The following is a 112794-nucleotide window of genomic DNA, read 5'->3' as shown; positions in this document are numbered from 1 at the left end:
AAGGCGTTTTTGACCCCGAATTCCAGGGCACGCTGACGCAGGTTGTTCCCATAGTCAAACGCTATGGCTCCGCGTTTCTGCATTTCCAGAATGGCCTCCACATGCTTTGCCATGCTCTCATAAGCACGCTGACGGTAGAGCTCGGGTTGCTCTCTGCGCAGCACATCGGCATCCTCGTCTGCATTCAGCAGGGGGATGTAGCCCCACATGGGATCGTGGGCACTGGTCTGGTCGGTCACCAGATCCGGGGTGAATCCCATCTCAACCAGAGCAGGCACCACTTCTGCAGCATTGCCCAGCAGACCGATGGAACGTGCCACCCCCTGAGCCTTATACTCTTCTGCCCGTTTCAGGGCGTCTTGCAGGTTTTCGGCCACCTCGTCCAGATAACGGGTTTCCAGCCTGCGCTGGATGCGGTGGGGATCAATCTCAATGTTGATGCTGACCCCTCCAGCAAGTTTCACAGCCAGAGGTTGCGCCCCTCCCATGCCTCCCAGACCTGCAGTCACGGTGATGGTGCCCTTCAGGCTTCCTCCGAAGTGCTTCTCTCCCGCTGCAGCAAAGGTTTCATAGGTCCCCTGCAAGATGCCCTGGGTGCCAATGTAAATCCAGCTTCCAGCCGTCATCTGCCCGTACATCATCAGGCCCTTCCTGTCCAGTTCATCAAAGTGCTCCCAGGTGGACCAGTTGGGCACGAGGTTGCTGTTGGCCAGCATCACCCTGGGGGCCAGTTCGTGGGTTTTCAGGACCGCCACGGGCTTGCCAGACTGGATCAGCAGGGTCTCGTTGTTCTCCAGACGGTCCAGCGTTTCAATGATCTTGTGGAAGGCCTCCCAGTTGCGGGCCGCTTTGCCCCGGCCTCCGTAAACAATCAGTTCCTCGGGTTTTTCGGCCACTTCAATGTCCAGGTTGTTCATCAGCATGCGCTTGGCGGCTTCCTGAATCCAGCCTTTCGCGGTTTTCTGCGCGCCTCTGGGGGCACGGATCATTGTTTTTTCCATGTGTTCAGCATGCGCTTCAAGGGCAGGGAGTACAATATGGGTGTCCAACAATGCTGGACAGGTTATGCTCGACACCCTCCAGAAAAGCGCCCAGATTTTAAAACAGTTCACCTCCACCCATCCCGAGTGGGGGTCCCGTGAGCTTGCTGCACACCTGCAGCAGCCCAAGAGCACTGTGCACCTGCACCTGCAAGCCCTGACCCAGGCTGGATTCCTGCGCAAAACCCCCAGAAGCAAATACGCTCTGTCCTGGCGACTGCTGGAATTCTCAACCCACCTGCACCATCAACTGGGGTGGTATCAGGAGGCGGTCAAAGCCATGCAAGATCTGGCCCAGGAGGTGCGTGCACTGACTTACCTCTGTGTGCTGGAGGGGCAGGATGTGCTGTGCATTGCCCGTGCCCACTCTGAGCCGGAGGAGCACCGGGAAATTCAGACCGACCTGTATCTCCCCACCCATGCCACTGCAGCAGGAAAGGTCTTCTGCGCCTTCACAGGCCTGAAAGTCAAACAGTTCGAGGTCTTCACCCCTAGCACAATCACCACACCTGATGAGTGGGAAACCGCACTGAACAAGGTGCAAGACGACCATTATGCTCTTTCACTTGAGGAGTGGGTTGCAGATTCCTGCGCCCTGGCCGCCCCTCTGTACTTCGAGGAAAAGCTGGTTGCAGTGATGGGACTGCAGGTGAAAACCTTCCGTTTTCGGAACCAGAGAAACACCCTATTGCAAAGCCTGCTGCAGACCACGCAGAATTTCTGGTAGCGCTTCTAAACAACTGAACGGTTTTTTCAGCTTCCCGTCACGTACAGTAAAGACAACAAAAGCGGCACAGACAAATAGCCCTGATGAGAACTGACATCCCCGTCCTACAATAAGACCCATGAGTGTGATGGAGTCCGAAGCAAGAAAGCGAGGCAGCATGGTCACCTTACAGCGCTTAGATGGAGAATACGCCATCCTGAAATTGTCCCCAGACACCACCCCACCAGACTGGGCTTTCCAGGGCGATTTCTCCAGCATCACCCGCACCCCGAGTGAACTCTCCATCGTCTGTGACGCGCGTTTCGCACCCCTGCAGGCCAAAGCTGAAATCGGCTGGGTGGTCTACCAGCTGGTCGGACAATTCGGCTTTGACCAGTTCGGCATTCTGGAATCCCTGATCCGTCCCCTGGCCGATGCAGGGATCAGCATCCTGTCCATTTCCACCTTCGACACCGACTATATTCTGGTCAAGCACACCCACGAAGAGCAGGCCAGAGCTGCCCTGAGTGCGGCTGGACACCAGTTCTCTGAAACGCCTGAAGTCCCTGTGGGTTAACCCCCCTGTTCCTCATTCCATTCGGAACTGTCCCCCCTGAACTCAGGGGGGACAGTCTTGCACGTTAGCGAAAGACAGGGGGGCTTATTGCGTCCCCCCACTGTTTGCGGAGACCCGACCAATGCTGGTGAACTGGCCGTTCTTGACCTGCAGAATCACAAAAGGGCGGTTCAGGATGCCCTGCTCTGCATCGAAGCGGATGCTGGAGGTCACACCAGAGAGGGCATTGCCTCCCTTGTAGGTCTGGAGGGCTGCCTGCATGTCCTCTCTGGAGGGCAGGGCACCGCTGTTTTTCTTCTGGTTGTAGGCGAGTGCAGCCAGCAGGAGTTTCATGCTGTCGTAAGCCTGCATTGCACGGGCGTTGGGGTCTGCTCCGCCGAAAGTCTTGCGGAATTTGTCCCTGAACTTCACGCTGCTGGTGCTCTTGTCACTGAAGTGGTAGAAACTGAGGATCTTGATGCTTTCCACCTGTGTGCGGGCTTCCTGCAGCAGCTTCTGGCTGTAGGCGGAGTCGCCTGCGTACAGCGGATACTTGATGTCCTCGCCTCTGAGGGCTTTTGCAATGCGGGCCACATCTCCGAATCCTCCAGCAATGAAGACACTGTCTGCAGTGCTGCCTTCTGGAATCAGTGTGGACGGCAGGCCGTTGGCAGGGTATTCCACGGACCAGACGTTGATGTTCTTCTCTCCTGCACTGGCAATGAAGGCCTCATGCAGGCTGTTGGAGTAAGCATTTTCGGGGTTGTAGTAAACCAGCACGCTCTGGCGACCCTCTTTTTCCATCAGTTCGGCCATGGCCTGGGCCTGCTGGGTGTTGGTGGGAGCCATGCGGTAGGTGTAATCTCCGATGCCCACCAGACGGTCATCGGTGGCTGTGGGCAGGAGGTGGGCCAGGGTGTTGGTGGCAAAGGTGGGCGCAGCATTCAGGCCCTGACCAGAACTCACAGGACCAATCACACCCACCACTGCAGCATCTGCAGCAAATTCCTCAGCCACAGTTCTGGCGGCGTTGGCATCATAGTGGTCGTTCAGGATGCTGACCAGCACCGGAGGGGGTGTGGTGGCTTCTGAAAGGGCCAGCGTGACACCCTGCAGGACAGCTTCAGAAACCTGCACGTTCTCGCCACTGGTGGGCACACTGACCCCAATGGTGATGGTGTCGATGTTTTTGAGCTGTCGCGCTGCATTCCATCGGGTCAGGCGCACCAGGGCATCCGTTTTGTGACCAGGGATCCAGGCATCTGCCAGCTTGACGGCATCACTGTAATTCCCTTCCCTGTAAGCCTGCAGGATGTTTTTGCGTTCCCCATCGGGCAGATCCGTGATGGGATCGGTGCCCAGGTCTGAAGGTGCAGGGGTGGGCTGAGCAGGCTGTGTGGGTGGTGCGGCAGGTTGTTGCACAGCCAGGGTGGTGTTCAGGGCTTGCAGGTCCTGCAATACAAGGTCGGCATCCTCCTGACTTGCAAATGGTCCCACCACCAGCACGGTTCCTGCTGAATCGACCTGCTGGTAGACAGGGTAACCAAAATCCGCGATACGGCTGACCAGAGCATCCGTCTCTTGCTGGGAAGCCACAGGTTGGGACACCAGACGGTAATCCTGGACTGTGGGAACACGGTCAGGAATTCTGGAACGGTCCACAGAAGGGGCTGCAGGCAAAGATGCCTGAGGTGGTGTGGTTGGCGTTTCAGGTTGAGATGTTGTCTCTGGCTGGGTTTCAGGTTGTGTTTCAGGCTGGGTTTGCGTTTGAGCAGGAGGATTCACCTGCTTCTGCCACTCCTCCTGAAGAGAAGGATAGAGGAAATAGGCAGCAACTCCCACCCCCACCAGCGTCAGGCCACCGACCCAGGCCAGACAGCCCACACACCCCATGTTCTTGCGGGCTGGAGGGGCAGGTTGCGGTCTGGGTTGTGGAGTGGGCCTGGGTTGAGGGGCAGGTTTTGGAGCAGGTTGAGGCGCAGGCTGGGGTTTTGGTTGTGGAGATGGCTGCGGGGCTGGTTTTGGGGCTTGCTGGGTGTTGGAAGGTGCAGGCTGAGGTTTGACTGCAGCCTTGTTGCCCAGAATCGCCAGAAAAGCATCTGCCGTCTGGGGGCGTTTGGTGACCTCCACCTGCATGGAGGCATCCACAGCATCCCTGAGGTGTTTGGGGGTGCTGGCCGGAATGGGGGCAAGCTGTGCCCCTGTGGTTCTGGACACGGCATCTGGAGGTTGCTGCCCAGTCAGGGCGTGGTGCAGGGTCGCTCCGAGAGCATAGACGTCGGTGTAGGGACCGAGGGTGGCCTGGGTGGCGTACTGCTCCAGCGGTGCATATCCAGGGGTCACCAGTCGGGTGTGCCTGCTGGATTGTCCTGAAGCAAAGTTCCGGGCAGAACCGAAATCAATCAGCACCACCCTTCCTGTTTTTTCGAGGTAGATGTTGTCCGGTTTGATGTCGCGGTGCAAAAGTCCATTGCCGTGCACCACTTTCAGGGCCTCGGCCACATCCCTGGCAATTTTTTCGATCAGGCCCACATTGGCCGGACCACTTTCCAGCAGTTTTCCAAGTGGCTGTCCTTCGAGGTACTCCATCACCAGGTAAGCGGTGCCATTCTCCTCGAAGATGTCCATCACCCGCACAATGGCCGGATGGTTGAAGCGGGCCACCGTCTGGGCTTCCAGAATGAAACTCTTCTTGAGTTCCTGCCAGCCTCCACCGCCCAGTGTGCCAGGAGGGGCCACGGTGGTGCCCTGACGGGCCGTGCCTTCCGGGAAGAGTTCTTTGATCGCCACTTTGGAATTCAGGACCGTGTGCGTTGCAGCGTAGGTGATCCCAAACCCACCCTGACCAAGCACTTTGTCGATCCGGTATTTGCCCTGCAGCAGCGTTCCAGCACTCAATTCTGAAGTCAGAAACCGCGCCTGCCCAACATTCGGATTGGGCGTGCCGCACACCGGGCAGAACGGTTTGTCATCGGGGTAGGTATGTCCACAAGTGATGCATCGCATAAGTCGTCCGTTATTTCAAGCATACGTGAATGTGGGGGGAAAAGTTGCACAAAGAAGCCGAGGGCCGAGAGCAGGTCAAAATTGCTGATGCCAAAGCCATGTAAAGAACCGCCCGGTGAAAAAATCCAGAGCTCCAATCTGCAAAATCACAACAAACTCCCCAAACAACAAAAACAGGGGAAAATCCCCTGTCCGTAAGCATTTGCTTAAGCTCCCAGTTCAGCTCTCGGCCCTCGGCTCTGGGCCCTCGGCTTTCACGCTTTCGCCCCCCCGGGCATGATCTGCGCTGGCACGATTCCCAGTGAGGCAATCGCTTTGCTCCAGCGCTCCTCGACGGGAGTGTCGAAAATCAGGCTGTCGTCCATGTGGACCCACAGCCAGGTGCCTTCCTGGCATTCTTTTTCGAGTTGTCCTGTACCCCAGCCCGAATAGCCCATGATCAGGTGGTATTCGGACCCCACGCTCTGCATGAGGTGCTGCAGGATCAGGTAACTGGTGGACACGCAGGTGGTGCCCCCGAGTTTGATTTCCCCTTCCATGCCGGTGGGGTAGCGGTAGATGCACCAGCCGAATTTCTGGTCCACGGGGCCACCGAGCAGGACCGGGTCATTTGAGGTGCCGCCCTCCACCACGTCTGCAATTCGGGCGGTGCTTTCCTGGTTGACGATCAGGCCGAGGGCCCCTTTCTCATCGTGTTCCAGCACCAGGATGACGCTCTCCTGGAAGTAGTCGCCCTGCAGGTAGGGGTTGGCCACCAAAAAAGTCAATTCCATAAGTGAGAACCTCCTGCGTGAGAATCGCTCCCCTGCTGGTTTCTCCAGCGTGTTCTGGTGTGCATCGGGTGCACGGTCACCAGCAGGACTTCTCCCCGAGCCTGATCTCACAGTTGTGGTTTGTGTGCAAAGAGTTTGGAGTGTGGTCCCTTTGATTCCAGTGTTTCACATTCCTGCAAAAAGAAGGGTGAGGAATTCCCCTCACCCCTTTAATCGTTATGCGCTGGCGCTCTGGTCCCTTTTGGTTTTCTTTTTGCTGGGGGTGGTTTTGCCTTCGAGGGCTTTGAGGCCACCCACCAGGGCCACATCGAGCACCTGATCGAGGTTCTCACAGGGGTGGAATTCAATGCTGGCCCGCAGGTTTGCAGGAATGTCATTGATGTCCCGCTCGTTCATCTTGGGCAGCACGATGTGTTTGATGCCTGCACGCCGGGCACCCAGCACTTTTTCCTTCAGACCACCGATGGGGAGCACCCGTCCGGTGAGGGTGATTTCTCCGGTCATGGCCACGTCTCTGCGGGCAGGAATGCCAGTGAGGGCACTGACCAGACTGGTCACCATCGCCACCCCGGCACTGGGGCCTTCTTTGGGGATGGCTCCGGCAGGCACGTGCACGTGGATTTCAGAGTTGTCGAGTTTCTCCTGGGTGATGTGGAAACGGTTGCTGTTCTGCTTGGCGTAACTGAGGGCTGCGCGGGCGCTTTCCTTCATCACGTCGCCGAGTTGACCGGTGAGCACGAGGTTGCCTTTGCCGGGCATCACACTGGTTTCCACAAAGAGGATGTCTCCGCCCACGGGGGTGTAGAACATCCCGGTGGACACACCCACCGCGTCTTCCCGGGCTTCGGACTCGGGGAGGTATCTGGGGTTGCCGAGGTAACGTTCGAGTTCCTTGTCGGTCACCCGGGCGCGTTTCAGCTCTCCACTGGCAATGCGGCGGGCCACCTTGCGCACCGCCGTTCCGATTTCACGTTCCAGATTGCGCACTCCGGCTTCTCTGGTGTAGTGGGAGATCAGTTTTTCCAGCGCAGCGTCCGTCACCTGGATCTGGGCGGTTTTCAGGCCGTTCTCCTTGACCTGGCGCGGCAGCAGGTAGCGTTTGGCGATTTCGAGTTTCTCCTGCTCGATGTAGGAGGTGAATTCAATCACTTCCATGCGGTCCAGAAGCGGGCCAGGGATCTGCTCGGGGTAGTTTGCTGTGGCAATGAACATCACTTCCGAGAGGTCAAAGGGCACCCCGAGGTAGTGGTCCGTGAAGCTGTGGTTCTGGGCAGGATCGAGCACTTCGAGGAGGGCACTGGAGGGGTCCCCCTGATAGCTCTGACCAAGTTTGTCCACCTCGTCCAGGAGGACCACAGGGTTCTTGGTTCCGGCGTTTCTGAGGCCCTGGATGATGCGTCCGGGCATGGAACCGATGTAGGTGCGGCGGTGTCCACGGATGTCGCTCTCGTCACGGGCACCCCCCAGGGCAATCCGCACGTATTTGCGTCCGAGGGACTTGGCGATGCTCTGGGCAATGGAGGTTTTACCGACCCCGGGAGGGCCAGTGAACACCAGGATGGGTCCTTTGTTCACATCGGCGGCGTCGATTTCGCCTCTTTCCGCACGCTCTTTGCGAAGCTGGCGCACCGCGAGGAATTCCAGCACGCGGTCCTTGACCTTTTCCAGACCGTAGTGGTCATCGTCCAGGGTTTTTTCGGCTTCTTTGAGGTTCAGCTGGTCTTCGCTGCGGGTGCTCCAGGGAAGCTCGGTCATCCAGGTGAGGTAGGTGCGGATGACGGCAGCCTCTGCAGAGTCAGGATGCATGCGTTCCAGGCGGTTGAGTTCCCGGTCCACTTCTTTTTTGGCATCCTCGGTGAGGCCCAGAGCGTTGATTTTTTCACGCAGCTGTGCGACTTCATCCTCTTCGGAGTCTTCGCCGTGCAGCTCTTTCTGGATGATTTTCATCTGCTCGCGCAGGTAGTAGTCGCGCTGGTTCTTGTCGATTTCCTCTTTGACCTGCTGCTGGATGCGGCGCTGGATGGCCATCAGTTCGGCTTCGCTGTCCAGCATCACCAGCACCTTGCGCACCCGCTCAGTCAGGTTGGGGGCCTCAAGCACGGCCTGCTTGTCCGTGAGTTTGAAGTCCATGTTGAAGGCGATGTAATCGGCCATCACGCCAGGGTCTTCACGGTTGAGGATCAGTTCCACGACATCCGGAGCCAGGAATTTGCTGCCGGGGATCATTTCCTCGAATTTGGTGCGCAGTTCGCGGCCCAGGGCCTGGTATTCGGAGATTTCTCCAGCAGGAACCTCTAAAGGTTTCACTTCAGCCTGGATGAATTCGGTTTTGTGGTATTTGTGGACGGTCACGCGGCTCACAGCGGAAACCAGCATCTGCACGGTGCCGTCGGGATTGCGTTTCATGCGCAGGATGTTGCAGGCAGTACCGACAGTGTAGAGGTCGTTGCCTGTGGGGTCATCGATGTCCTTGTCCCGCTGGGAGACAATGAGGATGGTTTTGCTGCTCTGCATGGCGGCCTCGATGGCCTTGATGCTGACATCACGGGCAGCGTCGATGTGCTGGACCATGGTGGGGTAAATGACAGAACCCCTGACCGGGCACACCGGGAGAATCTCGGGGATGGGCGTATTGGGAATGTCGTTCTGGGTTTTATCCGACATGTGGGGTTCCTTTCATGGCTCCTCAAGAGTATACCAGATAGTGCATAAGAAACTTGAGTCTACCTGTATCAAGTCTAATGGCTCTTCCTCCCTGAAACAAGTCCATCAAGCAGCCCTCTGAAAGGGTCGACACCTTCCCGTCTCGCCAGACACCACCTCCATTTGGGACAGCATATCACCACAAAGGTGAACAGCCTCTTACAGCACGATGATAAAGAAAGAGGAAACCCCATGGTTTCCTCTCATGAAAAACTCAAACTTTTATTTTTTGTCGAGGGTGTGGTTCTTCAGGTCCTCTTTTTGCAGCTCTCTGGGCTTGAAGCCGTTTTGCTGCAGGATGTAGGCATACACAGCCTCGTACTGGGTCTGGGTGAGGGAGCCTGGTTTGTTCTTGGGCATGGTGGTGGCAATCTTGTTGTAGAGATCAAGGGCTGTCTTGCCTTCACCAGACCATTTGGCAAGGAACTTGTCTCCCTTGACGGCAGGACCGCCGTCGTTCAGGTTTTTACCGTGGCACATGGCGCAACTGGTGTTGTAGACCGTTTCACCCGCCTGGGCCTGTTTCTCCGTGAAAGTGGGGGCGTTCGAACCGCCTGAAGACTGGGCATACACCCAGGTTCCTGCTGCACCAAGAGCCAATACGCTGAACAACACCAGTTTTCTCATGGGTCCTCCGTTGTGATGCTGATCTGTTGTGCCGATAACGCTTTAAAAAGCATTGTACTTGAAATTTCGGTTTTTACATGAGACTTTCTGGGACATTTCTCACTTTTCAAAAAACGGTTAAGGCATTCCAGATCCCGGTTTCTTTGAAGCCAACAGGCCATCAGCAATGCAGACCAGAATCCTCCTGCAGTCCGTTCAGGCAAGGCGTGAATGGCAAGGGTTACACCACAATCAGAGCAAGTCACAAGTTACGCAACCAGGGACGCTATGACCATCATCTGTCCTGTATACACACTGTTATGATGCCAGTATGTCAGAAGCCCGCATGCTGGAAATCATTTTCCCAGCCAACACCAACAACCTCGGAACGGCCTTCGGGGGCCACATTCTCAGCCTGATGGACAAGGCTGCCAGCATCGCGGCAGTGCGCCACTGCCGCAAAACCGTGGTCACGGTCAGCATGGACACCGTGACCTTCCACGTTCCGATCAAAGTCGGGGATGCCGTGAACCTCTATGCACAGGTGGTCAAGGTGGGCCGCACCAGCATGCACATCCAGGTGGACGTGCACAAGGAGAACCTCGCCACAGCAGAACAGGTGCTTGCCACCTCCGGGCGGTTTGTTTTCGTGGCTCTGGATGCCGAGGGCAAACCCACCCCTGTTCCGCCGCTGGACCACGTTCATGATTAAGCTGACCCTGGTCCGGCATGGCATCACCATCCTCAACAGCACTGGACGCTGGCAGGGCCACCTCGATGAACCCCTCTCCGAGGAGGGCATGCAGCAGGCCATCAAACTGCGCAGGGTGCTCAGGGCAGAGGATTATGACCAGATCGTCAGTTCAGATTTAAAGCGGGCATACCACACAGCCACACTTGCAGTGCCTGATGCCACCATTATGGCGGACCCCAGACTCCGTGAATTGAATTTCGGGGTGATGGAAGGCCGCACCCTCGAAGAGAACCAGCAGCACCCCAGTTACCTGCCCTGGAAAACCGATCCCTTCACACACAGGCCTGAAGGTGGAGAGTCGTTTCAGGACCTGCTGGACCGGGCCCTGGACTGGCTGAGCACCCTGCAGGAGGACACCAGTGTGCTGGCTTTCTCCCACAACGGGTTCATCCGTGCCCTGGCCTCACACCTGATCGGCATTCCCAGGCAGGCCCATGAACCCATGCTGCTGCCTTTTCCCCTCAACACATGGAACACCGGAGTCACCCTCCTGCAGAAACGCCAGAAGTTGTGGGTGCTGGAAAAACTGAATGACACAGGGCACCTGCTGGAACCCATCCCTCTGGACACTGCCCTGCAGCATGCCTGAGAATGGAGCATGCGACTGCTGCATGGGCTGTTTCTTACAGGTCTGCTGACCACTTCCTGTGGCTGGATGGCCTGCGGGTGTGTGCCCCCCGCAGGCCTCAATTTCAATGTCTTCAGGCAAAGTGCCCCTGCCGCCCTGACTGGCGTTGTGGATGCCACAGGAAAAGCCTCTTTTGAATGGCCCACCACAGCAGCAAACGTGTCCATCCAGACCGCTGGCCTCCCCACCTTCGCAGATGTGATGCCCCACCTGACAGGCACATTTGAGATTGATCCTGCACCATCAGCCAGTGCACTGGTTTTTCAGGACGTGCAGGGCACACTGGCACTGCAGGAAGCGACGACAGAACTGCAGATCCCACTTGAGGACCAGGACTGGACCCTGCAACAAAAGCAGGGCCAGTACATTGTTTCTTCTTTTCTGGCCCTGCAAGGCAGGACCCCAGATCCAAAAGCCACAGCAGACCTGCTCTCCGTCCTGGAATCAGGACCTGAGCATCAGGTGCACCTGAACTTCTCCGTGCAAACCACCCTGCCAGCAGGCACCCACATCACCCTGTGGTTGCAAGAAACCCGCGTGCACTTCAGGTGAGGACCGTGTTTTCTGCCTCCATCTGCACCACCTCAACCACCAGCAGTTCACCTTTGCCCTTCAGGAAATCCTCGTACTCGTAGGGTGCCACAAAACGCAAAGGAAGGTTTCCGACTTCTGCGGTATGGCCTGCCTGCAGCTCTGCTCCAGAAGACACCACGTACCTCAGGAGGGCCGTGAAAAGGTCAAAGGTTTCTGCTGCCTCTCCTGGCTGTCCCAGCAGGGCAAAATTGGGTGCACCAAAACGCTCGAAGCCACGGGTGGCATACCAGATGGGGCCATCTGGACGGTGGAACTTCAACAGGTTGGTCCAGAGCATGGCAGGAAAATCTGTCTTGAGGTCACCCACCTTCATGGAGGTGAAGATGTCCTGCACCACAGCCACCGGAGTGACATTGAAGGCGGCTTCATCTGCCACCCCCAGCAAACCCAGGTTGCCGAACGCCAGGGCAAGCTGGTAAAGCGCCAGAAGCTGCTCCCGGGCGTCTTCTCTGGTGCCCTCGTAAAAACACACCAGGTGTGCCCGATGCTGGTACAGGCTGTCTTTGGTGGTCTGCGGCCAGTGGCTCAGGTGGATGGTGCGCTGCTGCACATCGCGTGGCAAAGCTGCGGGGAGGCCCACAACGCGGATCTTGTGAGGTCCAAAGTGGAAGGCCCCTGAATTGGTGCCCTCCAGCCTGTCCAGCTGTGCTTCCGGGTCCTGCAACACCTGACGGAGTTGAATGAGCCCTCTCAGCAGGTCGGGAACCGCCTCAAAGAGCAGGATGATGCCTTCGCGGGCCACCTCTGCAGGTTCGGGTTCCTGCACAGCAGTGGCCGCCGGTTTTTGAAACAAACGCCTGAAAAATCCCATTACAGAAATTGTACAATGCTGATTCCTCAAAATTGTCCCTGGGGAAATCCCCCAAAGGGCCCTCTTTTGCTGAATGGATCAGGTTGTGAAGCCAATTCAGCCTGCGAAACAACCGTGCATGCGAAAATGACCCCATGTTCGACTCCCACATGCACACGCCCCTTTGCAAGCACGCCTCCGGGACCCCCATGGAATACGCCCAGGCCGCCCTGGACGCAGGTCTCACTGGCATCACCTTCACAGATCACATGCCCATGCCCGAATGGTACGACGCGCCCTGGAGGATGCACCTCTCTGAACTGGACCGTTACATCGAGTGGGTGCAGGAAGCCCAGCAGGCCTTTGAAGGCAGGCTGGACATCCGTCTGGGGCTTGAAGGAGACTACCACCCCGGAACCGAGCGTTACGTGGAAAAAGTGCTGGACCGTCATCCCTGGGATTACGTGATTGGCAGCATCCACTACCTGGGGGCCTGGGGGTTTGACAACCCCGAATTCATTGCTGAGTACGACAACCGCGACCTGACCGGGCTGTACCAGCAGTATTACCAGCTTGCCACCCAGGCTGCAAAAAGCGGTCTCTTTGACTCCATCGGACACCTGGACCTGCCCAAAAAATTCGGGCACCTGCAACCTGACCCCTCTCTGGCCTTCGAAGCCCTGGATGCCGTTGCTGCCGCAGGCATGGCCCTGGATTACAACACGGCAGGGTACAGAAAGCCTGTCAAAGAAGCCTACCCCTCAAACAGCCTGGTGCTCGAAGCCGTCAAAAGAGGCATTCCTTTTGTGCTCGGAAGCGACGCCCACAAGCCCGAAGAGGTCGGGCACCGTTTTGCAGAAGCTGTGCAGGACCTGGAAAAGATGGGGGCGAAGGTGGTGTCGTTCAGGGGAAGACAGCAGGTCTAAGGGCCGAGAGCAAAGTAAATTCCTGGCCTATGGCGTCAACCAAATGATGTAGGGGCGGGCCGCTGGCTTGCCCTGTAGGTCAACCCTCTTCAACACGACCAGATCAACATATCCACTGCACACGAAAGCAAAAGCCTTTGCTTTCTGACCTGCCCTCGGCCCTCGGCTCTAGGCCCTCGGCATAATATAACCCCACTTTCAGTCCCCACTCTGCCCTGGCCGTAAAATGTCTGCATGAGCCTCAAGGACCTGATCAAAACCCTGAATTTGACTGCAGACCTGTTTGAACTGCTTGAAGAAAACGCATTCCGCATCAACTCCTACCGGGCAGCAGCACGCAGCCTGGAAAGTGTGGAAGACAGCCTGGAAGATCTGGTCCAGCGCAAATTCAGGGATGTGCCCAAGGTGGGCAGCACCCTGGCTGCCCTGCTGGTGGAATACGTGGAAACAGGGGTTTTTGGCCCTCTGGAAGAGGCAGCAAGTCAGGTCCCTGCAGGGGTGCTGACCCTCTTCCGGGTGAGGGGACTGGGACCCAAGAAAATCCGTTTGCTCTGGAACACCGGCATTGAATCCCTGGAAGACCTGCGGGAAGCCTGCGAAAACGGCCAGATCGCCACCCTGAAAGGCTTTGGGGCCAAGAGCCAGGCTAACATCCTGGAAAGCGTGATCTTTGCCCTGCAATCGCAAGAGCGTGTACACATGAGCACCGCCATGAGCATCGCAGAGGTGCTCATGGAGAACTTCAGGGACATGAGCCCGAAACTTGCAGGTTCAGTCTCCAGAGGGCTTGAAACCTCAGCTGATGTGGAAATCACCATCTCCTGCAGCAAAGAGAGCACCTACGGGACCCTCAAGCTGATTGCAGAGGATGTGCAGCATGCAGAAGGCTACGCTGCATGGCAGGGACGCATTCAGGGTGTGCGGGTCGAGGTGGGTTATGCCGAACCCGAGGTGCGCGGTGCCATGGATGCCATGTTCAGCGGGGCCTACTGGCGAGAAAAACTGGAGCAGAAAGCCCAGGAGAAAGGCATGGAGATCTCCTCCTCAGGTCTCAAACAGCAGAGCTCTCCCCTCTTCACCCTTTCGGAGGAGGACGTGTACGAGGCTCTGGAACTGCCCCACCTGCCCCCTGAGTACCGCGAACCCGAGCATGAAGGCCTTGTTCTGCCTTCTGCAGAAGAACTGATCACCGTCAGGGACATCAGGGGCATGCTACACGTCCACAGCCATTACAGCGATGGGATTCCCACCCTCCGTGACCTGATCACCACGGTGGTGCAAAACGGGCATGAATACCTCGGGATGGGAGACCATTCGGTCAGCGCATATTATGCCCACGGCCTGAGCATTGAACGCCTCCGGGAGCAGATGCGTGAAATCGATGAACTCCGCAAAGAGGGCTTCAAAATCCTCAAAGGCTCCGAGGTGGACATCCTGCAAGATGGCAGTCTGGACTATCCCGATGATGTTCTTGCAGAACTGGATTATGTGGTGGCCAGCGTTCATAGCCACTTTACCCTCTCGGAGGAAGAACAGACCAAACGCCTTGTTCAAGCGGTCAGCCATCCTCTGGTCACCATTCTGGGCCACCCCACAGGCAGGCTTCTGCTGAGGAGGCCCAGTTACGCCCTGAACCTCGATGCTGTTCTGGAAGCCGCAGCAGAGCGGGGCACGGTCATTGAAATCAATGCCAACGCTTACCGTCTGGACCTGGACTGGCGGGTGGCCCTGAAGTGGCGGGACCGCCTGAAATTTGCCATCAACACCGATGCTCACGTGCTTGGAGGCCTGAAGGACATCCGTTATGGTGTGGCCGTGGCCCGCAAGGCGGGCCTGACCCCGGCCCATGTCATCAACACACTGGGCCATCAGGAGATGCTGGACTTCATTCAAAAACAGCGTTCAGCACGAAGCTGAAAAGGCTTGAACCTGGTCAAACGGGTGGAGATGCATTCATCCGTTTGACAGATAGAGCATCAGATGCTACTATTTTCCCTGCTAGGCCAAACCCCGGCGCTGTAGCCAAGCGGTAAGGCAGAGGTCTGCAAAACCTCCATGCGGCGGTTCAAATCCGCCCAGCGCCTCCAGGAATAGACCCGTAGCTCAGGGGTAGAGCACTACATTGACACTGTAGGGGTCAGCAGTTCAAATCTGCTCGGGTCTACCACATCAACCCTCCAGAGAAATCTGGAGGGTTTTCTCTTGGCTCCATCTCCAGCTGTAGGCTCCTATCTTTCGCGCCAACAGGGATCAGCGGTCCAAATCTTCACTCCATCCCAGCAAAAGCAGACTGCAACTCCCGGGAAACCGGATATGATGCATAAAGGTTCTTACAGGACCTGCGCTTTGACATGGGATCACATAAGGCACAATACCTATCCTCTTCTGAGGCCCAAATGTCTCGGATGAAACAGTATCCAGCCCGGCTTTCTGCTGTACTGCTGATAGGCAGCAGCGCTGCCATTTCCGGCTGTCAGGAGACGCATGAACATCCCCAATCCCAAAGTTCTGGTCATTGAAGACGACGGCACCGTGCGCCGCATGCTGGTGCGTTTCCTGCGTCTGAACCGGTATCTGGTGAAAGACGCCACAGATTTTGAAGAGGCCATGCAGGCCATTGAAGAAGACCAGTGTTTTGATGTGATCCTGCTGGATGTGAATTTTCCGGGAGGAGGCGGGCTGGAATTGCTGCCCCACCTGAAACAGAAGTGCTCTGACGCCACCGTGATTGTGGTTTCCGCAACCGAGGACCTGAATGTGGTGAGCCAGCTCATGGAAGATGGAGCTGCAGATTTTGTGGCGAAACCTTTCGATGTGACCCAGTTGCTGGAGCACATCGAACGTCATTTGCATGCTCACAGTTGAGGGCTTTTGCAGCAGGAACCGTCAAATGCGGTTTCGCTGGTCCTCCTGAATCACACTGACCGAGGTGAGGGCATCTTCCAGGGTGTGGTCCACCATGCCAATGGCAGAGACCGCTGCACTGCGCACGAAAAGCAGTTCGATGCTTTCATCTCCGATGCTGGCATTTTCCAGGGTGAACATGTGCTCGGACAGCATTTCCGAGATGGATTTGTCCGATTCGCCTATTGCAGTGATGCCATTCAGAACCACCAGAACTTTTGCCATAACCCAAAGTAACATCTTCCGTGCCCCGGTTTTCTGGATGAGGTGCTGAACTTCAGACTGTTTTCAGTGTCCCTCAGAGCCGTTTCAGTTCATGACGCTAATCTAGGGGCAGCAAGCTCAGGACCTTGCGGCATGCAGTGGTTTCACTTCGCAGGGTGGACAGCAGGAGCTCCTTTCTCAGGATGGCCCTGTTTGTGTAGGTTTTGACTGATCTTTGAACCTCTTCCCGAGGCCACACTCCTCTGGTTCTCCCACCTGTTAGCGGCACAGGTGGGATTGTTTTCTGGGGTGTAAGAATCCTTACAGGTGCCTCCTGCCCCTGCTTCTACACTGGCCTTAACCCCGAGAATGGACCTGGTGGAGGTCCATGTTGCACTCGGGGATTTTTCTTCTGATGGAGGAACGCATGAACGTGACCGATGCCCGCACTTCACTGGACCACCTTTTTTCACTGCTCAGGGACCCGGATTATGACCTGTTCAAACATGGTCAACTCAATGAAGAGCTCGAAGCCTTGCAACGCCTGACCCGTGAGCCCGACAGCATTCAGGGCTTCAGGCACCTGACGTATGCAGAGATGAAAGGGCACCGTGCGGAACTGCTGGAACATCTGCAAGGGGTTCCTGCATTGCTGGAACAGGGCCGTTCTGAGGACGCTGTGCAGGCCATCCGTGCAGCACTTCGCATTGTCGAAGCGCCTTGACCGAAACTGCACAATATTCATACACAAACCCAAAAACATGCACACTCTTTTTACTGTTTTTCAGTGAAAATTCAGCGTCCAAAGTTAGGATGCTGCATACACATTTGATGGAGGATGAACATGGTGCTCTGGCTCTCTCTCGGGGTGGGACTGCTGCTGGGATGGCTTGCTTATCTTTTTGTTTCCGCAGTGGACCATTCTTTCGAACAAACAGAACAGGACAGGCACTCCAGACCCCGCTCTCGATCCTGAACCTTGCCCTGGGGGTCCCCTTTCAGGAACAGGCATTGCCCTGTTCCTGATTGCTTTGCCTTCCAGCCTGGAAAGTGCGCGGTAGCCCACTGTCCTGAAGCCTGCCAGCAGCGAACATCAGGCATGGTCAGCACATTCAGATTCCGGGTCATCACCGATGCCCTTGAAAACAACACCACCCAACTTGCCCAGAAGATCGAGTCCCTGACGGGTCGCAAGGTGAAGGTCAACGGCAACAAAGATTATCTTGACCTCAATCCTCTGCATCACAAGGGGTTTGAAATCCAGTTGGAAGCCACCCGTGAAGAAGCCCAGAAGTTTTATGAGGTGATGCAACAGCACACCCGCATCGAATCTCTGGGCGGCAAACCCCAGTCCCGCTGAGGATGGGCTGTGATTTGTGTCAGCCCAGAACAAATCCAAACATGAGAATCCAGATCAGAGAAAAACTTCTTTCAGCACGCTTCTTTCAGGCGTGCTTTTTGATGCTTCCCTGTTTTTCTAAAGAAAAAGCTTGGTGATGGTCTCAGAGAATTCACAGGATGGCCGCTGCCTTTAACCCAACCGTTAAATAGAGGGATTTCGCCCCGATGTGAAGCTCCAAAAGATGAAATATGAAGCATAGTTCTTTTCATTACCTCGGAGGTGTCATGAGGAAGTACATGCTCTGGCTCTGGCGTCATACCCGTCCTCATAACAAGTGGCGCAAACATCGCTAAGGAGGTGATCCATTATCTCGCAGCCATGCGTTAAATGGCATTGACTCGGTACTGTTATGTGATCAGGAGATGCTGTACAGCATCTCCCTTATTTGTGATCTTGCCGGAGGCTCCTCTGCATTGCAGAATTTTGATCCTTTGCTGGAGTTTCGTACATTTTTTACTTTCAATCTGTAAAGTCAGATTTGTCTAGCCCGAAGCTGAATTGCAACTGAATTGCAATGTGCTACCCTGAGAGCATGGACTTTAAGCGTGCGCTTCAGGAACTGGACGCCATCAGCAGGGAAGTCGACCAGGACACGCAATACCTGCGCAGTCACCGGTCGTTCAAGGATTTTTTCAATCCCAACATGGAAGCGGGACTGGAAGTGGAATGTGGCTTCATCCGTGAGGCCCACAACATGATCCAGAAAGCCTCGCGGGGGGAAAAGGTCAACGAGGATCAGGCCAGAAAGCTTCTGGAACGGGCCGAAGCCCACAAGGAATACGTCAAGCAGTGGATTCTGATGATCGAAACCCTCTGCGGCAAACGCGAACTGAACTGAATGCATGAATCTTCGTTCTCCGGCCTGTGGGCCGGAGAATTTTTGATTGTTCTGGCTCAAAGTCACCTTTTCGTTTAGTCAAGCTTCTGTCAGCTGAAGCCCAGCTGAAGTATGATCATGAAAACGTCACACCCTTCACGAGGCCACCGTGTTCAAGCACCGCGCACTGTCCATGTCCCACCTGCTCTGGGGTCTGGGATGTCTGCTGGGAGGAAGCACCCTGCTCCATCTGCTGACCTCCTGGGGAGTGCTTGCAGCTGCGATATGGATGCTCCTGGTAGGTGGATGGATGCTCTGGAAATGCCAGCCGGTGGTTCCTCCACGCGAAACCAGCGAGACCACCACCCTCTGCGAAGCCGCAGTGATGGGGTGGGCCAGAGCGCTCAAACTGGGCAATCCCAGTGCCCTGGAACACAGCGAAAGAACCATGCACCTTGCGGAGTGGCTTGGAAGAGAAGTTGGCCTCAGTGAACCCGAGTTGAAATACCTGCGCTGGGGGGCCCTGCTTCACGACATCGGCAAACTGGGCATTCCCCAGGACATCCTCAGCAAACCCATGCACCTCTCTGAAGAGGAATTTCTGGTGATGCAAAAACACACCGAATACGGCATGAACTGGATGGAAGCCCTGGACTTTCTGGGACCTGCCAGAGAGGTCATTTACTACCACCACGAAAAGTGGGATGGCACAGGCTATCCTCTGCAACTCAGGCGCGAAGAGATCCCTTATCTGGCCCGCATCTTCTCTGTGGTGGATGTCTATGACGCACTGACCAGCAACCGGCCCTATCGAAAGCCCTGCCCCAGGAAGAGGCCCTGCGCATGATTCAGGAGCGGGTGGGCACCCATTTTGATCCGCAGGTGGCTCAGGTTTTTCTGTCCAGAATAAAAATGCACGAGCCCTGTCATTAGGGCCCGTGTTCTGACTCTCCAATCCAGAGAGGTTTGCGCAAAGAGGTAACTGAAGTTTAGCATCAGCAGCCTCACACAAACCTTAAATCGTTTGATTTGAAACCATTAACACCCAGACATTACAGGTTTGTCCCCCTTGAGACTTCAGTTGCAATTCAGTAACATTTTGTCATGATCAAATCCATGCAACCTGCCAAATTGAGCTGGGTCACCGTCAACCTTTACATTTACATGGTTTTCAGCATCCTGTTGATTCTGCTCTCCATCCTGGGAGGCACGGTTGCCGGGGCCATCCTGGGTGCTGCAGGAGAAACCAGCGATGAAAGTTTTATTGGAGTGGTCATTGGATTCATCTTTGGAATTGGAGGGGTCATCACTGGACTTGTGGGGGCCATTTTGCACTTCCTGGCTGCCCGTGGGCTCAAAGAGGGCAAGCGCTGGGGATGGGTCCTCAGCCTCATCCTGATGATCCTCAACCTGCTTGGTTACATCAGCAGCATCGTTCTGGCCATTCCTGCCATCCTTGGTCTGGTTGGACTGTTTGACCGTGAAGTTCAGGATTACGCCAGCCACTGAGTGCTTTGAAATTCAACCACCCCGATTTCTCGGGGTGGTTTTTCTGTCAGGTTTCGGGCATGAGCTGGACCGGAGCAGGATGATGGTGGCTGACCTTCATGCTGGCCTGTGCCCTGCCCTGGGTCAGGGACCTGAGACGCGTGGTGTACTGGAAAAGCTCTGCCAGTGGCACCGCAGCCTCAATCCACTGGATGGGTCCTCTGCTGCTCAGGCCGAGTATGGTGCCCCGTCTGGCTTGCAGGTCTGAAAGCACAACTCCCGTGAAACCCATTGGCGTGGAAACCTCAAGTTGCATGACCGGTTCCAGAAGCACCGTTCCCGCCTCCCTGAACGCCTCTTTCAGGGCGTCATGGCCTGCAGTGACAAAACTCGCCTCATTGGAGTCTGTGGTGTGGGTCTTGCCATCCAGCACCGTCACTTTCAGATCGGTGACCGGAGCATGAAAGAGTCCTGAACCCAGAGCCTGACGGGCACCTTTTTCCACCGCAGCCACAAAATGCTTCGGAATGCTCCCGCCCACCGTCTGGTTCTCAAAAACAAAACCAGAACCGGCTTCAAGAGGGGCCACTTCAAGGACCACCTGGGCAAACTGGCCTTTGCCTCCGGTCTGCTTTCTGTGGGTGTGGGCCACCTGCACGCTCTTTTTCAGGGTTTCACGGTAAGCCACCTGTGGGGCTCCTGTTCTGGCTTCCAGGCCTGTTTCGCGCTTCAGACGTTCCAGCGTCACTTCGAGATGAAGTTCGCCCATTCCAGAGAGGGTCCGTCTGCCCGAAACCGCATCTGTACCGGGTTGCAAGGTCGGGTCTTCCTGGGCAAACCGCACCAGAGCAGCCGTCAGTTTCTCCTGATCCTGTGGATTCTGGGCTTCCAGGGCCACGGTAATCACAGGTTCAGGCACATGCAGGCTTTCCAGCAGGTGGGGTGTCTCTTCATGGGTGAGGGTGTGTCCTGTGAGGGTGTGTCTGAGTCCACGAATGGCCCCTATCTCTCCAGCATGCAGTTCATGCACTTCCATTTCCTGATCGGCCCGCAGTTTCACCAGACGGTTGATGCGTTCTCTGGTCTCTGTGCTGGCATTCCAGACGTATGCTCCAGTTTGCAGAACACCCGAGTACACCCGCACAAAGGTCAGTTTACCGAAACGGTCGGTGACCACCTTGAAAGCCAGAGCACTGAGAGCATCCTCTGGGACTTCTGCAGGCAACACACGGTCTCCAGGAGCAGGCAGGAAGTCAATGATCGCATCCAGCAACTGGGGAATTCCTCTGTCTTTCAGGGCACTGCCGCAAAGCACCGGGAAAGCCTGCTGTTTCAGGGTCACCTCTCGCAAAGCCTGCCGCAGAGCCTCTGCAGGCACCTCCAGACCCAGCAAATACTGTTCCATGATGCCGTCATGCACCTCGGAAAGTTGCTCGATCAGGTGCTGCCTGGCTGCTGTGGCCTCTGCTGGCAGTGCCACAGGAACCGCATTCAGACCTTCAAATGCGTAAGCCTGCATCTCAATCAGGTCCACCACACCCACAAAATCTGCACCTTCCCCCAGAGGCTTTTGAACAGCCAGAGGTTTCACACCCAGTTTTTCCTGCATGTCCTGCAAGACCAGGGCAAAGTCTGCACCCACCTTGTCCATCTTGTTGACGAACACAATGCGAGGCACCCCATAACGCTCGGCTTGCAGCCAGATGGTCTCAGACTGCGGCTCCACTCCCTGAGAGGCGTCCAGTACAGCCACTGCACCATCCAGCACACGCATGGAGCGCTCCACCTCGATGGTGAAATCCACATGACCCGGTGTGTCAATCACATTGAGGGTGTAGGTCTCCCCTGCCCGCTCCCATGAGGTCTCTATGGCCGCAGCAGCAATGGTGATGCCCCGGGCTTTCTCCTCTGGAAGGTGGTCTGTGGTGGTGTTCCCTGCATCCACATTGCCAATGCGGTGCGTGACACCTGTCAAAAACAGGATGCGTTCTGTGGTGGTGGTCTTGCCTGCATCAATGTGCGCAGCAATGCCAATGTTGCGAAGGTATTTGTGTTGAAGATGTTGTTGACGTGTAAACATATGACTTTCCTTTCTCGTGCGATCACAGCGCGAGAAACCTCCAGCCATTCTTTGAGCAGTTAGCTTTCAGCGATCAGCCGTCAGCAAACATGAAAATACAGGCATTCGCTTTCAGAAAATGCCATGTCATGTCTTTAAAACCAGTTGATGGAATTAAATCTCAAAAAAGAGGGCTGCTCTGGTTGTGTGCCTCCAGGAGCAGCCCTCTGAAAGTTCAGAGTGGTTTAAAGTTCGGGGTGGTGCAACAAGCAGAACCCAGAGCTTTTTTGCTCCTGGAGGCGGTCTGTTGAGGTTTCGTCCACCATGCTTTTGCACCTTTCCAGCTGACTCAGCTGAGATTGAACAGCTTTGCCGTCCTGAATCAAATTAGCAGATGATTTTGGAGAATGCAATGCTTATTTTCTGAAAGTTAAAAAAGATTCAATTCAGAGCCACCTGTTGACGGAGGGCAGGTCTGCGCATCAGCAGGATGCCCACCCACAGGAACCACACCACCATGCCCAGTCCGAACACGGTTCCTGCTTCATCCTGGAAAGGCCACAGGGTCAGGATTCCTGCTCCTCCCACCAGCATGCCCAGAGCCCCCAGAGCCCTGGGAAGTTTGCGGGTTTGCCATCCCACCCAGCTCACCATCAGGGTCCAGATGCCTCCTGGAATCTCCAGAGCACCTCCCAGACCCCGTTCAATGGTCTCCACAGACATCCAGACCGTCAGGGCCCGCTCAGGGTCCTGGGAATGCAACCTGGACACCACCTCGATGTCATTCAGGATGATCATGCCGCTCGAAATGATGGTCATGGCCCAGATCAGACCAAAAGCTGTGGCGACCTGCATCAGGGCAGGCTGATTGTCTTTCAGCCTTTCATGCATGGCAAGGGCCAGAGGAACCATGGTGATCCCTGCAATCATATAAATCAGCAGATTCCAGCTGTAGATCAGCCAGAGGTTGTTCTTCATGAAGGCCAGGTATTCTTTTGGTCCTGCAGCAAAAACGGGAGCCAGCAGAGTGAGGGCCAGTCCAAGCCCCACAATGTAAGCCACCCCATTGGTCAATGCAGCAATCCCACCTGTTCTTTGCAAACCCTGTCTCTGTGCATTCTGCATGTGGACTCCTCTTTCAGCATGTTGCTGATTGGGACAGGCTTAAGACACCCTGCCTGTGCTGTCCCAAAACACAGACATGATGAGCCGCTGGCAATCCAGCAGTGATTGACCTGCTTTTACACTTTGAAAAAGAGTACTAAGGATCTAGTGTACTAGATATATCATACACTTAATCGGGGTCTATTTGTCAACTGCAAGAACAAAGACTCAGTCCATGCCAGGGGTCTATGGTGCTGTAGGCCCCTCAGATCCAGTTCTACAACTTCAGGGGCAAATATTGCTTCTGGTTGATGTCCCAGTACCACAAGCTTTCCGGGTCAATCTGATCCAGAAGAATCTTCACAGGTTCAGCGGGAGCCAGAGGACCTCCCATTCCAAACAGCAGGTGTTCTTCAAAGACCTCCAGAATGTACCCCTCAAAATGTTCCCCTGTTTTGAGGTCCAGGGTGTGCCTCTCCCCTTTCTCAGCAAACCAATCAAATACAGTTTTCAGGTCCATGCCCCATACCACCACAGACAAATGAAAAAACCCACCCTTGCGGGTGGGTTTTAAGCTTCAGCAGGAATTACTTCTTGATGAGCTGGTTAACGATGTTGGTGGGGGTGGTGTCGTAGTGGTCGAAGAACATGCTGTAGGAAGCACGTCCCTGGGTCATGGAACGCATGTCGGTGGCGTAACCGAACATTTCGCTCAGGGGCACAAAGGCCTTCACGATCTGTGCGTTGCCACGGGCTTCCATGCCCTGGATTTGACCACGGCGGCTGTTCAGGTCGCCGATGATGTCGCCCATGTACTCTTCGGGGACGGTCACTTCTACGCGCATGATGGGTTCCAGGATGGCAGGAGCGCCCTTCTGGACGGCTTCTTTCAGAGCCATGGAACCTGCAATCTTAAAGGCCATTTCGCTGGAGTCCACTTCGTGGTAGCTTCCATCGTAAACGGTGACTTTCAGGTCCACCACGGGCATGCCGAGGAGGGGACCGGACTGCATGGCTTCTTCAATGCCCTTCTGGGCAGGAGCGATGTACTCCTTGGGCACGGTTCCGCCCACCACGGCGTTCTCGAACTGAAAGCCGGTTCCTGGGGGGAGGGGCTCGGCCTTGATCTTGACGTGACCGTACTGACCGCGACCACCGGACTGGCGCACGAACTTGCCTTCGACTTCAACGTGCTTGGTGATGGTTTCGCGGTAAGCCACCTGGGGAGCACCCACGTTGGCTTCCACTTTGTGTTCACGCTTCAGACGGTCCACCAGAATCTCGAGGTGAAGCTCGCCCATTCCGGCGATGGTGGTCTGACCGCTTTCGGGGTCGGTGGCCACGCGGAAGGTGGGGTCTTCTTCGGCGAGTTTGGAGAGACCAATGCCCATGCGCTCCTGGTCGGCCTTGGTTTTGGGCTCGATGGCCAGGGTGATCACGGGCTCGGGCACTTCGATGCTCTCGAGGGCCACGAATTCGTCGTCTTCACCGATCAGGGTGTTGCCGGTGCCGGCATCCTTCAGACCGATCACAGCGCCGAGTTCGCCAGCTTTGAGCTCTTGAACTTCTTCACGCTGGTTGGCGTGCATCTTCAGCAGACGGCCCACGCGTTCACGTTTGCCTTTGGTGGTGTTCTGCACGTAAGAACCGGACTTCATGGTGCCGGAGTAGATGCGCACGAAGGTCAGACGGCCCACGTAGGGGTCGGACATGATCTTGAACGCCAGGGCAGCCAGGTCGCCAGCATCGTCGGCGGGGAACTCTTTGCTGCCGCCTTCCTCGGTGGTGCCTTTGATGGCGGGCACTTCGAGGGGGCTGGGCAGGTAGTCGATCACCGCGTCGAGCAGCAGCTGAACGCCTTTGTTCTTCAGGGCGCTTCCGCACAGCACAGGGAAGATTTTCTGGGCGATGGTCCCCTTACGCAGGGCGGCCACGATCTGCTCCACGGAGGGCTCTTCGCCTTCCAGGTACATCATCATGACTTCTTCGTCCACTTCGGCGGCAGCTTCGATCAGCTGGGCGCGCATTTCCTGCACCTTGTCCATGAACTGCTCAGGAATGTCGTGTTCCTGAATGTCGGTTCCGAGGTCGTTGGTGTAGGTGTAGGCACGCATGCGCACGATGTCGATGATGCCTTTGAAGTCGCTCTCTTCGCCCATGGGGTACTGCACAGGGGCGGGGATGGCACCGAGACGCTCTTTGATGTCGTTGATCACGAGTTCAAAGCTGGCGCCGGTTTTGTCCATCTTGTTGGCGAAAGCGATGCGGGGCACGCCGTAACGGTCGGCCTGACGCCACACGGTTTCGGATTGGGGCTCCACACCCTGGCTGGAGTCGAACACTGCAACAGCGCCGTCCAGCACGCGCATGGAACGCTCCACTTCGATGGTGAAGTCCACGTGACCGGGGGTGTCGATGATGTTGACGGTGTAGTCGGTGCCGTGACGCACCCAGTGGGCGGTGGTGGCAGCAGCGGTGATGGTGATGCCACGCTCGCGCTCCTGGGCCATCCAGTCCATGGTTGCGGCGCCTTCGTGCACTTCACCGATGTTGTGGGTCCGGCCGGTGTAGTACAGGATGCGCTCGGTGGTGGTGGTCTTGCCGGCGTCGATGTGCGCGGCAATCCCGATGTTGCGGAAGCGGTTGAGATACTCGTTAGCCATGCATTACCACCTGTAGTGGGCGTAGGCGCGGTTGGCTTCGGCCATGCGCTCCACGTCGTCTTTCTTCTTGATGGCGCCGCCACGGCCCTGGGCTGCGTCGAGGATTTCTCCGGCAACGCGCTCAATGGCGGTGCGCTCAGGACGGCTGTCGCTGGCGAGGATCATCCAGCGGATGGCCAGGCTCTGGGCGCGGCGGGCGCTGACTTCGACGGGCACCTGGTAGGTGGAACCGCCGACGCGGCGGGAGCGGACTTCCACGCGGGGCTTGACGTTGTCATACGCCTGCATGAAAACCTTGAGGGGCTCCTGGCCGGTGCGCTCCTGGATCAGACGGCAGGCTCCGTAGAAAATACGGCTTGCCAGGTTCTTTTTGCCATCGCGCATGATTTTGTTGATCATGGAGCTCACCAGTGTGGACTGGTACACCAGATCGGGTTGTACTTCGCGTACTTCTGCTCTACGACGTCTTGCCATGTCCTAAACCCCTTACTTCTTCTTCCCAGCTGCGGCAGCCTGGCCGGGCTTGGGACGCTTGGCGCCGTATTTGGAACGGCTCTGCTTACGGTCTTTCACACCTGCGGTGTCGAGGGAACCACGGACGATGTGGTAACGCACACCTGGCAAGTCTTTCACACGACCACCACGGATCAGAACCACAGAGTGCTCTTGCAGGTTGTGGCCTTCACCGGGGATGTAAGCAGTGACTTCGAAGCCGCTGGTCAGACGCACACGGGCAATCTTACGCAGAGCGGAGTTTGGTTTTTTGGGGGTGGTGGTTTTCACGACGGTGCACACACCACGGCGGAAGGGGCTGCTTTTCAGCGCGGGCACTTTGCTCTTCTTCTTCAGAACAGCGCGACCTTTGCGGAGAAGTTGGTTAACGGTTGGCAGTGTAATCACTCCCTTTGAGTGGGATTTTTGTGGCCCACTAAAGAATTTCAGCTTTGTTTCTAACTCCCACTCGGGAATTGCAACTTTGTAAGTGTACCCCATAAACCCGGATCATGCAAGGGGGATGGGGGTGCTCTTTGCTCTGCAGAACACCAAAAAGTTAAATGTGTTTAGGCGTCTTGACAAAAATCATATTCTCGTGCCTAGCAACACCTCGCTTCTGGGAAAAGCTCAGAGGATCATCTGCAACCGCTCAGGAATCTATCCCAGGACTGTCATCCTGAGACCCAGGTCTTCTCACAACCCCTGCTCTTGCAGTGCAAATCACCAGAATAAGCCAAATGGCTTATATGCGAGTCATCCCAACTCCACACAATTTTTTCTACGTGCAGCACGACACAAAGACCACCTCTCGTGTCTGATCTCCTACCCCCTTGACGATTCCCTCAAAATCGCATATTCTATTTCTCGCCCTGAGCGCCGAGGTGGCGGAATTGGTAGACGCACTAGTTTCAGGGACTAGCGCCTTCACGGGCGTAGGGGTTCAAGTCCCCTCTTCGGCACCAAAAGGAACCCCTTCTGCAAAGAAGGGGTTTTTGCTTTTCATTCAGATTTCTGGTCTGGATGTCCTGCAAAGCCACGGGTGAGGCATGCCTCGCCCTATATTCTCAGCTCAGATGCTTCCAGCTCGGGGTTCCTGGTTTTCTTGTGTTTAGGCTGCGTTGCGACGGTCCAGAACAGCCTTGAGGGACCGGGCTTCTGCAAGGTGGTCCATGTCGGAGGGCCATCCACGGGTGTTGTGCCAGAACTCCCAGGCCTGCATGGGGGTGTCGATGCCTGCGGGCCAGCCTTTCTCCATGGGCCAGGGACCTTTGGCGATGACCCAGGCCCAGCACCCCTGAAAGTAGGTGGGGGTGTAGTTCAGGCTGTCCATGATCTGGTTGATTTTGACTTCCAGATGTGGGTTCAGACGCAGCAGGTCGTTGTAGTCCTGTGCACTCATGTCCAGGGTGGGCATTTCTGCGAGGAAGAGTTGCCACAGGGACTCAGCGACCCGGTCGAACAACTCCATGGAGAGGGCATTAAGGGAAGGTTCAAACTCCATGCTCTGGCCTTTCTCTCGGGCGTTCACAGAGGAAAAAGTCCCGAGCGTGGTCTAGTAATTGAATTGTAAGAAATCCCTCTTCCTTTATTCTTAGCCCCTCTAGACAGAATTCAGTAAGACTTCAGATGAGAGTCAGGCTTGCTTCAGCTGAAAACCGAAAAGATCTTTATCTTTCTCATTTTTAAATGCATACCTTCACTTGCTTTGAACGACTGACAGGAGCCATCTCACTTTGTCGCTTCTCGCAAAACACCTGAAAAATTCCCTTTATTGCCTCCTCTTTCATATCGAAGTTCATATTTTTGGAAAGACTGGAAATCAGGCTTCTGTAAAAAGTAATCCCTGAGCCAGTTGAGGTCGGCTTCTGTGGGGAGGTTGAAGGGCTCTTTCAGGGTCACCAGCAGCACTTTGCCTGGGGTTCTGAGTTTGACCTCCTGGGAAGCAAAATGGGTTTTCAGGTCAGCAAGCGCCAAAGTGCGGGTCTGTTCGCTGAGTTTTGGAACGGTCTGCCCCAGCTGAGAGGTCATGCGCTGCATGGTCAGCGACAGCACCAGAATCACAACACACAAGGCGATGATCGAGTTTTTTCGCATTTACAGCCCCCATTTTGAAAGCGTATTGGTGATTTCCAGGCCCTCTGCATCCCGGGGGTACCAGAGCCCCAGCGTTTTGATCTGATTGATGTTGATGTCTTCCTGCTGCAATTGCTCCTGAGCCACCAGCCAGACGGCACGCATCAGAGGTTTCAGGCGTGATGCAGCTGCAGCATTTCTGCGAGACGGCTCTTCGCGGCTCAGCCAATCAAGCTGTCCGAGTTGTGGGATGTTCAGCAACACCTCTTCATGGGTTCCCGTGAACACCACAGCCTCCAGATGAATGCCCTGCTCGCTGAGTTTTTCCAGCAGAAGAACCTGGGCAGGGGTCAGTGGAGGACGAACAGCATGGTAGGAAAAGAGGGTCGCATGACTCAACACCTCGGTGGGGCGATGGGTCAGCATCAGCACCCAGGTGACAATGACACTGACCACCAGACTCAAACCTGCAAAAAGCTTCATAATTCTCTTATTTATTCTGCCTCATTCAGGTACTCTACACAAAGTGCCCTGAAAAAAGCACAGGGTTTTATACTGATGGCGTGAGTCTGGTTATTCCCTGTGTGGACATTCAGTCAGGCCGGGCCGTGCGTCTTTATGAGGGCGACCCGGACAAGGAAACCGTTTATTTCAACAGTCCGCTGGAGGCAGCGCAGCACTGGGTCCGTCTGGGTGCAGGTCTGGTTCATCTGGTGGATCTGGATGCTGCAACAGGCCGGGGCGAGAACAGGGCCATCATCTCTGAAATTGCTGCCACCCTGGGCGTTCCTGTAGAAGTGGGCGGAGGCATCCGTGATTTTGAAGCTGCCCAGTCCCTGCTGGAGTCTGGAATCAGCCGGGTGGTGATTGGAACAGCTGCCGTGAAAAATCCCGAACTGGTCAGTCAATTGATTGATGTGTTCGGAGCAGAGCGCGTGGTGGTCAGCCTGGACGCCAGAGGAGGTTTCGTGGCTGTGGCAGGCTGGGGAACAAACAGTGATGTTTCCATTGAGGACCTCTGCCAGAACATGGCTTCCAGAGGCCTCAGGACCCTGATCTTCACCGATGTTTCCAGAGACGGCACCCTGAAGGGTCTGGACCGTGACCTGATGGTGCGGGTGCGTCAGGCATGGCAGGGTGAATTGATCGTTGGTGGCGGAGTGCGGGATGTGGAAGATGTGGCCCTGCTTCGTGAACTGGGCATTGAGGGGGCCATTGTGGGCCGCTCGATCTATGAGGGAACACTCCCCTTCCCTGTTCCTGTTTGAGCCTGTGTTACGCCATCTGGCCTCCCGAAAGGGAGGTTTTCTTTAGGCCATTTACCATTGATCTTTATTATAAGTATACATATCATATATCCATGACCCGATACTGGATTGGTGTGGTTTCACAGGAACACGTGCAAAGAGGCGTTCAGGGAAACTTCTGCCAGGTGTGCCATGGCAAGCAGGCCCCTCTGAAGAAAATGCAACCTGGAGACATGTTGATCTACTACTCCCCCAGAACATCCTATCCTGCCGGTGAAGCCCTTCAAGAGTTCACGGCCATGGGACAGGTGCAGTCTGCAGAGCCCTATCAGGTGGAGATGTGGCCAGACTTTCACCCTTACCGCAAAGACGTGCAGTATCTGGACGTAAACCCTGTGCCCATCCACAGCATCAAAGAACAGCTGGAATTCACCCATGGGAACTGGGGCTTCCAGCTGAGAAAAGGCCACTTTGAAATCAGCAAACATGACTTTGACGTGATCGCCCAGCGCATGGGTTTAAGCCCTGAGCACCTGGGGAACACGCCGGATGCCCAGTGACAGCAGGCCACCCAGCAGGGCAATGGCTCCTGCAATGATGAAAGCCAGGGCATAACTGCCCAGCGCATCCCGGGCCATTCCTCCGCCCCAGGCAGCGAGGGCAGCCCCCACCTGATGGGCACAGAACACCCAGCCATACACGGTCCCCACATTCGCCCGGCCAAATCGGTCCGCCACCAGGGCTGTGGTCGGCGGAACTGTGGCAATGTAATCCAGCCCGAACAGCACAGCAAACACAGCAATTCCAAATGTGGAATCCACATAAGGCAGCAAAAACAGGGACGCACCGCGGAAGATGTAATAGAGGCAGAGCAGCTTTCTGGGATCAAAGCGATCCGTGAGCCATCCAGAAGCAATGGTGCCCACAAAATTGAAGGCCCCCATCAGGGCCAGATACCCTGCTGCCACCCCCGCGTTGACCCCATGGTCATGCTGGTGGGCGATGAAGTGGGTCCCGATGATGCCATTGGATGTGGCTCCACACACAAAAAAGGTGGCGCAAAGCAACCAGAAATCGAGGCTGCGAATCGCCCTGCCCATCACGGTGGCGTCCGGGCGGTTGCGGGGAACCTCCTGACCGGGATTTGCACCAAGGGGAACCACACCCACATCCTGGGGTTCGTCTTTCATGAAAAAGAGGGTGGGAAGGAGCATCACCACAGCCAGACCTCCAATGATCAGGCTGCTGTCCCGCCAGCCCACCTGGGCCACCAGCACAGAAAGCAGGGGCACGAAAATCAGCTGTCCTGCACTCATGCTGGCCCCGAAAATCCCTGTCACAAGACCTCTGCGGGCAAAAAACCAGCGGGCCGCCACGGTGGCTCCCAGCACACTGCCAATGAGCCCGGTGCCCAGACCACTGAAAAAACCCCAGAAGAGGTCCAGTTGCCACACGGTTTTTGTCAGGCTGCTGACGGCAAAACTCACGGCAGTGAGCAGCAAACCAATCAGGGTGATGCGCCTGGGACCATAACGATCAATCAACCATCCGCTGATGGGACCCCCAAGGCCAAGCATCACCAGACCAATGGAAACCGCAAACGACAGGGTGGCCTTGCTCCAGCCCAGATCGTCCTGCATGGGCAGCAGAAAGACCCCTGGAGAAGAACGGGCCCCTGCAGCGTACAGGGCCACCAGGGCCGTCACAAGCACCACAATCCAGCCGTAAAACAGTTTCGACTTCATGCTTCAATCTAAAGGGCGGTTTTTGATGAGATCATGATGTGAGTGACTTTTGATCGAGCCATCAGCATTCAGCGATCAGCCATCAGCAAAAAATTCTGAAGGTGATGTCTTTCAGAGATTGTGTTGATCATAGGTGGAATCCGTCAGGGACACTCAATCAAGAAAATGATGATCTCCAATTCAGCCTCTCCCTGAGAAATGCAAAAAGCCCTGGCTGAATGCTGACTGCTGATCGCTGACCGCTCTCCTGCTACAATGGAGGCGCTCGCTGTTCAGCGTGGATAACCAGAGAGCCCAGAGGACCAACCACGCGCACCCCGGACATGTGGGGCGAGGTCCTCTGTCTCGGGGTGTTTCATGGAGGAAACCATGAGTGAATTCATGCAGGAAGCTGGACAAATCGCACTGGAGAACGTGCTCAGTGGCAAAGGTGGACCTTTCGGGGCGGTCATCGTCAAAGAGGGCCAGATCATTGCCCGGGGCATGAACCTGGTCACATCCACCCCCGACCCCACCGCCCACGCCGAAGTGACGGCCATTCGGGAAGCGGCAAAGGCCCTCGGAACCTTTGACCTGTCCGGCTGTGAAATCTACACCAGCTGTGAACCCTGTCCAATGTGCCTCGGTGCCATTTACTGGGCCAGACTGGACAGGGTGTATTACGCAGCCACCCAGGCCGATGCCGCCGACATCGACTTCGATGATGAATTCATCTACCAGGAGTTCGCACGGCCCATTGAGGACCGCAGGCTTCCCATGATTCAGGAAGCCCGCGAAGAAGGCCTGAAAGCCTTCAAAGCCTGGAAAGACAGCCAGGACAAAATCAGGTATTGAAGTCAAGATTCTTGTAGGGGCAAGGCATGCCTTGCCCTCTTTCTTTTTTACGGGGTGATGGCTCCAGAGCAGGGCGCTCCTGGCTCTGGTGTGGTGGGGCCATTGGTGTATTTGTCTGCAAAGGCCTTGATGGCCTTCTCATCCCAGTTCGTGACCACGAGTTGCACACCCCAGGCGCTCAGCACCACATCTGCTTTCTGTTTTGGCTCCATCGACATCAGACGGTAAGGGTTGCCCTTCACCAGTGTCTGCAAGAAAGCCAGCTTTCTGGCATCGGTGCTGGACTTGTACGTGACCCACAGGGCACCGTGTTCCAGGCTGTGCACAGCGAGGCGAGGATCAATGGCTTTCAGGTAGATGCCACAGTTGGCCCAGTAAGGGAAGTGCAGACCTCTGACCGGAGGGTAAAAGGGATAGGTCACAGTCTCGGTGGTATGCAGGGCTCCGGTGGTGTTGGTGTCCTCATAAAAACGGATGGTGCCAGCAGCGGTCTGTTCTGTCTTTGTTTCCTTCAGGACCACCTTCACAGGGCCTTTGCTCTGGGCGCTCTGCCCCATCTGGTTCTGGGCCTGGGCAGACGCAACCAGCAGGGCAGCCATCAACACAAAATGTTTCATGTTTACCAGCATACTGAACCCCAGGCATGTCTGGCCTGTGCTGCATAAGGCAAATGGCTCAGGCCCTCAAACCTTTTGTGGCATAGACTTCAACCATGCAACCACCTGAAAACCTGTTCCTGATCGGGGAAAGAGAAGGTTTCAGCCATGACCTTGGAACCCTGATCGGCATGATGGAGTACACCAGAGCAACCACCCTGATGGAAATTCGGGACCTGACCCCCGAACAGCTGGATTTCCTGCCCCATCCTGACGGCAACTCCATCGGCATGCTGGCCCTGCACATCGCTGCGGTCGAGGCGGTGTACCAGATCCTCACCTTTGAAGGCCGCGAAGAACCCAATGTTGAAGAGGCAGAGCGCTGGAATGCAGCCCTGGAACTGGGTGAAAAAGGCCGCAAGACCATCCGGGGGCACACCGCAGACTTTTACATCCAGACCCTGGCAGAGGTGCGCGAGAAGACCCTCGCAGCCTTCCGCGAAAGAGACGATGCTTTTCTGCAGATCACCCGGGCCTGGTGGCATGACAGACAGAGCAACAATTTCTTCGCATGGTTCCATGTGTTTGAAGACGAATTGAACCACCGGGGCCAGATGCGCCTGATCCGCGACCGTTACATCAAGCAAAAAGCCTGACCTTTCTGCAAAGATCAGGCCCAGGGGCTGGTGTTTTCAGCTCAGTTTGGCTTTGAATTCCTCATAACCGAAATCCTTCACCAGACGGAATTCACCGTCCAGGGTCCAGATGCCGATGCTGGGGTGCTTCACCCCATTGAAGAAGGTGGTTTTCACCATCGTGTAGTGAATCATGTCTTCAAAGACAATGCGGGAACCGACCTGCAGAGGGGCATCGAAAGAATAATCCCCGATGATGTCTCCGGCCAGACAGGTCCCTCCACCCAGACGGTAGGTGAAAGGTTTCTCGCCAGGCTCATCCCCGTTCAGGATGTCCGGGCGGTAAGGCATCTCCAGGCAGTCGGGCATGTGGGCCGAGACGCTCACGTCCAGCATGGCCATGTTCATGCCGTTGTTGAAAGCGTCCAGAACGCTGGACACCAGCCATCCAGTCTGCCAGCCCACCGCTTCTCCGGGCTCCAGAATCACATCCACATCCCACTTTTCACGGAAGGCTTTCACCACGCGGATCAGGCGGTCCACATCGTAATTCTTGTTGGTGATGTGGTGCCCACCCCCGAAGTTGACCCACTTCATCCGGGGAAGCAGGTCTCCGAACTTCTCCTCGACGACTTCCAGGGTGCGCTCCAGCGTATCGCTGTTCTTGGCACTGAGGGTGTGGAAGTGCAGGCCATCAATGCCGTCCAGCAGGTCTTCTCTGAAGTGGCTGCGGGTCACACCCAGACGGGAGAATGGCACACAGGGGTCGTAAAGGGGCACCTTGTTCTCGCTGTACTCGGGGTTGATGCGGATGGCACAACCAATGTGCTTGCCGGTGCGCTCGGTGTAGGCTTTCACCTGATCCCTGTACCGCTCCCACTGGGTGAAGGTGTTGAAGGTGAGGTGGTCCGCGAGTTCCAGCACCTGAGGGAACTCCTCATCGCTGTAGGCCGGAATGTACACGTGCACTTCCTTGCCCATCTCGTGTTTGGACAGCAGGGCCTCGTTCAGGGAACTGGCAGTTGCACCATACAGGTACTGGCGCACCATCGGGAAGGTGCTCCACATGCTGTAGCCTTTGAGGGCACAGATGATGTGGGCACCAGACTCATCTTGCACCCGTTTCAGGATCTCCAGATTGTGTTTCAGACGTGATTCATCCAGCACAAAACAGGGGCTGGGCATCTGGTCAAAGGGGATTTTTTCAACAGGGAAAATCTCGGTGGTCATCTCAAGCAGGATACACCCTCTCTGTCAGGATGCGGGTGTCGATGTCGCTTTTCAGGACAGGAGGTTGCCGAGCAGACGTAAAAGTGAAAAGACCAGAAAAAACACCCACCAGTACCTGAGCCATTTCCTCCAGCCCCCAGGGGTGGCAGGTTCCTCAGTTTTCCCAGATGCTCCTTCCTGATGCAAAGCCCACCATGAGAGGGATTCTGTCTTCTCTATGGCCGAATTCAGAAGGCGGATGTACCAAGGTGAATCTGAGCTGGATTGAGGACGTTGCAGCAAATATACCCCATATTCCTGACTCTCCTGGTCTGGTTTTCCGTAGTGAGGGACCAGTTGACCCTGGGCATCCAACACCAGACGACCAGCTTTCAACATGTTGCCGAGGCGCAGACAGGCTTTTTCATTGCCTCCATCAGCAGCAAGATGCAGGTAGTGGTACCTTTTGAGGGGACTCAATTGGAAAGCCTTCTGATACCAGCGAAAGTATCGATACACCAGGTAAGCGCAAAAATCACTCCCTTGATCTGCGGTCAACAGCACTTTTCTCAATTTTTCGCGAGGCAACTCTTTGGATTGATCTCGCAAGTACTCTGCATACAGCTGTCCACTCTGTACTGCTCCTTCAGCAATGGCTCTTTCCAGCCAGAAATACGCTGGTGTCTCAGGGTCCAATGAAGGCTGGTCCAGCAAAGCTTTCCCCAGCACAGGCAAAGCTTCAAGATCTCCATCTTCTGCACGCCAGACCATGTACTGAAATATCATTTTTGACATTGCAGGGTTTCTGGACATTGCCTCCTCTGCCACATAGGAGGCTTTGCCAATGGTCTGGTGGCGCAGCAGCATACCATCATGGTTCATGCGTTCTTCAAGGAGTAACATGGCCTGTTCTTCCTGTTCAAACCAGAGGTAAAAAACCTTGCTGTAATAAAATCTGGAATGGTAAGAGATGGCCTGATCAATTGCTTTCAAGGCCTCCTCAGTCTGGTCTTGAAAGTGAAACAAATGGTGGGCGAGGTTGGCATGAAACTCCCCCCACAACTGGTTCAGGTGCTGTTCGGGAATCTGGTCTCGCTGACCTTCAATATAGTGGAACATGTGGTCTCTGGAGCCACCCCATTCTTTTCTAAGGGTGTGCAACATTCTTGTACGCAACAACATGCTCTGTGGGTGGCAGATGTGTCCCTGAACATACCACTCCGGGAACTGGCTTTGCTGGATGTTCTGCACAGTCAGACGGTTGCCCTGCACATGATACACCTCTCCCAGCAAAATCCATGACAGCAATGGTTTTTCTGTCATGGTGAGGCTCTCCGTTGCAGCTCCCCGTGCAAGTTCCAGAAAGTACTGCAAGCCGCGTCGCCCTCGGATCGACACCCGATCAAAAGTGGCCCCTCCTCGGTACAACAACCCCTGGGCCAGGAACCATTTTGCCTGGGCCAGTCGAGCAGCATAAGATCGAGGGAACCGCTCCACCCATTCAGCAATCATGGGACCTACAGTTTTAAATTGAGACTCAAAAGCCGAAAATGCCTGTTGCAGATCATTCTCGTTAAGTTTTCCCTGCTCAAACTCCTTTTGCAAACCATTCAGGTGATTCTCCAGCTCAACATATCTGATTTCACGCAATAAACGAAGAACATCTGCTGGCATCTTAACCTGAAGACTGGACTGCATATCTGGCATACTTCCATAACTTTAAGGGCTGAATGGATCAACCATTCAGCCCTTAACTAGATGAGTACAGTTTTACTTCACCAGTTCGATGCCTGCAAGTTCATCCACAGGCAGACCCCATTTGTTCATTTCAGCAATGAAGGGATCGGGATCGAATTCTTCAACGTTGTACACGCCGGGTTTGAACCAGACTTTGTTGACCATCAGCATGGCGCCGATCATGGCAGGGACACCCGTGGTGTAAGACACACCCTGGGCCTGCACTTCACGGTGGCATTCGGCGTGGTCTTTCACGTTGTACACAAAGTGCACCACTTCCTTGCCGTCCTTGATGCCCTTGGCCTGCACGCCAATGCAGGTCTGACCGGTGTACCCGGCGCTGAGGCTCTCAGGGGCAGGCAGCACTGCCTTCAGGAACTCCAGAGGGGCAATCTGCATGCCCTGGTAGTTGATGGGCTCAATGCTGGTCATGCCGATGTTCTGCAGCACGGTCAGGTGCTTGATGTACTGCTCTCCGAACGTCATCCAGAAACGGGCACGCTTGATGGTGGGGAAGTTGATGACCAGAGACTCGAGTTCCTCGTGGTACAGCACGTAGGACTTGCGGGTGGTCACCTTGGGGTAGTAGATGTCCTGGGAGATTTCCAGAGGCTGGGTCTCCACCCACTGGCCGTTCTCGTAGTAGCGACCATTGGCGGTGATTTCGCGGATGTTGATCTCGGGGTTGAAGTTGGTGGCAAAGGCCTTGCCGTGGTCCCCGTTGTTGCAGTCCACGATGTCCAGGTAGTGGATTTCATCGAAGTAATGCTTGGCGTGGTAAGCGGTGAAGACGTTGGTGGCACCAGGGTCAAAACCGCAACCCAGCAGGGCCATCAGTCCGGCCTGCTCGAAACGCTCCCGGTAAGCCCACTGCCAGGAGTACTCGAACTTGGCCACATCACGGGGCTCATAGTTGGCGGTATCCAGGTAGTGCACGCCCGTTTCCAGGCAAGCGTCCATGATGGTCAGGTCCTGGTAAGGCAGGGCCACGTTGATCACCAGTTCGGGTTTGTACTCGTTGATCAGGGCAACCAGTTCTGGAACATTGTCGGCATCCACTTTGGCCGTGGTCACCACGGTTCTGGAGTCGGGTAAGTACTGCTTGATTTCGTCTGCAATCTTGTCGCACTTCGCTTTGGTTCGGCTGGCAATCATCAGCTCTGTGAACACACTGTCGTTCTGGGCGCACTTCTTGGCCACAACCGTGCCCACGCCACCAGCACCAATCATCAGTACTCTAGCCATTCAAGACCTCCTAAAGATTCCCGGAGTTCGGGTTTCAACGAATATGTATTCTAACCCAGAAAGGTCAGGCTTTGCGGCGTGGTGGGTGGGAAAAGGCCGAGAGCCGAGAGCCGCGTAAATTCCAGGATTAAGGATGTCAAGAGAAGCATCCTGACATGACACAGGGATATTTTTCTTCCACTGGAACACCGGCTCAGGAAATGACGCTCAAAGCGTAAGCCTCAGCTTCACTGCCTGCCCTCGGCCCTTGCTCTCGGCCCTCGGCACATCCCCTACCCTTCTGCCTTCTGCTTTAAGCTCCAGTCCTCGGCTTCTAAGCCCTTCTGCGTAACCCCCTCTCCACCATGTGGCAGACGCACTTTTGACCTCCGGTTCCTATCCTGAGACCATATGACGAACCACTTTCATGCCATTGGATTTCCGGTCTTCTCGCAGGAGGACTTTGTGAAGCTGGCCCAGATGACGTATGAGAAGGGACAGCAGATCAGCACCTCGAAGGGCAAATACATTTTCTGGAACGTGGGGAATGGCATTGAACTGTGGGGGCAGCTGGACCTGGAAGGTCATTTTGTGGGCCTCAATCCGCATTTTTCGGGCAGGTCGCGCCTGAGCATGGGTCTGACCCGCAAAGTGGGCAGTGAGGGGGAGGACCTTGATGGGGCTTATTACGCCTGGGCAGGGGCACAATCCGGTCCTGAGGATGGGGAGTATCCCCTGCTGTTTGACTGCCCGGATTTTCTGGTGCATTCCCGCATGATGCTGCCCAGCATTCACCGGGTGCAGGTTGCGGCCTTTGCCCATGAACTCAAAGTCTTCAGTGACGAGCAGCATTACAACACCTCCAAAGAAACCGGACCTGCTTTTGCCACGGAGTCTTTCATTTCCTCGGGTCTGTTTGGAGAGACCGAGCAGCCTTATGGGATGTTCACCGGGATTGTGCAGCATGTTTTCACCATCACCAATCCGGTCACCCAGGAAAGTTTTCACCATGCCCTGGTGAAAACCCTGGGGGGCGAATACGATGTGATCATCCATCCAGATTTGCTTTACACAGACCTGCAGGCTGGAAACATTGTGCAGGGCACATTCTGGCTGACCGGGAAGATTCTGGGCAACCAGATCATCCTGTGAAAAGAAGAAGCTGTACTTAGGTACAGCTTCTTCTTTTCAGAATCGGATTCCGACTGGATATCCTGTCTCCGGGTCAATTTCTCCTTCAAACCCCGGTCCATAATAGGCACTGAGCACGCGGATCTGCCCGATGATCTGGGCATTGACCTCTGCAAGTTCCTCTGCTGAAATCCAGAGTTCCTGATGGTAATGGTCCCCCACAATCTGAATCTGGTAGCGGGTGATGAAGGCAGCCGGGACATCAAAAGCCGTGACAAATCCGCAGTGGGAGTTCATGCGGGTGTTCCAGTCCCGGGCGATTTCTTCTGCATATTCAAAATTCAAAACCGGATAGAAAATGGGCTGGTCTGGCAATCTGGGTGGATAGGCCTGGTATCCAGTTTCCTGAATGAGCTCCAGTTCCCTGAGGCCCACAGGACGGTACAGGGTCACCACCTCTGGCAGGTCCGGCCAGGGAAGGGTGCGTTCTGCATTTTTCGGAAATAAGGTGTCAAGCCAGCTCTGGTCACGCATGTCAGGGTTTATTCTAAGCCAGCAAAGCAGGTCAGCGCTGCAACTGGATCAGGCCTGCCCGGGTGTCCTGAAAACCGCAGGCACGGTAGAAGCTTTCCAGATGGGGTTCAAAGTCCACATGCAGCCAGTGGCAACCCTGCCGACGGGCTTCCCGGATGGCTTCCTGCACCAGTTGCTGCCCAATGCCCTGCCTTTGAAAATCCCGATGGACTGTGGTGTCCAGCAGGAAAGCATGCACCCCTCCATCCCAGGCCACATTGACAAAACCCACCAGCACCTCTTCCGAATATGCACACATGTAAGTCAGGCTGCGCTGCAAGATGGGCTGGAAGTCTCTGTGCTGGTGTCCTTTCCAGGCTGCATCAAACAGGGCATTGAGAGCCTCGTTGCTGACCTGAGGGGAGGTCAGGTAAATGATGTCTGTCATGGTGAAATGATAAACCTCCCTGACAGGCCAGGGAGGCAAGGAACGGTGCAGAAAGATCAGATCATGCTGTAAATTTTCTGGCGCAGCTGCTCGGCCAGGTTGTGCTGCATGCTGGGTGTGACGCGCAGGGAACCCTTGGTTTCGAATTCACTGACGAACATGCTGGCAAAGCCTTTTGCCTTGCGGTCCACTTCCAGAATCACATCCAGATGGTCTCCTTCGGGCAGGAACACCACTTCCAGTTCCTTGATGCGGCCCCTGAATTCACCTCCAGGGCGGAACTCCAGCTCCTGAACGGGCCTGTGGTACTTGTGGCCCTCGTACTCGTACTGGGAGGAGTGCAGGTGGAAGCCAAGCTGGGTGAGGGCCTCCAGCACCGCGGCCTGCAGAGGACTGGGGGCAATGTTCAGGCGGTCATTGTCTTTGGGATCAACAGCTGCAGAGATGGCCGCAGCGGTATACAGCCAGACCGGGGTGTTGTAGTAGCTGAGCGGGGTGGAATAGGGGATCTGCAACTGGATCGGGAAGGTGAGGGTTTCTCCGGGTTGCACAGTGAAGCGGTGGGAAACCACAGTTTCACCCAGCACGGCAGTGACGGTGCTGTCGTCGTTTTTGTACTGGCTGCACACCTGCAATTTCAGGTACTCGATTTCCTGAGCGGTGCTGCCGCCCTTGACGACAACGCGTCCCTCGGCGATCTCACCGGGGTAAAAGCTGTTTTTGGAGAGTTGCGTATCAATCTGCGTGGCACCCACGCCAATCCGGGCAAGAAAGTTGCTGAACATGCCTTATGTTACGAAGTTGTCTTTCAAAAAGTTGCTAACTCCTCACATCCAGATCCCGGCATTCATGGATGAACCAGAAACGATCAATGTTTCTAAACCCTTCTGCGCTGGAACAGGCGACGCATACCCAGCACCAGCATGGCTGGAATGGCCACCAGCACCACCACCACGCCGCCCAGAAACCCTGCCACACTGAAGGTGGCCTTGCTCATGGGTGGAATCTTGCGGGGTTCAGGCTCAGGCTGGGAGAGTTCCAGCACCTTCTCTTTTGCCCGGTGGGCTGCTGTGCGGGCCGCAATGGTCCCGAATTTGTTGCTGTAGGCCCAGGTGACCTCTGCTCCGAAGAAAAACAGCTGTGCACTGAAGTACACCCACAGCATGAACACCACCAGCGTCCCGGCAGCCCCGAAGGTGTTTGCGGGTGAAAATCGGGCGATGTACAGGCTGATGGCATATTGCCCAATCACAAACAGGATTGCCGTGATGCCTGCACCAAAACTCACATCCTGCCAGGACAGCCGGATGTTGGGCAAAAAACGGTACAGCACCCCAAAAAGCACCGTGAACACCAGAATGCTGAGGATCAGGCTTCCCAGCTTCAGCAGGAAAGGCGCATAGGGGATGAAACCAAAATGCTCTGCAGCAAAAGCCGTCACATACACGTTGGCCGTCAAAAAAGCCACCATCAGGAGGCCCAGCACAATCGCCAGAATCGCAGACATCAGGCGGCCCACCACCAGATGCAGGATGTCCGTGTGTTTGGGTTTGATGTCCCAGATGGTGTTCAGCGCATCTTGCAGGTGAATGAAAAAATTGGAAGCGGTCCAGAGCAGGATCACCACCCCGGAAATTGTTGCAGGAAGCCCGGCCTGACTGGTGAGTTCCAGCACACTCTGCATGCTGTTGGCAAAGTTGCTCCCGAACCCCTCGGACATCTGGTTGTAGATGTTCTGTTTGATGCTTTCGGTCTCCAGAAAGAGACCCGCAATCCCCACAGCAAGAATCAGCAGGGGACCGATGGTGAAGATGGTGTGGTAGGCCAGCGCTGCCCCCATGCGTGGAACGTTGTCCAGCGAGAAGGCCTGCACAGCATCTTTCAGAACGCCCAGGGTCTGCTTCAGGCCACTGGGCTGGTGGGTTTCGGTGCTCTCCTGCGTTTCGAGCATACCCCATTCTAGAAAACCCCGCAGGGTTGCGGGGTAATGGTTCATACTTGACGTGCTGGGGTTTTGCCTGACCCCGTGAACACCTTTTCAGTCAGGCAAGAGCAGGTTTATTCGTGAGCATTCAGACTGCGCCAGGCTTCAAAGCTGGAAGGGAACAGGGGTTCGGACAACTGGGCCAGTGCACGGGCATACATTTGCGTTTCCCACTGGGCTCCGGGATGGTCACGCAGGGCCAGGAAGTGAAACAGGGAACGCAGGTTGCAGGTGAAGTAAAACTCCGTGTACATGGTCAGGGGCAACACACCTCTGGCCTGCTCACGGGTGACCCCAAGGGAGAGCAACTGCTGGTACGCCTCATAGGCATTCTTCCAGGCAGCTTCCCAGACCTCGTGGGCTTTTTCCTGATTCAGGCTGTCGGTGGCCTCGATGCTGGCCTGGCGGTTGCTCTTTGCTTGCTGGCGGAAGTTCCCAGGGGTGTAGAACTGGTCTTTGATCTCGACGTAACGGCCTGAAATTTCGTTGTAGGACACGCCCACCCGGTGGCGCATCCACTGGCGCACCACAAAAATGGGGGCCACAATTTTGAAAGTCAGGCTGTTGTGCTCAAACGGGCTGCCGTGCTGGTGCTTGAGCAGGTAACGGATCAGTCTGGCGTCTTTTTCATCCAGGGGCATGCGGTTGTCCCCACCAAAACTGACGCGTGCTGCGTTCACCACACTCTTGTCATCGCCAACGTGTTGAATCAGGGCAACGGAGCCGATGCCATCATTTAAAGGAAAGAGAACGTCCTGTTCACTCAGGGTCTGTGTCATACCTTACCCAGTGTACCCCTGGGCCCCCGTCACTGGATGGGAGACGGTCTATCTCGCCTGAGGAGCAGCAGCCTCTCCCCTGCGTGTACCAGCTCTGCCACGGGCTCAAAGCCTGCCTTCTGGTAGATGTGGATGGCCCGGTGGTTGCGAATGGAGGGATCAATCAACACCCGATCTGCTCCGTATTCGGTGTGCAGAAAGTCCGCAAAAACCTGAACCGCCTGAAAGCCAAGCCCTTTGCCCAGGTGCTTCACCTCTCCAATGAAGAGGTCCATGCCCCAGGTGTTCCCTCTTCTGCAGAAGACAAATGGGCTTTCTGCATCCACAGGGTAAGCCTGGATGTACCCGATGGGGCAGTCTTCGAGCAGGATCAGGAAAGCATCCACATCCCGGTCTGCACTTCCATAGCTGGCTTGCACATCCTCCAGGGTTCGGTCCCCATCGTCCCAGAACTCCCGGACATGTGGCTGCTGTAACCAGCAGTGCAGCAGGGTCAGGTGGTCATCTTGCAGGGGCAGAAAGGAAATCTGCATCTTCCACCCCTGCATGTTTCAGAATCGCCTGCCATTCGTCTGCGGTCACAGGCATCACCGAGAGGCGGGTGCCCTTTTTCAGGAGGGGCATGTCCTCCAGTTCTGGGAGCCCTCGCAGGGTGTCCAGAGACAGGAAAGGGAGGGGGCGCACTGGGACCACATCCACCATGCTCCACCTGGGGTTGTCCTCAGTGCTTTTGGGGTCAAAATACTTGCTGTCAGGGTCGAACTGCAGGTTGTCCGGGTAGGCACTCCGGGCGATCCGGCAGATGCCTGCAATCCCCGGAGGATTGCTGTTGGAGTGATAAAAAAACGCCAGGTCCCCTTCCTGCATGGCCCTGAGGTGGTTCCTTGCCTGATAATTCCTCACGCCATTCCAGGGTTCTTTGCCCACCCGTTCCAGATCCTGGTAGCCAAAAACGTCGGGTTCGCTTTTCAAGAGCCAGTACGCCATGCGTTCAATATACCCTGCATGCTGGCCGCTTCAGAAAAGACCAACCAATCTTAATGTTCACAACGATCTCTGTCATCAGGCGACTTTATACTAAAGACAATGAGAGGCTGTCTGACCCTTGTGGTGGTGCTTGGTGTGCTGCTGTTGATGTTCCCAAAAGCAACCGAGCAGGTCCGTGATGTTCTTGTGAAACCCCCTGAACCTGTTGTGCTGAAAAACGCCAGCGAGGAAGACAAACTGTACCAGATGGTCCGGGCAGCCACCTTCAAGATCGAGCGGGATGTTTCGGATGGTGTGGTGGTGGGAACGGGTTTTTTCATCAATCAGGATGGTTACGCACTCACGGCCTACCATGTGGTGGAGTTCCGCAATCAGGTGACCGTGGTCCTGCCCAACCTGAGGCGTTATACGGCAGATGTGGTGGGTTTTGACAACACCACCGACCTCGCCCTGCTGAAAGTCCGCATCAACAAGGCCACCTTTCTGCCCCTCGCCCCGAAGCACCCGAATGTTGGAGATTCCATTCTGGCGGTGGGCAACAGTGGCGGTGACTTCCTGAAAAGACGGGTCGGGAAGGTCATTGACCTGAATGTGGCAGCAAGTCGGGCGGATTTCCCCCCTGGAACCCTGGAAATGCGTGCCCCGATTGCCCCTGGAGACTCTGGGGGACCTGTGGCCAATGCAAAGGGTGAGATTGTGGGCGTGGTCAGTTACATCCGGGTGTATGACGACCAATCCACCACCGCTTATGCCGTACCCATGAACCAGGAACAGAAGATCCTGAGCGAACTGATGGCCGGAACCAAACGGGATGTGCCTGTACTGGGGGTGCGTTCCTCCTTCCATGCCTCGGACTTTGACCATGGGGTGCGGGTGGGCAGTGTGGAAAAAGGCAGCCCTGCAGAAAAAGCAGGTTTGCGTGCCGAGCGGGAAGAAACCGTCAGGCTGCAAGATGGCTCCAGCGAACGGGTCCTCAAGGCAGATTACATCCTGGCTGTGGACGGTGCCCCTGTGAACACCTTTGATGAACTGATCGGGGTGGTGCGCCGCAAGAGCATCGGAGATGTGGTGAAGTTGCAGGTGGAGCGGGACGGCAAGCGCTTGATTCTGCCTGTGCAACTCGGGGCAAGGGCCACTGTCTTCACCGAGTAATGCGTGTCTCTGAAAGTCCTCCGGTATGATGGAAAAGAACCACCACCGGAGGACTTCTTCATGACCGAGATGCTGCGCACCCTCACCATTGACCACTTCAAACCCCTGATTGGAGAGACCTTTCATGTGCAGGTGAACCCGCAAGAGGCTTTTGAAGTGCAACTTGCCGAAGCGAACCTGCTGGGTGGAGATGTGCTCCCCACTTCTGGTCGCAGGCCTTACTCCCTGATCTTTGTGGATTCCAGAAAGCGTCTGGTGCCCCAGGCCATTTTTAAGGTCACTCACCCGGCAGTGGGCGAACTGGACATTTTCATGGTGCCCTTGCAGCCTGATGCCAGAGGCACAGTCTTTGAAGTGATTTTCACCTGATCTGAAATGAAAAGCAGCCCTGCTCAAAACCTTGCAGGGCTGCTTTTTGCTGGAGTTCACTCCTGTTTCTGAGGCACAGGCCGCTCCATGAACATGTACATCCCTCTCTGTTCCACATCCTGAAAGCCCAGACGCAGGTACATCTGGTAGGCAGGGTTGAATTGCTCCACATGCAAAGTGAGGGGCAAACCTGCTGCATCGGCCTGTTCCATCAGGGCATGCATCAGGGCCGTTCCCAGACCCTGATTGCGGTACTGGGGAAGCAAGGTGACTTCCATCAGTCGGTGTTCTTTGCGGGTGCGGTGCAGGTAGAGGCGGCCAATGGGATGGCCCTGAAGTTCGATCACCAGAAAGTCTGCCCCCTGATAATGCTCACGGTACTGGCTGTCCTGTGCAGTGAATTGCTGCACCAGAAAAGTGTGCTTCTGCTCATCGGTCCAGCCCACCTGCATCACATCGTCACGGGTGCTGGCATAAACCTGAAACAGCAGTGGGTAATCCTGCTGGGTGACAGGACGAAGGACAACAGGAAGGTTTTCAGGCAGTGTCATTCATTCAACCTAACAAAAACAGGCGTGATCTTCACGCCTGTCAGGACAACGAGGCTCAGCCTCTGGGAGGAAAAACACCCTGCAACGCAATGTTGAAGTAAAGGGTGAGGTAAGGCTGCATGTTGTTGTGGGGTTGAGAGCCACCAGCAGGAGCCAGGGCCTGGAACGCCAGGGTGGTGTCTGTGGGACCATTGCTGTAGAGGCCTACAGCCACGCCAGCAGCAGGGTACTGACCATCTGGCGTGCGGGAAACCCCGGAACGCTTGGAAGCAGAGACGCTGTGGCTGTGGGCAGGAATCTCACTTTCCAGCAGGCTCACGGTCTCTGAACCTCCGGTTTCACCCAGGTCGTGGAGGCTGAGGCCCGGTCCCTGGCCCGGGTGCATGGGGGCACTGCCTTGCAGGTTGGGCAATGCAAAATTGCTTTTGCCGTTTCCACCATAGGTGGTGCCCAGCAGGGAAAACAGGGCTGTGTTCTGGCTGATGGGCAAGAGCTGTCCATCACACCATGCCCAGCCTTTGGGAGCGAAGTTGAAAGGGAAAATTCGGATTTCTGCAACAAAAGGATCTGCCATGGTCTACTCCTTAAGTGGGGCTGGGGAAAATGCCGAACAGCGAAATGATGAAATTCACGCAAAGGTAAGGCTGAAAATTGGTGTGTGGCTGGGAGCCACCCACAGGAGACACCCCATTGGGAGCCAGGGGCTGGAAAGGTCCGGCGGTGCCGTAAGCCAGCACACTGGCATCCAGGGACTGGGCCAGCACCTGGTTGCTGGGGGCCGCAACCACACCGTTGTTGCCTGTCCCCAGCATGGGATGGGTGTGCATGGGAAGCTGGTTCACCGTTAGGGTGACTTCCTCGGTGCCTGCCTGCTCTGCAAGCTGGTAGGTGGTGCCAGAACGTGCAGTACCCATGTGGAGGGGGATTCTCCCTCGCATGTCGGGCAAAGCAAAGGTAGACTCTCCATCTCCGCCGTAAGTGGTTCCAATCAGCTGAAACAGCGTCTCGTTTTCTGAAATGGGCAACAGCTGTCCTTCGCAGAACATCCATCCTGCAGGTGCAAAATTGCCCGCAAAAATTCTGACTTCTCCAACATAAGGTTGTGCCATACTCTCCTCCGGTTCAGGGGGTGCAATGAATCAATTGGGGCTGGGGAAAATGCCTTGCAGGGCAATGCAGAAGTTGAGCACCAGAAAGGGCTGCATGTTGTAGTGGGGTTGTGACCCACCCACACTGCCCACCACACCGGCATTGAAGGCCACAAGGTTGCTGGGGTCGGAGTACATCAATGCACCCGCAGACTGGGAGAACACCGAGGTGGCCAGCGGAGTGTTGGTGCCTGCCACCGTGTTGGCGGTGTTGACGGTGTGCACGTGCTGAGGCATCTCTGCCTGGGACAGGACGTGAACTTCCTCGCCTGCGGTTTCTCCCAGGTTGTGGCCGTTGCCCACATGAATGGGGGTCTGACCGCGCAGGTTGGGCAGGGCAAAGTTGACCCGTCCGTCACCACCAAAAGTGGTGCCCAGCAAGGAAAACAGGGCCTGGTTCTGGTTGATGGGCAACAGTTGTCCGTTGCACAGGGCCCACCCCTTGGGGGCAAAGTTGAAGCTCATGATCCGTATTTCTGACAGGAACGGCTCGGCCATACTGTGAATCCTCCTTCCGCACAGCCCTGCTGGGCTGATGGGAGCAACAAAAAGCAAAACATCAAGAAGAGGAGTACCTCAGGCTTGAGGTACTCCTGTAGAAGAGGGTTCAGGGCAAGTTGCAGTTTCCAAAGCTGTTGACGGCAGGGGAAACAGCTTCCACATAGTTGTCAATGGTGGCCGGGTTTTTCCCGTTGATGTAAGTCAGGGCTCCAGCTCCATTGGTTGCAGGCATGCCATGGACATTGAAGGTGGTGGGATTGTATTTGGCGAGGTAAATGCCTCCTGCTCCACCAGCACCCGTGCTGGTGTTGTTTTCGATTCGTGCACACATGATGGAGTTTCCAGAACCAGTTCCACCGGCAATGGCCTGAATGCCTTCGTTGAATCCAGCGCCAATCAGGTTGCTGACCGAGTTGTTCATGATCTTGGCGTTCATGGTGCATGCTGTGGCATTTGCTCCCACCCGGATGCCTGCTCCACTGGTCTTGGTCACGGTGTTGTTCGTGATGCTGACATTGGCCACCCCGTTGGCGGTGTTGGGCGCTCCGGTGGGTTTGTCACAGGCGGCGGTGATCCCCATGGCACCAATGCCAGTGGTGTTGGGAGAGACGTAGTTGTTGTAAATGTTCACCACAGAGTCGGCGTAACCGTCGGTGGTGTGGGTGATGACGTTGCCCTTGATGTTGGCCAGTGGGTTGTCCTCTGTACCGTTGTTGAAAATCTCAAAGTGGGCTTTGCCCCGACCACTGCTGCTGGAACTGCCAATGTAAGCAGCGATGGCGTTGGCGTTCATCTTGGTGGTGGCATCACCCTTGATCAGGTTGTTGGAAATGGTGATCACGTTGGTGCTGCTGGCCGTGTCTCCAAGCTGTGGAGCTGCTGTGGCACCGTTGTTTTCACCCAGGAAGATCACCCCAGCCCCGGTGGGGAAATTGGTGATGATGTTGCCGTTGATGGTGGCTTTGGTGATGTTGCTGGCTGTGTTGCCTGTCCCACGGGCAATGATGGAAATCCCACTGCCCAGAGACACTGCATTGCTGGTGCTGCTGGTGATGGTGTTGTTGGAAACGTTCAGGTCGGTGAGGGTGCCCTGATAGTTGATGACGTGCACCCCATGGTACTTGGCGTTGGTCAGGGTGTTGCCCGTGATGGTTACAGCGCCAGAGAGGTTTTGCTCATTGAAGGAAGTGGCCGTGTTGAATGCCACGTTGGAGTACTGCTGCAACTCATCTCCGATGGTGCCCACATTGTTGATGGTGCTGTTGGTCAGGGTGAAACCCCGCACATTGCCTTCACCACGCAGGCCGCTGAGGGCAATGTTTTGCACAATGATGCGGTCAAAACTGGGGGTCTGGGTGTCTATCAGGTAGATGGCATGTCCACTGGTGTTCTGGATGGTGCCTCCTGAACCTGCAGAACCCGTTCCCAGCACAGAAAGGCTGCCCGCACTGCCCGTTCCATTGACATAGATTCCGTTCACAGCTCCGTTGCTGGAAATGCTCTGGAATTTGAGACCGCTGCTGCCAATGTTGGTGTTCAGTACGTTCAATGCCGTTCCAGAGGTGGTGGTCAGTGTGCTGTTGGTGGCACTGCTGCTGAAAGTCCCGCCGTTGATGGCGGTGAAGGCAGGCTGGCTCTGGGTGTTTGCAGTGATCTGGCCAGTGAAGTTGATGGTTGCCACATCGTTGTCATCCAGGTAGATGCCACCTGCAGTGTCTGCAACTCCATCTGTGATGGTGTTTGTGAAACTGATGGTGCTGGCACTGCCTCCGTTGCGCCCGGTGACCCGCACAGCGTTGGTGCCTGATCCCCCACCGTTCTTGGTGATGGTGCCCTGGTAGGTGATGTTGCCTGTTCCACTGTTCACATAGAAGGCGTGTCCAGTGGAGCCCGTGATGGTCGAAGCGCTGCCTGCACTGAAGCTCATGTTGGTGGAGGTGTTCGCTGCAGAGAGGCTCACCCCGGTGGTGCCAGAGTTGACGCTTCTGACTGTGGTGAAGTTCAGGTTGCTGGGGGCAAAGCTGATGTCCACTGCAGGACCATTGGTGGACTCAACATTGCCTGCACTGACCACCAGGGTCAGACCACCCTGGTTGGCTTTCAGACCCGTGCCGTTGTCGTTGTACACATTCAGGCTGTCGAAGCTGAGTGAACCTGTGCTGCCGTCCAGCAGAACACCGTTTGTTCCGGTGCCGTTGCCACTCGTGCCAACAGCCACCGTTGCCCCCGTGATGCTGCTGAAGTTCACGTTGCTGGCATTGATGCCTGTTCCCGTGGTGTTTCCACTGACAAGGATGTCATCAAAGGCACTGATGTTGAAGGTGCCTGCGGTTTTGCTGAGGGACAGACCGGTTCCAGCTGAGGCATTGAGGGTGAGGTTGTTCAGGGCGGCGGTGGTGGTGGCGGTGCTGCTGTTGCCCAGGGCGACTGCCTGCGTGGCACCGGCAACGGTCAGGTTGTTGAGGGTCACGCTGTGGGTGCCACCGTTGTTGTTGATGTTCACGCCATTGGTGCTGCCCGTGATGCTCAGACCCTTGATGACGACGGTTCCGACGTTGCTGCCAGAAACGCCGTCTCCACCCGTGTTGCTGATGAGGGGGGCGGTTCCTGCACTTCTGCCGTTGAAGGACAGCGCATTGTGGCTGCCCGGAACAGTGATGTCCGTGAGGGCCAGGGCAGAACCTTCACCAATCAGCTTCTGGTTGGTCTTGAGGGTGAAACCTGTCGTCATGTTGCTGTTGCTGCCGTTGCCAGCAAACACGTAGATGGTGTCTCCGGCCAGCGAGGAGGAAACTGCACTGCTGAGCTGGTTGAATGGGCTGAGGGAGGTGCCGCTGCCTGCTGATCCGGTGTCGTTCTTCACGTACCAGATCCGACCCTGCACATCAATGCTCACCGTGGCGTTCGCGGAGAGGCCTCCAGCGTCGGTCACCGTGTAAGTGAAGGTGTCCGTTCCAGTGAACCCTGGAGCGGGAGTGTAGTGGAAGGTGCCGTTGGCGTCAAAGCTGACGCTGGCTCCAGAGGTCACATTGCTGACCCCAGTGACCGTCAGGTTGCTGAACGCCGGGTTGGTGTCTGGATCTGTGTCATTGTCCAGCAGGTCAAATGAAGCACTGCCATGACTGACTTTGAGTGCAGAGGTGCTGCTCTTGTTCACTTCCAGCGTGGTGTTGCCCAGTCCCTGCAAACCAGAATCATTGACCGGCACAGGGGTTTCGTTCAGGTCATTGATGGTGATGGTGAAGGCTTTTTCAAAGGAAAGGCCTCCAGCGTCGGTGGTGCGAATGCGCACACTGTAACTGGATTTGGCTTCAAAGTTGGGGCTGCTGGTGATTCTCAGGTCACTGCCGTTGATGTTGAAGCTGGCATTGTCATCTGAACCTGCACCAGACACCAGACTGTAAGTGAAGGTGTCACCTGCATCCACATCGGTGGAGGACAGGGTCCCCACCACAGTGTTTCCAGGCACGTTTTCATTCACACTGCTTGCGCTCAGGGCAAGGTCTGTGGGCGTTTCGTTGACGTTGGTGACGCTGATGGTGAAGGTGTTCTCGATGAAGAGGCCGCCGGAGTCGGTGGTGCGGACCCGGATCGAGTAGCTGTCTTTGGTCTCAAAGTTGAAGGTGGCATTGGTCTGCAGCTGGCCGCCCACAATTTGGAAGCTGCTGTTGTCGGTGTCTCCGGTGCCCGTCACCAGGCTGTAGGTGAAGGTGTCACTGGCATCTGGGTCCGTGGTGCTGAAGCTTCCCACTGCGGTGCCAGAAGGCTGGTTCTCTGCCACACTGTTTCCGGTCAGGGACAGCACGGTGGGTGTTTCGTTGATGTTGGAGACATTGATGGTGAAGCTCTTCTCGAAGGTCTTCCCGCCAGCGTCGGTGGTGCGAACCCGGATGGAGTAGCTGCTCTTTGCCTCAAAGTTGGGGCTGTTGTTGATGGTCAGCGCACCTGCAGAACTCAGGGTAAAGCTGGCATTGTCGGTGTCCCCGGTTCCGGTGACCAGACTGTAGCTGAAGGTGTCACCACTGTCCGGGTCGGTGGTGCTGAAGTTGCCAATGGCACTTCCGTTTGCACTGTTTTCAGCAATGCTGTCGTTGCTGAGGGTCAGGTCGGTGGGGTCTTCATTCACGTTGGTGATGGTGACCGTCAGGGCTTTCTCGAAAGCTGCACCGTTCTGGTCTTCCACATGAACACGGACACTGTAGCTGGACTTGGTTTCAAAGTTGGCGCTGGGGGTCAGTTTCAGGTCCGTGCCCGAGATGGCGAAATCCCCATTGTCGGTGTCACCAGAACCAGACACCAGACTGAAGGTGAAGGTGTCACCAACGTTAGGGTCCACTGCAGCCAGGGCACCCACGGTGGCCCCTCCAGTGTTGTTCTCTGCAATGCTGCTCGGGGTCAGGGTGATGTCGGTGGGAGCACCGTTCTCAAACACATCATTGACGGTGACAGTGAGTTGCTGTTCCACACTGTGGTTGGCACTGTCGGTGGCCCGAACGCGGATGCTGTAACTGGACTTGGTCTCAAAGTCGAAAGCTGCAGTGTTGCGCAGGTCATCACCCACAATGGTGAAACTGGCATTGTCGGTATCGCCTGTGCCCGTGACCAGGGTGTAGGTGGTGGTTTCACCGGTATCAGGATCATTGGTGCTGAGTGTTCCTGCAGAGGCACCCGCAGCAAGGTTCTCATTGATGGTTCCAGGGTTGAGGGAAATCGTGGTGGGGGCCTCGTTCACATCGGTGATGGAAACAGTCAGCGCCTTCTCATAATTCAGGCCACCCTGATCGGTCACCCGCACCCGCACACTGTAGCTGGATTTGGCTTCGAAGTTGGCGCTGGGTTTGAGGACCAGGCTGCTGCCTGAAATGTCAAAGCTGGCATTGTCGGTGTCCCCTGTTCCGCTCACCAGGGTATAGGTGAAGGTGTCTCCACTGTTGGGGTCAGAAGCTCCCAGAGCACCCACGGTGGCGTTCACAGCATTGTTCTCTGCGATGCTGGTCGGGGTCAGGGTGATGTCGGTGGGGTTGACGTTGGTGGCATCCAGGGTCAGTCCGATGACCACAGGATCATGGGCACTGGAACGGTAGGCATTGGTGTCGTACAGGTCGGTCTGCTGGGCCGCCGTTTTGTTCTCGGTGTTGTAGTCCAGCACGCTGGGTTCAGCAGCGTTGATGTGCCAGATGCCCAGCCCTTTCAGCTGGGGCTGCAGGCTGGAATTCACAAAAGCGTAGTCCAGTGTGCCCCTGCGACCGTTCACCACTGCTGTGTAGTCATTGGGATCGAACAGCTGAATGAAGTCATCTCCGGTCCCATTGGTGTCGTCTGCACCGTTGAGCACGGTGTTGATGGGGTCTTCCTGCATGAAGGCATTGAAGTTCCCGAGCAGCGCCACATCGGTGTCTCCAGAGCCGGTGGGGTCGCTGTTCACCCAGTCCATCAGGACCTGGGCACCCGTGTTGCGGGTTCCGTTGCAGTTGCCCTGTCCGGTGGTGGTGTCATCATCGCTGCCACCGCAAGTTGCAGAGCGGTCTTCAAGTTCCACAGCCACCGCAGTAAAGGTCCCGAGCCCGGAAGTGCGGAAGGTCTGGGCCAGGGCCGGGTGGTTGCGCACGTCATTGTAGGCTGCATTGTCGGTGTTGTCCAGCACACTGAAACTGCCCACAGGGGTCACTGCTGCGGTGCGGTAGATCAGGCCCACTGCAGTGGTCTGGCTGCCCAGGTTGACCCCGGGATTGATGTAGGTGTACTCGGCACTGCCCAGGGCCGCATTGAGGGCATCCACCAGCGTCTTGATGGCAGGGGTGCTTTCTGCATAGTCGTTTTCCAGACCTTGCAGGGCAATCACATCAGCATCAAGGTCCTGCAGGGCTTCCAGCAGTTTGTCCAGCTGGCGGGTCAGTTCGGCAGCGTTGCTGGCCCCTTCGGTGGTGAAACCACTTCCTGCACCGTCCCCATTGAAGAAGCCGTTCAGGTCAAAAGTTGCAACCTTCAACTGGGGGTTGTTGAGGTCTGCATCGGTGGGTGCAGGACCCCGACCTCCACCCACAAAGGTTGCACTTGCGGCACTGGCATGGATGCGGTAGGCGTCCGTTCCAGTCCAGCCAGAGCCGCTGTATCCCACCACACCTGTCACGGTGGCTCCATCGCCATTTCGCAGGGTGTTGGCGGGGTTCAGAGGGTTGTTGCCCCGACCAAAAATGATGCTGGAGGGGTGTTCAGTCAATGAGCCATCATCCACGATGACCGTGCGGGCTGCAGCTTCATTTTCGTAGGTGGTGAAGTTTGCAGCATTGGGGGCGTTTTCCTGGGTGAAAGCAGGCAGGGTGTTCAGATCGGTGATGGTGACCAGACCTCCACGGCCCAGCTGGCTGTTGTCAGACACAGTTCCAGTGGTGGAAACCAGCATGCCCTCGTACTGCTCCCAGTTGGTCGCAGTGGCAGAGAGGGTCACACTTGCTGCAGCAGGCAGGGTCTGGTTGGTCGCCATCACGATTGGGTTGGAGATGTTGATCAGGCGGGTTTCCCCGTTCACTTCTGCCACTTCACCAGTCAGGCGGATGCGGTCTTTCTGGTTCACCGTCAGGCAGGTGGTGTCACAGGCCACAAAGATGCCCTCACTGGTGGTGGGATCGCTGTCCTGATCTGCCGTTTTCTCCTGCACGTAAAAACCACCCAGTTCAGTGGCCTGCTGCAGGTCTGTGGTGACAATCCCATCAATGGTGACGGTGCTGCCCACCATCGAGCTCGCGGCATCCCCGCTCGCTGTGGCACCCTGAATATCGTGGATGCGGGTGATCCCTGATGAGGACACCTCCTCGCTGAACACGAACAGGATCGAGAAGGAGTAAGGATCATTCTGGGGGGTGAACTTGCCATCTCCGTCCACAGCCATGTCGTAACTGGCCCCAAAAGTCACATTGACCGATCCACTGATGGGCACCACACCGGGCACCTGCCAGCCATAATTCTTGACTTCGGCAATCACCAGACCGCTGGGCGGAGTGGGGTTGATGCCGCTGACATTGAGTCCGGTCAGGAAAGTGGTGGCGGTGGGATCGGCAGTCACACTGTCTGTGGTGATGTCGTAGTTCTGGCCCCTCATCAGGCTGATGATGCTGGCCTTGCTGGAGGCATCACTGCCGTCAAAGAACTTCAGGCTCTTGATGGGTGTATTCCCAACCGTGGGGATGTTGCCTCCGTTGTTGGAGGGGTTGCCATCATCGTCGGTATCAACAGGGATGAAAGCGATGTTTTCGATCGCTTTTCCAGAGGTGTTGGTGATCTTGTAGCGGGCTTTCAGGTAGCGTTTTTTTGCACTGTCCACACTGAACGATTCCACGCCCAGACGTTGCAGGGTGAAACTTCCGCCCACTTCGGTCAGGGCCGTTTTCTGGTATCCAGTTGCGGTCTGCTTGTAGGCGGTGATTTCCACTTTGGGGTTTTTGGAGTTGGCATCGGTAAAAGTCAGCTCATAAAGACGCTTGGGGTTCTCTGGATTTGGAGGGGGTGTGACAGGCGCAGGTTGCTGAAAACAACCCACCAGCATCAATGAGAAGCTGATCAGGGCAATCTTTTTCATGGATTCCTCTCAGTGCCCGAACCCGATGCTGCCAAGTTGAAGGGTGACATTCTGCCATTTGCCTTCTGCCTGAAGTCGGGGTTTCTGGTAAGGTCTGTTGCGTTGCTGTGTGATCGTTTCGACAATCACAGGAGGTTGGGATCGATCTTGCATTTACACTTCCTCGCGGCACCCTTGCGGGTGAGAGACACATAAACCATCAACTTGAGCTCAAGCTGATGGGATCTGGAAACACAGAACCAGCATGTGACTTGTACGTTCTTCCAGAGAACCTCCGTCTGCTTGCTAGAAGGCAGAAAACAACACTTCTGAAGTGGGGCTGTTGGAAGCCTTAAAGGATTCCTCCCAGTCTTCAAGAAACCGTCATTTTCCTCAGATTCTATCGAATTGTAGGGGCTTTCGTCTTCTCAAAAAATCACATCCTGAAGTGAAAGTTTGCTTCAGGAGAAGAATTATCGGTGAAATGGCTCCGCTACCGGATATGAAAACTCTGTATCAGACATGAGCGAGACAAAAATTAGGGGAAATCCCTTACGTTCTGGCAGGGTGATCCCCAGGGTGATCAAAGAAGCTGACAAAAGTCCCTGCAGAAAATATCATTTTTAAATTGTTTTCAGCCGTCATCACATGAAAAGTCAGGCGCTTTCCATGAAACGCCTGACAAAGTGTCACTCCCTGGGTTACTTTTTCTTGAGGGCAGCTGCAGTGGTTTCGGGCTGGTTGACGGGGGTGAGGGCATCCACATCCTGCTCCCCGGTGCGAATGCGGATCACCCGGTCCAGCGGTTGCACGAAGATCTTGCCGTCTCCGACCTCTCCGGTGCGGGCGCTCTGCAAGATGGCGTTCACAGTGACATCCACGAAAGGCTCGCTGACCGCAATCTGCAGCTGTACTTTTTCGTGGAATTCCATGCGCACCTGGGTTCCCCGGTAGTGCTCGATGATTTCACGCTCGCCACCGTGACCAGAGACCTTGCTCAGGCTGATCCCGGTCACCCCAACCCTGAAAAGGGCTTCTTTCACCAGCCCAAGACGGTCCGGGCGGATGATGGCTGTAATCAGTTTCATTGTGCTTCCTCCTGCTTGCTTCCAGCATAGCGAATCTGCAGGCCCCTGAGAATACAAAGAACCAGAACCCCTGGCCTCAGGGATTCTGGCTCAAAAACCTGGTTCAGGCCAGATCTTGCAGCAGACCGGAAAGGTCCTTTTTGATGCAGGTGAACATCGGGGTGTCGGTCAGGGTGTAAAGGCTGGCCTCGGTGTGACGCAGGCGACCCACCAGATCCACAAACTCCTGGGGGTAATCGCTGTCAAAGGCCACCACAAACTCCTGATCGTCGATGCCGTAAGAGTAACTGGTGTTCAGGCGGATGCCCTTGAAGGGGTTGGAGGCGTAGATGTGCTCGTCCATCATGCCCTGGCGGGCGTGGGGGCTCAGGTCGTACCAGGCACGGGTTTTCACAAAGGGGTACACGAACAGGTAGGTGCCCTGACCGGGAAGCAATTCAATGCCGTGCCCGCTCCCTTCCACACGGTTCACGTACTGGCTGCGCTTCTGCATGGAAATGAAGTTGTAAGGCTGGGTCAGGTAGCCCATCAGGCGGGTGCGGTTCAGCAGGCCCTGGCCCTCATTGAAATCCCTGACATCAAAAGCAATGCGCCAGAGCATGAAATCCACCTCGGCGCGGGTGCCCACCAGGCTGTAGGTGCGCAGGATGCGGCCAGCCTCTGCAGGGGCATCCAGCCATTTCTCCACAGCAGCCTGAAACTCGGCCAGGATCTCCTCGCGCTCCTGCACGGGAAGGCGGCGAAACTCCGGGGACAGCTTGTAGAAAGCGTAATTCAGGAACTGGCGGTTCTGGCGGTCGGGTTCTTTCTGTGAGACCTGACCGCTGGGGTCCAAGTCCACCATCATGCGGGGGCGGCCTCCGCCCTGGGGTTTGTGTTCTGACATGCTCATCCTTTCAGGGGCAGCTTGAGATTCTGCCCTGCCATCATCCTTTGTACCGGATCAGGCGGGTCTTCAGGGTGGGGAGACTCGCAAAGTGCCTCCTGCCACATGATGGTCATGATAGGACAGATGTCATGCCAGAGGTACGGACGAATGTACCCGGTCCAATTCAGTGTTCAGCGGTTCAGCAGGATTGCTGTGTGGTGCACCCGATTGCGCACAAAAGGGAAAGGATTCAGCATGAAAAGCTGGGCTCCACGCAGGTTTTCAGGGGCACGGTACTCCTGATCACTGCGCAAATTAAAGCGGGCCAGACGGGATTTTTCCCCCTGATCCTGGGCACAGAGCATCACAAAAGTGCCTGTGGCCGCAGCCAGCACACTGTCCCTGAGGGGCTCTCCGAAGGTCCTCCAGGTGAGTCCGTCCATGGAAACATAAAACTGCAGGTATCCGTAAGCAAAACGCACCCCAAGGTGCACCGGACCCTGGTCAGGCAACTGCAGAATCAGGGGCATCTCCTGAAACCGTCCATGGTCACACCAGCTCAGCTTTAAACAGCGTCCGAGGGTTTCACTGTGGGTGATGTGCAGAAAAGCCCAGTTGTTGCTGTTGTAATAGGCACTCAGGCCTGCCCTCTGGGACTTGCTGACCGGAACAAAATCCACCTCAGTCATCAGTTCAGCATAAGACGACTGGACCCGTCGGGCCATCTGGCAGGAGGCCGGGTCTGGGTGCATGCTCTCCATGGTGCTGCTGGAAATGGGGGTTTGAATCCGGCTCACAGGTTCTCCTTCAGGGTCCTCCTCCGGGGGCACCAGAGGGCAAGCTGGGGTTCAGTCAGAAGTCAAAACGTTTCTGGGGCTGGTAGCGGGGTTTGAACAGCATGGTGGTGGACTCCCGGACCACCAGAGAAGGGGAAAATTCAGGAAAGGTGGGAAAGGGCTGCTGGCTCAGGACCCTGAGGAGGCCTTTTCCTGCAGCAAATCCCATTTCGAAAATGGGGTGCTTGATGGTGGTGAGGGGCGGTGTGATGTAGTCCGATCCAGCAATGTCATCAAAGCCCACCAGCGAGATGTCCTGTGGCACCCGGATGCCTTTGCGGAACAGGGCAAGCCTCACCCCGTAAGCCATCTGGTCGTTGGCGCAGAAGATTGCAGAGAACTGCACATTGCGGTTCAGCAGGATTTCCACTGCCAGAATGCCGGAAAGTTCCCGAAAATCCCCCTGGATCACCAGGTTCGGGTCAAAGGGCACTCCTGCATCCTGCAGGGCCTGGCGGTACCCTGCGAGGCGCTCGGTGGAATCCTGGTTTCCAGCCATTCCCGTCACGTGGGCAATCTGTCTGTGCCCGAGGTCCAGCAGGTGCTTGGTGGCCATGTACGCCCCGAGGGTGTTGTTCATGGGGATGCAGTACTTCTCCAGCCCTTTGACCTGCCGGTCCAGAATCACCGTGGGGATCTGCCGGACCAGGGTGCGCAGGTGGTCCTCAGAGAGGTAACCCCCGATCACGATCAGGCCCGACACCTGACGGTCCAGCAGGATTTCCAGGGCCTCCTGTTCGGTGGTGGGGTTCCAGTGGCCGCTGATGAACACCGGATGGTGCCCGGTGTCCTGCAAAGCCTGCTCAATTCCGGAAATGGCATGGGTGTAATACATGCTGGTGAGGTCCTGCAGCATCACCCCGATGCTTTTCAGTTTGCTGCTGCTGCGGTGGGAAGCCACCAGCTGGGTGCGGTAACCCAGTTTCAGCATGGCGTTTTCCACCCGGATGAGTTTTTCAGGGGCCACTTTGGCGGTGCCGTTGAGCACCCTGGAGACCGTGCTGATGGAAACCCCGGCTTCGCGGGCCACCGCATTGATGGTGACATTGTTTTTCATGTGGGCTCCTCAGGCTGTTGAGACTTTTTCAGTATTGGACCTGCTGAAAAACAGGTCAAGCTTGCCCCCTTGACCGTTTGATCATGAAAAAATCGGTCAAAGGAAATGGCATCCTGCAGGAGTTCAACACAGTCAAATCTACATCTTGAAAAAGTTTTCAGTACTCGGTACAAAAATTTCTCTGGAGAGAGGGATAATGAAAACATGCTGAAACATGTCTCTTTCATCACCCAGAGCGCAGACCAGATCATTGAATTTTACCTGCTGCTGGGAGCACAAGTCCTGAAAGATGAAACCCGTCCAGAAGAAGCATTGCGTCGATTGGTGCTGCAGTTCCCAGGGGGGACCCTGCAATTTTTTCAGCCTTCCGTGCCTCCTGAGAAAAAACAGAGCAACTGGATGGAACACATTGCCTTTGTGGTGGAGGACTTTGATGCCCTGCACGACACCCTCAAAGCACAGGGGGTGACGTTCACCCGAGAAAAAACCCGCTCCCCCGGAGGAAAGCGGATGTTTTTTGTGCTCGACCCGGATGACCGTCAGCTGGAAATTTTAGAATCGTCAGGCCGGATGATGCGGACTTCCGTGGAACGGTAGAAGCGGCTGGGATAGTAGTAGTTCTGCAGGAGCAGTTTGCCCAGAGCCACCAGGGGAACGGCCAGCAATGCACCCCAGATGCCCATCACGGTGACCCCCACCAGAATGCTGAGGAGCACGGTGGCAGGGTGCAGGTTGGTCGTTCTTCCCAGAATCATTGGGGAGAAGACGTGGCCTTCCAGCTGGTTCGCAATGATGAACACCACCACCGCCAGAACGGCCTTGAGCCAGCCCACCGAAAGGGCCAGCAAAATGGTGGGCACAATCGCAATGATCACCCCAAGGTACGGAATGATGTTGAACAGACCTGCCACGAAACCCAGGGCCAGTGCAGAAGGAACCCCAACAATGGCAAGTCCAATCCCGACAATGCTTCCCACGATGGTCGCAATGGCAATCTGGCCCCTCAGGTACCCACCGATGGCAGTGTTCACCTGACCACTGAGCTCAAGCACCTTGGGCTGCCAGCGCTCTGGGAAGACCTTCAGGAGGGTCTGGTTGATGCGGTGGTAATCGGACATCAGGTAAATTGAAAGAATCACAATGAAAAGGCCCTGCAACAGCGAGTTGGCAAAACTGCCAATGAAAGTCCCGGACTGCTGCAAGAGGTTGCGGAAGAAATTCAGGGCGTTCTGAGAAAGTGAGGACACATTGCGCTGCCAGATCTCACCGAGTTGCTCGGAGTACTGGCTGATCAGGGGAACCTTCTCGAAGTCGTTGAACCGCTTGAGCAGTCCCCGGAAGAACTCCCCTCCCGAATCGATCAGTTGCGGAAGTTGTTGCGCAAAGCTGGTCAACTGGTTGACCACCGCAATCAGGATCAGGATGCCCAGAGCAATGAACGCCACCAGCAAGAGCAACACCAGCAAGATGCCCACACCCCGACGCACCCTTCTTCGCTGCATCCAATCCAGCATCGGGTTGAAGAGGTAGGCAATCAGGTATGCAGCAAGAAACACCAGAATCACACTGATGATGCTCTGCAAGAATTGAAAAATCAGGTAGATGAAGAACAGGAACACAGCCACCCGAACCCAGGGGTTGCGCCAGACTTCCTGAAAAGCATTGGTCATGCTTCAGCTTAGCATTCACACCCCCACAGAACAGGCCACAAATCGGGTGACAGCACCCTGTGTGAAGCCTGGTCTGGAGAACTGCTGCAGTACTTTTGAAGGGTGCTCAGGGAAAAGCCCGCTCAACCACCCGGCCCACCACGCCCATGCGCTGTTCGGAACCGTCGGCAAGCTGCACCCACACCAGACCTGCTGAACCCGTGCGAATCACCACTGGCCCCTCAAAAGACAGCTTCTGGCCTTTGCCTGGAGTGCCCTCATAAAGCACCTTGCCCTGGCTGTCTTTCACCCGGGTCCAGCTTTTGCCCTCGAAGCGCAGCTGCACACCCCGGATCACATCGGCCATGGTGGGGGTTTCGTCGGAAGCTGCAACTTCAATTTTCTTCTCACTGGCCTCTGGGGCTTTTTTGGGGGTCTGGGCTTTCTCTGGTGTTCTGGCGGTTTTGTCAGATGTTGCAGGTTTGGTGTCGCCGGGTTTCACGTCGTTGGGCTTCACGTTGCTGGTCTGCTGCTTGAGGGTCTCCCCCACCACCTCTGCCTGAATTTTCAGGTCTGGCAGAGGGCGGGGACTCAGGGCCACCGACAGATTGGTGTTCCGGGACAGGCTGAGTTTCTCCCGGTAGGCCAGGTAGCCATCGAGCTCCACCCGCAACTCTGCTTCGGGTTTCTGGGTGACCGGGAAACTGCGAATGGGGGTGATGCCCACCAGACCATTGTCCAGGTACACTTTCGCTCCAGAAGGCGAAGTGGTCAGGCTGAACTGCACCGTCCTGGCAGTCTGGATGGGGGCCACCTCCTGCACAGCCTCCTGCAGGCCCACATTGGGTCCTGCCTGCCATGCAGCATAAAGCCACCAGCCCAGGCCACCCAGCACGAGCAGCACACTGAAAACACTGGTCACCAGGCCCCAGGGGAACAGCCTTTCTGTCCCTCCAGACATGGAAGAAGGAATTTTGATTTCCACAGGGGGAAACATCTGGTCGTATTGTTGCAGCAACGGCTCGGGGTTGAGCCCGAGTTCCACGGCATACCGCTGCAGGTATGCACGGGTGAAAAGCCTCTCAGGGAGCCTCTCGAAATCCATGTCTTCAAGGGCAGTCAGATATTCAGAGCGGATTTTGGTGCGTTCCGCAAGTTCCACCAGATCTAAATTGGTGTTCAGTCTGGCCCGTCTCAGGTGTTCGCCTAAACTGTTCATCCCAACTCTACATTCTAGGTGGTTTTGCCTCAGGTGTGTGATAACACACTCAAAAGGGCCCCCGAACGCACAAAACGTGCAGAAGGACATGGGCTGAAGGCCGTCTGAGGGCTCCCCAGGCAGAAACTGCGTGAGAGACAGCAATGCGCAAACAGAAAAGACCCGCCGAAGCGGGCCTGGAGACACTTGAGCTCAGCCTTCGTAGGGTTTGCCCACAGCCTTCGGACCCACCGATTTGCCGGTGAAGGCCAGCACAATGATGGTCAGCAGGTAGGGCATCATGTCCACCAGACTGCTCGGGAACAGGTTGCCCCCACCAAGCTGGGTGGCAAGCGCCCGGAAGAACCCGAACAGCACCGTGCTGAGGAGCACCCCGGTGGGGGTCCATTTGCCGAAGATCAGGGCGGCCAGAGCGATAAAGCCAATCCCTGCGGACATGTTCTTGGTGAAGGCATTCAGGTTCCCGATGGAGAGGAAAACCCCGGCGGTCCCTGCCAGCATGCCCGAGATGATCACGGCACTGTAGCGGATGCGGTACACGTTCACACCCATGCTTGCAGCGGCTTTCGGGTGCTCACCGGTGGCCCGGATGCGCAGACCATAAGGGGTTTTGTACAGCACGTACCAGGTGATGATCACCATCAGGAAGGCAAAGTACACCGGAGGACTGAAGGAGAGTTCCTCGGTGAAACCCCACTGGGGCAGGGGGTTTTGCACCTGCTTGGATTCGGTGGTCGAACCGTAAAGGAAGCCCAGCACGATGCCGGGAACGCCGACGGCCAGCAGGTTGATGGCGGTGCCGGAAATCACCTGATCGGCCTTGTACTTGATGGAGACCACGGCATGAATCCAGCCAATCAGGCCGCCGGTGAGGGCTCCGGCAATCCAACCCACCCAGGGGGCAGCATTGCCCAGAGTGGGGTCCAGCAACTGGGTGGCCACTGCACCTGCAAGCGCACCAAAGATGATGATGCCTTCCAGGGCGATGTTCACGATGCCCGAGCGTTCACTGAAAAGGCCGCCAAGGGCTGCCAGCAGCAAGGGCGCAATGGAACGGATGATGGACGCCAGGAAAGCGGTGGTGAGGAAGGTCTCCCAGGTCATGCCTGTCCCTCCTTTTTCTCCAGGTCTTTGACCAGCACGGCTGGAGGTGGACTGGTGATTTTGCGGCTCAGGAAGCCCTGCGCAGCGATGAACAGCACGATCAGGGCCTTGAGCAGGGTCACGATGTCACGGTTGAGGGCGTCCAGACGCTGGTCCACATACAGGCCGCCCGTGTCCAGTACCCCGAACAGAATGCTGGACACCACCACACCCGCAGGGGTGTTCTGACCGAGCAGGGCAATGGTGATGCCGTCAAACCCGACGTTGGTGGGCAGGGACTGCTTGAGCACATATTCGTCCAGGGCTCCACCCAGCACATAGTGGGTGCCGCACAGGCCTGCAAGTCCACCTGCAATGGTCATGGCAAGAATGGTGTTTTTGGCCACGTTGATGCCCCCGTACTCTGCAGCCTTGGGCGACAGGCCCACAGCACGCAACTCATATCCGGTGGTGGTTCGCCACATCACGATGGCAAAGAGCCAGGCGCAAACCAGAGCGATGAAGAAACTGGTGTTGAGGTGACTGCCCACGGTGTTGTCCAGGGGAATGCGCAGGGTGCCCCACAAGAGCACCGTCAGCACCACACCTGCAGTTGCAGCAAAGAGGACCCGGTACCGGTGGCGCACCAGCAGGTACAGCAGGGTGAAGAGGATGAGGCCAAGCAAGGGAGCCCAGCTCAGGGCCGCCCCGGGCTGGTCCAGACCGAGCATGCCTGCAAGAGGCTGCAAACGTGCGCCTTCCTGTAAGGGGTAACTCTTGGCCTCAAACCCGGGGGCTTTGAAAGGCAGAGGGTACTCCTTGCCAAAGAAAGGCAGGGTGTTGCTCCCGAGCATCAGCACGAAAATGCCTGCCGCCACATAGTTCAGCATGATGGTGTTGATCACCTCGCTGGACCCGAAGCGGGCCTTGAGGAACCCCGGAATGAACCCCCACAGGGCACCCCCGAAAGCGGCAGCCAGGACACCTGCGGGAGCCAGCAACCACCCTGGAAGAGGGGCATAAACCCCGACCAGCATGGCAAAAATGGAACCCATCACCAGCTGGCCGGGAGCACCAATGTTGAAAAGGCCCGTTCTGAACGCAAAAGCCACCGCCAGCCCTGCGAAGATCAGGGGGGTCGCCAGCATCAGGCTCTGGAACATGTCATTGATGTTGGTCAGCGGCGAGAAAAGGGTGCTGTACACAAACCACAACAGGTCCAGTTTCCCGGTCCACTGGTGTGCGAAATCCAGTTTGATGCTGGGGTCCGCCGGGACCGCCTGCACCAGCAGCACCACAATGCTCCCCACCACAATGGAAAGCAGGATGGACACAAAGGGAATCAGCACCCCACGGAACCGCTCAAAGCGGTGCACCCAGGTCGGAGAGGCGGTCAGGCCACACACCAGCGCAGTGAGTCCAGCCACAATGGGGAACAGAATGCCCAGGTTGATTCCACCCGTCAGGTAGGGAATGCGCCTCTTGGGCACATTGTTCGCCACCAGTTCCTGAATCAGGGGGCTCAAGCTGTTCGAGAAAGCCCAGGCACAGGCAAGCCCCAGCAAGAGGGAGATCAGGCCCGCAATCCACAGCCAGCTCTGCCTGCGCCACGCCGCCACCAGCGTGAGCACCAGGGACACAGCCAGCACCCAGAGCAGGGTCCCGGTCAGGCCCAGATCTGGCAATTTCTCTGGCGGAAATCCCGAGAGGTCCATGATGCCCCTCGGAAACAGCCACAGGGTTCCCGCCCCGGAGAAATTTCGGGCAATGGTCGCCGTCGGGAAGAGAAACAACCCAAGCAAGGCAACCAGAGCGAGAATTCCTGCCAGACGGGAAGCAAACACGGTAGGTTGCTTACTTGGCATTGATAACATACGGGTATTCTACACGCGAAAGCCCATCCAGAAAAACAAACAAAAGCTTCAATTTACCCCAGGCCACAGAGGACAGAAGCAACTTGATTAGCCCAGTTTTATACGCTAGGCTGATACAGCTATGGAACGTACTTTTGCCATGATCAAACCCGACGGCGTGAAACGCGGTCTCACTGCCGAAGTTCTCGCCCGCATCATCAAAAAAGGCTACCGCATTGTGGGCCTCAAGCAGATGGTCATCCCCCGCGAAGTCGCCGAGAAGCACTACGGCGAGCACCAGGGCAAACCCTTCTTCGATGGCCTCGTGGAATTCATCACCTCCGGCCCTGTGGTCGCCATTGCCCTTGAAGGGGAAGGCGTGATCGCTGGCTGGCGCAAAATGATGGGCGCCACCAACCCCGCCAACGCCGAAGTGGGCACCATCCGGGGCGACTACGCCACCTTCGTGGGCGAAAACGTGACCCACGGCTCTGACAGCCCTGAAAGCGCTGAACGCGAACTGGGCCTGTTCTTCAAGAGCGAAGAACTGCTTTAATCCCCTGAGATAAAAGAAGAGCGAGGCAAGCCTCGCTCTTCTTTTATCTGGTCTTCCCGTCCATCGTCAGAAGGGGCCCGTACAGCTGTGGTCTGCGGTCCCGGAAGAAACCCATCCCGGCGCGGAATTTGCGGGCTTCCTTGAAGTCCAGATCCAGGTACAGCACACCCTCGGTCTCCTCATCAAGTTCCTGTTTGATGTCTCCGGTGTAGTCGCTGATGAAACTGTGACCATAGAAAGTGGCCTCGGCATGCTCGATTTTCTCGGTGCCAATGCGGTTGGCAGCAGCCACGTAAGCACTGTTGGACACGGCGTGACCGATCATGGCCCGTTGCCACATGAAATGGCTGTTGGGGCTTGCAACCTCTGCAGGCTCACTGCCAATGGCGGTGGGGTACAGCAGCAGGTCAGCGCCAAGCAGGGTCATGATGCGGGCACACTCGGGATACCACTGGTCCCAGCAGATGCCCACCCCGATGTTGCCGTACTTCGTTTCCCAGGTGCGGAATCCCGTTTCCCCCGGATTGAAGTAGTACTTCTCCTCATAACCCGGACCATCCGGGATGTGGGACTTGCGGTAGACCCCCATGAAGGTCCCATCCGCATCAAACATCGCCAGAGAGTTGTAGTGGGCCTGCCCGGCCTTCTCGAAGAAGCTGATGGGCAAAACCACCTTCAGTTCCTTTGCCAGTTCCTGAAAGGTGCTCAGAAAAGGATGGTTTTCCACCGGATGGGCGAGTTCAAAATACTCTTCCCGCTCCAGCTGACAGAAGTAGTAATTCTCGAAAAGCTCTGGAAGCAGGATGATCTGGGCACCATGGGCCGCAGCCTCTCGCACCAGTTTGACCCCTTTGTCCACATTTTCCTGCAAGACCTGGGTCATGCTCATTTGAATGACGGCCAGTTTGGGCATGGTTGCCTCCTTTCAGATGGGGATTTTTCACCAGCAAAATCCCTTGTAGGGGTGAGCCGATGGCTCACCCTGGGGTTACCCCTTCCAGATCACACCCTTGGGCTGCTGCTGGGTGACGCAGTGGAAAGAGCCTCCACCATTGATGATGGCCCGGCTGGAGAGACCAATCACTTCACGGTCCGGGAAGAGGGGCTTGAGGATGTCGATTGCCCGCTCATCATTGGGGTCCCCGTAGGTGGGCACCACCACAAAGCCATTGCCGATGTAGAAGTTGGCGTAGGTGGGAGGCAGGCGGTCTCCTTCAAGTTCCAGACGATTTTTCGGGAGGGGCAGCTCAATGATGTTCAGGGGGTTGCCATCCTGATCGGTGAAGGTCCTGAGCAGGTCCAGGTTGCGTTGCATGGTGGCATGGTTGGGATCTTCCACGTTGGTGTCGATGCTGCACACCACGGTGTTTTCATTGGTGAACCGGATGATGGTGTCGATGTGACCGTCGGTGTGGTCGTTCTCCAGACCGTCTTCCAGCCAAAGCACCTTGGTGATGCCCAGATACTCTTTCAGGTAACCCTCAAGCTGTTCAGGGGTGAGGTTGGGGTTGCGTTTGGGCTCCAGCAGGCACTGCTTTGTGGTCATGCACAGGCCCAGCCCGTTCACTTCCAGAGAACCCCCTTCCATCACCACATCCACATCCCAGTGGGCAATGTCCAGGTACTCTGCCACAGCTTCTGGAGCTTCATTGTCTTTCTGCCAGTTGAATTTCTCGCCCCAGCTGTTGAAGATCCAGTTGACGAAACTGAGGTCCTCTCCCCTTTTGATGAAGATGGGGCCGTTGTCTCTGAACCACACATCGTCCAGGGGAATCTTGTGGAAGGTCAGGCCTCCCACTCCGGCAAGGCGGGTGGTGGCGTCCTGGTGGGCTTCATCGTCACGAACCAGCACATGCACAGGCTCGAATCTTGCGATGGTCTTGACCAGTTCGGTGAATTCCTTGCGCACCGCCTCCAGATGGCCGAACCACAGTTCATTGTCACTGGGCCAGCTGATCCAGGTGGCGGCGTGCTCTGCCCACTCAGCAGGCATGCGGAATCCAAGGGAATGGGGGGTGGGTTCTTTCAGGTGCAACACGACAAGCATTCTAGCAAGTGCATGGGTGGGGAACCGTCAGGTAACTCGGTTTTGGCTGGGATTTGCAGAAAGCAGAAGGCAGAAGGGAGAAAGCAAAACTCGGTATTGCTTTGTCATGGATGTACAGGCTGAAACGGATGCTTTGATGCGATCTAAACGTATCCTTGATTCAAAACTTGTCTGCAAAAGCTTTTGCCTGTCCTTGCCTTGGCCTTCTGCTTTCTGCCTTTGGCCTTCTGCTCTTCTTGCCACAAATCCTCATTTCTGCGCAGAAATTCCCCCATCTGGGAGATTCCTCACTGAAATCTGTTTTTCCTTAAGACAGGAACGAAACAGGGCAGGTGTAAAAATCCCGTAACACGCTATAATGGGAAGACATGAATAGGTGGATTCTCTGTGCTGCTCTGACCCTTTCCAGCGCTGCGAGCGCTCAAAACGCACCTTCTCTGGTAGATACCTACCGTTCGGTCAGCACTTTGCTGGCAGATGTGGTCAAAAACCAGATGACCGCGCCCAACCAGAGCGTCAGCAAACTGGATGCTGCTGAGAAGCAGATTGGTGCCCTGACCCTGGAATCCAATGTCATCAAGACCGGTCTGACCGCTGCCCTGAAGAACACCCGCGTTGCCATCGTGCGCACCCCTGCTGATCTGGGGGCACAGGTGGGACAGGTCAAAGCGTTGCTGCAGAAAGCCATCTATGACGGCATTTTCAGCCAGATTGCCCAGAACAACAAGGTCACAGGCATCGTTTATGCGGGTCTGCTGGCCGATGAGCTGAAACTCAGCGGAACAGACCGTTCTGCACTGCAGGAGGCCATCAATGCAGGCAACAACGCTGCAGTTCAGAAATCTGTAGAAAAAGCCTACCTGACGCGCATCTCCAGTGCCCTTAAGAAAGCCAATGACAGCAAGAAGAATGTGGCCTACCAGAATCTGGCTGCTGCCACCAACGATTTCACGGTGATTCAGGACTCTCCGCGTGCCGGGGAACTGACCTTTGATGATTTCGTGGGTGCCCTCGGTTACCTGACCGGTGGACAGGTCTCCGCATACCAGAGCCAGCTTGGGAAGATCAACACCAATCTGGCAGCCTTTGTGCAGGCTGCTGCCACACCCTGAGGGCCTGTTCAGAGATGCAGGTCACAGAACACCTCCTGCTGAAAACGCCCGAAGCGCAGTTTGCCTTCGGGCAAACTCTTGTTTCACAGCTTCCCACAGGCACCGTGCTTTTTCTGGAAGGTGAGATGGGGGCAGGCAAGACCACCCTCACCCAGGGATTGTTGAAAGGTCTGGGCTTCACGGGCGAAGTGAACAGCCCCACTTATGCCCTGATGCACGAGTACCCTTCACCAGAGGGACTGGTGCTGCATGTGGATGCCTACCGCATTCACCATCCTGATGAGCTGTACGAGATGGGCCTGGACGATTATGTGGAGCGTTGCCGCCTGAGCATCATCGAGTGGGGGGAAAGCCTGTATGCCGATTTTCCACAGGGCTGGATTCTGAAGCTGGAGTATGTTCCAGACGGCAGAAAAATCACCCGACTTCGCTGATGCTGTCTTGCATGTGCAGTGGATGGGTCAGATGCCTGCAAAGTGGTTCTGCCCAGCAGGGCCACTTTTGGTTACGCTGTCCCCATGCGTGTTGCTTTTGTGACCTATCCCAGACTTGAAGGGCTTGCCCCTGACGACCAGGCCATCCTCCCTTTTTTAAATCCTGTCCCTGCCATCTGGAGTGATCCGGGGATCGAGTGGGACCGTTTTGATGCGGTGATCCTGCGCAGCACCTGGGATTATTACCTGCACCATGAAGCCTTCAAAAGCTGGTTGATGCACCTGCAGGACAGGAACATTCAGGTGCTCAATTCTGTTCATCTGGTGCAGTGGAATTCCAACAAGGTGTACCTGAAAGAACTGCAACAGAAGGGCATCCCCATCATTCCAACGCAGTTTGTGGAGGCCACAGAACGCCTGAAGCTTCCTGAGCTTGTGACCGCCTCTGGGGGACCTCTGGTGATCAAGCCCTCGGTGTCTGCGGCGGCCCACCACACTTACCGTGTGCAGGGAACCCTGCAGGCTGAAACGCTGCAGGCCCTGCTGGATCTGCCTGAGGATGTGACCCTGCTGGTGCAGCCTTTCATGCCAGAAATTCAGAATCCTGGGGAGTACTCTCTGGTGTTTTTCAATGGGCATTTCAGCCATGCTTTTCTGAAAACCCCCGGAGAGGGCGATTTCCGGGTGCAGGGCATGCACGGAGGCCAGACCTGTGGCATTGAGGTGGAACAGGAACTTGTGCTGCAGGCCCAGAAGGTGCTTTCCGCCCTGCCCGAAGTTCCTCTGTACGCACGGGTGGATGGTGTGGTGCGGGAGGGCACCCTGCTGTTGATGGAACTGGAGTTGATTGAACCCAACCTCTTCCTGAACAGCCACCCCGAAGCAGCCCGTAATTTTGCACAGGCCATCCGGGAACGGCTGCCATGAACCCATTTGAGGAACGCCAGAAGCGCTTTGTGACCCTGCTGCACCTGCAGGACTGGACATTCAAGGTCTACAGCATCTGGCATCCGGACAGACAGGAGCTTTCCCTGGAAAAGGTGCTGCCTTACCTTCAGCAGCACCTTCCTGAAAAGCAGGAAAGCCCGGAGACCCATGGGGTGGGCTTCATCCTTCTGCATGCAGGTGCAGATGGCAATTATTTGCTGATTCACTGGTGGGCAGGAGAAAACATGTTGTTCAGCAGCGTACACATGTCCACCCTTGAGCGGCCAGATCACTTCGAGGACATCTCCTCCAGTGGGGTCATGGCCTGCGTGTGGGAACTGGAGGTCATCTGGGCTGAGCGCAACGCCTGGGTTCAGACAGCACTGAATCCGTCTGGCCAGGGCCTTCAGGATTACCTTTTCAAACTCTAGAGGGCGAACTCATCCACGGGGGCAGCCTGCACCACACCAGCGAATTTCAGCTGCTGGTTGTTGATGTAGCGGATCATGAAGATCGCCAGAACCGCAGAAACTGCCAGCATGCCCAGTTCAACGAACACCAGAATCTGCAGGGTGGGCAAAGAGGCTTTGGATTGCACCCGCATGATCAGAAGTGGAATCAATAGGGTCATCCACCATGCTCCAATCAGGGGCGTGATGCTTTTGATGTGAGGCTCAGGTTTGCTGATGGCTTCAGCAAGGTAATAAGGATAAACAAAATTGGCAAAGGGAATGAACCAGCCACCAATGGCCCACCAGGGGGCCACAGGCAGACCATGTCCCAGTTGTTTTTCACGGTTCAGAGCAGCCACAAAAAACCAGGTGATGAAAGGGATGGCCGTGATCAGCATGCCGATCATTTCGAACCCAATCAGACCGTTCAGCAGGTTTTTGGTGTCTTCGAAATCTTCTGGAGACAGCAGGAAGAGTTCGCAAACCACAGTGATCAAAAGACAGCCAATGACGTGAAAACCCAGAAACACCATTGAAACAAGACCGCTGATTTTTTGTGTGGAACCCGGTGCATTTGTGGACATGCCAGAAGTGTAATTGCAGCCATTCTTACAATCAACTTTTTCATTGATGTTGTGAAACCCCGGATGATCAAAGTCCGGGGTTTCAACCATGCCTGTCTGTTTTGCTGGGTTTTGCTGCTCAGTCGTGTGCACCCACAAATTGAGCGGCCTCGGTGCTGCCTTTCAGGGCAGTGGTGCTCGACTGCCCTCCAGAGACTGCGAGGGTCACCTGATCGAAATAGCCGGTACCCACCTCACGCTGGTGCTTCACGGCTGTGAATCCCTGATCTGCAGAGGCGAATTCAGCCTGCTGGAGCTCAACAAAGGCACTCATCTGGCGGTCCCGGTACCCTCTGGCGAGGCTGAACATGCTGTGGTTCAGGCTGTGGAACCCTGCAAGGGTGATGAACTGGAATCTGTACCCCATCTGCCCGAGTTCATTCTGGAAGCGGGCGATGGTGTCCTCATCCAGGTTTTTGCGCCAGTTGAAGCTGGGGCTGCAGTTGTAGGCCAGAATCTTGCCCGGGTGCTTTGCGTGCACCCCTTCAGCAAATTGACGGGCTTCTTCCAGGCTGGGATGGCTGGTTTCACACCAGATCACATCGGCGTAGGGGGCGTAGGCCAGGGCCCGGTGAATGGCGGCCTCAATGCCAGAGCGCACATGGTAAAACCCTTCCGGGGTGCGGCCTTTGCTGTGGTCAATGAAGGGGGCATCGTAGGGGTCAATGTCCGAGGTGATCAGGGTGGCGGCGTCAGCATCTGTGCGGGCCACCAGAACGGTGGGCACCCCCATCACGTCACTGGCCAGACGGGCCGCATTGAGGGTGCGGATGAACTGACTGGTCGGAATCAGCACCTTGCCTCCCAGGTGACCGCACTTTTTCTCGCTGGCAAGCTGGTCTTCAAAGTGCACCCCTGCAGCCCCAGCCTCGATCATGGCTTTCATCAGTTCAAAAGCATTGAGGGGACCCCCAAAACCAGCCTCTGCGTCGGCCACGATGGGCACGAACCAGTCGATGCTGTCATCCCCCTCGGCATGGTGGATCTGGTCTGCGCGGCGCAGGGTGTTGTTGATGCGTTTGACCACATCCGGGACGCTGCTTGCAGGGTACAGGCTCTGGTCGGGGTACATCTGCCCGGCGTTGTTGGCATCGGCGGCCACCTGCCAGCCCGAGAGGTAGATGGCTTTCAGTCCAGCTTTCACCTGCTGCATGGCCTGGTTTCCAGTCAGGGCACCCAGCGCATTGATGTAGCCCGGGCTGTTCAGGTGACGCCACAGCTTCTCGGCCCCGATTTTGGCCAGGGTGTGCTCGATGATCACACTGCCGCGCAGTTTGACCACATCCTCTGCGGTGTAGGTGCGTTTGATGCCTTCCCAGCGTTCACTGCTCTTCCAGGTTTTTTCGATGATTTCAGCGTAGGTCATTATGATCCTCCTTCGTCGGATGCCGAGCGACCAGTGCGACGCGGCGCTCAGCGCGAAACGGGCCGCCCCGTGAGCGCGTAGTCAGAGCAAGAAGGCCGTCCCGCAAGCACGTTTTAAGGTCAAGAAAGGGCCGAGGGCCGAGGGCAGATGAGATGCTTGTCCTTAAGCTTTTTCTGCTTTCTGTGGCTTGGGGTGAGCCAGCGGCCCACCCCTACGGGTGACTTCAGGCCAGCAGCTGATACCCTTTCAGCGTCAAAAACTCCTCAAACCTCTCCTGATCCAGCAAGTCCAGATAGAGCTTTGCAGCCTGATCGAGAAACTTTGCCTGTCTGGAATTCAGGGCCTTCAGGTGGGCGAGTTCTTTTTGCAAGATGGCGTTCACGCGGGCCAGGGTGATTTTGCGTCCGGTCTGGGTGTGCTGCTGGTGGTGAATCCACTGCCAGAGCTGAGCGCGGGAGATTTCTGCAGTGGCGGCGTCTTCCATCAGGTTGTGGATGGGAACGGCTCCGGCCCCCTGCAGCCAGGCAGCCAGGTACTGCAAGCCCACTGAGATGTTGGTTTTCACCCCTTCATCGGTGATGTCTCCAGTGGGGACGGTGAGCAGGTCTTCAGGGGTCACTTCCAGATCTGGGAGTTGTTTGTGGATCTGGTTGGGGGCAGGCATCAGGCGGTCAAAGACTTCAAGGGCAACCGGAACCAGTCCGGGGTGGGCGACCCAGGTGCCGTCGTGTCCGTTCAGGGCTTCACGTTCTTTGTCAAGGCGCACCTGCTCAAAAGCTTTCTGGTTGGCTGTTTCATCGTGCTTGACAGGAATGAAGGCACTCATCCCTCCGATGGCCGGGGCACCCCGTTTGTGGCAGGTCTGGATGGCGAGTCTGGAGTAGGCGGTCATCATGGGGGTGGCCATGGTGACTTTCGCCCGATCTGGCATCACAAAGTCTGGATCATGCCTGAATTTTTTGATGATCGAGAAGATGTAGTCCCAGCGGCCACAGTTGAGGCCAGCAGAGTGCTCGCGCAACTCATAGAGAATCTCGTCCATCTCGAAGGCTGCGAGGATGGTCTCGATCAGGACGGTGGCTTTGATGGTTCCTCTGGGGAGGCCCAGGTGCTCCTGGGCAAAGAGAAAGACCTCGTTCCACCAGCGGGCTTCCCGGTGACTTTCCAGTTTGGGCAGGTAGAAGTAGGGGCCTGAGCCCTGACGGAGCAGTTCTTTTGCGTTGTGAAAAAGAAAAATCCCGAAATCGAACAGGCTGCCTGAGATGGGCTGGCCCATCAGCATCACATGTTTCTCTTCGAGGTGCAGCCCTCTGGGGCGCACTTTCAGGGTGGCCGGGGTTTCGTTCAGGCGGTAGGTCTTCCCTCCTCCTTCAAAGGTGATGGTTCTGCGCACGGCGTCACGCAGGTTGATCTGGCCCTGGATGCAGTTTTCCCAGGTGGGGCTGCTCGCGTCTTCAAAATCGGCCATGAAGACTTTTGCACCACTGTTGAGGGCATTGATGATCATTTTGCGGTCCACGGGTCCGGTGATTTCCACACGCCGGTCCAGCAGGTCCTGTGGGAGGGGTGCAATCTGCCAGTCTTTTTCGCGAATGAAACGGGTTTCGGAAAGAAAGGTGGGGTGTTTGCCGCCTTCAATTTCACGCTGGCGTACGGCGCGTACAGCAAGCAGTTCCTTGCGGTCACTCCCGAAGCGCCGTTCCAGATGGAAGATGAATTCGAGGGCTTCAGGAGTGAGGATGGACGCCTGTTGGGGCGTCAATCTCGGGGTGTGCAGCCACTGGGTCTGTGTCATTTTGCCCTCCTTGGACCCCAGAATAGGCCTGCAGTCCCTGGTTTGGACCCGGTTTAAATGTGGGGGTGGTAGAGGACAGACCTGGACTGCATAAACCAGGCTGCTGGTATACAAAGGCAGGGAGTAAACCACGGGGACCGGAGCACTACAACAAATCTTTGTGTCGACATGACATATAAGACCACTGTCCCAAGTGGTATCAACGCACCCTTGGTGTCACCAATCTGAAAAAGTCTGAAATCAAATCTGTCTATACAAATTTGAAAAACCATTGCATAATGCCATTACTATACCGGTACACAAATCCTTACATCTTTGTGACGTTCCAAAAAACGTCGCTGGAGAGAGGCCTGCGGCAAACCTGTCCGCACCTCTCCAGCCTGTCATTCGCCGGGACCTCTTTCCTGTCTGCGTTGTGTCCGGTCCATTTTCCACAGGATGAACACGTGCCCACAGAACCCCGATGTCCGTTCTGTGTCTGGTCCTGTGCTGCATTCAAAGGAGAACCCTGATGAAACAAACCCTTTCTTTTGCTGGCCTGATCTCACTGGGCCTTCTGGCCTCCTGTTCAAGCCCCTCCATTGAGGTGCAACAACAGGTGACCGACCCCCACTACATGGATTTCAGCAGCACCCCCAACTTCCAGAAAGTGCAGGTGCACTTTGCAGGAAACGAACACCCCAGCACCATCCACGCCTACGAAAAAGACGGGAAGCTGATGTACCAGGGAGACATGCTGATCGCTGCCGATGCAGAACACCACAAGGTGTCTCCCCAGGCCGCCATTGTCACCACCAGGCCCTGGAGCAACAAGACCATCCCTTATGTGATTGATGGCAGCCTCAGTGGTCAGACCAGCCTGATTCAGAATGCCGTCAACATCTACAACAGCACCACCAACGTGCGCTGGGTGCCCCGCACCAATCAGGCCAATTACGTGCGGTTCTTCAAAGGAAATGGCTGTTATTCCTACGTGGGCATGATCGGAGGCGCACAGGACCTCTCACTGGGCGATGGTTGCCACAGCCAGCACACCGCGCTGCACGAGATGACCCACGCCGCAGGGTTGCACCATGAACAGACCCGCTCGGACCGCGACCAGTGGATCACCATCAACTGGCAGAACATCCCTGCAGACTGGCACAGCCAGTTCCAGATCAACAGTGAGGCCAGACCCCACGGCACTTACGACTTTTACAGCATCATGCACTACGGACTGTACTGGGGCAACAACCTTGCCATGACCCCCAGGGTGGGCGGCGTGGATTACAACCGGGTGGGCAATGGTCCCAACCTCACAGCCACCGACATCTCCGGCATCAACACCATCTACCCGGGCAGCACCGGTCCTGCCACCAGCATCACCAACGGAGGGGTCTACCGCATCCAGAACCTCGCCAGCAACAAGTGTCTGGATGTGGACAACGTGTCCACGGCCAATGGGGCCAGTGTCAAACAGTACAGTTGCATCGAAAGAAACACCCTATACAACCAGGATTGGCGCTTCAAGCAGGTGAACACCGCAGAAGGGGTGTACTACCAGATTCAGGCGGTCCATTCCAACAAGTGTGCTGACATTTCAGGCATCAGCAAAACCGCCGGAGCCAAACTGGTCCAGTGGGACTGCCACGCCAACCCCGATGATCCCGGCCTGAGAAACCAGCTTCTGCGTCCTGCACAGGTTGCCACCGGGGTCTGGCAGTTCGGCTTCAAACACTCTGGCATCTGCCTGGATGTGCCCTCCTCAAGCACCGCAGATGTGCAACTGCAACAGTGGACCTGCAACGATTCCAATGCCCAGCGTTTCCGCCTGATTCCTGTCTCACACTGAATTTCGATTTCAAAAGGCCCTGGAAATCGCAGGGCCTTTTCTGTTTTCTGGAATACGGCATCTGGCGGAGGGACCAGAAGCTCATGTTATTGTTGACAGGAGAGGTAAACCATGAAGAAAACCCTGCTGCTGGGAATGCTCCTCACTGGAAGTCTGATCGGAAGTGCACTGGCCACCACCGTGGCCGAGGTCAAAAAGAAAGGAACCCTGGTGCTCGGAACCGATCCACAGTTCCAGCCTTTCGAATTCACCAACGACAAGGGGGAAATTGTTGGCTTTGACATCGACATCGCCAGAGCCATTGCGAAAGACCTTGGCGTCAAACTGGAAATTCAGAATGTGGGTTTTGGACAACTGATGCCCGGCAGTGTCACCTCGAAACGGGTGGACATGGCGATCTCTGGCATCACCATCACGGATGAGCGGGCCAAAATTGTCTCTTTCAGCAAGCCCTATTTCACCAGTGCCCAGGTCTTCATTGCCAAAAACGGCAACCCCAGAAAGCTGGGCTGGCCCCTGAACTCACTGAAAGGCAGAACCATCGGGGTACAGTCCAACACCACCGGCTTTTATTTTGCCGATGAGAACCTGAAAAAGCTGGGGGCCACCCTGAAAGTCTACGATGATTTTGCTTCTGGTCTCAGCGACGTGCAGAACGGGCGCATTGATGCCATCGTTGGCGACAAGCCCACCGTGGATTACCTGAAGAAAGCGCGGGCAGGTCAATTCGTGCAGGCAGGCAAAGACCTGGTGTCCGAAGATTATGGCATCGCTTTTGCCAAAAACAGCGATCTGGCTCAGGCTGCCAACAGGACGCTGGACCGCCTGAAAAAGAGTGGGGAGTACCAGAAACTCATCGAAAAGTGGATTGTTGCGAAATAAAACCTGCAGGTCTCAGGGGAGTGGCAAAACCACTTCCCTGTTCTTTTGCTTCAAATCCGATGTCACAAAGAATGTGTTACCATCACAACGACAGATGAAAATCACCTCTGTGACAATCAAAGCATCAAGCAGGCCATCCACTTCTGAAAGTCACAGACAGGGTTTGACAATGTCATGGAGGAAAAGGAATGATTCACACTTCAAGATGGCTGTTTGCAGGCTTTTTTCTGGGTCTGCTGGTGGCCTGCAATCCCCAGGTTCCACAGGAAGATCGGGGGCCTGCTCCCCGTTTTGATCGGGTTCCCAATTCGGCATGCCCGTTCTTTCCGGGCACCACAGCACCGCAGAATGTGGAATGCGGATATGTGGTGGTCAAGGAGAACCGCAACAAGCCCGATGGACGCAACATCAAACTTGCGGTGGCCCTGATTCACAAGACCCCAGGACAGAAGACCGCTACCGCCACCATCAACCTTGAAGGTGGACCCGGAGGCACTTCTGCCTGGCGGGCTCCGATTCTTGCCACCACGAAAAACAAGTTCAGTCAGGACTGGCTGGCCACTGGAGATGTGATTGTTTACGACCAGCGTGGTGTGGGCAAATCGCTTCCCTCTCTGTCCTGCCCCTATCCACAGACCGAGGCCCAGTGCTTCCAGAATGTCAGCAGGGTTGCCGATCCCGGCCAGTACACCACCCGCAACAGTGCAGCCGACATTGCCGACATTGCCAGTGTGCTGGGGTACAGCAAATTGAAGGTTTACGGCAGCTCTTACGGCACCCAGCTTGCCCAGCGCCTGATGCGGGACCACCCTGAGAAAATCGACAGTGTGGTGCTCGATGGCGTTGTTGACCCTGAGCAGCCGTTTGTCATTGATGGGCCGGGCCGCTTCAGTGAGGCTTTCCTGAACCTCAATGCAGACTGCCAGCAGGACAACGCCTGCAAGACCGCTTACGGAAACCTGCTGGACACCCTGAAAGCAGTGCTGCAGGATCAGGACACCCACAAAATCATGGTCACCCTGCTGGACGACCAGATGAGGCCTGTGTATGACCAGGGCCAGCTGGTGCAGTTCCAGATGACCAGCAGCATGTTCCTGGGGGTGTTGCGGCAAATCACCTACTCTGAGCGGTTTGTGCCTCAGATTCCTGCCTTGCTGCAACAAGCCCAGAAGCGTCAGTACAGCAGATGGTCCCAGCTTGTTTACCTGCTCTACGTGCTGGAGGAAGAAGATGACTTCAGCGAAGCGGTCTACAACTCCGTGCTCTGCTCGGACATCGTGCCTTTCACCAGCCTTCAGGCCGCTCAGGAAAAAGAAAAGCAGCTCGTTGAACCCTTCAAATCGCATTACCAGGGGTACAACCAGTACGCCTTCAACATCTGTGCAAAATGGCCTGTGCCTGCCTCTGACGCCCAGGCGGCCCAGCGCACCCCCAGTGCCCTGCCCACCTTGCTGCTCTCTGGGAGGTTTGATCCCATCACCCCGGAAAGCCAGGCCCTTGGGGTGGCGCAGGCCCTCAGCAACAAACGACTGGTGTATGTGCGTGATGGGGCCCATGGGGTGGTCTACCCTGCCTGGAACACCAGCAAAAAATCCTATGATTCCAGCTGTGGCACCCAGATCATGCGCGATTTTCTGCTGAACCCCCAGCAGAATCTGGCCCGGCCCTGCACCGAAACGCCTGTGGTTTTTGTCCTGCCTGGTCAGGTGCAAAAGCAGGGCTTGCAGCAGGGCCTGATCGAGGCGCTCAAAGATCTGCCTCTGTTGCCTCCACTGGAGCCTCTGCCCCACCTGCCCTTCAGGTGAACCAGACTTGACAGGCACCCTGCGGGGTGCCTGTTTGCCCATAAGCCATCTGTCCTGAAAATAGTTGATAAAACTTGTTGACAATAAAAGCCTGTGTCCCGTACACTGGTTCCCACGTCAGGACCTCCTGACGCTCTTATCCCGAGTGATGCGAGAGACCTGACTCCTTGACCATCACAGCAACCGGTTCCCATTGCAACACGGTGCTCTCAGACCCGCCAGGATGGCAGGAACGATAAGGGAAGGCATGGACGACACCCCATCCCCTTCTCGAAAGCGCAGACAACGATGTCTGTTTTCACGAGAGGGGGATTCATTTATCCCCAATCTCTCAAAACAAGAGCCGCCATTTTCAGATCCACATCTGGGAGGAGACCCTTTTATGCCAAAGTTTGAGACCCTGCAGGTTCATGCCGGACAGACCCCCGACCCGACCACCGGGAGCCGCGCCACCCCCATCTACCAGACCACCAGTTACAATTTCAGAAACGCCGAGCACGCCGCCAACCTGTTCGGCCTGCGGGAGTTCGGGAACATCTACTCCCGGATCATGAACCCCACCAACGAGGTTCTGGAAAGCCGCATTGCCGCTCTTGAAGGTGGAGCAGCAGCCCTTGCCGTGGCAAGCGGCCACGCCGCCGTGCTGCTCAGCATCCTGACCCTGGCGCAGCAGGGAGACAACATCGTTTCCACCCCCAACCTCTACGGTGGGACCTACAACCTGTTTAAAGTGACGCTGCCCCGACTGGGCATCAACGTGAAGTTCACCTCCTCCGAAGAAAGACCTGAGGAGTTCGCTGCCCTGATCGACGAAAACACCAAAGGGGTGTTCCTGGAGTCCATCGGGAACCCTGCCCTCAACATCCCTGACCTTGCAGAAATTGCAAAAGTGGCCCACGAAAAAGGGGTTGCTGTGCTGGTGGACAACACCTTCGGGCAGGGCGGTTACCTGATCCGTCCCATCGAACACGGGGCCAACATCGTGATTCACAGTGCCAGCAAATGGATTGGTGGTCATGGTCAGGCCATCGGTGGACTGATTGTGGACGGGGGCAACTTCAACTGGGCCAACGGACGCTATCCCCTGTTCACCGAACCGAGCCCTGGCTACCACGGCCTGAAGTTCTGGGATGTCTTTGGGGAAGGCAATCCCCTGGGCCTCCCCAACATTGCCTTCATCATCCGTGCACGGGTGGAGAACCTGCGCGACCTGGGCACCACCCTGAGCCCGCACCACTCCAGCCTGTTCATCACGGGTCTGGAAACCCTGTCTTTAAGGGCAGAGCGCCACATCCAGAACACCCACAAACTGGCCGAATACCTGAGCAGCCATCCCGAAGTGGAACGGGTCATTCACCCCGACCTGCCGTCCCACCCCCACCATGCCCTTGCCCAGAAGTACTTTCCGAATGGGGCAGGCAGCATCCTGGGTTTCGAACTGAAAGGGGGACGCGCTGCAGGGGAAGCCTTCGTGAACAACGTCAAACTGGCCTCTTTGCTCGCCAACGTCGGAGACACCAAAACCCTGGTGATTCACCCCGCAAGCACCACCCACAGCCAGCTTTCTGAGGCCGAACAGCGTTCCGCTGGCGTGACCCCCGGACTCGTGCGCATCTCGGTGGGCATCGAGCACATCGATGACATCATTGCGGACATCGAACAGGCCCTCAAACAGGTGCCAGCACTGGTTTAAGAATCCTCCTGTTTTATGCTCTAAATTTTTGTGTCCACACAGTCCCCTGAACCTCCAGGGGACTGTTGCTTTGGTTTTTTATCCAGTGGCCTCTGCAGAATGGACCACCATCAAGAGATCCTGGCATCCATCCCAGACCTTCAAGGTTCCTTGCTCCACCAGCAAAGAAAGCTGTGCTTTAAAAGCATCGAAGCCTTCTGTGCCCTCAAGATGTTCCAGAGACCTCCACATCATCCACGGAACAATCAGATCGTGTCGGTCACCTTCCACGCTCAACCAGTCCCACGCCACCACCTGACCTTCCAGCAGAGCAGTACACCCCAGACCGTGAAAGTGGAACTCCAGACCTTCAAGCTCTCCGTGGGCCGGAAAAGCCTCCCCTGCGTTTTCTGGTGAAATGTGGGCGCTGTATGCAAGCTGCAGCCTGTGAATCACCTCTCTGATTCGGTTCTGATACAGACTGTAAAGCTGCATGAAGTCCGCTTCTGGCGTCATCTTTGATAAGGTCCCGCATAATTCCTGAGGGCCAGTGCTCCCATCAGATAAAACACCGCACTGAGGCCCATAAAAGCCAGCAGGTACACCACATTGCTGTAATTCAGGGCCGCAAAAAGGGCTGGAACGGCTGGAGCACTTCCCAGACGGATGGCCACCGTGAGGGCACTTTTGAAGGAGGCCTCTTCCTGATAAGCCCGTCCAGCCATGCCCAGCACGGCTCCGGACAGCACCACACTGAGGCCCATCCAGATCCAGAAATACAGGGGTTCCCAGGTGTGCCGCAGAAACAGCACGCCAAGCAGGGCAATGGGAACGATCAGCACCAGAAAGGCCAGCAGGTACACGGTGCGCAAAATGGGCAGGGCCTGTTCTCTGGAGGGCTTTCCTTTTGCTGCCCTGAGCTGTTCAACCAGACGCATTTACACCAGACTCAGGACAGGCAGGGCTTCGGGCTGTGCAGAGGCCTCTTCAATCTGCACGGGGGTTCCGAATTCGATTTCCTTGCGCAACACAGCAAGGCAGGTGTCTCCCAGGCTGATGCCCGTGGTGCCCACCACTTTTCCGTCCAGGGTGATGTCGGCAAAGCTGGGGATGTCCTCGCCGCGCAGGCGGACCAGATGGTTGCGGGCATTGCCCCTGGCCTCGATGCGGGCCATGATCTCCTGCCCGATGTAACAGCCTTTCTGGTAGCTGACCGCAAATTCCATCCCGCACTCCTGGGGCAGGTATCCGGTGAACCCATCGATGTAGGCGTCTGGAATGCCTGCCAGGATGCGTTCCATCTGCAATTCTTCCCAGGCGGCCTCTTCCAGCTTGATGAAATCATGGAAGTCCAGCACCTTGCTGCGCAGCAGATGGATGTCCAGACCCACCTGCTCGCTCCTGCGGATGCGGGACACCAGCACCGTGAAATCCTCTTCCCACTGGATGTGCTGGGTGTCCGGTCCTTCCCTGTTCCAGCCCGGCAATTCTCCCTCGGGATCATCGCCCCACATGTGGAAGGTGGCGAGGGTTTCTGTGGTGTCTTCGATGTCCACCTGATCGAAAATGATGTATTTCCTGAAGCGTGCCGCCAGAATGGCCGCCTCATTCTCGGGCAGGTGCACATACAGGTCGCTGTCACGGCGGTACACCTGGGCCACGTGCTCAATCTGCCCTTTGACATTCAGAAACAGGGAGGGAACCCGCCCGGGGGTGGGGGCATTTTTCAGATGCCCGGTCATCTGGCCGGTCAGGAAATCCAGCCGGTCCGCTCCGGTCACACGCAGGCTTGAACTGGGAATGCGGGTATAACGTACCATGAAATCAAGAATACGCCCTTTCTCCTGCGTCAAGCGTTCAATACTCCACAAAGGGGGTCCCCATGGAAAAACTCCGTCAACCCAGCCTGCTCCGCATCCAGATTCTGGGCGGCCTGTGGGTGCTGATGCTCCTTGTTCTGCTGTTCAGCCTGCTTCAGACCGGTGTCGATGTCAACATCCTGCTTGCCAGCCATTTTGTGCGCATGACCTACCTGAATGCCCTGGTGCTCTCTGCCCTGATGGCCGCCTACATCGTGATCCAGCACAACAACTGGCTGCGTTTCCCTTTTGCTGCACTGACCCTGTTTTTTGGTGCTTTTGCCCTGCTGCCCTACCTGGTGATCCGGGACCTGATGCACCTCAGGGATCAGAAGCCTGCCCCTCCTCGCTGAGCAGGGTGCTTTTGCGTTTGGCCTGGTACATGGCCTGATCGGCCACATGGTACAGGGCATCTTCGGTTCTGGCCTCCTGGGGAAAGAGGGCCACCCCGGAATTCACCCGCACCGGAAAATGCACAAAGCGGTGTCTGAGGGTGTCTTGCACCTTCAGGACGATCCGTTCCACCACAGAGCCATCTGCCAGGGTCAGCAGGGCAAATTCATCCCCTCCCAGGCGGTAGGCTTTGCCCATGCCACGTGAATGCATGCGAAGGGACTCTGCGACAGCAGCCAGAACCTCATCTCCAGTCTGGTGCCCGTGGGTGTCGTTGATCTGTTTGAACTGCTGGATGTCCACAATCACCAGTGCAAATGGGCTTCCGGCAGTGATCCGCTCATCAATGTCATGCATGAAGGCCCGGCGGTTCCCAAGGTCGGTCAGGGCATCGGTGTGGGCCAGTTCATTCAGGTCATGCCAGAGTTCAGCGTTGGAGATGGCAAACCCCAGGTGCTTGGCGAGGAGTTCGGCAAAATGCAGGTCTTCCTCATCAAAGAAGTTGCCTTCGTAGGACTGCCAGGACAGGGCACCCACCGTGCCCTTCTGGGTGCGAAAGGGCACCCCAAGCCACGAGCGGGTGGTCAGGGCAGACACCTCGGTGAAAGTCGAGCGCACCACGAAATTGCGGGTCCGCAGGAAAGACTGGAAATCTCCGGTCAGGATGGTCTCTCCGCGCAGCACACACTCAACCAGACCGTCTTCTCTTCGGGGACTGGTGAGCTGGGTGTGAATCCCTTCCTCAAGCACCTCGATGTTGAGGAGGCCAGGGTGTTTCTGGTTGATGAGCGCAATCAGCATGATCGGAACCCGTGCCACACGGTGGGCCAGCTGGTACGTGCTTTTGATGATTTCCGAAGTGGTCTTGTCGTCAGAGATCAGCTCAAGAATTTCGAAGATGGCCTGGTAACGGGCGATGCGTTGCTCGGTCATGCGCTGTGGTGCCCCTCGTTGCGAAGTAATTCAGCTTAACATGGTCTGAAAGATTTTCATGTGTTGAGGGGCCGAGAGCCGACGGCCCTTGGCATCTCAAGATTTGAATAATGGAACCGCTTCAACGTAGAATACCTTCTGTAAGGAGACAAACCATGAAGAAACTGCTGTTCGCGTTCAGCGCGCTCGCCAGTCTGACCTGTGCCCTGGCCCAGTCCCTGCCTGAGGGCACGGCCAGAGTCCACTACTTCCGTCCTGATGGGAACTATGAAGGGTGGGGACTGCACGCCTGGGAAGATGCCGATGTGACTGTCAGCTGGGACAAGCCCCTCCAGCAGACGGGCAAAGATGCATTTGGTGTTTACTTTGATGTCAAGCTGAAAAATGATGCCAGAAAACTGGGTTTCATTGTGCACAAGGGGGATGACAAAGATCCCGGTCCAGACCAGTTTCTGGACCTGACCCAGAGCAAAGAGGCCTGGATTGTGTCGGGCAGCAGCAAGGTCAATGTCACCCTGCCTGACACCGGACAGCCCAAAGTGAATCCCAACGCCAGACCCGCTCCTGCACAGCCGGACAACACCCTGCGCATCCATTACAACCGTCCGGATGCCGTGTATGAGGGATGGGGACTGCACCTGTGGGAGGATGCTGCCGTGTCCGTTGAGTGGACCAAACCTTTTGCACAGACCGGAATCACCGATTATGGGGCTTTCTGGGATGTGCCCCTGAAAAACGACGCTGCAAAAGTTGGATTCATTGTGCACAAGGGAGACGACAAGGACCCCGGCCCGGACATGATGTGGGACAAGAGCCTGCCCAGAGAACTGTGGCTGGTTTCCGGTTCCAGCAAGCTCTTCACCGAGAAGCCCGACCTCAGCAGGCAGGCTGTGGGGGACCTCTCGAAACAGCAGGCCCACTGGCTCACAAAAGACATGATTGCGATCAAGGCAGGCAGTGTCAAAGAAGGAGCCAAATACCTTCTGAATTTCGACATCAATGCAGGCCTGAAGCTGTCTGCAGATGGGGTCGAGGGGGGTCGCAACATCGAACTGGATTTCGTGTCCAGGGGCCTCAGTGAGGTGCTGGCCCAGAAATTCCCCCACCTGAGGGAGTATGCCGTTCTGAAGATCAAAGAGCGGGACCTCAGCAAGATCCCCAACATTCTGGCCGGTCAGGTTGCCGTTTCGGTGATTGGCACCGACAAAAAGCCCATTGATGCCACCGGAGTGCAAACATACGGCGTTCTGGACGACATGTATGCCTACTTTGGCACGCTCGGGGCCACTTTTGACAAGAGCAACATCAACCTGAAGCTGTGGGCCCCCACCGCCCAGTCGGTGAAGCTCTTCTTGTACAACAACGCCAACGATGCGGACCCTGCCGACCAGATCGAGCCCAGCTTCAACAATGGGGTGTGGAGCACCACCATCCCCAGCAAGTGGAAAAACAAGTTCTACCTGTACCAGGTGAGTGTGTTTCACCCCATGACTGGAAAAATCGAGACCAGTCTGGTCACCGATCCCTACTCTGTGGCCCTGTCCCTGAACAGCAAAAAAAGCTGGCTGATGGACCTCAATGATCCCGCCACCCAGCCTGCAGGATGGGCAGCCCTGAAAAAACCTGCGCTGGACAGACCCACCGACCTCTCCATCTACGAGCTGCATGTGCGGGATTTCAGTGCTGCGGATGCCACCGTTCCGGCCAACACCAGAGGCACCTATCTGGCCTTCACCCAGCAGAACTCTGCAGGCATGAAGCACCTGAAATCGCTGGCGGCTGCAGGCCTGAAAGCCATCCACCTGCTGCCCACCTTCGACATTGCCACCATCAATGAGAACAAACCAGACTGGAAAACCACCCCCGACCTGACTGTGTTTGGTCCTGCCGACACCCGACAGCAGGAAGAGGTCAGCAAGATCAAGGAGCAAGACGCCTTCAACTGGGGCTATGATCCCTACCATTACATGGTTCCAGAAGGCTCTTACGCAGTGAGCCCCACCAACCGCACAAAAGAGTACCGCCAGATGGTGATGGGCCTCAACCAGGCAGGCCTGCGGGTCATTCAGGACGTGGTGTTCAACCACACCAATGCTGCAGGCATGGCAGAAAAATCCGTGCTGGACAGGATCGTTCCCGGGTATTACCACCGTCTGAACCTGGATGGAGGCGTGGAGAACTCCACCTGCTGCGCCAACACCGCCACCGAGCACAAGATGATGGAAAAACTGATGCTCGACAGCGTGGTGTTCTGGGCGAAAGCCTACAAGGTGGACGGCTTCCGTTTCGACCTGATGGGTCACCACATGCTGCAGGACATGAAGAACGTGCGCAAGGCCCTGGACGCCCTGACCCTGGCAAAAGACGGGGTGGACGGCAAGAAGATCTACGTCTATGGCGAAGGCTGGGATTTCGGTGAGGTGCAGGGCGGCAAACGGGGCGTGAATGCCACCCAGCTCAACCTGTACGGGACAGGCATCGGCAGCTTCAATGACCGCATCCGGGACGCACTGCGCGGCGGAAGCCCCTTCACCGACCCGCGTGAACAGGGCTTTGCCACCGGACTGCTGACCTCCTTCAATGGCTTTGGCGTGACCGCCGGGCAGCAGGACCGCCTGAAAAACCTCACCGACCTGCTGAAAGTGGGCATCTCGGGCAACCTGAGGGACTTCACCTTCAAGAACGCCGCTGGAGAGACCGTCAAAGGCAGCCAGGTGCTGTACAACGGCAACAGTGCTGCAGGGTATGCCGCAAACCCCGATGAGGACATCAATTACGTCAGTGCCCACGACAACGAGACGCTCTTTGATGCCATCCAGTGGAAAGCCCCTGCGAATGCAGATCTCAACACCCGTGTGCGCATGAACAACCTCTCCCTCAGCGTGATCATGCTCTCCCAGGGCATTCCCTTCTTCCATGCCGGAGATGACCTGCTGCGCAGCAAGTCGCTGGACCGCGACAGCTACAACTCCGGGGACTGGTTCAACCGTCTGGACTTCAGTTACCAGGAGAGTGGCTGGGGTGCAGGCCTGCCTGTGGCCGAGAAAAACCAGGACAAGTGGGACCTGATGCGTCCTCTCCTCTCCAACCCTGCCCTCAAACCCGCCAGCAACCACATCCTGCGGGCCAGGGACCACTTCCAGGACCTCCTGAGGGTGCGTTACAGCTCTGACCTGTTCAGGCTTGCCACCGCCAGAGAGGTGCAGTCCGCCCTCAGCTTCCTGGAAACCCCCGAGAGCGTGCTGGCCTACACCCTGACAGGCAAGACCAGTGCCAGCAATCCTTACAGCAAGATTGTGGTGGTCTTCAATGCCAGCCCCAGCATGCAGAGCGTGCAGACCGGTGTTTCTGGCCTGACCCTGCATCCGGTGCTGCAGAAGAGCACCGACAGCACCCTCAAGCTGGTGCAGGTGAGTGGAACCCAGGTGAATGTGCCGGCCTGGACCACGGCTGTACTTGTGAAGTAGACAGTTCACAGACATGCAAAAGCATGTGGTGATTCGCGAGTAAAAAAACTTACTGCCCAGAGTGGCTTCCTCTTCTATCCTGGGAGGAAGCCGCTTCTTAAATACACCTTCAGGACATGAGCCAAAGCGTTCTGAACTGTCAACTGTGAACTGTCAACTGTCTACTGTTGAGAAATCTGTTGGATTTTTCGGGTTACAATTTAAATCAAGTTCACTTACAGAACAAATGTCTGGCCCACAGACGCTGGACACATGACATCCAGGCACCAGAGGAGGCTTCACTTGATTCCCTTCCACAAAAATCCACTTGGACTTCCCAGGGTTTCTTCCACACTCCGGCAGATGCTGCAGGGGGTGCAGGGCTGGATGTTCCTGGTGTCTCCCGAGGGCAGGGTGCTGCAGGTCAGCGAGACCGCCATTCAGGACCTGAAACTGGGCGAGCGCCTTTCCGGGATGCCCCTGCAGGACCTCGGTTGCTGGACAGCAGACAGCAGACAGCGGCTGTCCCAGCTGTTCAGCCAGCCCCTTTCTGGAGGACAGGAATTGCATCTGGAACTGGTGGGGCATGCACGCATCCCGTTCACACTGACGCCGATTCAGGGGGCCACCGGGAAAACCACCAGTGTGATCCTTGAAGCACACCCCCGCATGGATGGAAGTGCCATTCAGGGTGTCCTGGAACATGCCCAGACGGCCCTCGCGGTGGTGGATGCACAGGAACAACTGGTGTGGGGGAACCGCAGGCTCTCACAACTTCTGGGGGTTCCCCATGAGGACCTGACGCAGGTGAACCTGCCGAAGGTGGTGGGCCTGAGCCTCGAAGATGACACCCTGAACGACCTGCAATTTCACACCAAATGGCTGCGTGAAGACGGTCAGGCCGTCTGGATTGCGGTGGGGGTCAGTCAGGTGACGCTGGAAGACAGCACCACTTACACCCTGCTTGAGCTGCAGGACGCCACCTCCGAACTCGCCATGCGACAGGAACTTGAGGGCATGAAAAGCCAGCTGGAATTTGCCCTGGAGAGCAGTGGGGTGGGCACCTGGGAGTGGGAGGTGCAGCACAACACCCTCAAGTGGGATGCCCGCATGTGCGAGATGTACGGGATTCGCAGCGAGGAATTCACCGGGCATTTCGAGGACTGGCCCCGTCTGGTGCACCCGGAGGACAGTGCCAAGGTGGTGGGTTTCACCTTCCAGACCCTGAACGGACAGGCCCACGAGGCCGAGTTCAGGATTCTCTTGCCCGATGGATCGGTGCGGCACACCAAGGTGGTGGCCCACCCGATCAAAGACGAGGCCGGGCATCCCCTGAAAATCATGGGCACCAGCTGGGACATCACCCGCGAGAAACGCATCGAGCTGGACCTGCGCGAGGCACACCGCATCGCCCAGATTGGCAGCTGGAAGTGGGATCTGGTGCACCGCACCCTGGACTGGTCTGAGGATTTTCGTCGCATGCTGGGGTACACCTCTGAGGGGCCTGCTCCCGATGTGGAAACGCTCACTTCCCTGCTGACCCCCCACAGCCTGCAGGCCCTGCAGGAAAAATTCAGTGAAACTGTGCTCACACAGGACGATTTCGCACTGGACCTTGAACTGAGCAGCAAAAGCAAGGCCCGCTGGATTCACCTGCGGGGCCGCGCCGCCCAGAACCGCGAAGGGCAGGTGGTGATGATCTACGGCACGGGTCAGGACATCTCCGAGAGCAAGACCGCCCGTGAGGAACTGCTGGCCCTGTCCAACCGCCTCTTGCTCGCCACAGAAGCCGGAGGGATTGGCATCTGGGAGTGGGACAGCGAAAGCATGTGCATCGAGATGGACCGCAAGATGACCGACCTGATGCACCTTGCCGACCCCACCCAGAGCACCCAGGATGTGTACCGCCTGATTCACGAGCGCATCCACAACGATGACCAGCCTCTGCTGGAAGAATTTTTCCGCTCGGTGGCCGAAGGAAGGCAGCAGGGACAGAACATCCTGCATGCCGACTTCCGGGTGCTCCTGCCCCGTGGGAAGGTGCGGGTGCTGCGCTCCCATGCCAAAGTTCTCCCTGGACCCACACCCGAGACCTTCCGCATGCTGGGAACTGCCTGGGACATCACCGACCAGAAAACCACCGAGCACCTGATCCGCCACCAGGCCAACCACGACGCCCTCACCGACCTGCCGAACCGACGCCTCTTTTTCGAGCTTTTGTCGCAGGAGATCAAGAACACCCACCGGACCGACCAGAATTGTGCGGTGCTGTTCATCGACCTGGACCGCTTCAAGGAAGTGAATGACACCTACGGGCACCAGGCCGGAGATGAACTTCTGAAGGAGGTCGCCAACCGCCTTAAAATGTGCACCCGGGCCAGCGATGTGCTCGCCCGGCTTTCCGGGGATGAGTTCGTGATCATGCTGACCCACCTCACCGAGATCACACCAGCCGCCATGATTGCCGAGCGCATCCTGGCGATCCTGTCCCACCCGGTGCGAATTGGCAAGGAGAACCTGACCATCACGGCCAGCATTGGAATCGCAGTCTATCCAGAAGATGCCGACGATGCCAACAAATTGCTGGTCTACGCAGATCAGGCCATGTACAACGCCAAGAACGACGGCAAGAACCGCTACGCCTTCTTCCAGAAGGCCATGCAGGACCAGGCCGTCGAGAAACGCACCCTCACCATTGAGCTGGGACAGGCCATCCGCAGAAATGAGCTGGAGATGTACTACCAGCCCATTCTGGACCTGAATTCACACCGCATCGTCAAGGCGGAAGCCCTTTTGCGCTGGAAGCATCCCGAGAAAGGGTTCATCAGTCCAGCGGTCTTCATTCCCATTGCCGAGGAAAGCGACCTGATCCACGCCCTGGGAGACTGGGTGTTCCGGGCAGTGATTCAGCAGATCAAACAGTGGAATGCCCAGCATCTGGAGCCCATCGATGTCTCTGTGAATGTGTCTGCCAAGCAGTTCTTGCAGAAGGGCACGATGGAGCGTTTCATGGGGTACATCCAGGAGGCAGGCATCCTACCAGAGCGTCTGATCATTGAGATCACCGAGAGTGTCTTCCTGCAGGACGCCTTCGAGATTGCAGAACAGTTCCGGCTGATTCAGGAGGCAGGCATCCGTCTGGCCCTTGATGACTTCGGGACCGGGTACTCCAGCCTGAACTACCTGACCCGCTTTGACACCCGCTTCATCAAGATTGACCGTTCCTTCGTCAAGAACCTCACCGAGGACACCTCAAGCCCCATCATCGATGCCATCATCGCCATGAGCCACCAGCTCGGGAAAACGGTGATTGCCGAGGGGGTGGAGACCAAACAGCAGGTGGAGTGGCTCAAAGCCCGCGATTGCGATTACGTGCAAGGGTATTACTATGCCCGGCCCATGCCTGCACCTGACTTTGTGAAGTTCGTGCATGAGTTCCTGCAACAGGGGAATCCAGAAACACCCTGAAAAACCTACAGGAAAACATCCACCCGTCTCGGCAGGGGTGGATGTTCCGGGTATGTTTCAAAAAAGGGGGAGAAAACCAGCTGAAAATGCAAAGGGTTTGAATGACTTGATGGTACCAGACCCCTCTGAAGCACCCCTGAAATCTCAGGTTGAGCAAACCTTCAGGATGCTGGTTCTGAATGACACAAAGCCACCTGCACGTTCTTTTTAAGCAGCTATCATGAACGACCCGTAAACTGCTAGCTATGAAGAAAGCACTTGCTGTAGCCGTGGTCGCCTTCCTCAGTGTGCAGGGTTCCTCTGCCCTGGCGGCCTCTGACACCTTTACTCCTGCCAAAAGTCCTGAACTGCTCAAGGACATGGTGCTGTACCCTGGCGCATTCCGCCTGACCGATGCCAAAGAGAAAGCTGCTGTGGATGCCTCTGTGGCAAAGCTCTTCAATGCCGTGAAGATCAAATGCACCACCATTGAAGACATTTTCTGGGGCAGCAAAATTGACCGCAACAAGATTGCAGCAGGCTTTGAGCTGGAAGCGAAAAAACTGAAGTACAACTACAGCGTGGTGCAAAAGCTCAAGACGGGCAGCATCATCAAGATCTCGGCCAACAACCAGGACGTGTATGGCCTGTGGAACTTCACCAAAAAGACCACCATGTTCTCCCTCTGCAAATGAATCTGCAAACAGGCAGGTGAACCCTGAAAGACCCCGAGGCTTTCGGGGTCTTTTTGATTGGGAAAGCCTTAGGGTCTCCTTGCCCAAATCTCACCCCCATCTTCAATGATGAGAACATGGATCAGAATCGAAATAAACATCTGGAATTGCTGGCCCCTGAACGCATTATTGATCTGGCGGACCAGGGCTTTGTCCTGGAACTTGATGCACCCATGATGGTCATCACACGTGACCTTGGGGGCACCATCACCACCCAGATTTACCCGGACCAGTACGAGGCCCTCAAAAGGGTGCTGCAGATGGAAGCAGGCTTTGTACACCAGTACTGGGAAGAAGACACCTGGAAGGCCGGGGACCGCCTCACCCTGGATGCCCCAGAACTCTCAGACAGGACCAACGAACAGGGCATGCATCCGGTGGTCCTGCACTTCAACCGCATCATTCATTGATTTTGCAGCCGGGTCCCGGGCTTTCAGAGCCCGGTTTTTTTGTTTCAAACCGTCTGCAGTGTGTCAGAATGCAAGCCAGAAAACCATGCTCAGAAACAATTCAGGAGGTCTCAGACAGGACTCAGGCTTTTTCAGTGAACTTTCAGTCCCTCGCAGTAACCTGAAATCAGAAAGGAGGGGCACATGTTATTCCTCATCTCACTTTTGATTGGCTTACTGATCGGAACCCTATTTCTGGGCGCAGCCCTCTTGATGGACCGCACACTGCAAAAACCATTTCAGGACATGCACGACCTCTCTGATGCCTCTCCTTTTCCCCTCAGCACCACCCGCTGAAGGTTGTTTCTCCTCTGGGCCCCTGTCTTGCTGGCAGGGTTTTTTTATGGCTGCACCTAAAGAAACAACCGGAACCTTTCGATTCCGGATGCTTCTTTCACAGTCTTTTGTGGTGGGCGATACGTGATTTGAACACGTGACCCCTCGCGTGTGAAGCGAGTGCTCTACCGCTGAGCTAACCGCCCCCAAAATGGGCCCTACAGGATTTGAACCTGTAACCAATCGGTTATGAGCCGACTGCTCTGACCGTTGAGCTAAGAGCCCCCGTCATGTCTGTCGGTGCTCGCAGGCGAAAACCAAAGTAGCATCAAAATGAAAAAATGTCAATCTTTTCCCGGACTCGCCTGCAGGAGACCAGAACACTGCCCAGGGAATGCACGCATCCGACTTTGCAGATGTAACGTTTCAAACTTGGTTTTTGCTCATGTTTGGCGTACCCTGACTAGAAGTTGCCCAACATCCGGGCCACCCCCAGAAGCGAGGATGAATGATGCCGCATTCTAAATTGCACGTCCTGCACGTCTCCACCGAGGTGTTTCCCTTTTCAAGAACCGGAGGTCTGGCCGATGTCGCCGGAGCCCTCCCTTACGCCCTGCAGAAACACGGGCATGAATCCAGCACCCTGAGCCCCTGGTACGAGACCCTCAACACCCCCACAGCCCCCGAGGTGATCAAGACCTTCCACGTGTACGGAATTGGTGATGTGGTGCTTGGGCGGGTGGAACTCGATGGGGTAAACCATTACTTCCTCAATTTCCCCCTGGTCCACACCCCCAAACTCTATGGGTACGAGAACGACCCTGAGCGTTTCGCCCGCTTCTGTCTGGCCGCCATGCATGCCCTGCTGCACCTGCCCCATGTGGATGTGCTGCACGCCCATGACTGGGGTGCAGGCCTGCTGCCCGCCATGATCCAGTACGCTGCGCCCCACCCCAGGCTTCACGGCATCAGCACGGCCTTCACCATCCACAACCTGCAACACCAGGGCCGCTGGAGCCCTCAGGATGTGCTGTCCTGGACCCACCTGCCCTCTTATCTGGTTCACCCGGATGGAATCGAATTCTTCGGAGATGTGAATTACATCAAGTCTGGGATTCGCTATGCCGATGTGGTCACCACCGTGTCCCCCACCTACGCCCAGGAAATCACCACCCCCACTTACGGAGAAGGGCTGGAAGGCATCCTCAGGCAGAGCCAGTACCAGGGCAAACTGCGCGGCATCCTCAACGGCCTCGACACCGAACGCTGGGACCCCAGGGTGGACCCGGACATCATCCAGTTTGGCGATTACGCAGGAAAACAGGCCGCCACCAAAGCCCTGCGCGAAGAATTCAACTTCGATGACAAACCCATCCTGGCTGCAGTCACCCGGCTTGCCACCCAGAAAGGTCTGGACCTGATCCTGCCCTTCCTGAAGGAAGTCCTGGAAGACTGGAACGTGCTGATCCTCGGAGGAGGAGACGCCAACCTGGAAGGCATCTTCACCGTGCTGGATGAGCATGTCCCTTCCTTCAAGTTCCGCACGGGCATGCAGGAAGCCCTCTCACACCGCATCTACGCCGGGGCAGACGCCTTCCTGATGCCCAGCCGTTTCGAGCCCTGCGGTCTGAGCCAGATGATCAGCATGCGCTACGGGACCCTGCCCATCGTGCGCGACACTGGAGGGCTCCATGACACCGTGCCCCCTCACATCGGCTTCCGCTTCCGGGACGCCACCCCACAGGCCCTCAGGAATGTCCTCAAAGAAGCCCGTGGAGTCTACGAGGACCGCCAGGCCTGGGCCCACCGGGTGCAGGAAGGCATGAAGCAGGACTTCTCCTGGGAGAAGGCCGCTGCAGAGTACATTGCACTGTACCGGACACTGCTGGAAGATTGAACAACAAAAGCGATAGGAGGGGAGGGCCAGTGGCCCTCCCCTCCTATCGCTTCTCTCAGAACAGGTCGACAAAAGCCTTCGTGAAGGCAGGCAGATCATCGGCGTGCTGGGCCGTGACCAGATTTCCATCGGTGACCACCCGTTCATCAAGGTAGTTTGCACCCGCATTCACCAGATCCTCTTTGATGGAACTGAACCCGGTGAGCGTGCGGCCTTTGACCACCCCTGCACTGATCAGGGCCCACCCGGCGTGACAGATGGCCCCGAGGGGTTTCCTCTGGGCATCGATCTCGCGAATCAGGTCGGTCATGGCTTTGACCCGGCGGATGCGGTCTGGCGCAAAACCCCCGGGAACAATCAGACCCACCAGATCATCGGCGTTCACATCCGAGGCAGCAATGGTGGCGTCCATGCTGTAAGGGGTCTTGCCGTGGTAGGCAGCCACTTTGGGGCCGATCACCACCACACCAAAACCGGCTTCCTGCACACGGTAATAAGGGTAAATGACTTCGCGTTCGTCAAAGTAGTCTTCGAGCAAGAGACCAATCATTTTCATAGAGGACAGTTTACCGGACAGCCATGAGGAGAAAACCAAAGCCCTAGACGCACCTACTCCCCGGTGGTCTCCAGTTCCTCCAGAAAATCCAGCACCGCCCCATTGAACCCCTCAGGGTCCAGCAGGTTGCTGAGGTGCGCGGTCTTCAGCTTCACAAGTTTGCCTTTTGTGACCTCGGCAAGGTCTTTCATGGCTTCCAGGGGGATCAGGGTGTCTTCGCTTCCTGCAATGACCAGCACAGGGATCTGAAGCTTCGAGAGCACCTCACGGGAGTCAGGACGGTCTGCCATGGCCTTTTGTGCTGCAGCCACCCCTTCAGGGCTTGCCTGCAGAATCATGGTTTTCACACTGTCCTGAATGTCTTCTGGCGCATCCTTGCCTATGAGTCCTTGAAGCATGGCCTGTGGAAGGAACTCCACGCCCTCTTTGAGCACCTTTTCGGCCATGTTCAGGCGGTTTTGCCGGGCCTCCGGGGTGTCCTGCCCCATCCGGGTGTTGGCAAAAATGGCTCCCCTGAAGCGTTCGGGGGCCAGATCCAGCAGGCGCATCAGCAGGTACCCACCCATGCTGAGCCCCAGCCCCACAATCCCCTCTTCTGGCAGGGTCTTCAGCAGTTGCTGGGCGTAACCATCCAGACTTTCTATGGTTTCTTCCTGACCTCCAAAGCCCGGGTAATCAGGAGCACAAATTTCCTCTCCGGCATCGTAAAGTTCCTGCTGCAAAAGCGAGTACATCTGGCTGTTCAGTGGGAAAGCATGCAAGAGCAGAATCATGTTTAGAGTGTACAGTTCACAGTTTTCAGTTCACAGTTTTCAGTTCACAGTTCGTGGCTGCTGGTTAAAGTTGAGGAAAACCAGAAACATTCCTTTTCCTAAAACCCACCCCTGCTGTTCAAGCTGTGCCCTCGGCTCTTGGCTCTCGGCCCTCGGCCTCTGAACAGAAAGAGGACATCCAAACTGTTCACTGGGGGCAGCAGACTGTAAACTCTTCCCATGTCGGCTTTTGCCCTGAGTGTGATTCTCGTTTCCCCCAAGACCCCTGGCAACATCGGCTCCGCTGCACGGGCCATGAAGAACATGGGGGCTGCCGATCTGCGCATTGTGGCCCCCAGATGCAACGTTCTGGACAGCGAAGCCCTGGCTTTCAGTGTGCATGCCGAGGACCTGATCCGTCAGGCCCCCATCGTGGACACGCTGGAGGAGGCCATTTCAGACCTGGATTTCGTGATGGGCACCACCGCCCGCCAGCGGGACGACCTCCCAGAACCCATTTTTCCCTCAGAAGTGAAAACGTTACTCTCCTCATACCAGAAAGTGGGGATTGTCTTTGGCAGAGAAGAATCGGGCCTCACCACCGAAGAACTCGCCCGCTGCCAATCCATCCTGCGCATCCCCACCTCGGACTACGCTTCCCTGAACCTGGCCCAGGCGGTGCTCCTGTGCTGTTACGAACTGATGCAAGCAGACCGCAGCTCTGGTGCCCCTGTCACCCAGCCTGCAGAGGCCACAGAGATTGCTCCGCGTGAGCAGATGGAACGCTTTTATGAGCAGCTTGAAGACTTCCTCCTGAAAGTCCAGTACACCGACAAACCCCGCGTGAAGCACAAGATGCGTCAGATGCGCAAAGTCTTCGATCAGGCCCGCATGAACGAAGAACAGATCCGCATGCTGCGGGGGCTCTGGGCACAGGCCCTCTGGGCAGCGAAGACCAAGAAGTTTGTGATTGAGGATTGAGATTTGATGCCGAGAGCCGAGAGCATCGTGATTCCAGCCCAGCTTCTCTGTCGATGTCAACCACCAAAAACGGCAATCAGAGCAAACACTTCCTGAATCCAGCGAAAGCTTAAGCTTTCTTTTGCCCTCGGCCCTCGGCACTGGGCCCTCGGCCTCCCGAAGGGAGCACCCATGACCATGAAACCCCTGGATTTCCTGCACCCGGCCAGTGAACCTGAACAGCTGTCCCGCAGTGTGCGGATGGCCCGCAATGTGATGCCGCCCCTGATTCTGGTGACCGTGCTGGGGTTTGAAACCCTGATGCGCCTGTGGGTGGAGCCCCATGCCACCATCGCCCGCCTGTTGTTCTATGGCGGGGTGGGGCCGCTGGCCACGTACTTCACCATTGCCTGGATTCTGGAGGGGATCAAGGTGCGGGCCCGCATGGAACTGGAACAGGCACGGCTGTACAAGGAGCTTGACACCGTGCAGGTGCTGATCAAACGCCTTGCGGAAGCCAGTGACCTTGAGGAGGTGCTGGATGTGGCTGCACGCGGACTGGTGCAGGCCTCTGGAGCAAGGTCTGGAATGCTGATCCTTTCCGGGAATGTTTTCCGGGTGGTGGAAGAAAACGGCAGCGTGCACAGCAACCCTGACACGTTCCCCACCGACATCCCCAGAACGATTGAGCATCGGGGAGCAGAAAACGGCATTCTGCTGGCAGTGCCCTTCTACTCCTCAGGCAGTCTGGTGGGAGGGGCCTACCTGAAATTCAACCTGGAGATGACCAGCGAACAGCGCACCCTGGTGGAGGCCCTCTCTGGAGAAGTGGGAACGGCCATCGAGGCTGCACAGCAGCGCACCCGCGACCTGATGACCCTCTATCAGGTGGATGAGTCCATCCGGGCCGAGCGCAACATGAACCGGCTGCTGGAAAGCGTGCTCACCCGCATGATGGAGCGCAGCGGTGCAGAAGCAGGTTTTGCCTATCTGGTGGACCAGGACAGTGTGCTCCGTCTGGTGTGGGCCAGGGACTTCAACGGCCAGATCCACCAGGGCGGAGCGGTCAGCACCTTTGCCAGAAATGTGGCCGAGGCCCGCACCCCCCTGATGACCCGGGATGCCCCCTCCGAAACCATGCTGAGCCGGGCAAGCCACGCCATTGGGGTGCCCATGCTGGAAGGAGAGCATCTGGAAGGCGTGCTGGTGCTTGCCTACCAGCACAACACCCCGCTGGAGGGACCCGGAGTGCAACTCCTGGCCCTGATGGCCAATCAGGCGACCCTTGCCGTGCGCAACGCCCGTGCCTACCTCTACTCTGAAGAGCTGGCCATCAACGAGGAGCGCAACCGCATTGCCCGTGAAATTCACGACGGCATTGCCCAGAGCCTCGCTTTCACCGCAATCAAACTGGATCTGGCAGAACGCCTGCTGGAACGGGACCCCGAAAAAGCCCGCAACGAGATCGTGCTCTCCAAACAGACCCTGCGCGAGCAGATCAAGGAGGTGCGGCGCAGCATCTTTGCCCTCAGGCCCATTGATCTGGAACGTTTCGGGCTGGTTGAAACCGTCAAGAAATACGTTTCGGACTTCGGAGAGCAGCACAACATCCTCACCGACCTGAACGTGCAGGGCGAGGTGCCGCTCTCCCCCAGCGATGAAGCGGTGATCTTCCGCATTCTGCAAGAAAGCCTGAACAACGTCGCCAAGCACTCCCAGGCCAAAAGGGTGTGGGTTTCACTGGTGGCAGGAGAAGCGGTCACCCTGATGGTCGGAGATGACGGCAAAGGCTTCGATCCCGATCTGGTCGGTGAACGGGTCACCACCGCCGGAGGTCTGGGCCTCAAACAGATGAAAGAACGCATCGAGGCCAGAGGGGGCAGTTACCACATCGACAGCCAGATCGGGCAGGGCACCACGGTGACGGTGACGCTGCCTGCGGGGTAAGATCCCCCTGCTTCAAAAGCAGGCCTCTGGCACTGCTTTGAGGCTGTCCCCCTTAACGAAAGGAGACCTGGCATGCGTCCCTTTAAGGGGGGACAGCCTGGAGCATCAGCGACAGGCAGGGGGGATCTGAAACACACCCACCCTCCAATTCACAGGTTATATTGATCCCAATGAGCCACATCACTTTCCTGAAATCTCTGCTGGAGGCCGCAGGGCCCACCGGTTATGAAGAGCGTGCTGCATCCGTGTGGCTCGCTGAGGCTGCCACCTTTGCCGACCAGACCTACAAGGACAGGTATGGAAACAGTTTTGCCGTCCTGAATCCAGACGCAAAGACCACCATCATGCTCTCCGGACACATCGACGAGATCGGGGTCATTGTGACCCACGTGGACAGTGACGGCCTGATCTACTTCCAGGGCCTCGGAGGCTGGGACCCGCAGGTGCTGGTGGGGCAACGCATCCGCCTGATGGCCGAAGAGGGAGACATTCTGGCGGTGGTCGGCAAGAAAGCCATTCACCTGATGGATTCCGATGAGCGCTCCAAGGCCAGCAAAATTGATGACCTGTGGCTGGATGCTGCCCTCCCTGCAGAGGAAGTCAAAACCCGCGTGAAGGTGGGCACTGCAGGCCGCATCGAGCAGCCTGTGCTGTTCTCCGGGCGCAAGATCATCAGCCCTGCCCTCGACAACCGCATCGGGGCCTACGTGGTGCTCGAAGCATTGAAACGCATGAAGGAACTGGGTTTCAAGGAGCGTGTGGTGGCCGTGGCCAGCAGCCAGGAGGAAATCGGGGCCTGGGGTGCCCGCGTGGCCGCCCACAGCCTGAATCCCGATCTGGCACTCACCGTGGACCTGTGCTTCGAAAGCAAGGCTCCGGGCATCAATGTGAAGAAACTGGGCGAAAGTGAATTCGGCAGTGGAACCGCCATCACGGTGGGGCCGTTCATCCACCCGGCAGTGGCAAAAGGCCTGCAGGACGCTGCAACCCAGCACAAACTCAAATACACCCTGAATGCCGCCAAGAACCACACTGCAACAGATGCCGATGAAATCCACCTGATCCGCAGCGGTGTCCCCGGAGCGGTCCTCAGCATCCCCTCCAGATACATGCACTCTCCCAACGAAATTGTGGATCTGGACGATGTGGACAACACCATCGAACTGATGGCGCAATACGTGCTGGGGATTCAGGATTACCGTTTTATCCGGTGAACCTCCTGTTGGGGCACTGAAGGCAGATCCCCCTGCTTCTCGCAAGCTCGAAGCTGTCCCCCTTTACCGAAGGGGGGACAGCCTTGGGGTGCAAAGCACCCTTCAAGGCAGGGGGGATCTTTCCTCAGCATCCCCAACCAACATTCGTCCCCCACCCATGTGCTAGGCTAAACGCTGTGAAAGATGTCAAGCCCGTGGTGGGCGAGTCCCAGGAGAAACCCCGGCAGGTCCAGGAGATGTTCAGCAGCATCGCGCCCCGTTACGACCTGCTCAACCGCCTGATGAGTCTGGGTGTCGATCAGTCGTGGCGCAAAACCGCCACCCAGCTGGCCCTGCAGAACCGTCCTGCCAGCGTGCTGGATGTGGCCACGGGAACGGCAGACTTTGCCCTGATGCTCAAAAAAGCCCTCCCCAGTGTTCAGGTCACAGGCTCTGATTTTGTCCCTGCCATGCTGGAAGTGGGCCGCCTGAAAGCGAAACAGCAGCACATCGACATCACCCTTGAAGAAGGGGATGCCCTGAATTTGCCTTATGCAGACAACAGTTTTGATGCCCTGACCTGCGCTTTTGGTTTCCGCAACTTTGCCAATTACGAGCGTGGTCTGCAGGAGTTCCACCGGGTCCTGAAACCCGGAGGCCGCGCAGTCATCCTGGAGTTTCCCCCACCCCAACCCGGATTTTTTGGGATGCTGGTCCGGTTCTACTTCCGCACGGTGCTGCCCACCCTGGGTTCCCTGGTGTCTGGCAAGAAAAACGCCTACACCTACCTCCCCGAGTCCATCATGGCCTTCCCTGAGCCTGAGAAACTGCGCCGCATGATGGAAGAAGCGGGTTTTTCCACCTCTTATCAGGTGCTTTCCTTTGGATTGGCTGCGGTGCATGTGGGTGTGAAGAGATAGGCCGAGAAGCAAGAGCATATGGTGTGGTAGCCATAGCCGACTGTCAACAAACAAATGCAGATGCAAAAGCTTTTCAGACTTGCCCTCGGCTGCTTCACATTCCCCTGACCTGCCCTTGAACTGCAATTGACACCCTCCGGGAAAACTGGGTTCCGGAGGGATTTTTGATGCGCAAATTTGCTGTTTCACTGATGTTCATGCTGGGCCTGGCCCAGGCGACCACCCTGTCAGGTTACGCTGTGCTGCCTGCGGACACTTTCGCTGCGGGTCCTGCCAGTGGTGCGTTCAACGGTCAGGGTGTGCGTGGTGTGCCCCGCTTTCAGGGTCAACCTGTGCAGGGGTTCAGTGCCGTGCAGTTCTCGGGCACCTGCGGAACCTATCTGGCGATGCCTGACAATGGGTTTGGCAGCAAACCCAACAGTGCCGACTACCTGCTGCGCCTGTACGCAGTGACACCCACCTTCAAGACCTCCCCTGCCGCCCAGGGCAGTGTCAAGGTCGGGGATTTCATTCAGCTGCGTGACCCTGACAAAAAAGTGCCCTTCCTGCTGGTGAATGAGAACACTCCAGAACGCCTGCTCACCGGAGCAGATTTTGACATCGAGTCTTTTGTGCAGGACAACAATGGGGACATCTGGATCGGGGATGAGTTCGGTCCTTATCTGCTGCACTTTGATGCCACTGGAAAACTGCTGGAGGCCCCTTTCAAGGTCCCCACTTTTGCCCAGGGCAGCGATCCCAGCAAGGACTTCGTGATGAGCCCTCAGAATCCTGCTGTGCTGGCTGCAAGTCCAGCACCTGGTCAACCCAGCCTTGCCAACCTGGCTTCCTCTGGCGGTTTTGAAGGCATGGCGATCAATGCCTCCAGAACCAGACTGTATGCCCTGCTGGAAAAAACAGTGGTTGGAGATGGCGAATACGACCTGCGCATCTACGAGTTTGATCTGGCCAGCAAAACCTTCACGGGCAAGATCCACACCTACACCAAGGAAGAGCCCGGTTATGCCATTGGCGACATGGCCGTGATCAACGACAATGAATTCCTGGTGATCGAGCGGGACAACAAATCGGGTTCAGATGCCGCCTTCAAGCAGATCTTCAGGATCAACCTGACCGATCTGGATGCCGAGGGCAAGCTGAACAAGCAGGACATCGTGGACCTGATGAACATCCGTGACCCCCAGAACCTCGCGGGTTTCGGTGAGACTTTCACTTTTCCCTTTGTGACCATTGAGGATGTGCTGGTCATCAACCCCACCACCCTGCTGGTGATGAACGACAACAACTATGACGGCAAAGGAGGCCGTGGCCCGGACATCAAGGACCCCAATGAGTTCCTGTGGCTCACCCTGGATCAGCCGCTGAACGTGGCTACAGGTGTCGGTCAACCTGAAAACTGCAAGTAACGTTCAAAGATCTTCAGGCAGAAGTCCTTCCAGAGGGCTTCTGCTTTTATGTTGTGAAGTGGTGCTGCACCATTTGCTGGAATTTTGATCATCAGGGGGGTGGCAGCCTCACAGGGCTTTCCTATACTGGGAAGATGCATCCCATCAAGGTCAGTCTGCATGACACGTGGCTCAATCTGCATACCGAACCCAAGGGGGTCCGTCCGGTGGACCGCTACCAGCGCACAGGATTCGGTCTGTATGTGGCCCGTCCATTTCAGAACCATCCCAGAATCCGTTACTGGGAAGCCCACCTGATCCCTGAGCTGGGTCTGCAGGTGAATGTGTTCCATTACCATCCGGACTGCAAGGCCAGCCATGATTATTACCTGGATGTCATGCGGATCGAGCAGAAGGGCCACCAGTGGTGCACCGAGGATTACTACCTGGACCTGCTGGTGTACCAGGGCAGCCATGCCCGCATCCTGGACACCGACGAGTATCTGCACGCTGTGCAGGATGGCACCCTTTCTGCCGAGAATGCCGAGTTTGCCCTGATGACCGCCCACAAAACCCTCAACAACCTGGGGGCTTTTGGTTACGACATGGATGCCTGGCTGGCCTCCGAGGGCATTGAATTGTTCTGGAAACCTGAAGCCGTCACGTCCCGTTAAGCTTTCTGCCTTACCTGCACCCTATTCAACTGGCGGATCAACAAGACTTTTTCCTTGCCAAGCTGCACACATGGCGGGTTAGAATCTGCCCATGACGCAGTCGATCCGTAAAGCGGTGAAAGACACCCCGGCCTACCCTTTCCAAGCCATTGATGTGCCCGTCAAACTGGACCAGAACGAGAATCCTTATGATTTCCCGCTGGAACTGAAGAAAATGGTGGCAGAGCGCATGCTCTCCCTGCCTTTCAACCGTTACCCGGACCTGCACGCCGACCGCCTGAAGGTGGCGATTGGCAATTTTGAAAACTGGAATCCTGAGGGTGTGGTCGTGACCCCTGGAAGCAATGTGCTGCTGCACCAACTGACCTCTCTGGCAGGCCTGCGCCAGAAGGTCCTGACCGTGAAACCCACTTTTGCGGTGTACACCCTGGAAGCCAGCATTCTGGAATCCGACCTGACCCTGGTCCCATTGAATCCTGACTTCAGCCTGCCTGTGGAAGCCCTTAAGGCCGAACTGCAGAAGGGTGGCCCTGGTCTGTTTTACATCACCGAGCCCCACGCGCCCACCGGAAAACTGGACAGCGTGGAAGAAGTGGAAGCCCTGCTGGAAGTCGCAAAAGAGCATGGCTGGCTCAGCGTGATCGACGAGGCCTATTACCAGTTTGGTGGGAATGACTTCCGGTATGCCGTGGAGAAGTACGGCAATGTGATCATCACCCGCACCTTCTCCAAAGCCTGGGGTCTGGCCGGATTGCGTCTGGGTTACGCCCTGACCACTGTGGAACTCGCCACCGAACTCCAGAAGGTGATCTCTGCTTTCAACGTGAATGCCCTGACCACCCTGGCCGTGGAAGTGGCCCTGGAAAACCCGGGTTACGTGCAGAAAATTGCAGATGAGCAGTGCAGCGAACGGGACCGCATGATTGAGGCCCTGCAAAAACACCCCACCTGGAAGGTGTACCCCTCAAGCACCAACTTCTTCCTGATTCGCACCCCCAATGCCAGCGAAGCCTATCAGGGCCTGATTGACCATGGGGTGCTGGTGCGCAGGCAGGACAGTGGATTCATGCTGGAAGGAGTGTTGCGGGTTTCTGTGGGCAAACCTGAAGAGAATGACCGTTTTCTGGAGGCAGCAATGCAGATTCAGACCAGCTGACCTGAATCAGTAAAGGCGCTGCGCTTCCCGCTTGAATTCAGCGGGAAGTTTTCCATTCTGGGCCACCGTTTCTTTCACCCAGCGTTCCAGCTGGTGCAGGTCGCGAATGGCATGGTCCTGAATCGCCACCGAGCCGTAACTGATCTGGATGCTTTGCACCCCGAGTTTCTCCACATAGCTTTTCTGGGCGTTGGCGTGCCTGAGGGCCTCGGAGGTGTTCAGGCAGGCGTCCACCTGTTTCAGGCGGGTCCCTCCGGTGTTCTGGTAAATCTTGCGGTACACTTCCTCTTCAAGCAGACCACCGTTGTGCCGAAACACACCGTCTGCAAAAAGCCCCAGGTGGGCAGGGTCATGCTGCTGAATGCAGTATTCGTGGTGGGTGCCCATGCTGCTGCGGGCCCCAAGCTTCTGAACGTTGAGGGTGAAAAGGGCCACCTCTCCCCGATCAATGTAGGGTTTGAGGGTCTTCTGGAGCTGGAAATGGTCTTCAGAACAGAAGGCACAGGCGTAATCGGTGAATTCCAGCACCTTCACAGCAGCATTCCTGTTGCCCAGCACGGGCAACACCTGCAGGAGGTGTTCACGGGACTGAATCAGGTCACGCCTCTTGTAGACCTTCTCGGTGATGGAAGCCATGATCGCAAAAATGGCAAAGACAATGAAAAAAGCCAGATAGGGAAACCAGATCTGTCCCATGATGTTGCGCAGGGCACTGGGCCTGTAGGGGACGTACCATTCTCCATACTCCGTCTGGACCATTTTTGGCATATCGGTATTCTATAACGTTAATCCTGACAGAATCCTCTCTGGGGAGATTGCCCTGCTGGATGAGACAGCCTGCAAACCCACACCGCTGAAACTCGGTATAATGCCCTTCATGATCACATCCGCCGAGATGGAACACCTCAAGAAACTGGCCCGACTGGAGCTCAGCGGAGAGGAAACCGAACAGATTCAGCTTGAGATGAACAAAATCCTCAGTTATTTCGAGAAGCTGCAGGAACTGGACACCGAAGGGGTTGAGGAGATGCAGCGCCCCATCGATCTGGTCAATGTCTTCCGGGACGATGTGGTGGGCGACATGTTCCCCCACGAGACGGCCATGGGCCTCTCCGTCGAGCAGGAAGAGGGCTTTTTCAAAGTCCCCCGCGTGGTCGAATAAATATAAGCACCCTCAATTAAGCACCATGAAGGATGCTTTCTGGTTTCCTTCTGTGTCTGAATAGGAATCAAGATGCTGGATCTGAAATTCATCCGAGAAAACGCCGAAACCGTCCGTGAAGCCATCCAGCAGAAGCGTGTGAGCCTGAACCTGGATGACCTCCTCCTCGTGGACCAGCAGGTCAGCGAGATGAAGAAAACCGTGGAAGCCCGGCAGACCGAGCGCAACCAGAACGCCAAACTGGTGCCCAGAGCTTCCCCCGAGGAGCGCCCTGCCCTGATCCAGAAAGGCAAGGACCTCTCCGAGGAACTGAAAACCCTGGAAGCCGACCTGCGTGAAAAGCAGGAAGAACTTCGCGTGCTGCTGCTGAAAGTGCCCAATGTTCCTCTGGAAGGTGTGCCTGTGGGCCGCGACGATGAAGAGAACGTGGAAATCCGCCGCGAAGGCGAGATCCCCCAGTTCGATTTCGAGCCAAAAGACCACATCACCCTGCTGCAGAACAGGGACTGGGCCGACTTTGAGCGGGTGGGCAATGTCTCGGGCAGCCGTTCCTACCTCCTGAAGGGGGACATGGTGCTGCTGGAGATGGCCCTCATGAACTTTGCCATGACCTTCCTGTCCGGCAGAGGCTTCACCCCCATGAGCCTGTCTGCCCTGGTGCGCAGCAAAGCGTTTGAAGGCACCGGTCACTTCCCCGGTGGTGAAGACCAGGTGTACCGCATTGAAGGCGAGGACCTGATGCTGGCAGGCACGGCAGAGGTTCCCGCCAACGAACTGCACCGGGACATCGTGCTGTCTGAAGACCAGCTTCCCCTCACCTACGCTGCCATCTCAGGTGCCTTCCGCAGTGAGGCAGGTTCCGCAGGCCGTGATGTGAAGGGCCTGATCCGCGTGCACGAGTTCAAGAAGGTCGAGCAGTACGTGATCTGCAGGGGCGACATCGAAGAGTCGCAGGCATGGTTCTACAAACTGCTTGCCAATGCAGAAGCCCTGATGAAGGCACTGGAACTGCCTTACCGGGTGATCCAGAACTGCACCGGGGACATGGGGGCAGGCAAGGTGTGGATGTATGACATCGAAACCTGGGTGCCCAGCGAACAGAAGTACCGCGAAACCCACTCCTGCTCGAACCTGGGAGACTGGCAGGCCCGCCGCACCAACATCCGCTACAAGGACAGAGACGGCAAGATGCAGTTCCCCCACACCCTCAACAACACCGGGATTGCCAGCCCAAGAATTCTGGTGCCCTTCCTGGAAAACCACCAGCAGGCAGATGGCTCCATCCGCATTCCGGAAGCCCTGCGTCCTTTCCTGGGCGGGCGTGAGCAGATCGGCTGAAGTTCTGCAATAAAAAAGACGGACAGAGGTCCGTCTTTTTTATTGCCTGGATACAGCTGGTCCTGGTTCACATTGAAGGACGTTTCTGCGCAATCCACCGTCTTTTTTCCCAAACGTGACATGATAAGAGCATATGAGTCAAAAGAGCATCTGGCCCATCATCGGGATCGCGCTTTCTCCGCTGCTGCTGGCTTTGCTGGGTCTCTTCCATCCGCATGATTTGAACCGCATGAATGCACAGAGTTGGACCACGCTGCACCTGTTCCTGCTGCTGCTTTTCCCCATGCTGGGGGTCAATTTGTGGTGGCTTGCCTCGGGCATTCCTGGCGTTTCTGCATGGGCCATCCGGGTGCTGGGCATGCTTTACATCATCTATTACGGGGCTCTGGATGTGCTGGCCGGGATTGCCACCGGACTCATGGTCCAGAAGAACCTGAATCCCCAGTCCTCTGAAGTGCTGGCCCTGTTCAACACAGGCAACACCCTGAGCCAGATCGGGGTGTGGAGTTTCCTGCTGGCTTCCCTGGTGGTGCTGTTTCTGTACTGGCAACTGGTGGGGCGCAGGGCTTTTCTGGGCGGTTTTCTGCTGATTGCCTCGGCTTTTTCTTTCCTGAACAGCCACATCTATTATCCGGTGGGGGTCATCACCATGCTGTTGATGGCTGCGGGCTTTGCCCTGCTGATGCAGTCCCGCACGTATTTCCGATGAAAAAAGGGCAGCCAGACTGCTGCCCCCAGGGTTTGCTTCGTGGCTTACATCGGCAGGGGTTGATACAGACGGTACACCGTTCCACTCTGGTCGTCGGAAATCAGCAGGCTTCCATCGGGCAGGACAGCGGTGTCCACCGGGCGTCCCCAGCGCACCTTGTTCACGGCATCTGTAACCCAGCCTGTCACGAGGTCCTGTTCTCCGGTGGGTTCACCGTTCTGGAAGGGGAAGAAGCTGACCTTGTGCCCGGTGAAGGCCTGACGGTTCCATGAGCCGTGAAGTCCAGAGGTGGCCCCGTTCTTGAAGGCTGCTGGCACGTTGTTTCCACTCCAGAAGGTGAGCCCCAGGGGCGCAGAGTGTCCCTGGATGCCCAGATCGGTCTTCGTCATCTGGGCACAGTTTTTGACGCTGTTGTCGGGATTGCGGGTCACGTCTGGAACGTAGGTGATGGCCTTCATGTTGCCATTGGTGGCGATGGGGTTGCAGTAAGGCCAGCCATAGTCCCCTCCATCTTTGACTTTGATGAATTGCTCTGTGGGGTTGTTGTCCACAAAGTCAGGAATCACCTTGCCGTAATCGTCCGAACCGTCTCCATCGAAATCCTGATGGTAAGGGTACTGGATGTCGTCCCGCTGGTTGACCACTGCCCAGAGTTCTCCTGTCACAGGATCAAAGTCAAGGCCTTCAGCATTGCGAATGCCTGTGGCGAAAAGGCGACCGTTTTTGCCGTCGAGGTCGTACTGGTAGATCGCTCCGCGTTTGGGTTCGACCTGCAGATCTCTGGGGTCCTCGTTGGTGGAACTGGCAATGGACACATAGAGTTTGCCATTCCCAAGGGCGATGTTCTTCAGCAGGTGTCGGTAATTCCCTTCCCCTGGCAGGGGGGATGTGGGCAGGTTCTCCACCACCCCTGTGGCTGCACGTCGGGTCAGATCACCATTCTGGTATTCCGAGCGGGTGATGCGGCCTGCCTCCGAGACATACAGGTAGGTCTTGCCTTCAACCTGGGTAAAAACCATGTCGTGGGGGCGCTGCAATCCAGTCACGAAGTCCGAGGCTGCGTAAGCAGCAGAGGAGCGCAGCAGGGTGATTTTTCCAGTGTTTGGCTGGGACACCAGCACATTGCCATCTGGTGTGACGGCAAGGAACCGTGCGCCGGGAACGCGGGCCACCACCTCGATCTTCATGCCTTCAGGCACATTGAGGGTGCGGGCCTGATTGAAGGGTGCGGTGTTCAGCCCATCTCGCACGTCCACACTGGTGCTGACCAGTCTGGGAGATACCGGGGCTGCATTCATCTGGCAGCCCAGCAGGCTCAGGGTGAGGACGGCCTTCATGAGGTGCTTTTTCTTCATACAGGTCTCCTTGCAGCTGAAACTCACAGGGTTTAATGTTGAACCTTCTTCACTACACAGGAGGTGCTCCTTTTTGACTGTAACAAAGTTGTACTTTAGGATTTAAAGCATGATTCTCAAGGGTCCTGAGCATTTTCTGAACATGCAAACACCTTTTGACCGTGCAGATGTGGCCTTTGTCTCTGGAACCCGGTTCCTTGCTCCGGTGCAGAAGGTTCTTCCTCTGCTTGAAAGTGAACGAATCTCTCAAGTTCTGCTGACGGGGGGCAAAAGAGGTGAAGATGGTTTAACCGAAGCTGAGAGGCACCAGAAGTTCCTGCTGGAACATGGCATTTCTCCAGAGCGCATCCTTCTGGAAAACCAGTCGATGACCACCCTGGAGAATGTGGTCTACGGCTTCGCTGAACTCCTGAAATTCCACGGGAGTCACAGCATTGTGAATCTCAGAAGCATGCTGGTGATCAGCAAATGGCAGCACAGCAGAAGGGTGTTGATGCAGCTCAAGTGTTTCCTGCCCAAAAACATCCAGTACTTCTGCCTGACCTACGAAACAGATGCCCTGCTCGGACAATGGCAACATGATCCCGAGCAGCGTCAGCGTGTGGAAAAAGAAATCCTGCGCATCCAGCAGTTCTCAGGCACCCACCTGCTGGAACCTGAGCCCTTTGGAGAAGGCTGGATCTGAGATACCATGCTTCCATGCATTTTGTGCTTCTGCTGGTCCTGTCCTGTTTCTCGATGGCCCATGCCCTGAATTTTGAGCAATTGAACGATCAGGGGCTGAAAATCCAGCGTGGAACCATCAGGACCGTCAGCAGCACAGAGGTGCAGGCGGATTACAGGGTCTCCTTTCCTGGCACTCCCTCTCAGAACATCACAGTGCGGGCACTGGCCCTGCAAAAAAACCACCAGATCCAGAAACTGCAGGTCCTGAAGCTGCAGAATCTCCCCTCAAGCCAGGGAGAAAAGGTCTTCAATGCAGTGTTGCGCATGGCAAGCCTGTGTCTGAATTTTGGACCTTCTGCTGCTTCCATGGACCACATGATGCAGGCAGCCCAGAACAGCAATCTGAACTTCAGCAAAACCTATGGCAGCGTGAAAGTGGCCTACCAGATCCAGCAGGGCAAATTGCTTTCCCTTTCGTACCAGCGTCTGAAAACCCAGCCTTCCAGTTGCACCCTCTGAACCCTATTTTGAAGCGCCGGTTTTGGCCCTGAGCAGGCGCTTCAAGGCCAGTTCTGACTCGGTGAGGTGTGCTTCGCTGTTGATCTGGTTTCTCAGCTTGAAATCGTCCAGAATCCGGCCTTCCAGATACACGTCAAAGACTTTCGGGGAGATGTAGTGACCCCGCACCACTGCCGGGGTGTTCCCAAGGTCTGCAGCAACCACTTTCACGCACTCGGTGAGGTTCTTGCGGGCCTGGCGCTCACTCTGGGGCAGTCCCACTTCTGCCAGGAATTCGGCAGCAAGCAAAGTTCCTCCCCAGGTCCGGAAATCCTTGGCGGTGAAAGGCCCCATCACCTCGCGGATGTAGGCATTGAGGTCATGGGAATGCAGGCGCACAATGCCCTGTTCTGTTTCGGCCTTGAAGAGGAATGCTCCAGGCAGTTCCTTGAGGCGAACCATGTTGCGGGCCAGGGTCTGGTCGGTGGTGACCTTGTGCTGCCAGATGCTGTGCTTGCCCTTGAATTTGAATTCCACGGTGCTGCCTTCCACCTTCACATGTCTTTTGAGCAGGGTGGTGAGGCCATAGGTTTTGTGCTGCTGGACGTAACAATCTGAGCCCACCCGAAAACGGGCAATGTAGAGCAGTCGGGTCATCAGGGCAAGGACTTTGCGGGGGTGCAGGGTGCTGCGTTTCAGGTCACGGGCACTCTCGGTGCGCAGGAGGGGCAGGGCATCTGCAAATTTCCCGAGCCGCTTCCATTTTTCCTCTGCATTTTTCTGCATGAAGTCACTGTGGTAACGGTATTGCAGGCGGCCTGCTTTGTCCCGGCCAAAAGCCTGCAGTGCAGCTTCCGGGTCAGGAGAAACAAAAACATCCGTGTAGGCAGGAGGGATGCCCAGTGCATTCAGACGGGCAATTTCCTCCTCTTCGGTGAGGGGTTCACCGTCTGGCAGAAAGTAACAGAAGGTGTCCAGCGAGTGGCCTTCTCGACGGTAGTAGCAGTCCTGAAGTTCCCGTGTGATGCTTGTCATGGTACTGCACAGTATTTTCGGTCTGGCACAGGCAAGATGTAAGGAATCCTGAAGTCCGGAGCTTGAGCAAAGCTTCAAAGTCGGCCTTTGGTGGGCTGGCTTGCAGAGTGAAAACCCGTCTGATGTATAGATTCAACGGAAAGGATATGGATGCTCCCCTTACAGTCCCTGTGTTGTGGTTTTAGAATTGGAGAATCGATTCGACACTCTGAATGGACAGGCAGAATTTCACTTCCGCCTCGAAAGGACCCCCATGACACGCTTCAAAACCATCATTGCAGGCTGCGGCAGCATGGCCCACACCTGGGTGGAGTACGCCCGGCAACGTCAAGACACCACCATCGTCGCTCTGGTGGACCTTTACCCCCAGACCGCAGAAAAAATGAAGGAGAAGTTCCAGCTCGCCTGCCCGATCTTCACCACCCTGGAAGATGCCCTGCAACAGGTGGATGCCAACCTGGTTTTTGACATCACCATCCCAGATGCCCACAAGGACATTGCCCTCGCTGCTTTCGCTGCAGGATGTGACGTGCTCGGTGAAAAACCAATGGCCTCCTCCCTGGAAGATGCCCGCATCATGATGGAAGCTGCACAGAAAGCAGGCCGCACCTACGCCATCATGCAAAACCGCCGCTACCTCAAACCCATCCGGGCCTTCCGGGACATTGTGCACTCCGGCCAGATTGGTACCCCTGGATTTGCCACCGCCAGCTTCTTCATCGGGGCACACTTCGGAGGCTTCCGGGACCTGATGGACAGCCCCCTGATCCTGGACATGGCCATTCACACCTTCGATCAGGCCAGATTCATCCTGCAGGCCGATCCTGTATCTGTGTACTGCCATGAATTCAACCCAAAAGGCTCCTGGTATCAGGGGAACGCTGCAGCAGTGTGCATCTTCGAGATGTCGGATGGATCGGTCTTCACCTACAACGGTTCATGGTGCGCTGAAGGGGTGCAGACTTCCTGGGAAGCCCAGTGGCGCGTGATGGGCAGCCTCGGCACTGCCATCTGGGACGGAGAGCAGCTCTATGCTGAAAAGGTCAAAGACCCTGAGCAGCAAGCCTTCCAGCGGGATCTCGAACGCGTTGAAGCCGAGGACAGCTGGCAGGGTCGGGAAGGCCATTTCGGGTGCCTGGACGAGATGTTTGAGGCCCTGATCGAGGGGCGCGACCCAGAGACCGTGTGCACCGACAACATCAAAAGCATGCAGATGGTGTTTGGGGCACTGGAAAGTGCAAGGACGGGGCAGAGGGTGATGCTGTGGGAGCAGCCGAGAGCATAAGGTGCTATTGCCAAAGCTGGCAGTCAACAACCAGATGCTAAAGCAAAAGCTTTTCTGACTTGCCCTCGGTTCTTGGCCCTCGGCCTTTTCTCCCCCTCCATCCCTTATCCTGTTAACGTGCAACTTCCCGAGCCTTTTGAATCCCGCATGCAACGCCTGCTGGGCCAGGACTATCCCGCGTTCCGGGCGGCACTGGAACAGCCCAGAGCACTGGGTCTGCGGGTGAATCCTGCAAAACTGTCTTCCGAGCAGGTCCAGAGCCTGCCTTTTCTGGAAGGTGCGGTGCCGTGGTCAGAGTGGGGGTATTACTACCAGAGTGACTCCAGGCCCAGCACCCATCCCTTCTTCATCTCAGGGGGGTTTTACCTGCAGGAGCCCAGTGCCATGGCGGTGGCTGAACTTGCTGCTCCAAAACCGGGCCAGTGGGTGATTGACCTGTGTGCTGCGCCAGGGGGCAAGACCACCCACCTCGCCAGTTTCATGGAGGGTCAGGGGGTGCTGGTCGCCAACGAATTCACCCAGAGCCGGGTCCCGAAACTGATGGAAAACGTGGAGCGCTGGGGAGCAAGAACCACGGTGCTGAACAATCCGCTGGACCGCATCGCCCGCAAATGGGAAGGGCTTTTTGATGTGGTGGTGCTGGATGCCCCCTGTTCTGGGGAGGGCATGTTCCGCAAGGACCCTGAGGCCCTCTCAGAGTGGCGAGAAAGCACCCCGGAGCGTCTGGGCAGGTTGCAGCAGGACCTGATCGAGCAGGCGGCCACCCTGACCGCTCCAGAGGGAACGCTGGTCTACTCCACCTGCACTTTCTCGCTTGAAGAGAATGAGCAGGTGATCGAGCAGTTCCTCAGAAAGCATCCTGAATTTCAGCTGGATTCTGCCCACCTGCACCCGGGCTTTGCTGAGGGATTTGGTCTCCCTGAGACTGCCCGTCTGTTCCCTCACAGGCTGGAAGGTGAAGGGCACTTCATGGCGAAACTGGTTCGCACCGATGGTGAGGAGGGCGACTTCAGCTATGAGGAGCATGCGAAGGTCAGCAAGCCTGCCCTGAAGGTGTGGGAAGAGTTCCGCAGAGGGCACCTTCTGGGAGAGCTTGATGGAGTGGTCACCGAGCGTGCAGGACACCTGTATCTGGTCCGGGAGCACCTGCCTTCACTGTCCGGTCTGAAGGTGCCTGCTCCTGGAATCTATCTGGGAGAGGTGCGCTTTGAGCGGTTTGTGCCTGCCAAGGCCCTGGCCCACCACCTGACCCTCAAACAGGTGAGCCGCCCCCTGGAGGTGGGAGCGGCAGAAGCATTCAAACTTGAATTTGGTGAAAGTGTGGATGTGAATGCACCGGATGGCTGGCACTGGCTGCACTTCTCAGGCGTGGGCCTCACCTGGGGTGTGGTGAAGCGCGGGAAACTGAGGCCTACGCCGCTTCGGGTGTGACTTCTGGAGGCAGCACCAGGTAGGACAGCAGAAGGCCCATCACGCCAGAACCGAAGATGGCCCCGAGCCACAGGTGGATTTCCCATCCCATGCGTCCAGTCAGTTGAACCGCCAGAAAGTAGGACAGGCTGAACACGGCAGGAATCAGGAAGGCCATGCTGCGGAAAGCAGCAATGCGCTTGACCGAGGGCTGCAGGATGCTGCGCAGGATTTCCAGCACCAGCAAACTTGCGATGACGGTCAGGTAATAGAGCTGGATCACGTCAGGGGTGATGCGGTCCAGCACCACCAGACCGAGTTGTGCGGGAAGCAGGACCAGCAGGAGGGCACCACCAGGCAGGGTCCATCTGCGCATGAAGAACAGCATCACACCGGACATCACCACAGAGGACAGCAGCACGCCCATCACGCCGTTTGATTTGCTCTGCCACATGCCATCAACCCCTGTGCCTTGCAGCAGGGGCACCGTGTACATGGTGAAGAAGGTCAAGAGGGCGTAGGTGATCGCCAGAGAGATCATGGCGGTGACGTTGGGTTTGCTGCGGTT

The 112794-nt window shown here is 56.4% G+C and carries 108 protein-coding genes, 5 tRNA genes and 1 riboswitch (2 of these 114 cut by a window edge); of the genes, 54 read left to right on the top strand and 59 right to left on the bottom strand.

Annotated features, from left to right (window positions below; genetic code table 11):
• A protein-coding gene (hutU, locus tag DC3_RS13545; RefSeq protein ID WP_146885133.1) for a urocanate hydratase crosses the window boundary here: on the bottom strand, positions 1-1001 show its 5' portion. The gene continues 649 nt to the left of window position 1, outside the view; only the first 1001 of its 1650 coding nucleotides appear in the window; its start codon is at positions 999-1001; the stop codon falls past the left edge of the window.
• A 64-nt stretch (positions 1002-1065) separates the two neighbouring features.
• On the opposite strand from hutU, the gene DC3_RS13540 reads away from it, so the two are divergent.
• Both DC3_RS13540 and DC3_RS13535 read left to right on the top strand, forming a co-directional pair.
• Positions 1066-1767, top strand: a complete 702-nt coding sequence (locus DC3_RS13540; protein WP_146885131.1) for an IclR family transcriptional regulator — start codon at positions 1066-1068, stop codon at positions 1765-1767.
• Between the two features lie 118 nt (positions 1768-1885).
• Positions 1886-2323, top strand: a complete 438-nt coding sequence (locus DC3_RS13535) for an ACT domain-containing protein (RefSeq protein WP_146885129.1) — start codon at positions 1886-1888, stop codon at positions 2321-2323.
• Between the two features lie 84 nt (positions 2324-2407).
• On the opposite strand, the gene DC3_RS13530 is transcribed toward DC3_RS13535, so the two are convergent.
• From DC3_RS13530 to DC3_RS13515, 4 genes are all read right to left on the bottom strand, one after another.
• Positions 2408-5200, bottom strand: a complete 2793-nt coding sequence (locus tag DC3_RS13530; RefSeq protein WP_186816027.1) for a protein kinase domain-containing protein — start codon at positions 5198-5200, stop codon at positions 2408-2410.
• Between the two features lie 362 nt (positions 5201-5562).
• Positions 5563-6081 (bottom strand): YqgE/AlgH family protein, encoded by a 519-nt coding sequence (locus tag DC3_RS13525; protein ID WP_146885125.1) that lies wholly within the window; start codon positions 6079-6081, stop codon positions 5563-5565.
• Between the two features lie 216 nt (positions 6082-6297).
• Complete coding sequence (gene lon, locus DC3_RS13520) at positions 6298-8745, bottom strand: endopeptidase La (RefSeq protein ID WP_371863438.1); 2448 nt, start codon at positions 8743-8745, stop codon at positions 6298-6300.
• Between the two features lie 261 nt (positions 8746-9006).
• Positions 9007-9411, bottom strand: a complete 405-nt coding sequence (locus tag DC3_RS13515) for a c-type cytochrome (RefSeq protein ID WP_146885123.1) — start codon at positions 9409-9411, stop codon at positions 9007-9009.
• A 310-nt stretch (positions 9412-9721) separates the two neighbouring features.
• Between DC3_RS13515 and DC3_RS13510 the strand changes: the two genes are divergently transcribed.
• Genes DC3_RS13510 through DC3_RS13500 form a run of 3 tightly spaced genes read left to right on the top strand, consistent with a single transcriptional unit; the run spans position 9722 to position 11324 of the window.
• Positions 9722-10102, top strand: a complete 381-nt coding sequence (locus tag DC3_RS13510; RefSeq protein ID WP_146885121.1) for an acyl-CoA thioesterase — start codon at positions 9722-9724, stop codon at positions 10100-10102.
• Entirely contained in the window at positions 10095-10733 is a 639-nt protein-coding gene (locus DC3_RS13505) for a histidine phosphatase family protein (RefSeq protein ID WP_186816026.1), read from the top strand. Before DC3_RS13510 ends, DC3_RS13505 begins: the two co-directional genes overlap by 8 nt.
• Before the next feature lie 9 nt (positions 10734-10742).
• The gene (locus tag DC3_RS13500) at positions 10743-11324 is read left to right on the top strand and encodes a hypothetical protein (protein ID WP_146885119.1); all 582 of its coding nucleotides are present in this window, start codon (positions 10743-10745) and stop codon (positions 11322-11324) included.
• On the opposite strand, the gene DC3_RS13495 is transcribed toward DC3_RS13500, so the two are convergent.
• The gene (locus DC3_RS13495; RefSeq protein ID WP_146885117.1) at positions 11317-12177 is read right to left on the bottom strand and encodes a hypothetical protein; all 861 of its coding nucleotides are present in this window, start codon (positions 12175-12177) and stop codon (positions 11317-11319) included. The genes DC3_RS13500 and DC3_RS13495 overlap by 8 nt on opposite strands.
• A 134-nt stretch (positions 12178-12311) precedes the next feature.
• Here DC3_RS13495 and hisJ point away from each other — a divergent pair, with 134 nt between their 5' ends.
• The 5 genes from hisJ to DC3_RS13470 all read left to right on the top strand — a co-directional run bounded on the left by hisJ (position 12312) and on the right by DC3_RS13470 (position 15947).
• The gene (gene hisJ, locus DC3_RS13490; protein WP_146885115.1) at positions 12312-13082 is read left to right on the top strand and encodes a histidinol-phosphatase HisJ; all 771 of its coding nucleotides are present in this window, start codon (positions 12312-12314) and stop codon (positions 13080-13082) included.
• 234 nt (positions 13083-13316) lie between these two features.
• Positions 13317-14999 carry a PHP domain-containing protein gene (locus DC3_RS13485; RefSeq protein ID WP_146885114.1) on the top strand — a complete coding sequence of 561 codons (1683 nt, stop codon included), beginning with the start codon at positions 13317-13319 and terminating at the stop codon, positions 14997-14999.
• A 95-nt stretch (positions 15000-15094) separates the two neighbouring features.
• Positions 15095-15169: transfer RNA gene (locus DC3_RS13480), tRNA-Cys, on the top strand.
• Between the two features lie 5 nt (positions 15170-15174).
• Positions 15175-15249 (top strand) — tRNA-Val (locus DC3_RS13475).
• A gap of 317 nt (positions 15250-15566) precedes the next feature.
• Positions 15567-15947 (top strand): response regulator, encoded by a 381-nt coding sequence (locus DC3_RS13470; RefSeq protein ID WP_146885112.1) that lies wholly within the window; start codon positions 15567-15569, stop codon positions 15945-15947.
• 21 nt (positions 15948-15968) lie between these two features.
• On the opposite strand, the gene DC3_RS13465 is transcribed toward DC3_RS13470, so the two are convergent.
• Positions 15969-16211: a hypothetical protein gene (locus DC3_RS13465; protein WP_146885110.1), complete on the bottom strand. Its 243-nt coding sequence runs from the start codon at positions 16209-16211 to the stop codon at positions 15969-15971.
• Between the two features lie 406 nt (positions 16212-16617).
• Between DC3_RS13465 and DC3_RS13460 the strand changes: the two genes are divergently transcribed.
• The 5 genes from DC3_RS13460 to DC3_RS13440 all read left to right on the top strand — a co-directional run bounded on the left by DC3_RS13460 (position 16618) and on the right by DC3_RS13440 (position 19918).
• Positions 16618-16914 (top strand): hypothetical protein, encoded by a 297-nt coding sequence (locus tag DC3_RS13460; RefSeq protein WP_146885108.1) that lies wholly within the window; start codon positions 16618-16620, stop codon positions 16912-16914.
• 375 nt (positions 16915-17289) lie between these two features.
• Complete coding sequence (locus DC3_RS13455; RefSeq protein WP_146885107.1) at positions 17290-17550, top strand: hypothetical protein; 261 nt, start codon at positions 17290-17292, stop codon at positions 17548-17550.
• Between the two features lie 574 nt (positions 17551-18124).
• Positions 18125-18430: a hypothetical protein gene (locus tag DC3_RS13450; RefSeq protein WP_146885105.1), complete on the top strand. Its 306-nt coding sequence runs from the start codon at positions 18125-18127 to the stop codon at positions 18428-18430.
• Positions 18431-18578: 148 nt separating this feature from the next.
• Positions 18579-19256: an HD-GYP domain-containing protein gene (locus DC3_RS13445; protein ID WP_146885103.1), complete on the top strand. Its 678-nt coding sequence runs from the start codon at positions 18579-18581 to the stop codon at positions 19254-19256.
• Positions 19257-19513: 257 nt separating this feature from the next.
• Positions 19514-19918, top strand: a complete 405-nt coding sequence (locus tag DC3_RS13440) for a hypothetical protein (protein WP_146885101.1) — start codon at positions 19514-19516, stop codon at positions 19916-19918.
• 46 nt (positions 19919-19964) lie between these two features.
• On the opposite strand, the gene fusA (DC3_RS13435) is transcribed toward DC3_RS13440, so the two are convergent.
• The 6 genes from fusA (DC3_RS13435) to rpsL all read right to left on the bottom strand — a co-directional run bounded on the left by fusA (DC3_RS13435) (position 19965) and on the right by rpsL (position 26614).
• On the bottom strand, positions 19965-21977 hold the full coding sequence (fusA, locus tag DC3_RS13435) for an elongation factor G (protein ID WP_146885100.1): 2013 nt from the start codon (positions 21975-21977) through the stop codon (positions 19965-19967).
• A gap of 420 nt (positions 21978-22397) precedes the next feature.
• The gene (locus tag DC3_RS13430) at positions 22398-23081 is read right to left on the bottom strand and encodes a DUF4386 family protein (protein WP_146885098.1); all 684 of its coding nucleotides are present in this window, start codon (positions 23079-23081) and stop codon (positions 22398-22400) included.
• Between the two features lie 256 nt (positions 23082-23337).
• Complete coding sequence (locus tag DC3_RS13425; protein WP_146885096.1) at positions 23338-23580, bottom strand: hypothetical protein; 243 nt, start codon at positions 23578-23580, stop codon at positions 23338-23340.
• 67 nt (positions 23581-23647) lie between these two features.
• Entirely contained in the window at positions 23648-25723 is a 2076-nt protein-coding gene (gene fusA, locus DC3_RS13420; RefSeq protein WP_146885094.1) for an elongation factor G, read from the bottom strand.
• A 3-nt stretch (positions 25724-25726) separates the two neighbouring features.
• On the bottom strand, positions 25727-26197 hold the full coding sequence (rpsG, locus tag DC3_RS13415; RefSeq protein ID WP_146885092.1) for a 30S ribosomal protein S7: 471 nt from the start codon (positions 26195-26197) through the stop codon (positions 25727-25729).
• A 12-nt stretch (positions 26198-26209) separates the two neighbouring features.
• Positions 26210-26614, bottom strand: a complete 405-nt coding sequence (gene rpsL, locus DC3_RS13410; protein ID WP_034341258.1) for a 30S ribosomal protein S12 — start codon at positions 26612-26614, stop codon at positions 26210-26212.
• Between the two features lie 479 nt (positions 26615-27093).
• On the opposite strand from rpsL, the gene DC3_RS13405 reads away from it, so the two are divergent.
• Positions 27094-27180, top strand: a tRNA-Leu gene (locus tag DC3_RS13405).
• A gap of 146 nt (positions 27181-27326) precedes the next feature.
• On the opposite strand, the gene DC3_RS13400 is transcribed toward DC3_RS13405, so the two are convergent.
• The 3 genes from DC3_RS13400 to DC3_RS13390 all read right to left on the bottom strand — a co-directional run bounded on the left by DC3_RS13400 (position 27327) and on the right by DC3_RS13390 (position 28774).
• Entirely contained in the window at positions 27327-27719 is a 393-nt protein-coding gene (locus tag DC3_RS13400) for a hypothetical protein (protein ID WP_146885090.1), read from the bottom strand.
• Between the two features lie 227 nt (positions 27720-27946).
• On the bottom strand, positions 27947-28312 hold the full coding sequence (locus tag DC3_RS13395) for a hypothetical protein (protein WP_146885088.1): 366 nt from the start codon (positions 28310-28312) through the stop codon (positions 27947-27949).
• On the bottom strand, positions 28313-28774 hold the full coding sequence (locus tag DC3_RS13390) for a hypothetical protein (protein WP_146885086.1): 462 nt from the start codon (positions 28772-28774) through the stop codon (positions 28313-28315).
• Positions 28775-28854: 80 nt separating this feature from the next.
• Here DC3_RS13390 and hisA point away from each other — a divergent pair, with 80 nt between their 5' ends.
• Positions 28855-29559 carry a 1-(5-phosphoribosyl)-5-[(5-phosphoribosylamino)methylideneamino]imidazole-4-carboxamide isomerase gene (gene hisA, locus DC3_RS13385; protein ID WP_146885084.1) on the top strand — a complete coding sequence of 235 codons (705 nt, stop codon included), beginning with the start codon at positions 28855-28857 and terminating at the stop codon, positions 29557-29559.
• Positions 29560-29651: 92 nt separating this feature from the next.
• The gene (locus DC3_RS13380) at positions 29652-30098 is read left to right on the top strand and encodes an EVE domain-containing protein (protein WP_146885082.1); all 447 of its coding nucleotides are present in this window, start codon (positions 29652-29654) and stop codon (positions 30096-30098) included.
• Here DC3_RS13380 and DC3_RS13375 read toward each other — a convergent pair.
• Positions 30057-31283: an MFS transporter gene (locus tag DC3_RS13375; RefSeq protein ID WP_146885080.1), complete on the bottom strand. Its 1227-nt coding sequence runs from the start codon at positions 31281-31283 to the stop codon at positions 30057-30059. The two genes, DC3_RS13380 and DC3_RS13375, sit on opposite strands and share 42 nt — an antisense overlap.
• 369 nt (positions 31284-31652) lie before the next feature.
• On the opposite strand from DC3_RS13375, the gene DC3_RS13370 reads away from it, so the two are divergent.
• Complete coding sequence (locus DC3_RS13370; protein ID WP_222594760.1) at positions 31653-32117, top strand: nucleoside deaminase; 465 nt, start codon at positions 31653-31655, stop codon at positions 32115-32117.
• A 47-nt stretch (positions 32118-32164) separates the two neighbouring features.
• Here the strand turns inward: DC3_RS13370 and DC3_RS13365 are convergent, their stop codons facing one another.
• A complete protein-coding gene (locus DC3_RS13365; RefSeq protein WP_186816025.1) occupies positions 32165-32734 on the bottom strand; it encodes a thioredoxin-like domain-containing protein in 570 nt (189 codons plus the stop codon).
• 95 nt (positions 32735-32829) lie between these two features.
• Between DC3_RS13365 and DC3_RS13360 the strand changes: the two genes are divergently transcribed.
• The gene (locus DC3_RS13360) at positions 32830-33369 is read left to right on the top strand and encodes a mycothiol transferase (RefSeq protein ID WP_146885076.1); all 540 of its coding nucleotides are present in this window, start codon (positions 32830-32832) and stop codon (positions 33367-33369) included.
• A gap of 36 nt (positions 33370-33405) precedes the next feature.
• On the opposite strand, the gene nspC is transcribed toward DC3_RS13360, so the two are convergent.
• The 3 genes from nspC to DC3_RS13345 form a co-directional block, all read right to left on the bottom strand.
• Entirely contained in the window at positions 33406-34578 is a 1173-nt protein-coding gene (gene nspC / locus DC3_RS13355; protein ID WP_146885075.1) for a carboxynorspermidine decarboxylase, read from the bottom strand.
• A gap of 51 nt (positions 34579-34629) precedes the next feature.
• A complete protein-coding gene (locus DC3_RS13350) occupies positions 34630-36069 on the bottom strand; it encodes a hypothetical protein (RefSeq protein ID WP_146885073.1) in 1440 nt (479 codons plus the stop codon).
• A gap of 258 nt (positions 36070-36327) precedes the next feature.
• Positions 36328-37539, bottom strand: coding sequence for a saccharopine dehydrogenase family protein (locus DC3_RS13345; RefSeq protein WP_146885071.1), 1212 nt, complete (start codon positions 37537-37539; stop codon positions 36328-36330).
• Positions 37540-37929: 390 nt separating this feature from the next.
• Here DC3_RS13345 and DC3_RS13340 point away from each other — a divergent pair, with 390 nt between their 5' ends.
• Positions 37930-38670: a hypothetical protein gene (locus DC3_RS13340; RefSeq protein ID WP_146885069.1), complete on the top strand. Its 741-nt coding sequence runs from the start codon at positions 37930-37932 to the stop codon at positions 38668-38670.
• Between the two features lie 36 nt (positions 38671-38706).
• Here the strand turns inward: DC3_RS13340 and DC3_RS13335 are convergent, their stop codons facing one another.
• The 7 genes from DC3_RS13335 to DC3_RS13305 all read right to left on the bottom strand — a co-directional run bounded on the left by DC3_RS13335 (position 38707) and on the right by DC3_RS13305 (position 43360).
• A complete protein-coding gene (locus DC3_RS13335) occupies positions 38707-39183 on the bottom strand; it encodes a hypothetical protein (protein ID WP_146885068.1) in 477 nt (158 codons plus the stop codon).
• A 31-nt stretch (positions 39184-39214) separates the two neighbouring features.
• Positions 39215-39610, bottom strand: a complete 396-nt coding sequence (locus DC3_RS13330; RefSeq protein WP_146885066.1) for a GNAT family N-acetyltransferase — start codon at positions 39608-39610, stop codon at positions 39215-39217.
• 56 nt (positions 39611-39666) lie between these two features.
• Positions 39667-40395 (bottom strand): sporulation protein, encoded by a 729-nt coding sequence (locus tag DC3_RS13325; RefSeq protein ID WP_146885064.1) that lies wholly within the window; start codon positions 40393-40395, stop codon positions 39667-39669.
• A 92-nt stretch (positions 40396-40487) separates the two neighbouring features.
• A complete protein-coding gene (locus tag DC3_RS13320) occupies positions 40488-41561 on the bottom strand; it encodes a YihY/virulence factor BrkB family protein (RefSeq protein WP_186816024.1) in 1074 nt (357 codons plus the stop codon).
• 107 nt (positions 41562-41668) lie between these two features.
• Positions 41669-42373, bottom strand: coding sequence for an FAD-dependent thymidylate synthase (gene thyX / locus DC3_RS13315; RefSeq protein WP_146885060.1), 705 nt, complete (start codon positions 42371-42373; stop codon positions 41669-41671).
• A gap of 29 nt (positions 42374-42402) precedes the next feature.
• Positions 42403-42906: a GNAT family N-acetyltransferase gene (locus tag DC3_RS13310; RefSeq protein WP_186816023.1), complete on the bottom strand. Its 504-nt coding sequence runs from the start codon at positions 42904-42906 to the stop codon at positions 42403-42405.
• Positions 42875-43360 (bottom strand): EVE domain-containing protein, encoded by a 486-nt coding sequence (locus DC3_RS13305; protein ID WP_146885056.1) that lies wholly within the window; start codon positions 43358-43360, stop codon positions 42875-42877. Before DC3_RS13305 ends, DC3_RS13310 begins: the two co-directional genes overlap by 32 nt.
• Positions 43361-43459: 99 nt before the next feature.
• On the opposite strand from DC3_RS13305, the gene DC3_RS13300 reads away from it, so the two are divergent.
• A complete protein-coding gene (locus tag DC3_RS13300; RefSeq protein WP_146885055.1) occupies positions 43460-44512 on the top strand; it encodes a S1C family serine protease in 1053 nt (350 codons plus the stop codon).
• A gap of 60 nt (positions 44513-44572) precedes the next feature.
• A complete protein-coding gene (locus DC3_RS13295; RefSeq protein ID WP_146885053.1) occupies positions 44573-44881 on the top strand; it encodes a DUF6916 family protein in 309 nt (102 codons plus the stop codon).
• A gap of 56 nt (positions 44882-44937) precedes the next feature.
• Here the strand turns inward: DC3_RS13295 and DC3_RS13290 are convergent, their stop codons facing one another.
• The 10 genes from DC3_RS13290 to DC3_RS13250 form a co-directional block, all read right to left on the bottom strand.
• Positions 44938-45432, bottom strand: a complete 495-nt coding sequence (locus DC3_RS13290; RefSeq protein WP_146885051.1) for a GNAT family N-acetyltransferase — start codon at positions 45430-45432, stop codon at positions 44938-44940.
• A 55-nt stretch (positions 45433-45487) separates the two neighbouring features.
• Complete coding sequence (locus DC3_RS13285; RefSeq protein ID WP_146885049.1) at positions 45488-46006, bottom strand: phage tail protein; 519 nt, start codon at positions 46004-46006, stop codon at positions 45488-45490.
• A 10-nt stretch (positions 46007-46016) separates the two neighbouring features.
• Positions 46017-46541: a phage tail protein gene (locus DC3_RS13280; protein WP_146885047.1), complete on the bottom strand. Its 525-nt coding sequence runs from the start codon at positions 46539-46541 to the stop codon at positions 46017-46019.
• Positions 46542-46571: 30 nt separating this feature from the next.
• A complete protein-coding gene (locus DC3_RS13275) occupies positions 46572-47078 on the bottom strand; it encodes a phage tail protein (protein WP_146885045.1) in 507 nt (168 codons plus the stop codon).
• Between the two features lie 109 nt (positions 47079-47187).
• Positions 47188-54657: an ExeM/NucH family extracellular endonuclease gene (locus DC3_RS13270; RefSeq protein ID WP_146885043.1), complete on the bottom strand. Its 7470-nt coding sequence runs from the start codon at positions 54655-54657 to the stop codon at positions 47188-47190.
• A gap of 9 nt (positions 54658-54666) precedes the next feature.
• Positions 54667-54810 carry a hypothetical protein gene (locus DC3_RS29160; RefSeq protein WP_186816022.1) on the bottom strand — a complete coding sequence of 48 codons (144 nt, stop codon included), beginning with the start codon at positions 54808-54810 and terminating at the stop codon, positions 54667-54669.
• A 527-nt stretch (positions 54811-55337) separates the two neighbouring features.
• On the bottom strand, positions 55338-55724 hold the full coding sequence (locus DC3_RS13265; protein ID WP_146885040.1) for a P-II family nitrogen regulator: 387 nt from the start codon (positions 55722-55724) through the stop codon (positions 55338-55340).
• A gap of 103 nt (positions 55725-55827) precedes the next feature.
• On the bottom strand, positions 55828-56571 hold the full coding sequence (locus DC3_RS13260; protein ID WP_186816029.1) for a chlorite dismutase family protein: 744 nt from the start codon (positions 56569-56571) through the stop codon (positions 55828-55830).
• A 212-nt stretch (positions 56572-56783) separates the two neighbouring features.
• On the bottom strand, positions 56784-57389 hold the full coding sequence (locus DC3_RS13255; protein WP_146885037.1) for a beta-xylosidase family glycoside hydrolase: 606 nt from the start codon (positions 57387-57389) through the stop codon (positions 56784-56786).
• Between the two features lie 55 nt (positions 57390-57444).
• Positions 57445-58485, bottom strand: coding sequence for a LacI family DNA-binding transcriptional regulator (locus DC3_RS13250; protein WP_146885035.1), 1041 nt, complete (start codon positions 58483-58485; stop codon positions 57445-57447).
• 204 nt (positions 58486-58689) lie between these two features.
• Here DC3_RS13250 and DC3_RS13245 point away from each other — a divergent pair, with 204 nt between their 5' ends.
• On the top strand, positions 58690-59082 hold the full coding sequence (locus DC3_RS13245) for a VOC family protein (protein ID WP_146885033.1): 393 nt from the start codon (positions 58690-58692) through the stop codon (positions 59080-59082).
• Here DC3_RS13245 and DC3_RS13240 read toward each other — a convergent pair.
• The 4 genes from DC3_RS13240 to DC3_RS13225 form a co-directional block, all read right to left on the bottom strand.
• The gene (locus DC3_RS13240; protein WP_146885031.1) at positions 59025-60155 is read right to left on the bottom strand and encodes an AI-2E family transporter; all 1131 of its coding nucleotides are present in this window, start codon (positions 60153-60155) and stop codon (positions 59025-59027) included. The genes DC3_RS13245 and DC3_RS13240 overlap by 58 nt on opposite strands.
• Before the next feature lie 106 nt (positions 60156-60261).
• Positions 60262-61353 (bottom strand): RodZ domain-containing protein, encoded by a 1092-nt coding sequence (locus tag DC3_RS13235; RefSeq protein WP_186816021.1) that lies wholly within the window; start codon positions 61351-61353, stop codon positions 60262-60264.
• Positions 61354-61545: 192 nt separating this feature from the next.
• Positions 61546-62457: an ABC transporter permease gene (locus DC3_RS13230; RefSeq protein ID WP_146885028.1), complete on the bottom strand. Its 912-nt coding sequence runs from the start codon at positions 62455-62457 to the stop codon at positions 61546-61548.
• Positions 62454-64310: an ABC transporter permease gene (locus DC3_RS13225; protein WP_146885026.1), complete on the bottom strand. Its 1857-nt coding sequence runs from the start codon at positions 64308-64310 to the stop codon at positions 62454-62456. Before DC3_RS13225 ends, DC3_RS13230 begins: the two co-directional genes overlap by 4 nt.
• A 121-nt stretch (positions 64311-64431) precedes the next feature.
• Here DC3_RS13225 and ndk point away from each other — a divergent pair, with 121 nt between their 5' ends.
• Positions 64432-64845 (top strand): nucleoside-diphosphate kinase, encoded by a 414-nt coding sequence (gene ndk, locus DC3_RS13220; protein ID WP_146885024.1) that lies wholly within the window; start codon positions 64432-64434, stop codon positions 64843-64845.
• Between the two features lie 43 nt (positions 64846-64888).
• Here ndk and aguB read toward each other — a convergent pair whose 3' ends face one another.
• Both aguB and DC3_RS13210 read right to left on the bottom strand, forming a co-directional pair.
• The gene (gene aguB, locus DC3_RS13215) at positions 64889-65758 is read right to left on the bottom strand and encodes an N-carbamoylputrescine amidase (protein ID WP_146885023.1); all 870 of its coding nucleotides are present in this window, start codon (positions 65756-65758) and stop codon (positions 64889-64891) included.
• Between the two features lie 75 nt (positions 65759-65833).
• Positions 65834-66883, bottom strand: coding sequence for an agmatine deiminase family protein (locus DC3_RS13210; protein ID WP_371863437.1), 1050 nt, complete (start codon positions 66881-66883; stop codon positions 65834-65836).
• A gap of 377 nt (positions 66884-67260) precedes the next feature.
• On the opposite strand from DC3_RS13210, the gene DC3_RS13205 reads away from it, so the two are divergent.
• The 4 genes from DC3_RS13205 (at position 67261) to DC3_RS13190 (ending at position 69796) form a co-directional block, all read left to right on the top strand.
• Complete coding sequence (locus DC3_RS13205) at positions 67261-68004, top strand: hypothetical protein (protein WP_146885021.1); 744 nt, start codon at positions 67261-67263, stop codon at positions 68002-68004.
• A gap of 14 nt (positions 68005-68018) precedes the next feature.
• On the top strand, positions 68019-68438 hold the full coding sequence (tsaE, locus tag DC3_RS13200) for a tRNA (adenosine(37)-N6)-threonylcarbamoyltransferase complex ATPase subunit type 1 TsaE (RefSeq protein WP_146885019.1): 420 nt from the start codon (positions 68019-68021) through the stop codon (positions 68436-68438).
• Positions 68439-68522: 84 nt separating this feature from the next.
• Complete coding sequence (locus DC3_RS13195) at positions 68523-69365, top strand: ATP-grasp domain-containing protein (RefSeq protein WP_146885017.1); 843 nt, start codon at positions 68523-68525, stop codon at positions 69363-69365.
• Positions 69362-69796 (top strand): hypothetical protein, encoded by a 435-nt coding sequence (locus tag DC3_RS13190; RefSeq protein ID WP_146885015.1) that lies wholly within the window; start codon positions 69362-69364, stop codon positions 69794-69796. The genes DC3_RS13195 and DC3_RS13190 overlap by 4 nt, the downstream gene beginning before the upstream one ends.
• On the opposite strand, the gene DC3_RS13185 is transcribed toward DC3_RS13190, so the two are convergent.
• The 3 genes from DC3_RS13185 to aceB form a co-directional block, all read right to left on the bottom strand.
• Positions 69793-70401, bottom strand: a complete 609-nt coding sequence (locus tag DC3_RS13185; RefSeq protein ID WP_186816019.1) for a DUF4328 domain-containing protein — start codon at positions 70399-70401, stop codon at positions 69793-69795. The two genes, DC3_RS13190 and DC3_RS13185, sit on opposite strands and share 4 nt — an antisense overlap.
• Before the next feature lie 118 nt (positions 70402-70519).
• Positions 70520-71806 carry an isocitrate lyase gene (gene aceA, locus DC3_RS13180; RefSeq protein ID WP_146885012.1) on the bottom strand — a complete coding sequence of 429 codons (1287 nt, stop codon included), beginning with the start codon at positions 71804-71806 and terminating at the stop codon, positions 70520-70522.
• A gap of 223 nt (positions 71807-72029) precedes the next feature.
• Positions 72030-73601, bottom strand: a complete 1572-nt coding sequence (gene aceB / locus DC3_RS13175; RefSeq protein ID WP_146885010.1) for a malate synthase A — start codon at positions 73599-73601, stop codon at positions 72030-72032.
• Between the two features lie 511 nt (positions 73602-74112).
• On the opposite strand from aceB, the gene DC3_RS13170 reads away from it, so the two are divergent.
• From DC3_RS13170 to DC3_RS13155, 4 genes are all read left to right on the top strand, one after another.
• Positions 74113-75432: a M12 family metallopeptidase gene (locus DC3_RS13170; protein WP_186816018.1), complete on the top strand. Its 1320-nt coding sequence runs from the start codon at positions 74113-74115 to the stop codon at positions 75430-75432.
• A 111-nt stretch (positions 75433-75543) separates the two neighbouring features.
• On the top strand, positions 75544-76314 hold the full coding sequence (locus DC3_RS13165; RefSeq protein WP_146885007.1) for a basic amino acid ABC transporter substrate-binding protein: 771 nt from the start codon (positions 75544-75546) through the stop codon (positions 76312-76314).
• A 188-nt stretch (positions 76315-76502) separates the two neighbouring features.
• Positions 76503-78119 carry an alpha/beta hydrolase gene (locus DC3_RS13160; RefSeq protein WP_146885005.1) on the top strand — a complete coding sequence of 539 codons (1617 nt, stop codon included), beginning with the start codon at positions 76503-76505 and terminating at the stop codon, positions 78117-78119.
• Positions 78120-78252: 133 nt separating this feature from the next.
• Positions 78253-78361, top strand: a riboswitch (SAM riboswitch).
• Positions 78362-78501: 140 nt separating this feature from the next.
• The gene (locus tag DC3_RS13155; RefSeq protein ID WP_146885003.1) at positions 78502-79812 is read left to right on the top strand and encodes an O-acetylhomoserine aminocarboxypropyltransferase/cysteine synthase family protein; all 1311 of its coding nucleotides are present in this window, start codon (positions 78502-78504) and stop codon (positions 79810-79812) included.
• Positions 79813-79890: 78 nt separating this feature from the next.
• Here the strand turns inward: DC3_RS13155 and DC3_RS13150 are convergent, their stop codons facing one another.
• From DC3_RS13150 to ygfZ, 3 genes are read right to left on the bottom strand one after another with little or no spacing between them, the layout of a single operon-like run.
• The gene (locus tag DC3_RS13150; RefSeq protein WP_146885001.1) at positions 79891-80286 is read right to left on the bottom strand and encodes a DUF6896 domain-containing protein; all 396 of its coding nucleotides are present in this window, start codon (positions 80284-80286) and stop codon (positions 79891-79893) included.
• 17 nt (positions 80287-80303) lie between these two features.
• Complete coding sequence (locus DC3_RS13145; protein ID WP_146884999.1) at positions 80304-80729, bottom strand: hypothetical protein; 426 nt, start codon at positions 80727-80729, stop codon at positions 80304-80306.
• A complete protein-coding gene (gene ygfZ, locus DC3_RS13140; protein WP_146884998.1) occupies positions 80730-81611 on the bottom strand; it encodes a CAF17-like 4Fe-4S cluster assembly/insertion protein YgfZ in 882 nt (293 codons plus the stop codon). It abuts the gene before it with no gap.
• A 62-nt stretch (positions 81612-81673) separates the two neighbouring features.
• Here ygfZ and DC3_RS13135 point away from each other — a divergent pair, with 62 nt between their 5' ends.
• The gene (locus DC3_RS13135; protein WP_146884996.1) at positions 81674-82003 is read left to right on the top strand and encodes a hypothetical protein; all 330 of its coding nucleotides are present in this window, start codon (positions 81674-81676) and stop codon (positions 82001-82003) included.
• Here the strand turns inward: DC3_RS13135 and DC3_RS13130 are convergent.
• On the bottom strand, positions 81972-82976 hold the full coding sequence (locus DC3_RS13130; protein WP_146884994.1) for a GGDEF domain-containing protein: 1005 nt from the start codon (positions 82974-82976) through the stop codon (positions 81972-81974). The genes DC3_RS13135 and DC3_RS13130 overlap by 32 nt on opposite strands.
• Before the next feature lie 155 nt (positions 82977-83131).
• On the opposite strand from DC3_RS13130, the gene pulA reads away from it, so the two are divergent.
• The 5 genes from pulA to DC3_RS29155 all read left to right on the top strand — a co-directional run bounded on the left by pulA (position 83132) and on the right by DC3_RS29155 (position 91349).
• Positions 83132-86443 carry a pullulanase-type alpha-1,6-glucosidase gene (gene pulA / locus DC3_RS13125; RefSeq protein WP_246130659.1) on the top strand — a complete coding sequence of 1104 codons (3312 nt, stop codon included), beginning with the start codon at positions 83132-83134 and terminating at the stop codon, positions 86441-86443.
• Positions 86444-86725: 282 nt separating this feature from the next.
• Positions 86726-89890 (top strand): bifunctional diguanylate cyclase/phosphodiesterase, encoded by a 3165-nt coding sequence (locus DC3_RS13120; RefSeq protein ID WP_186816017.1) that lies wholly within the window; start codon positions 86726-86728, stop codon positions 89888-89890.
• A gap of 245 nt (positions 89891-90135) precedes the next feature.
• Positions 90136-90564, top strand: coding sequence for a hypothetical protein (locus tag DC3_RS13115; protein WP_146884988.1), 429 nt, complete (start codon positions 90136-90138; stop codon positions 90562-90564).
• A 116-nt stretch (positions 90565-90680) separates the two neighbouring features.
• Positions 90681-91013, top strand: a complete 333-nt coding sequence (locus DC3_RS13110; RefSeq protein ID WP_146884986.1) for a hypothetical protein — start codon at positions 90681-90683, stop codon at positions 91011-91013.
• Positions 91014-91196: 183 nt separating this feature from the next.
• Positions 91197-91349, top strand: a complete 153-nt coding sequence (locus DC3_RS29155) for a hypothetical protein (protein WP_186816016.1) — start codon at positions 91197-91199, stop codon at positions 91347-91349.
• A gap of 110 nt (positions 91350-91459) precedes the next feature.
• On the opposite strand, the gene DC3_RS13105 is transcribed toward DC3_RS29155, so the two are convergent.
• Together DC3_RS13105 and DC3_RS13100 are read right to left on the bottom strand one after the other, a co-directional pair.
• Positions 91460-91534, bottom strand: a tRNA-Val gene (locus tag DC3_RS13105).
• Between the two features lie 6 nt (positions 91535-91540).
• Positions 91541-91613 (bottom strand) — tRNA-Ile (locus tag DC3_RS13100).
• A gap of 223 nt (positions 91614-91836) precedes the next feature.
• Between DC3_RS13100 and DC3_RS13095 the strand changes: the two genes are divergently transcribed.
• Positions 91837-93225 (top strand): glycogen synthase, encoded by a 1389-nt coding sequence (locus DC3_RS13095; RefSeq protein WP_246130658.1) that lies wholly within the window; start codon positions 91837-91839, stop codon positions 93223-93225.
• Between the two features lie 55 nt (positions 93226-93280).
• Here DC3_RS13095 and DC3_RS13090 read toward each other — a convergent pair whose 3' ends face one another.
• Positions 93281-93781, bottom strand: coding sequence for a type 1 glutamine amidotransferase domain-containing protein (locus DC3_RS13090; protein WP_146884984.1), 501 nt, complete (start codon positions 93779-93781; stop codon positions 93281-93283).
• A gap of 53 nt (positions 93782-93834) precedes the next feature.
• Positions 93835-94554: an alpha/beta fold hydrolase gene (locus DC3_RS13085; RefSeq protein ID WP_146884982.1), complete on the bottom strand. Its 720-nt coding sequence runs from the start codon at positions 94552-94554 to the stop codon at positions 93835-93837.
• A 219-nt stretch (positions 94555-94773) separates the two neighbouring features.
• On the opposite strand from DC3_RS13085, the gene DC3_RS13080 reads away from it, so the two are divergent.
• The 7 genes from DC3_RS13080 to DC3_RS13050 all read left to right on the top strand — a co-directional run bounded on the left by DC3_RS13080 (position 94774) and on the right by DC3_RS13050 (position 102768).
• The gene (locus DC3_RS13080) at positions 94774-95514 is read left to right on the top strand and encodes an RNA methyltransferase (RefSeq protein WP_146884980.1); all 741 of its coding nucleotides are present in this window, start codon (positions 94774-94776) and stop codon (positions 95512-95514) included.
• A 171-nt stretch (positions 95515-95685) separates the two neighbouring features.
• Complete coding sequence (locus DC3_RS13075) at positions 95686-97440, top strand: GAF domain-containing sensor histidine kinase (protein WP_146884979.1); 1755 nt, start codon at positions 95686-95688, stop codon at positions 97438-97440.
• A gap of 170 nt (positions 97441-97610) precedes the next feature.
• Positions 97611-98654, top strand: coding sequence for a M20/M25/M40 family metallo-hydrolase (locus DC3_RS13070; RefSeq protein ID WP_146884977.1), 1044 nt, complete (start codon positions 97611-97613; stop codon positions 98652-98654).
• 176 nt (positions 98655-98830) lie between these two features.
• Positions 98831-99553, top strand: a complete 723-nt coding sequence (ubiE, locus tag DC3_RS13065) for a bifunctional demethylmenaquinone methyltransferase/2-methoxy-6-polyprenyl-1,4-benzoquinol methylase UbiE (RefSeq protein ID WP_146884975.1) — start codon at positions 98831-98833, stop codon at positions 99551-99553.
• Positions 99554-99720: 167 nt separating this feature from the next.
• Complete coding sequence (locus tag DC3_RS13060; RefSeq protein ID WP_222594759.1) at positions 99721-100959, top strand: esterase-like activity of phytase family protein; 1239 nt, start codon at positions 99721-99723, stop codon at positions 100957-100959.
• Between the two features lie 134 nt (positions 100960-101093).
• A complete protein-coding gene (locus DC3_RS13055) occupies positions 101094-101612 on the top strand; it encodes a DUF402 domain-containing protein (RefSeq protein ID WP_146884971.1) in 519 nt (172 codons plus the stop codon).
• Positions 101613-101703: 91 nt separating this feature from the next.
• On the top strand, positions 101704-102768 hold the full coding sequence (locus tag DC3_RS13050; protein ID WP_146884969.1) for a pyridoxal phosphate-dependent aminotransferase: 1065 nt from the start codon (positions 101704-101706) through the stop codon (positions 102766-102768).
• Positions 102769-102774: 6 nt separating this feature from the next.
• On the opposite strand, the gene DC3_RS13045 is transcribed toward DC3_RS13050, so the two are convergent.
• Positions 102775-103536 carry a DsbA family protein gene (locus DC3_RS13045; RefSeq protein WP_146884967.1) on the bottom strand — a complete coding sequence of 254 codons (762 nt, stop codon included), beginning with the start codon at positions 103534-103536 and terminating at the stop codon, positions 102775-102777.
• 109 nt (positions 103537-103645) lie between these two features.
• Here DC3_RS13045 and gatC point away from each other — a divergent pair, with 109 nt between their 5' ends.
• The 3 genes from gatC (at position 103646) to DC3_RS13030 (ending at position 105977) form a co-directional block, all read left to right on the top strand.
• On the top strand, positions 103646-103930 hold the full coding sequence (gene gatC, locus DC3_RS13040) for an Asp-tRNA(Asn)/Glu-tRNA(Gln) amidotransferase subunit GatC (RefSeq protein WP_146884965.1): 285 nt from the start codon (positions 103646-103648) through the stop codon (positions 103928-103930).
• A 72-nt stretch (positions 103931-104002) separates the two neighbouring features.
• Entirely contained in the window at positions 104003-105268 is a 1266-nt protein-coding gene (gene serS, locus DC3_RS13035; RefSeq protein ID WP_146884963.1) for a serine--tRNA ligase, read from the top strand.
• Positions 105269-105401: 133 nt separating this feature from the next.
• Positions 105402-105977, top strand: coding sequence for a hypothetical protein (locus DC3_RS13030; protein WP_146884961.1), 576 nt, complete (start codon positions 105402-105404; stop codon positions 105975-105977).
• A gap of 44 nt (positions 105978-106021) precedes the next feature.
• Here DC3_RS13030 and DC3_RS13025 read toward each other — a convergent pair whose 3' ends face one another.
• A complete protein-coding gene (locus DC3_RS13025) occupies positions 106022-107332 on the bottom strand; it encodes a PQQ-dependent sugar dehydrogenase (protein WP_146884959.1) in 1311 nt (436 codons plus the stop codon).
• 109 nt (positions 107333-107441) lie between these two features.
• Between DC3_RS13025 and DC3_RS13020 the strand changes: the two genes are divergently transcribed.
• Together DC3_RS13020 and DC3_RS13015 are read left to right on the top strand one after the other, a co-directional pair.
• On the top strand, positions 107442-108017 hold the full coding sequence (locus tag DC3_RS13020; protein WP_146884957.1) for a YdcF family protein: 576 nt from the start codon (positions 107442-107444) through the stop codon (positions 108015-108017).
• A gap of 14 nt (positions 108018-108031) precedes the next feature.
• Positions 108032-108517 (top strand): hypothetical protein, encoded by a 486-nt coding sequence (locus DC3_RS13015; RefSeq protein WP_146884955.1) that lies wholly within the window; start codon positions 108032-108034, stop codon positions 108515-108517.
• Between the two features lie 3 nt (positions 108518-108520).
• Here the strand turns inward: DC3_RS13015 and DC3_RS13010 are convergent, their stop codons facing one another.
• Positions 108521-109531 carry a DNA topoisomerase IB gene (locus DC3_RS13010; RefSeq protein WP_146884953.1) on the bottom strand — a complete coding sequence of 337 codons (1011 nt, stop codon included), beginning with the start codon at positions 109529-109531 and terminating at the stop codon, positions 108521-108523.
• A 253-nt stretch (positions 109532-109784) separates the two neighbouring features.
• Between DC3_RS13010 and DC3_RS13005 the strand changes: the two genes are divergently transcribed.
• Both DC3_RS13005 and DC3_RS13000 read left to right on the top strand, forming a co-directional pair.
• Complete coding sequence (locus DC3_RS13005; RefSeq protein WP_146884952.1) at positions 109785-110816, top strand: Gfo/Idh/MocA family protein; 1032 nt, start codon at positions 109785-109787, stop codon at positions 110814-110816.
• Positions 110817-110933: 117 nt separating this feature from the next.
• Positions 110934-112247 (top strand): RsmF rRNA methyltransferase first C-terminal domain-containing protein, encoded by a 1314-nt coding sequence (locus DC3_RS13000; RefSeq protein ID WP_146884950.1) that lies wholly within the window; start codon positions 110934-110936, stop codon positions 112245-112247.
• On the opposite strand, the gene DC3_RS12995 is transcribed toward DC3_RS13000, so the two are convergent.
• A protein-coding gene (locus DC3_RS12995) for a hypothetical protein (protein ID WP_146884948.1) crosses the window boundary here: on the bottom strand, positions 112228-112794 show its 3' portion. It continues 420 nt past the right edge of the window; the window shows 567 of its 987 coding nt (coding positions 421-987); its start codon lies off the right edge, out of view — the gene reads right to left on this strand; the stop codon is at positions 112228-112230. The two genes, DC3_RS13000 and DC3_RS12995, sit on opposite strands and share 20 nt — an antisense overlap.

Origin of the sequence: Deinococcus cellulosilyticus NBRC 106333 = KACC 11606 (assembly GCF_007990775.1) — a bacterium.
Classification (GTDB): domain Bacteria; phylum Deinococcota; class Deinococci; order Deinococcales; family Deinococcaceae; genus Deinococcus_C; species Deinococcus_C cellulosilyticus.
Note: the sequence above shows the minus strand (reverse complement) of the source record. Positions and strands in the feature narration are given on the sequence as shown.

Excerpts from the sequence above, each read along its gene's own strand:
- DC3_RS13395 (WP_146885088.1), bottom strand. The coding sequence starts at position 28,312 with ATGCGAAAAAACTCGATCATCGCCTTGTGTGTTGTGATTCTGGTGCTG.
- DC3_RS13535 (WP_146885129.1), top strand. The coding sequence starts at position 1,886 with ATGAGTGTGATGGAGTCCGAAGCAAGAAAGCGAGGCAGCATGGTCACC.
- DC3_RS13390 (WP_146885086.1), bottom strand. The coding sequence starts at position 28,774 with ATGAAGCTTTTTGCAGGTTTGAGTCTGGTGGTCAGTGTCATTGTCACC.
- DC3_RS13325 (WP_146885064.1), bottom strand. The coding sequence starts at position 40,395 with ATGTTCAGCAACTTTCTTGCCCGGATTGGCGTGGGTGCCACGCAGATT.
- DC3_RS13265 (WP_146885040.1), bottom strand. The coding sequence starts at position 55,724 with ATGAAACTGATTACAGCCATCATCCGCCCGGACCGTCTTGGGCTGGTG.
- DC3_RS13050 (WP_146884969.1), top strand. The coding sequence starts at position 101,704 with ATGACGCAGTCGATCCGTAAAGCGGTGAAAGACACCCCGGCCTACCCT.
- DC3_RS13285 (WP_146885049.1), bottom strand. The coding sequence starts at position 46,006 with ATGGCAGATCCTTTTGTTGCAGAAATCCGAATTTTCCCTTTCAACTTC.
- DC3_RS13305 (WP_146885056.1), bottom strand. The coding sequence starts at position 43,360 with ATGGCGTACTGGCTCTTGAAAAGCGAACCCGACGTTTTTGGCTACCAG.
- DC3_RS13540 (WP_146885131.1), top strand. The coding sequence starts at position 1,066 with ATGCTCGACACCCTCCAGAAAAGCGCCCAGATTTTAAAACAGTTCACC.
- DC3_RS13320 (WP_186816024.1), bottom strand. The coding sequence starts at position 41,561 with ATGCTCGAAACGCAGGAGAGCACCGAAACCCACCAGCCCAGTGGCCTG.
- DC3_RS13500 (WP_146885119.1), top strand. The coding sequence starts at position 10,743 with ATGCGACTGCTGCATGGGCTGTTTCTTACAGGTCTGCTGACCACTTCC.
- DC3_RS13370 (WP_222594760.1), top strand. The coding sequence starts at position 31,653 with ATGAGTGAATTCATGCAGGAAGCTGGACAAATCGCACTGGAGAACGTG.
- DC3_RS13345 (WP_146885071.1), bottom strand. The coding sequence starts at position 37,539 with ATGGCTAGAGTACTGATGATTGGTGCTGGTGGCGTGGGCACGGTTGTG.
- DC3_RS13400 (WP_146885090.1), bottom strand. The coding sequence starts at position 27,719 with ATGGAGTTTGAACCTTCCCTTAATGCCCTCTCCATGGAGTTGTTCGAC.
- DC3_RS13185 (WP_186816019.1), bottom strand. The coding sequence starts at position 70,401 with ATGTCCACAAATGCACCGGGTTCCACACAAAAAATCAGCGGTCTTGTT.
- DC3_RS13150 (WP_146885001.1), bottom strand. The coding sequence starts at position 80,286 with ATGCAGCTTTACAGTCTGTATCAGAACCGAATCAGAGAGGTGATTCAC.
- lon (WP_371863438.1), bottom strand. The coding sequence starts at position 8,745 with ATGTCGGATAAAACCCAGAACGACATTCCCAATACGCCCATCCCCGAG.
- DC3_RS13245 (WP_146885033.1), top strand. The coding sequence starts at position 58,690 with ATGCTGAAACATGTCTCTTTCATCACCCAGAGCGCAGACCAGATCATT.
- DC3_RS13095 (WP_246130658.1), top strand. The coding sequence starts at position 91,837 with ATGATGCCGCATTCTAAATTGCACGTCCTGCACGTCTCCACCGAGGTG.
- DC3_RS13425 (WP_146885096.1), bottom strand. The coding sequence starts at position 23,580 with ATGGACCTGAAAACTGTATTTGATTGGTTTGCTGAGAAAGGGGAGAGG.
- DC3_RS13330 (WP_146885066.1), bottom strand. The coding sequence starts at position 39,610 with ATGACAGACATCATTTACCTGACCTCCCCTCAGGTCAGCAACGAGGCT.
- DC3_RS13510 (WP_146885121.1), top strand. The coding sequence starts at position 9,722 with ATGTCAGAAGCCCGCATGCTGGAAATCATTTTCCCAGCCAACACCAAC.
- DC3_RS13260 (WP_186816029.1), bottom strand. The coding sequence starts at position 56,571 with ATGATGGTGGACTTGGACCCCAGCGGTCAGGTCTCACAGAAAGAACCC.
- rpsG (WP_146885092.1), bottom strand. The coding sequence starts at position 26,197 with ATGGCAAGACGTCGTAGAGCAGAAGTACGCGAAGTACAACCCGATCTG.
- DC3_RS13205 (WP_146885021.1), top strand. The coding sequence starts at position 67,261 with ATGAATAGGTGGATTCTCTGTGCTGCTCTGACCCTTTCCAGCGCTGCG.
- DC3_RS13130 (WP_146884994.1), bottom strand. The coding sequence starts at position 82,976 with ATGACCGAGCAACGCATCGCCCGTTACCAGGCCATCTTCGAAATTCTT.
- DC3_RS13450 (WP_146885105.1), top strand. The coding sequence starts at position 18,125 with ATGGACTTTAAGCGTGCGCTTCAGGAACTGGACGCCATCAGCAGGGAA.
- DC3_RS13270 (WP_146885043.1), bottom strand. The coding sequence starts at position 54,657 with ATGAAAAAGATTGCCCTGATCAGCTTCTCATTGATGCTGGTGGGTTGT.
- DC3_RS29160 (WP_186816022.1), bottom strand. The coding sequence starts at position 54,810 with ATGCAAGATCGATCCCAACCTCCTGTGATTGTCGAAACGATCACACAG.
- DC3_RS13025 (WP_146884959.1), bottom strand. The coding sequence starts at position 107,332 with ATGAAGAAAAAGCACCTCATGAAGGCCGTCCTCACCCTGAGCCTGCTG.
- thyX (WP_146885060.1), bottom strand. The coding sequence starts at position 42,373 with ATGACACAGACCCTGAGTGAACAGGACGTTCTCTTTCCTTTAAATGAT.
- aceA (WP_146885012.1), bottom strand. The coding sequence starts at position 71,806 with ATGACCTACGCTGAAATCATCGAAAAAACCTGGAAGAGCAGTGAACGC.
- DC3_RS13010 (WP_146884953.1), bottom strand. The coding sequence starts at position 109,531 with ATGACAAGCATCACACGGGAACTTCAGGACTGCTACTACCGTCGAGAA.
- DC3_RS13465 (WP_146885110.1), bottom strand. The coding sequence starts at position 16,211 with ATGGCAAAAGTTCTGGTGGTTCTGAATGGCATCACTGCAATAGGCGAA.
- DC3_RS13055 (WP_146884971.1), top strand. The coding sequence starts at position 101,094 with ATGCATCCCATCAAGGTCAGTCTGCATGACACGTGGCTCAATCTGCAT.
- DC3_RS13250 (WP_146885035.1), bottom strand. The coding sequence starts at position 58,485 with ATGAAAAACAATGTCACCATCAATGCGGTGGCCCGCGAAGCCGGGGTT.
- DC3_RS13225 (WP_146885026.1), bottom strand. The coding sequence starts at position 64,310 with ATGTTATCAATGCCAAGTAAGCAACCTACCGTGTTTGCTTCCCGTCTG.
- DC3_RS13020 (WP_146884957.1), top strand. The coding sequence starts at position 107,442 with ATGATTCTCAAGGGTCCTGAGCATTTTCTGAACATGCAAACACCTTTT.
- DC3_RS13160 (WP_146885005.1), top strand. The coding sequence starts at position 76,503 with ATGATTCACACTTCAAGATGGCTGTTTGCAGGCTTTTTTCTGGGTCTG.
- DC3_RS13075 (WP_146884979.1), top strand. The coding sequence starts at position 95,686 with ATGACCATGAAACCCCTGGATTTCCTGCACCCGGCCAGTGAACCTGAA.
- DC3_RS13440 (WP_146885101.1), top strand. The coding sequence starts at position 19,514 with ATGATCAAATCCATGCAACCTGCCAAATTGAGCTGGGTCACCGTCAAC.
- DC3_RS13240 (WP_146885031.1), bottom strand. The coding sequence starts at position 60,155 with ATGACCAATGCTTTTCAGGAAGTCTGGCGCAACCCCTGGGTTCGGGTG.
- DC3_RS13045 (WP_146884967.1), bottom strand. The coding sequence starts at position 103,536 with ATGCCAAAAATGGTCCAGACGGAGTATGGAGAATGGTACGTCCCCTAC.
- DC3_RS13060 (WP_222594759.1), top strand. The coding sequence starts at position 99,721 with ATGCGCAAATTTGCTGTTTCACTGATGTTCATGCTGGGCCTGGCCCAG.
- aguB (WP_146885023.1), bottom strand. The coding sequence starts at position 65,758 with ATGCCCAAACTGGCCGTCATTCAAATGAGCATGACCCAGGTCTTGCAG.
- hisJ (WP_146885115.1), top strand. The coding sequence starts at position 12,312 with ATGTTCGACTCCCACATGCACACGCCCCTTTGCAAGCACGCCTCCGGG.
- DC3_RS13485 (WP_146885114.1), top strand. The coding sequence starts at position 13,317 with ATGAGCCTCAAGGACCTGATCAAAACCCTGAATTTGACTGCAGACCTG.
- DC3_RS13090 (WP_146884984.1), bottom strand. The coding sequence starts at position 93,781 with ATGAAAATGATTGGTCTCTTGCTCGAAGACTACTTTGACGAACGCGAA.
- DC3_RS13135 (WP_146884996.1), top strand. The coding sequence starts at position 81,674 with ATGGAAAAACTCCGTCAACCCAGCCTGCTCCGCATCCAGATTCTGGGC.
- DC3_RS13290 (WP_146885051.1), bottom strand. The coding sequence starts at position 45,432 with ATGACACTGCCTGAAAACCTTCCTGTTGTCCTTCGTCCTGTCACCCAG.
- nspC (WP_146885075.1), bottom strand. The coding sequence starts at position 34,578 with ATGACCACCGAGATTTTCCCTGTTGAAAAAATCCCCTTTGACCAGATG.
- DC3_RS13335 (WP_146885068.1), bottom strand. The coding sequence starts at position 39,183 with ATGCGTGACCAGAGCTGGCTTGACACCTTATTTCCGAAAAATGCAGAA.
- DC3_RS13350 (WP_146885073.1), bottom strand. The coding sequence starts at position 36,069 with ATGATTGCTGAATGGGTGGAGCGGTTCCCTCGATCTTATGCTGCTCGA.
- DC3_RS13145 (WP_146884999.1), bottom strand. The coding sequence starts at position 80,729 with ATGCGTCTGGTTGAACAGCTCAGGGCAGCAAAAGGAAAGCCCTCCAGA.
- DC3_RS13230 (WP_146885028.1), bottom strand. The coding sequence starts at position 62,457 with ATGACCTGGGAGACCTTCCTCACCACCGCTTTCCTGGCGTCCATCATC.
- DC3_RS13495 (WP_146885117.1), bottom strand. The coding sequence starts at position 12,177 with ATGGGATTTTTCAGGCGTTTGTTTCAAAAACCGGCGGCCACTGCTGTG.
- DC3_RS13470 (WP_146885112.1), top strand. The coding sequence starts at position 15,567 with ATGAACATCCCCAATCCCAAAGTTCTGGTCATTGAAGACGACGGCACC.
- DC3_RS13280 (WP_146885047.1), bottom strand. The coding sequence starts at position 46,541 with ATGGCACAACCTTATGTTGGAGAAGTCAGAATTTTTGCGGGCAATTTT.
- DC3_RS13380 (WP_146885082.1), top strand. The coding sequence starts at position 29,652 with ATGACCCGATACTGGATTGGTGTGGTTTCACAGGAACACGTGCAAAGA.
- DC3_RS13115 (WP_146884988.1), top strand. The coding sequence starts at position 90,136 with ATGAAGAAAGCACTTGCTGTAGCCGTGGTCGCCTTCCTCAGTGTGCAG.
- aceB (WP_146885010.1), bottom strand. The coding sequence starts at position 73,601 with ATGACACAGACCCAGTGGCTGCACACCCCGAGATTGACGCCCCAACAG.
- tsaE (WP_146885019.1), top strand. The coding sequence starts at position 68,019 with ATGCAGGTCACAGAACACCTCCTGCTGAAAACGCCCGAAGCGCAGTTT.
- DC3_RS13080 (WP_146884980.1), top strand. The coding sequence starts at position 94,774 with ATGTCGGCTTTTGCCCTGAGTGTGATTCTCGTTTCCCCCAAGACCCCT.
- DC3_RS13165 (WP_146885007.1), top strand. The coding sequence starts at position 75,544 with ATGAAGAAAACCCTGCTGCTGGGAATGCTCCTCACTGGAAGTCTGATC.
- DC3_RS13365 (WP_186816025.1), bottom strand. The coding sequence starts at position 32,734 with ATGAAACATTTTGTGTTGATGGCTGCCCTGCTGGTTGCGTCTGCCCAG.
- ygfZ (WP_146884998.1), bottom strand. The coding sequence starts at position 81,611 with ATGGTACGTTATACCCGCATTCCCAGTTCAAGCCTGCGTGTGACCGGA.
- DC3_RS13030 (WP_146884961.1), top strand. The coding sequence starts at position 105,402 with ATGAGTCAAAAGAGCATCTGGCCCATCATCGGGATCGCGCTTTCTCCG.
- fusA (WP_146885094.1), bottom strand. The coding sequence starts at position 25,723 with ATGGCTAACGAGTATCTCAACCGCTTCCGCAACATCGGGATTGCCGCG.
- DC3_RS13295 (WP_146885053.1), top strand. The coding sequence starts at position 44,573 with ATGACCGAGATGCTGCGCACCCTCACCATTGACCACTTCAAACCCCTG.
- DC3_RS13170 (WP_186816018.1), top strand. The coding sequence starts at position 74,113 with ATGAAACAAACCCTTTCTTTTGCTGGCCTGATCTCACTGGGCCTTCTG.
- DC3_RS13340 (WP_146885069.1), top strand. The coding sequence starts at position 37,930 with ATGACGAACCACTTTCATGCCATTGGATTTCCGGTCTTCTCGCAGGAG.
- DC3_RS13235 (WP_186816021.1), bottom strand. The coding sequence starts at position 61,353 with ATGAACAGTTTAGGCGAACACCTGAGACGGGCCAGACTGAACACCAAT.
- DC3_RS13360 (WP_146885076.1), top strand. The coding sequence starts at position 32,830 with ATGCAACCACCTGAAAACCTGTTCCTGATCGGGGAAAGAGAAGGTTTC.
- DC3_RS13430 (WP_146885098.1), bottom strand. The coding sequence starts at position 23,081 with ATGCAGAATGCACAGAGACAGGGTTTGCAAAGAACAGGTGGGATTGCT.
- DC3_RS13310 (WP_186816023.1), bottom strand. The coding sequence starts at position 42,906 with ATGCAGATTTCCTTTCTGCCCCTGCAAGATGACCACCTGACCCTGCTG.
- DC3_RS13015 (WP_146884955.1), top strand. The coding sequence starts at position 108,032 with ATGCATTTTGTGCTTCTGCTGGTCCTGTCCTGTTTCTCGATGGCCCAT.
- pulA (WP_246130659.1), top strand. The coding sequence starts at position 83,132 with ATGAAGAAACTGCTGTTCGCGTTCAGCGCGCTCGCCAGTCTGACCTGT.
- DC3_RS13190 (WP_146885015.1), top strand. The coding sequence starts at position 69,362 with ATGAACCCATTTGAGGAACGCCAGAAGCGCTTTGTGACCCTGCTGCAC.
- DC3_RS13155 (WP_146885003.1), top strand. The coding sequence starts at position 78,502 with ATGCCAAAGTTTGAGACCCTGCAGGTTCATGCCGGACAGACCCCCGAC.
- serS (WP_146884963.1), top strand. The coding sequence starts at position 104,003 with ATGCTGGATCTGAAATTCATCCGAGAAAACGCCGAAACCGTCCGTGAA.
- DC3_RS13460 (WP_146885108.1), top strand. The coding sequence starts at position 16,618 with ATGAACGTGACCGATGCCCGCACTTCACTGGACCACCTTTTTTCACTG.
- DC3_RS13070 (WP_146884977.1), top strand. The coding sequence starts at position 97,611 with ATGAGCCACATCACTTTCCTGAAATCTCTGCTGGAGGCCGCAGGGCCC.
- ndk (WP_146885024.1), top strand. The coding sequence starts at position 64,432 with ATGGAACGTACTTTTGCCATGATCAAACCCGACGGCGTGAAACGCGGT.
- DC3_RS13455 (WP_146885107.1), top strand. The coding sequence starts at position 17,290 with ATGGTCAGCACATTCAGATTCCGGGTCATCACCGATGCCCTTGAAAAC.
- DC3_RS13085 (WP_146884982.1), bottom strand. The coding sequence starts at position 94,554 with ATGATTCTGCTCTTGCATGCTTTCCCACTGAACAGCCAGATGTACTCG.
- DC3_RS29155 (WP_186816016.1), top strand. The coding sequence starts at position 91,197 with ATGTTATTCCTCATCTCACTTTTGATTGGCTTACTGATCGGAACCCTA.
- fusA (WP_146885100.1), bottom strand. The coding sequence starts at position 21,977 with ATGTTTACACGTCAACAACATCTTCAACACAAATACCTTCGCAACATT.
- DC3_RS13195 (WP_146885017.1), top strand. The coding sequence starts at position 68,523 with ATGCGTGTTGCTTTTGTGACCTATCCCAGACTTGAAGGGCTTGCCCCT.
- DC3_RS13300 (WP_146885055.1), top strand. The coding sequence starts at position 43,460 with ATGAGAGGCTGTCTGACCCTTGTGGTGGTGCTTGGTGTGCTGCTGTTG.
- DC3_RS13110 (WP_146884986.1), top strand. The coding sequence starts at position 90,681 with ATGGATCAGAATCGAAATAAACATCTGGAATTGCTGGCCCCTGAACGC.
- DC3_RS13375 (WP_146885080.1), bottom strand. The coding sequence starts at position 31,283 with ATGAAGTCGAAACTGTTTTACGGCTGGATTGTGGTGCTTGTGACGGCC.
- DC3_RS13525 (WP_146885125.1), bottom strand. The coding sequence starts at position 6,081 with ATGGAATTGACTTTTTTGGTGGCCAACCCCTACCTGCAGGGCGACTAC.
- DC3_RS13515 (WP_146885123.1), bottom strand. The coding sequence starts at position 9,411 with ATGAGAAAACTGGTGTTGTTCAGCGTATTGGCTCTTGGTGCAGCAGGA.
- DC3_RS13505 (WP_186816026.1), top strand. The coding sequence starts at position 10,095 with ATGATTAAGCTGACCCTGGTCCGGCATGGCATCACCATCCTCAACAGC.
- gatC (WP_146884965.1), top strand. The coding sequence starts at position 103,646 with ATGATCACATCCGCCGAGATGGAACACCTCAAGAAACTGGCCCGACTG.
- DC3_RS13275 (WP_146885045.1), bottom strand. The coding sequence starts at position 47,078 with ATGGCCGAGCCGTTCCTGTCAGAAATACGGATCATGAGCTTCAACTTT.
- DC3_RS13005 (WP_146884952.1), top strand. The coding sequence starts at position 109,785 with ATGACACGCTTCAAAACCATCATTGCAGGCTGCGGCAGCATGGCCCAC.